At 44.4% G+C, this 115,343-nt stretch carries 94 protein-coding genes and 1 tRNA gene (2 of these 95 running past the window's edge); 60 read left to right on the forward strand and 35 right to left on the reverse strand.

Features of this window, described 5'->3' with window-relative positions; translation table 11 throughout:
- On the forward strand, positions 1-260 hold the final stretch of the coding sequence (locus QNH28_RS06680; protein WP_283910692.1) for an ATP-binding protein. 844 nt of this gene lie to the left of the window's left edge; the window shows 260 of its 1,104 coding nt (coding positions 845-1,104); its start codon lies off the left edge, out of view; it ends in the stop codon at positions 258-260.
- A gap of 131 nt (positions 261-391) precedes the next feature.
- Complete coding sequence (locus QNH28_RS06685) at positions 392-1,897, forward strand: leucyl aminopeptidase (RefSeq protein ID WP_283910693.1); 1,506 nt, start codon at positions 392-394, stop codon at positions 1,895-1,897.
- A gap of 104 nt (positions 1,898-2,001) precedes the next feature.
- Here QNH28_RS06685 and QNH28_RS06690 read toward each other — a convergent pair whose 3' ends face one another.
- The 4 genes from QNH28_RS06690 to QNH28_RS29725 form a co-directional block, all read right to left on the reverse strand.
- On the reverse strand, positions 2,002-2,148 hold the full coding sequence (locus tag QNH28_RS06690; RefSeq protein ID WP_283910694.1) for a hypothetical protein: 147 nt from the start codon (positions 2,146-2,148) through the stop codon (positions 2,002-2,004).
- A gap of 103 nt (positions 2,149-2,251) precedes the next feature.
- Complete coding sequence (locus tag QNH28_RS06695) at positions 2,252-2,431, reverse strand: FeoB-associated Cys-rich membrane protein (protein WP_076286329.1); 180 nt, start codon at positions 2,429-2,431, stop codon at positions 2,252-2,254.
- Positions 2,432-2,475: 44 nt separating this feature from the next.
- A complete protein-coding gene (gene feoB, locus QNH28_RS06700) occupies positions 2,476-4,488 on the reverse strand; it encodes a ferrous iron transport protein B (RefSeq protein WP_283910695.1) in 2,013 nt (670 codons plus the stop codon).
- Positions 4,485-4,655, reverse strand: a complete 171-nt coding sequence (locus QNH28_RS29725; protein ID WP_283910696.1) for a FeoA family protein — start codon at positions 4,653-4,655, stop codon at positions 4,485-4,487. The genes feoB and QNH28_RS29725 overlap by 4 nt, the downstream gene beginning before the upstream one ends.
- Before the next feature lie 335 nt (positions 4,656-4,990).
- On the opposite strand from QNH28_RS29725, the gene QNH28_RS06710 reads away from it, so the two are divergent.
- The 3 genes from QNH28_RS06710 (at position 4,991) to QNH28_RS06720 (ending at position 8,641) form a co-directional block, all read left to right on the forward strand.
- Positions 4,991-5,950, forward strand: coding sequence for an aldolase catalytic domain-containing protein (locus tag QNH28_RS06710; RefSeq protein WP_170880320.1), 960 nt, complete (start codon positions 4,991-4,993; stop codon positions 5,948-5,950).
- 326 nt (positions 5,951-6,276) lie between these two features.
- Positions 6,277-8,403, forward strand: coding sequence for a putative bifunctional diguanylate cyclase/phosphodiesterase (locus tag QNH28_RS06715; RefSeq protein WP_283910697.1), 2,127 nt, complete (start codon positions 6,277-6,279; stop codon positions 8,401-8,403).
- Between the two features lie 164 nt (positions 8,404-8,567).
- Positions 8,568-8,641, forward strand: a tRNA-Gly gene (locus QNH28_RS06720).
- A 143-nt stretch (positions 8,642-8,784) separates the two neighbouring features.
- On the opposite strand, the gene QNH28_RS06725 is transcribed toward QNH28_RS06720, so the two are convergent.
- Together QNH28_RS06725 and QNH28_RS06730 are read right to left on the reverse strand one after the other, a co-directional pair.
- A complete protein-coding gene (locus QNH28_RS06725; protein WP_283910698.1) occupies positions 8,785-10,140 on the reverse strand; it encodes a dipeptidase in 1,356 nt (451 codons plus the stop codon).
- 158 nt (positions 10,141-10,298) lie between these two features.
- Positions 10,299-10,982: an SDR family NAD(P)-dependent oxidoreductase gene (locus tag QNH28_RS06730; RefSeq protein WP_283910699.1), complete on the reverse strand. Its 684-nt coding sequence runs from the start codon at positions 10,980-10,982 to the stop codon at positions 10,299-10,301.
- 113 nt (positions 10,983-11,095) lie between these two features.
- On the opposite strand from QNH28_RS06730, the gene QNH28_RS06735 reads away from it, so the two are divergent.
- The 4 genes from QNH28_RS06735 to QNH28_RS06750 all read left to right on the forward strand — a co-directional run bounded on the left by QNH28_RS06735 (position 11,096) and on the right by QNH28_RS06750 (position 13,490).
- The gene (locus QNH28_RS06735; RefSeq protein ID WP_283910700.1) at positions 11,096-11,491 is read left to right on the forward strand and encodes a winged helix-turn-helix transcriptional regulator; all 396 of its coding nucleotides are present in this window, start codon (positions 11,096-11,098) and stop codon (positions 11,489-11,491) included.
- 42 nt (positions 11,492-11,533) lie between these two features.
- Positions 11,534-12,487: a TRM11 family SAM-dependent methyltransferase gene (locus tag QNH28_RS06740; RefSeq protein WP_283910701.1), complete on the forward strand. Its 954-nt coding sequence runs from the start codon at positions 11,534-11,536 to the stop codon at positions 12,485-12,487.
- 32 nt (positions 12,488-12,519) lie between these two features.
- Positions 12,520-13,137, forward strand: a complete 618-nt coding sequence (locus tag QNH28_RS06745) for an NUDIX hydrolase (protein WP_283910702.1) — start codon at positions 12,520-12,522, stop codon at positions 13,135-13,137.
- A gap of 200 nt (positions 13,138-13,337) precedes the next feature.
- Positions 13,338-13,490 carry a hypothetical protein gene (locus QNH28_RS06750; protein ID WP_156113065.1) on the forward strand — a complete coding sequence of 51 codons (153 nt, stop codon included), beginning with the start codon at positions 13,338-13,340 and terminating at the stop codon, positions 13,488-13,490.
- A gap of 100 nt (positions 13,491-13,590) precedes the next feature.
- Here the strand turns inward: QNH28_RS06750 and QNH28_RS06755 are convergent, their stop codons facing one another.
- The 3 genes from QNH28_RS06755 to QNH28_RS06765 all read right to left on the reverse strand — a co-directional run bounded on the left by QNH28_RS06755 (position 13,591) and on the right by QNH28_RS06765 (position 16,338).
- A complete protein-coding gene (locus QNH28_RS06755; protein WP_283910703.1) occupies positions 13,591-14,058 on the reverse strand; it encodes an ASCH domain-containing protein in 468 nt (155 codons plus the stop codon).
- A 26-nt stretch (positions 14,059-14,084) separates the two neighbouring features.
- Positions 14,085-16,049 (reverse strand): ABC-F family ATP-binding cassette domain-containing protein, encoded by a 1,965-nt coding sequence (locus QNH28_RS06760; RefSeq protein ID WP_283910704.1) that lies wholly within the window; start codon positions 16,047-16,049, stop codon positions 14,085-14,087.
- Between the two features lie 121 nt (positions 16,050-16,170).
- Positions 16,171-16,338, reverse strand: a complete 168-nt coding sequence (locus QNH28_RS06765) for a hypothetical protein (RefSeq protein WP_283910705.1) — start codon at positions 16,336-16,338, stop codon at positions 16,171-16,173.
- A 177-nt stretch (positions 16,339-16,515) separates the two neighbouring features.
- On the opposite strand from QNH28_RS06765, the gene QNH28_RS06770 reads away from it, so the two are divergent.
- Entirely contained in the window at positions 16,516-16,893 is a 378-nt protein-coding gene (locus QNH28_RS06770; RefSeq protein ID WP_042185757.1) for a PH domain-containing protein, read from the forward strand.
- A gap of 5 nt (positions 16,894-16,898) precedes the next feature.
- Here the strand turns inward: QNH28_RS06770 and chrA are convergent, their stop codons facing one another.
- Complete coding sequence (chrA, locus tag QNH28_RS06775) at positions 16,899-17,438, reverse strand: chromate efflux transporter ChrA (protein WP_283910706.1); 540 nt, start codon at positions 17,436-17,438, stop codon at positions 16,899-16,901.
- The gene (gene chrB / locus QNH28_RS06780; RefSeq protein ID WP_349655037.1) at positions 17,438-18,016 is read right to left on the reverse strand and encodes a chromate efflux transporter ChrB; all 579 of its coding nucleotides are present in this window, start codon (positions 18,014-18,016) and stop codon (positions 17,438-17,440) included. Before chrB ends, chrA begins: the two co-directional genes overlap by 1 nt.
- A 207-nt stretch (positions 18,017-18,223) precedes the next feature.
- On the opposite strand from chrB, the gene ggt reads away from it, so the two are divergent.
- Both ggt and QNH28_RS06790 read left to right on the forward strand, forming a co-directional pair.
- The gene (gene ggt / locus QNH28_RS06785; RefSeq protein ID WP_283910707.1) at positions 18,224-19,801 is read left to right on the forward strand and encodes a gamma-glutamyltransferase; all 1,578 of its coding nucleotides are present in this window, start codon (positions 18,224-18,226) and stop codon (positions 19,799-19,801) included.
- A 190-nt stretch (positions 19,802-19,991) separates the two neighbouring features.
- On the forward strand, positions 19,992-21,245 hold the full coding sequence (locus tag QNH28_RS06790) for an amidase family protein (protein ID WP_349655038.1): 1,254 nt from the start codon (positions 19,992-19,994) through the stop codon (positions 21,243-21,245).
- Positions 21,246-21,724: 479 nt separating this feature from the next.
- On the opposite strand, the gene QNH28_RS06795 is transcribed toward QNH28_RS06790, so the two are convergent.
- A complete protein-coding gene (locus QNH28_RS06795) occupies positions 21,725-22,108 on the reverse strand; it encodes a RidA family protein (RefSeq protein WP_094871269.1) in 384 nt (127 codons plus the stop codon).
- Between the two features lie 238 nt (positions 22,109-22,346).
- Here QNH28_RS06795 and QNH28_RS06800 point away from each other — a divergent pair, with 238 nt between their 5' ends.
- The 18 genes from QNH28_RS06800 to QNH28_RS06885 all read left to right on the forward strand — a co-directional run bounded on the left by QNH28_RS06800 (position 22,347) and on the right by QNH28_RS06885 (position 43,221).
- Complete coding sequence (locus QNH28_RS06800) at positions 22,347-23,921, forward strand: PucR family transcriptional regulator (protein ID WP_283910708.1); 1,575 nt, start codon at positions 22,347-22,349, stop codon at positions 23,919-23,921.
- A 38-nt stretch (positions 23,922-23,959) separates the two neighbouring features.
- The gene (locus QNH28_RS06805; RefSeq protein WP_283910709.1) at positions 23,960-25,084 is read left to right on the forward strand and encodes an XdhC family protein; all 1,125 of its coding nucleotides are present in this window, start codon (positions 23,960-23,962) and stop codon (positions 25,082-25,084) included.
- Positions 25,026-25,598 (forward strand): NTP transferase domain-containing protein, encoded by a 573-nt coding sequence (locus QNH28_RS06810; protein ID WP_283910710.1) that lies wholly within the window; start codon positions 25,026-25,028, stop codon positions 25,596-25,598. The genes QNH28_RS06805 and QNH28_RS06810 overlap by 59 nt, the downstream gene beginning before the upstream one ends.
- 240 nt (positions 25,599-25,838) lie before the next feature.
- Positions 25,839-26,999, forward strand: coding sequence for a BMP family ABC transporter substrate-binding protein (locus tag QNH28_RS06815; protein ID WP_283910711.1), 1,161 nt, complete (start codon positions 25,839-25,841; stop codon positions 26,997-26,999).
- Positions 27,000-27,108: 109 nt separating this feature from the next.
- A complete protein-coding gene (locus QNH28_RS06820) occupies positions 27,109-28,641 on the forward strand; it encodes an ABC transporter ATP-binding protein (protein WP_283910712.1) in 1,533 nt (510 codons plus the stop codon).
- Positions 28,638-29,780 (forward strand): ABC transporter permease, encoded by a 1,143-nt coding sequence (locus QNH28_RS06825; protein WP_283910713.1) that lies wholly within the window; start codon positions 28,638-28,640, stop codon positions 29,778-29,780. Before QNH28_RS06820 ends, QNH28_RS06825 begins: the two co-directional genes overlap by 4 nt.
- A gap of 3 nt (positions 29,781-29,783) precedes the next feature.
- A complete protein-coding gene (locus tag QNH28_RS06830; protein WP_283910714.1) occupies positions 29,784-30,713 on the forward strand; it encodes an ABC transporter permease in 930 nt (309 codons plus the stop codon).
- Positions 30,714-30,759: 46 nt separating this feature from the next.
- A complete protein-coding gene (locus tag QNH28_RS06835; RefSeq protein WP_283910715.1) occupies positions 30,760-31,659 on the forward strand; it encodes an FAD binding domain-containing protein in 900 nt (299 codons plus the stop codon).
- 34 nt (positions 31,660-31,693) lie between these two features.
- The gene (pucD, locus tag QNH28_RS06840; protein WP_283910716.1) at positions 31,694-33,988 is read left to right on the forward strand and encodes a xanthine dehydrogenase subunit D; all 2,295 of its coding nucleotides are present in this window, start codon (positions 31,694-31,696) and stop codon (positions 33,986-33,988) included.
- Positions 33,975-34,529: a (2Fe-2S)-binding protein gene (locus tag QNH28_RS06845; RefSeq protein ID WP_283910717.1), complete on the forward strand. Its 555-nt coding sequence runs from the start codon at positions 33,975-33,977 to the stop codon at positions 34,527-34,529. The genes pucD and QNH28_RS06845 overlap by 14 nt, the downstream gene beginning before the upstream one ends.
- Positions 34,516-35,037 (forward strand): 2-oxo-4-hydroxy-4-carboxy-5-ureidoimidazoline decarboxylase, encoded by a 522-nt coding sequence (uraD, locus tag QNH28_RS06850; RefSeq protein WP_283910718.1) that lies wholly within the window; start codon positions 34,516-34,518, stop codon positions 35,035-35,037. Before QNH28_RS06845 ends, uraD begins: the two co-directional genes overlap by 14 nt.
- Before the next feature lie 18 nt (positions 35,038-35,055).
- Positions 35,056-36,006 (forward strand): factor-independent urate hydroxylase, encoded by a 951-nt coding sequence (pucL, locus tag QNH28_RS06855; RefSeq protein WP_283910719.1) that lies wholly within the window; start codon positions 35,056-35,058, stop codon positions 36,004-36,006.
- Positions 36,006-36,410, forward strand: coding sequence for a hydroxyisourate hydrolase (gene uraH / locus QNH28_RS06860; RefSeq protein ID WP_283910720.1), 405 nt, complete (start codon positions 36,006-36,008; stop codon positions 36,408-36,410). Before pucL ends, uraH begins: the two co-directional genes overlap by 1 nt.
- A 33-nt stretch (positions 36,411-36,443) precedes the next feature.
- Positions 36,444-37,838: an allantoinase gene (locus QNH28_RS06865; RefSeq protein ID WP_283910721.1), complete on the forward strand. Its 1,395-nt coding sequence runs from the start codon at positions 36,444-36,446 to the stop codon at positions 37,836-37,838.
- Positions 37,835-39,094 (forward strand): Zn-dependent hydrolase, encoded by a 1,260-nt coding sequence (locus QNH28_RS06870; RefSeq protein ID WP_283910722.1) that lies wholly within the window; start codon positions 37,835-37,837, stop codon positions 39,092-39,094. The genes QNH28_RS06865 and QNH28_RS06870 overlap by 4 nt, the downstream gene beginning before the upstream one ends.
- A 71-nt stretch (positions 39,095-39,165) precedes the next feature.
- The gene (locus tag QNH28_RS06875; protein ID WP_283910723.1) at positions 39,166-40,398 is read left to right on the forward strand and encodes a pyridoxal-phosphate-dependent aminotransferase family protein; all 1,233 of its coding nucleotides are present in this window, start codon (positions 39,166-39,168) and stop codon (positions 40,396-40,398) included.
- Between the two features lie 231 nt (positions 40,399-40,629).
- A complete protein-coding gene (locus tag QNH28_RS06880; protein ID WP_283912071.1) occupies positions 40,630-42,450 on the forward strand; it encodes an adenine deaminase in 1,821 nt (606 codons plus the stop codon).
- 318 nt (positions 42,451-42,768) lie between these two features.
- Entirely contained in the window at positions 42,769-43,221 is a 453-nt protein-coding gene (locus QNH28_RS06885; protein ID WP_042185792.1) for an IDEAL domain-containing protein, read from the forward strand.
- A gap of 91 nt (positions 43,222-43,312) precedes the next feature.
- Here the strand turns inward: QNH28_RS06885 and hemH are convergent, their stop codons facing one another.
- Positions 43,313-44,326: a ferrochelatase gene (gene hemH, locus QNH28_RS06890; protein WP_283910724.1), complete on the reverse strand. Its 1,014-nt coding sequence runs from the start codon at positions 44,324-44,326 to the stop codon at positions 43,313-43,315.
- 495 nt (positions 44,327-44,821) lie between these two features.
- Between hemH and QNH28_RS06895 the strand changes: the two genes are divergently transcribed.
- Together QNH28_RS06895 and QNH28_RS06900 are read left to right on the forward strand one after the other, a co-directional pair.
- A complete protein-coding gene (locus QNH28_RS06895; RefSeq protein WP_283910725.1) occupies positions 44,822-47,104 on the forward strand; it encodes an FMN-binding protein in 2,283 nt (760 codons plus the stop codon).
- A gap of 198 nt (positions 47,105-47,302) precedes the next feature.
- The gene (locus tag QNH28_RS06900) at positions 47,303-48,259 is read left to right on the forward strand and encodes a 3'-5' exoribonuclease YhaM family protein (protein ID WP_283910726.1); all 957 of its coding nucleotides are present in this window, start codon (positions 47,303-47,305) and stop codon (positions 48,257-48,259) included.
- A 390-nt stretch (positions 48,260-48,649) separates the two neighbouring features.
- Here QNH28_RS06900 and QNH28_RS06905 read toward each other — a convergent pair whose 3' ends face one another.
- Positions 48,650-49,288, reverse strand: coding sequence for a 3'-5' exonuclease (locus tag QNH28_RS06905; RefSeq protein WP_283910727.1), 639 nt, complete (start codon positions 49,286-49,288; stop codon positions 48,650-48,652).
- 153 nt (positions 49,289-49,441) lie between these two features.
- A complete protein-coding gene (locus QNH28_RS06910; protein ID WP_283910728.1) occupies positions 49,442-50,329 on the reverse strand; it encodes a hypothetical protein in 888 nt (295 codons plus the stop codon).
- 247 nt (positions 50,330-50,576) lie between these two features.
- Between QNH28_RS06910 and QNH28_RS06915 the strand changes: the two genes are divergently transcribed.
- Positions 50,577-51,194: a DNA-3-methyladenine glycosylase family protein gene (locus tag QNH28_RS06915; protein ID WP_283910729.1), complete on the forward strand. Its 618-nt coding sequence runs from the start codon at positions 50,577-50,579 to the stop codon at positions 51,192-51,194.
- Positions 51,195-51,216: 22 nt separating this feature from the next.
- Positions 51,217-51,921, forward strand: coding sequence for a DNA alkylation repair protein (locus QNH28_RS06920; RefSeq protein WP_283910730.1), 705 nt, complete (start codon positions 51,217-51,219; stop codon positions 51,919-51,921).
- A gap of 36 nt (positions 51,922-51,957) precedes the next feature.
- Here QNH28_RS06920 and QNH28_RS06925 read toward each other — a convergent pair whose 3' ends face one another.
- Together QNH28_RS06925 and QNH28_RS06930 are read right to left on the reverse strand one after the other, a co-directional pair.
- Positions 51,958-52,641 (reverse strand): PspA/IM30 family protein, encoded by a 684-nt coding sequence (locus tag QNH28_RS06925; RefSeq protein ID WP_283910731.1) that lies wholly within the window; start codon positions 52,639-52,641, stop codon positions 51,958-51,960.
- A gap of 47 nt (positions 52,642-52,688) precedes the next feature.
- Entirely contained in the window at positions 52,689-52,907 is a 219-nt protein-coding gene (locus tag QNH28_RS06930) for a PspC domain-containing protein (protein WP_283910732.1), read from the reverse strand.
- A gap of 287 nt (positions 52,908-53,194) precedes the next feature.
- On the opposite strand from QNH28_RS06930, the gene QNH28_RS06935 reads away from it, so the two are divergent.
- Positions 53,195-53,608, forward strand: coding sequence for a zinc ribbon domain-containing protein (locus QNH28_RS06935; RefSeq protein ID WP_283910733.1), 414 nt, complete (start codon positions 53,195-53,197; stop codon positions 53,606-53,608).
- A 73-nt stretch (positions 53,609-53,681) separates the two neighbouring features.
- On the opposite strand, the gene QNH28_RS06940 is transcribed toward QNH28_RS06935, so the two are convergent.
- Positions 53,682-54,785 carry a GerAB/ArcD/ProY family transporter gene (locus tag QNH28_RS06940; protein ID WP_283910734.1) on the reverse strand — a complete coding sequence of 368 codons (1,104 nt, stop codon included), beginning with the start codon at positions 54,783-54,785 and terminating at the stop codon, positions 53,682-53,684.
- A 145-nt stretch (positions 54,786-54,930) separates the two neighbouring features.
- Between QNH28_RS06940 and QNH28_RS06945 the strand changes: the two genes are divergently transcribed.
- From QNH28_RS06945 to QNH28_RS06965, 5 genes are all read left to right on the forward strand, one after another.
- Positions 54,931-56,445, forward strand: a complete 1,515-nt coding sequence (locus QNH28_RS06945) for a spore germination protein (protein WP_283910735.1) — start codon at positions 54,931-54,933, stop codon at positions 56,443-56,445.
- Positions 56,442-57,665, forward strand: coding sequence for a Ger(x)C family spore germination protein (locus QNH28_RS06950; protein WP_283910736.1), 1,224 nt, complete (start codon positions 56,442-56,444; stop codon positions 57,663-57,665). Before QNH28_RS06945 ends, QNH28_RS06950 begins: the two co-directional genes overlap by 4 nt.
- A gap of 5 nt (positions 57,666-57,670) precedes the next feature.
- Positions 57,671-57,901, forward strand: a complete 231-nt coding sequence (locus QNH28_RS06955) for a hypothetical protein (protein WP_283910737.1) — start codon at positions 57,671-57,673, stop codon at positions 57,899-57,901.
- Positions 57,902-58,204: 303 nt separating this feature from the next.
- Complete coding sequence (locus QNH28_RS06960; protein ID WP_283910738.1) at positions 58,205-58,978, forward strand: SDR family NAD(P)-dependent oxidoreductase; 774 nt, start codon at positions 58,205-58,207, stop codon at positions 58,976-58,978.
- Between the two features lie 465 nt (positions 58,979-59,443).
- Positions 59,444-59,803 (forward strand): hypothetical protein, encoded by a 360-nt coding sequence (locus QNH28_RS06965; protein WP_076119924.1) that lies wholly within the window; start codon positions 59,444-59,446, stop codon positions 59,801-59,803.
- Positions 59,804-59,867: 64 nt separating this feature from the next.
- On the opposite strand, the gene nrdF is transcribed toward QNH28_RS06965, so the two are convergent.
- Genes nrdF through nrdI form a run of 3 tightly spaced genes read right to left on the reverse strand, consistent with a single transcriptional unit; the run spans position 59,868 to position 63,297 of the window.
- Positions 59,868-60,827: a class 1b ribonucleoside-diphosphate reductase subunit beta gene (nrdF, locus tag QNH28_RS06970; RefSeq protein ID WP_283910739.1), complete on the reverse strand. Its 960-nt coding sequence runs from the start codon at positions 60,825-60,827 to the stop codon at positions 59,868-59,870.
- 39 nt (positions 60,828-60,866) lie between these two features.
- Positions 60,867-62,951: a class 1b ribonucleoside-diphosphate reductase subunit alpha gene (gene nrdE, locus QNH28_RS06975; protein WP_283910740.1), complete on the reverse strand. Its 2,085-nt coding sequence runs from the start codon at positions 62,949-62,951 to the stop codon at positions 60,867-60,869.
- Positions 62,938-63,297, reverse strand: coding sequence for a class Ib ribonucleoside-diphosphate reductase assembly flavoprotein NrdI (nrdI, locus tag QNH28_RS06980; protein ID WP_283910741.1), 360 nt, complete (start codon positions 63,295-63,297; stop codon positions 62,938-62,940). The genes nrdE and nrdI overlap by 14 nt, the downstream gene beginning before the upstream one ends.
- 656 nt (positions 63,298-63,953) lie before the next feature.
- On the opposite strand from nrdI, the gene sigK (QNH28_RS06985) reads away from it, so the two are divergent.
- On the forward strand, positions 63,954-64,655 hold the full coding sequence (gene sigK / locus QNH28_RS06985) for an RNA polymerase sporulation sigma factor SigK (protein ID WP_042125228.1): 702 nt from the start codon (positions 63,954-63,956) through the stop codon (positions 64,653-64,655).
- A gap of 367 nt (positions 64,656-65,022) precedes the next feature.
- Here sigK (QNH28_RS06985) and QNH28_RS06990 read toward each other — a convergent pair whose 3' ends face one another.
- The 5 genes from QNH28_RS06990 to QNH28_RS07010 form a co-directional block, all read right to left on the reverse strand.
- Positions 65,023-66,588 carry a histidine kinase N-terminal 7TM domain-containing diguanylate cyclase gene (locus QNH28_RS06990; RefSeq protein ID WP_076219035.1) on the reverse strand — a complete coding sequence of 522 codons (1,566 nt, stop codon included), beginning with the start codon at positions 66,586-66,588 and terminating at the stop codon, positions 65,023-65,025.
- 409 nt (positions 66,589-66,997) lie between these two features.
- Positions 66,998-67,987: a glycoside hydrolase family 43 protein gene (locus tag QNH28_RS06995; protein ID WP_283910742.1), complete on the reverse strand. Its 990-nt coding sequence runs from the start codon at positions 67,985-67,987 to the stop codon at positions 66,998-67,000.
- 29 nt (positions 67,988-68,016) lie between these two features.
- The gene (locus QNH28_RS07000) at positions 68,017-68,850 is read right to left on the reverse strand and encodes a carbohydrate ABC transporter permease (protein ID WP_042193441.1); all 834 of its coding nucleotides are present in this window, start codon (positions 68,848-68,850) and stop codon (positions 68,017-68,019) included.
- Positions 68,851-68,866: 16 nt separating this feature from the next.
- Positions 68,867-69,763 (reverse strand): carbohydrate ABC transporter permease, encoded by an 897-nt coding sequence (locus tag QNH28_RS07005; protein ID WP_283910743.1) that lies wholly within the window; start codon positions 69,761-69,763, stop codon positions 68,867-68,869.
- A gap of 85 nt (positions 69,764-69,848) precedes the next feature.
- The gene (locus tag QNH28_RS07010) at positions 69,849-71,186 is read right to left on the reverse strand and encodes an ABC transporter substrate-binding protein (RefSeq protein WP_283910744.1); all 1,338 of its coding nucleotides are present in this window, start codon (positions 71,184-71,186) and stop codon (positions 69,849-69,851) included.
- Between the two features lie 263 nt (positions 71,187-71,449).
- Between QNH28_RS07010 and QNH28_RS07015 the strand changes: the two genes are divergently transcribed.
- Positions 71,450-72,514: a GntR family transcriptional regulator gene (locus QNH28_RS07015; protein WP_076125373.1), complete on the forward strand. Its 1,065-nt coding sequence runs from the start codon at positions 71,450-71,452 to the stop codon at positions 72,512-72,514.
- A gap of 798 nt (positions 72,515-73,312) precedes the next feature.
- On the opposite strand, the gene QNH28_RS07020 is transcribed toward QNH28_RS07015, so the two are convergent.
- Positions 73,313-76,465, reverse strand: a complete 3,153-nt coding sequence (locus tag QNH28_RS07020) for an amidase family protein (protein WP_283910745.1) — start codon at positions 76,463-76,465, stop codon at positions 73,313-73,315.
- 186 nt (positions 76,466-76,651) lie between these two features.
- Here QNH28_RS07020 and QNH28_RS07025 point away from each other — a divergent pair, with 186 nt between their 5' ends.
- From QNH28_RS07025 to QNH28_RS07035, 3 genes are all read left to right on the forward strand, one after another.
- Complete coding sequence (locus QNH28_RS07025) at positions 76,652-76,870, forward strand: hypothetical protein (RefSeq protein ID WP_283910746.1); 219 nt, start codon at positions 76,652-76,654, stop codon at positions 76,868-76,870.
- 315 nt (positions 76,871-77,185) lie between these two features.
- Positions 77,186-77,758: an RNA polymerase sporulation sigma factor SigK gene (gene sigK / locus QNH28_RS07030; RefSeq protein WP_481858379.1), complete on the forward strand. Its 573-nt coding sequence runs from the start codon at positions 77,186-77,188 to the stop codon at positions 77,756-77,758.
- A 298-nt stretch (positions 77,759-78,056) separates the two neighbouring features.
- The gene (locus tag QNH28_RS07035; protein WP_283910747.1) at positions 78,057-78,194 is read left to right on the forward strand and encodes a hypothetical protein; all 138 of its coding nucleotides are present in this window, start codon (positions 78,057-78,059) and stop codon (positions 78,192-78,194) included.
- A gap of 40 nt (positions 78,195-78,234) precedes the next feature.
- On the opposite strand, the gene QNH28_RS07040 is transcribed toward QNH28_RS07035, so the two are convergent.
- The gene (locus tag QNH28_RS07040; protein WP_283910748.1) at positions 78,235-78,693 is read right to left on the reverse strand and encodes a helix-turn-helix transcriptional regulator; all 459 of its coding nucleotides are present in this window, start codon (positions 78,691-78,693) and stop codon (positions 78,235-78,237) included.
- A gap of 785 nt (positions 78,694-79,478) precedes the next feature.
- On the opposite strand from QNH28_RS07040, the gene QNH28_RS07045 reads away from it, so the two are divergent.
- On the forward strand, positions 79,479-80,462 hold the full coding sequence (locus tag QNH28_RS07045) for a Gfo/Idh/MocA family protein (RefSeq protein WP_283912073.1): 984 nt from the start codon (positions 79,479-79,481) through the stop codon (positions 80,460-80,462).
- Positions 80,463-80,921: 459 nt separating this feature from the next.
- Positions 80,922-81,554 (forward strand): carbohydrate-binding family 9-like protein, encoded by a 633-nt coding sequence (locus tag QNH28_RS07050; protein ID WP_283910749.1) that lies wholly within the window; start codon positions 80,922-80,924, stop codon positions 81,552-81,554.
- An 884-nt stretch (positions 81,555-82,438) separates the two neighbouring features.
- On the opposite strand, the gene QNH28_RS07055 is transcribed toward QNH28_RS07050, so the two are convergent.
- Positions 82,439-82,654, reverse strand: coding sequence for a hypothetical protein (locus QNH28_RS07055; protein WP_283910750.1), 216 nt, complete (start codon positions 82,652-82,654; stop codon positions 82,439-82,441).
- 118 nt (positions 82,655-82,772) lie between these two features.
- On the opposite strand from QNH28_RS07055, the gene QNH28_RS07060 reads away from it, so the two are divergent.
- Positions 82,773-83,411: a YczE/YyaS/YitT family protein gene (locus tag QNH28_RS07060; RefSeq protein ID WP_283910751.1), complete on the forward strand. Its 639-nt coding sequence runs from the start codon at positions 82,773-82,775 to the stop codon at positions 83,409-83,411.
- 72 nt (positions 83,412-83,483) lie between these two features.
- On the opposite strand, the gene QNH28_RS07065 is transcribed toward QNH28_RS07060, so the two are convergent.
- A complete protein-coding gene (locus QNH28_RS07065; RefSeq protein WP_283912074.1) occupies positions 83,484-83,900 on the reverse strand; it encodes a MerR family transcriptional regulator in 417 nt (138 codons plus the stop codon).
- Positions 83,901-84,019: 119 nt separating this feature from the next.
- Between QNH28_RS07065 and QNH28_RS07070 the strand changes: the two genes are divergently transcribed.
- Complete coding sequence (locus QNH28_RS07070) at positions 84,020-85,069, forward strand: NAD(P)-dependent alcohol dehydrogenase (protein ID WP_283910752.1); 1,050 nt, start codon at positions 84,020-84,022, stop codon at positions 85,067-85,069.
- A gap of 199 nt (positions 85,070-85,268) precedes the next feature.
- On the opposite strand, the gene QNH28_RS07075 is transcribed toward QNH28_RS07070, so the two are convergent.
- Positions 85,269-86,306, reverse strand: coding sequence for a LacI family DNA-binding transcriptional regulator (locus QNH28_RS07075; protein WP_283910753.1), 1,038 nt, complete (start codon positions 86,304-86,306; stop codon positions 85,269-85,271).
- 471 nt (positions 86,307-86,777) lie between these two features.
- On the opposite strand from QNH28_RS07075, the gene QNH28_RS07080 reads away from it, so the two are divergent.
- From QNH28_RS07080 to QNH28_RS07110, 7 genes are all read left to right on the forward strand, one after another.
- Positions 86,778-87,692, forward strand: coding sequence for an ABC transporter permease (locus QNH28_RS07080; protein WP_283912075.1), 915 nt, complete (start codon positions 86,778-86,780; stop codon positions 87,690-87,692).
- 17 nt (positions 87,693-87,709) lie between these two features.
- The gene (locus tag QNH28_RS07085; protein ID WP_042125286.1) at positions 87,710-88,591 is read left to right on the forward strand and encodes a carbohydrate ABC transporter permease; all 882 of its coding nucleotides are present in this window, start codon (positions 87,710-87,712) and stop codon (positions 88,589-88,591) included.
- A gap of 61 nt (positions 88,592-88,652) precedes the next feature.
- A complete protein-coding gene (locus QNH28_RS07090) occupies positions 88,653-90,263 on the forward strand; it encodes an ABC transporter substrate-binding protein (RefSeq protein WP_283910754.1) in 1,611 nt (536 codons plus the stop codon).
- A gap of 130 nt (positions 90,264-90,393) precedes the next feature.
- Positions 90,394-91,875 (forward strand): glycoside hydrolase family 32 protein, encoded by a 1,482-nt coding sequence (locus QNH28_RS07095; RefSeq protein WP_283910755.1) that lies wholly within the window; start codon positions 90,394-90,396, stop codon positions 91,873-91,875.
- Between the two features lie 21 nt (positions 91,876-91,896).
- Entirely contained in the window at positions 91,897-92,790 is an 894-nt protein-coding gene (locus QNH28_RS07100) for an ROK family protein (protein ID WP_283910756.1), read from the forward strand.
- Positions 92,791-92,876: 86 nt separating this feature from the next.
- Positions 92,877-96,680 (forward strand): GH32 C-terminal domain-containing protein, encoded by a 3,804-nt coding sequence (locus QNH28_RS07105; RefSeq protein ID WP_283910757.1) that lies wholly within the window; start codon positions 92,877-92,879, stop codon positions 96,678-96,680.
- A 200-nt stretch (positions 96,681-96,880) separates the two neighbouring features.
- Positions 96,881-98,065: a sensor histidine kinase gene (locus QNH28_RS07110; protein ID WP_283910758.1), complete on the forward strand. Its 1,185-nt coding sequence runs from the start codon at positions 96,881-96,883 to the stop codon at positions 98,063-98,065.
- A gap of 185 nt (positions 98,066-98,250) precedes the next feature.
- On the opposite strand, the gene QNH28_RS07115 is transcribed toward QNH28_RS07110, so the two are convergent.
- Complete coding sequence (locus QNH28_RS07115) at positions 98,251-100,182, reverse strand: ATP-dependent DNA helicase (RefSeq protein WP_283910759.1); 1,932 nt, start codon at positions 100,180-100,182, stop codon at positions 98,251-98,253.
- A 469-nt stretch (positions 100,183-100,651) separates the two neighbouring features.
- Between QNH28_RS07115 and QNH28_RS07120 the strand changes: the two genes are divergently transcribed.
- The 3 genes from QNH28_RS07120 (at position 100,652) to QNH28_RS07130 (ending at position 104,166) form a co-directional block, all read left to right on the forward strand.
- On the forward strand, positions 100,652-101,656 hold the full coding sequence (locus tag QNH28_RS07120) for an ROK family protein (protein WP_283910760.1): 1,005 nt from the start codon (positions 100,652-100,654) through the stop codon (positions 101,654-101,656).
- Between the two features lie 208 nt (positions 101,657-101,864).
- Positions 101,865-103,082 carry an MFS transporter gene (locus QNH28_RS07125; protein ID WP_283910761.1) on the forward strand — a complete coding sequence of 406 codons (1,218 nt, stop codon included), beginning with the start codon at positions 101,865-101,867 and terminating at the stop codon, positions 103,080-103,082.
- A 637-nt stretch (positions 103,083-103,719) separates the two neighbouring features.
- Positions 103,720-104,166, forward strand: a complete 447-nt coding sequence (locus QNH28_RS07130; protein WP_283910762.1) for a V4R domain-containing protein — start codon at positions 103,720-103,722, stop codon at positions 104,164-104,166.
- 118 nt (positions 104,167-104,284) lie between these two features.
- Here QNH28_RS07130 and QNH28_RS07135 read toward each other — a convergent pair whose 3' ends face one another.
- Positions 104,285-106,939: a cation-translocating P-type ATPase gene (locus QNH28_RS07135; RefSeq protein WP_283912076.1), complete on the reverse strand. Its 2,655-nt coding sequence runs from the start codon at positions 106,937-106,939 to the stop codon at positions 104,285-104,287.
- A 532-nt stretch (positions 106,940-107,471) separates the two neighbouring features.
- Here QNH28_RS07135 and QNH28_RS07140 point away from each other — a divergent pair.
- Positions 107,472-112,085: a glycoside hydrolase family 10 protein gene (locus QNH28_RS07140; protein ID WP_283910763.1), complete on the forward strand. Its 4,614-nt coding sequence runs from the start codon at positions 107,472-107,474 to the stop codon at positions 112,083-112,085.
- Positions 112,086-112,804: 719 nt separating this feature from the next.
- Here QNH28_RS07140 and QNH28_RS07145 read toward each other — a convergent pair.
- Complete coding sequence (locus tag QNH28_RS07145; protein WP_283910764.1) at positions 112,805-115,174, reverse strand: MMPL family transporter; 2,370 nt, start codon at positions 115,172-115,174, stop codon at positions 112,805-112,807.
- Positions 115,175-115,202: 28 nt separating this feature from the next.
- On the reverse strand, positions 115,203-115,343 hold the final stretch of the coding sequence (locus QNH28_RS07150) for a TetR/AcrR family transcriptional regulator (protein ID WP_283910765.1). The gene runs 477 nt beyond the window's last position; 141 of the gene's 618 nt are visible here — the last part of the coding sequence; its start codon lies beyond the right edge, outside the window — the gene reads right to left on this strand; its stop codon occupies positions 115,203-115,205.

Here is a 115,343-nt window from a genome sequence, read left to right on the forward strand (position 1 = left end):
GTCTAATGGGTAAAATAGAGGTTGGAGCCCACAGAGAGGGTTCTGAGGTCCGTATGTTCATCTCTGATAACGGAAAGGGAATGGATATCCGTACACTGGACAGGTTATTTAGTCCATTTTTTACAACTAAGGAGAATGGGACAGGGCTAGGTCTTTCCGTGAGTGACCGAATCATCAAAAATCATGGCGGATGCATTTCTGTCAGTAGTAGAGTTAATGAAGGTACTCATTTTGTAATCTCATTGCCATTAATTCATTAATCCATTAGTACATTCGATTAGAATATAAAGTGTTTAAGAGGCTGATCCCTGCGGATAATACAGATGCAGAGATCAGCCTTGCTTATGTTACAATGGGGATTGGTTTTGGGGGACAAATGGAGGTAGACACAATGAATTTAGAATTTAAAAGTGGCAGTGCCATTAATGAAATACAGGGTGATGCCCTTATCCTTATCATCTCTGAGTCGGAGGTCCAACATGGCGGCCTCTCAGAGAGGTGGAATGACAGAATTCGCTTATTAGGGAAAACAGGTCTCTTTAGTGGGAAGCTGAATCAGACTTATGTACTACCTTTAGATCATCCATCCGGTTGTCCTGTGGCTATTTTGGTTGGAAAGGGGGACCAATCTCTTAGGACTGAAGATCTACGTCAAATGGCGGCTCAGACAGCACGTGCAGCACTTCGATTGAAGGCGATACAGCTAGTGTTTCAGGTGCCTGAAGGTGTTCAGGAGCTAACATTAGATAGGGATATAATATCTATTGCTTACGCGTTGTCTGAGGGGTTGTTACTCGGTTCCTATCGTCGTCCCACATATAAGCAGGAGCAATCCCAATATACAGGTCCAAACTCGGTTATTTTCACTATGGAGAAGAAGCCAGAAGATACTTTCGAGCGTGACTGGAATCTGGGCATGCAGAGAGGGCTGGCTTTTGGTGAGGCTACGAATCTAGCACGGAACTTGACGAATATGCCCGGCAATCTGCTGACTCCATCTGACCTTGCTATGGCCGCTATAGAAGTTGCTGAACGTTATGGATTTCCTTCCGAAGTGCTGGACGAACGGGAAATTGAGCAAAAAGGAATGGGCGGATTATTCGCAGTCGGAAAAGGAAGTGTAAACCCTCCGCGAATGATCGTCATCCGTTACCAAGGAACGGGGCACTGGGATAATGTAGTGGGGCTGGTCGGTAAAGGGATTACTTTTGATACAGGGGGAATTTCCTTAAAAAGAGCCCCAGGCATGGAAGAGCTAATCAGTGATATGGGGGGCGCAGCGGCTGTGCTTGGAGTAATGGAGGCACTCGGCCGGTTACGTCCACGAATTAATGTTGTAATGGTCATTCCATCCGCTGAGAATATGCCTTCTGCTAATGCCTTTAAACCCGGGGATATTATTACGTCTATGAGCGGACGAACCATAGAAGTACTGAATACCGATGCAGAAGGCAGACTTGTACTTGGGGATGCATTGACCTATGCCCGGGAATGGGGAGCGAAACGTGTTATTGATGTCGCCACGCTGACCGGTGCAGTGTTGTCGACATTGGGAGATATAGCTACAGGCGCTGTTACTAACGACGAGGGATTTATGGAGCAGTTTCTGACAGCAGCTAACGTTTCAGGCGAAAAAATATGGCAGCTTCCGGCTTACCCGGAATTCCGCGAAATGCTTAAGAGTGAAGTGGCCGATATCCGTAACACCGCAGGAAGATTCGGGGGAGCCACTACCGCTGGGTTATTCGTAGGTGAGTTTGCGGAAGGTCTGCCGTGGATACATCTAGATATTGCTGGAACAGCATTCCTATCTAAAGAACGTGGAGTAAATCCTAGAGGCGGTACAGGTGTCATGGTTCGCACAATAGTTCAGTGGTTACTCAGCGAAAGCGAATGATTGGCTCTTCATAAACAACAAATAGAAACCTCGCCTTAGGACAATGGATGCATGACCAACCATTTCAAAGGCGAGGTTTCTTTGCTTTGTAACAATGATAAAGATTAATTAGTGCCACTGGATTTTTTAGCCTTCGATTGGGCAGTAAAGGATTGTATACCGTTCATAATTTTATCACGAGTTCCCTTATTCTTCAGTAAATAGGCTACGCCCAATGCGGCTGTTGTGAAAAATTTTTTTTTTGTATTCATAGTGATTACCTCCTTGGTATAGTCTGTAGTTGCTTATAACAAACATACCCGAAAGCTATGAAAGCTAAACTATGAACCCTTACATATAACGGTTAGAGCAAGCCTATTTCTTCTTGTTAACAGGTGTTGAGCAGCAGGAGAGGGGAGAATCTAAAGACGCTGCTGAACAGGTCTTACCCTTATCACAGCCAGCACAAGCGCCTTGCTTGCCCTTTTGCACATGTCGATAGATGATCCAGCCTGAATAACCGAAGATTAGAGTGACGATTAGAACATTTATCATTACGATGCCCCACTTTCATTAAGAGAATCAACAAATTACAAGTTCTACGACCAGCCTAGTAATCGCCCACCTTGGAAAATAACAAAAGATACGATATACGCCAGAGCAAGAGAATAGCCAATGGAGAAGAAAGTCCATTTCCAAGAGGCTGTTTCCTTTTTGATAACCCCTACAGTGGCCAGACAAGGAATATATAATAGGATAAAGGCCATAAAGCTGATTGCACTCAACGGTGTAAAGACTTGTGAGATTTGATTCTCTAATCCAGCGGTGTCCGGTGCGTGATAAATGATATTCATCGTAGACACAACGACCTCTTTCGCTAAAAATCCTGGAACCAAGGTAGAGCCAGCCTGCCACGTTCCGAAACCAAGCGGTTCCAGTAGTGGTGCAATCATGCCTCCGAATTTAGCTAGGAAGCTATGATCCATTTCAACATCAAATCCACCAGGACCAGCATAAGACATAAACCAAATAATTGCTGAGCCAGCTAGAATAATCGTTCCCGCTTTACGAAGGAACCCTTTGCCCTTCTCCCAAGTGCTGCGCGATAAGGTTTTGATCTGCGGCATACGGTAAGGAGGGAGTTCGATGATGAAGACGGAGGATTCATTTTTGAATAAGTATTTAGAGAATACCTTACAAAGAATTAGGGCAAAAACAATACCCATAACATACATAGAGAGAACGGCAAACGCTTGTTGCTCAGGGAAGAATACAACTGCGAATAATGCATAAACAGGTAATCTTGCAGAACAAGACATCAGCGGCATTAACAGGGTTGTCAGCATACGGTCTTTGGGCTGTTCGATGCTTCGCGCCGCCATAATGGCTGGTACATTGCAACCAAAACCAATGATGAAGGGAATGAATGCTTTTCCGTTCAGTCCCATTCTTTCCATGGTGCTGTCCATCAACAAGCAGACCCTTGCCATGTAACCGGAATCCTCCAGGAAGGAAATGATCAAAAAGAGAATGAAGATTTGCGGAACAAACACCAGTACACCGCCTACGCCACCGATGATGCCATCTACGATTAATGCATGCGTGAAGCTAGAGGCACCAATGGTCTGAAGCAGCGAGTTTGTTCCATCACTAATAGGGCCGGAAATCAAGCCATCTACGATATCCGATAGGGGGCCGCCAACCCAGTCAAATGTAGTCTTAAAGAGAGCATACATAAAGAAAATGAATAAGGGCAGTCCCAAAAAGCGATGGGTCAGCACCGAATCTAATCTTTCTGTCAAGTTATGGGGCTTCTGAGCTGTCGTATCAAGGACTTCGGCACAAATATTGCGAATGTATTCCATGCGGTTCGAGCGAATCCATTGCGGGAGTGTCAGGGCGAGTTTTTTGATTTGTAGCTCACTCTGACAAGATTCACAGATATTCAGCAGTCTCGTAACATCTATACGTGATTTCAGGAACTGAAGTATAACGGGATTCTGCTCCATTAGCTGTAGAGCGACCCAACGATGATTGGGTAGATCTTTTATAGAACGTAATTCCTTTTCTATAGAAGATATTGCTCGTTCGACTACCTCACCATAATCTAGCTTGAACTTTACAGCAGGAATTGCTGACGATTCCTCTAGGATGCTGAGCATCTGTACGCTGCCTTTACCAGTTCTTGCTATAAGGGGGAGGACCGTTACACCCAATCTTGATTGTAAAAGGGTTTGATTGATACGAATACCACGGGCATTAGCGACGTCAATCATATTAAGACCGAGTAAAGTAGGCTTGCCATACTCAAGTAGTTGAAGTGTGAGCAGCAGATTACGTTCCAGCTGGGAGGCATCCACGATATTAATCAATGCTTCTGGGGATTCTTCTATAAGATATTGGGCTGCGACCCCTTCATCGCGTGAGAGTGGGTGAAGAGAATAGATGCCGGGCAAATCAATGAGCTTGCCTGCCCCGTTCTTCAGATTTCCGATCTTTTTCTCAACCGTAACCCCTGACCAGTTTCCTACATATTCGTATGAAGTCGTTAATGTATTGAAGAGAGAGGTCTTCCCTGTATTGGGATTGCCTACAAGAGCTATAGAACTCAAGATACGTTCACCTCAATCAGGGAAGCTTCTTTTCGGCGGATGGCGAACAGCTGTCCGTTACATTCAAGTGTAATCGGTCCCCAAAAAGGTCCCTTTCCTTTAAGACGAATGCTCACACCCTCTGACACTCCGAGATCAGCAAGACGACGGCGTAGAATGGGGTTCATTCCTTCTATTTTATGAATATTTCCAGCAGCACCAGGTTGTAATTCCAGTAAGGAACAGCAGGTAGAAGTAGCTATTGTAATCCCTCCAAAAGAGATTGAGAATCAATCTCAACTGTTTTCTTGTAATGTAGCATTTTTAAGTGTTTGTATACTGTGATATTTGTCCCTGACCTCCTGTGATAATTACTTTAAAGTGCTAAAGGCGAAATACCTTTACAATTTATTCTTCATTAAAGTATGATTGAACGATATAAATTGCATAGTAAAGCTATGCTAGAGGTTATAATGATTGCAATAGCGGATACGATGATTGCAGGAATTGAAGGGAGATAATTATGAAGACTAATCAATGTAAGATTGTTGACTGCACCATTCGCGATGGGGGGCTAGTTAACAACTGGGATTTCAGTGTGGAATTTGTGCAAAATTTGTATGCCGGCTTGAATGAGGCTGGTGTTGACTATATGGAAATCGGTTATAAGAACTCCCCTAAACTGCTCAAAGGAGCAGAAGGTGCTGGACCATGGCGTTTTCTGAACGATGATTTCTTACGTAAGGTTATCCCGCAAAAGGGACATACTAAGCTTTCCGCTCTGGTTGATATCGGTCGTGTGGATGAGAATGATATTTTACCTCGCAGCGAAAGTATGCTGGATCTAATTCGTGTGGCTTGTTATAGCAAAGATGTGGAGAAAGCCTTGCAGCTGGTACAAACATTCCATGATCTAGGCTATGAGACAACGATCAACATTATGGCTTTGTCTAATGTAATGGAGAATGAATTATTAGAAGCTTTCGAAATGATTCGTGAGAGCGTAGTTGATGTGGTATACATTGTGGATTCATACGGTAGTCTAGATCACAATGATATCAATTACTTGGTTGAGAAGTTCAAGACTCATCTGCCAAACAAACGCCTGGGCGTTCATACCCATAATAATCTTCAACTGGCGTTCTCCAATACATTGATTGCTGCTGAGAAAGGTGTAGAGCTGCTGGACGCTTCCTGTTATGGAATGGGACGTGCTGCCGGAAATTGTCCTACCGAGCTGCTTGTGACTCATTTGAAGAATACACGCTACACTTTGCGTCCTGTAATTGATATTATTGAACGTCTGATGATTCCTTTACGTGAAAAGGAAGAGTGGGGCTATATCATTCCTTACATGATCACTGGAACGCTTGATGAGCATCCACGTTCGGCTATGGCGCTTCGCGCATCAGCGGATAAGGATAAAGCGGTTGATTTCTATGATAAGCTTACAACGCCAGAGGTTAACTTCGGCGATAAATAAATCTGTTGTTTAGAAGCACTGAACCCGTTCGTAGGGGGAAGTGCTTTTTTTATTGAATAAAAATTCTGTGAATTTCTTTGATAAATTATTGTTACATTTTTCGCAAAAATACTTACCGTTCTAATAAGAAGCCTGAAGGTATTTATGCTTGCCTGCTTGAAGAAAATGGTTTATATTTATGCAAGATTTGTGAATAATCATTATAAAAATACTACCTCACAAAAAGAAATGTAACTTTAAAGACCGATCTAGCCGATATTTATACATAGGACAAGACTATACATAGTTGCTTAATAATCGACATCATTTTCAGACGCGAGGGACCTATGAGACAAGAAGAGAAAAAGACAATTCAAGCGGCTATAATAGGAGCCTTACTGTTCCTATTCATTCAAATTTTCCATACATCGCTAAACCGATTGGACAATTGGGATATTGTTTCTGCACTCTATCTCATTGTTGGCTGCTGTACAGTCGCTTTTGGATTTGCGATATTTGCACAGGGCTGGTTGTTTTTCTCTAGCAGATTATCTAAAGGAAGATTATATGTCGCTGCTCTTTTTGGTGGAATATGTATTATTGATTTCTTGCATACACTTGGTTTTGTAGCATTTCCATTGATTTCATCGTTTATAACCCCTGAGGAATCAAGGTGGCTGCTTACCTTTTCACGACTATCCAGCGGGCTGGGTATATTGTTTATTTTTAGTAGAGAAGACAAACCTGTGACCGTTATCGAAAAAAGAAATGTATTCAGAATCGCCTTCATGTTGATTGTGCTCTTTATCGCATTATTTGTTTTTATCCACTCGGCAGTGCCAGATTTATTTACTAAGCCTTGGATGAGTACAATTAAACAATTCGTTGATCTGGCAGTGCTTTTTGTTTATTTAGCAGGTGTTGCTGTCATCGTGTTTCCTGGGCATAATGAAAAGTCAGCCTCGCTGCTTGTGATTATTCGGGCACTTATCTTTTTCTCGCTAGGCCAGGCTTTTTTTATGACTCCCTTAAGTGGCGGGAATATTGATGATCTCTTTGGGATGTTATGTAGCGGAGTTGCATATTACCAGTTGCTTACCGGCGTGTATCGCCTGACGATTGAAGAGCCATTTTACGAGAAACAGTTGGCTGAAGAACGGATCAATTATTTGGCGTATCATGATGATTTAACAGGACTTCCAAATAGACGTCGGCTGACACAGCGTGTAGAAGAAATGATTGATGCTGGAGAGACGGACACATGCGATCAATTCTCAGCTTTGGCCATTATGAATATTAATCATTTTAAGAATATAAATGACTCTCTAGGACATTATGCCGGAGACCTTTTATTAAAATTGGTGTCCGAGCGGCTTGGTAATGAAGCTAGACCGAGTGAAGAGCTGTATAGCATGGGAGCGGACGAGTTTGCTTTTCTAATGACAGAAAGAGCAAGTCTTGGAGAATGCTTGGCGCGAGCTACTGAGTTACTTAGATTATTTGAAGCACCCGTAAATATAGAATCTGGCGAGTACCATATCTCGCTTAGCTTGGGGATGAGTATTTATCCTGGTGACGGGGAAACTGCTGAACATCTAATTCAAAATGCAGATACTGCGGTTCATAATGCGAAGGAACAGGGAGTGGAGATTCGTCGTTACATCCCAGCCATGCAGATGAAGGCAAAGGAACGACTGAAGCTGGAAAATGACCTTCGAAGAGCGCTCGAGCGTAATGAGTTCTATCTCTTATATCAGCCAAAGGTGCAGCTGGAGACGGAAGAGATTGTAGGTATGGAGGCTTTATTGCGCTGGAATCATCCGAAGCGTGGAATTGTCTCACCTAATGAGTTTATTCCATTAGCTGAGGATAGTGGGCTGATTGTTCCGATTGGGGAATGGGTACTGAAGACGGCATGTCTTCAAACTAAACAGTGGCAGCTAGCAGGCTACCAGCCGATATGCGTCTCTATCAACTTATCTATGCGTCAATTCCTTCAGCCGAACCTGGCTGGTAAAATTCATTCCATTCTAAGCGATATTGGATTGGATCCAAGTTATGTCGATCTTGAAATTACAGAGAGTATGACATTGGACAAAGAAACGGCTTTTGATCAGCTGAAGCGCTTGAAGGATCTAGGCGTATTCATTAGCATCGATGATTTTGGTACAGGCTATAGCTCATTGCACTATTTGAAGGATATGCCGATCGACAGGCTGAAGATTGACAGATCGTTTGTCTCCGAGGTGATGGAGGATAGTAATAATGCCGCTATAGTCTCCACGATTACTTCTATGGCGCATCATTTGAAGCTTAAGGTTACAGCAGAAGGGGTGGAGAACAAGGAGCAGCTGCAGTTTTTGCGCGAGCAGCATTGCCATGAAGCTCAAGGATTTTTGTTTAGTAAACCTATTCAAGCGGACGAATTTGAGGCAATATTTTTAAAAAAGGCTCCGCTCGGCGCTTCCTTGTAAAATATAAGAAAGTATAAGTTTCACACCATACTCTATGTCTTATATTTCTCGCATAAACGCCTTCGGCGTCCTTATAAGGACGCCGAGGACGTTTATGCTTGAACAAAAAAATGTTGATTTTTATTTCTGGGGGTGATACAATATCTCTTGTACTCACTTCTTATGCGGGTGTAGTTCAATGGTAGAACTTCAGCCTTCCAAGCTGATAGCGTGGGTTCGATTCCCATCACCCGCTCCATAATTCAAACTTCCAAATCCTTGCGATGCAAGGATTTTTTTATGTTTTGGTAGATGATTGTGTTATGAACTGATCGTAGATTATCAAAAAGGCATGCTCCTCAAAGAAGAGGAGCATGCCTTTTTATATACTACCTGTTTCTCTTAAACAGTCTTCAAGAACTCAACAATGGTGAGCAGTCCCTTATCAAAGTTCTCCAGGTTGAAATGCTCATCCGGTGCATGCAGGTTCTCATCATCAAGACCAAAGCCCATCAGGACCACTGGTGCTTCAAGTACACGGGAGAAGCTTTCCATGATCGGAATGGAGCCACCGTCTTTGGTGAAGAGGGCGCGGGTTCCGTATACTTTGCCGTAAGCGTCTGCTGCAGTTTGCAGTATAGGGTTCGATGGATCGATGTTAAAGGCACGTGCCTTTTCCATTTGCTTCACATGTACTTTCGCTCCGGTTTGGATATTAGCCTTCAGATGCGCCTCAACAGCATCAAGAATATGCTGTGGATCCTGATCGCCAACGAGACGGCAGGTAATCTTGGCATGTGCTTCTTTCGGGATAACCGTCTTGCTACCTTCGCCTTGGAAACCGCCATAGACACCGTTAAGCTCAAGTGTTGGGCGAGCACCAATACGTTCTACAAAGGAATAACCTTCTTCGCCGTATAATGCATCGAGTCCAAGTCCTTCACGGATTTTATCTTCATTTACGCCTTGCTTCACGAATTCCTCACGAAGCATTGGAGAAAGTTCGGGTACACCATCATAGAAGCCTTCAACAGAAACACGACCTTTGTCGTCATGAAGGGAGCTGAGCAAGGACACGAGAGCGTGCAGTGCATTTGGAACGCCACCGCCGTAAGATCCGGAGTGAAGGTCTGTAAGAGCTGTAGTTACGCTCACTTCAAGTGATCCTAGGCCACGTAGTCCTGTGCAAATTGCAGGGCGACCACGTTCCAGCAGGGAAGTATCGGAGACTAGTACTGCATCCGCAGCCAGCTTCTCTTTGTTAGCTTCCAGGAATGGAGGGAGATTTGCGCTACCGATTTCTTCTTCGCCTTCGATGCAGAGCTTGATGTTAACAGGAAGAGTGCCTTCTTGTTTCAGAATCGCTTCAATCGCTTTGAGGTGAATGAACACTTGTCCTTTGTCATCCGTTGCTCCGCGTGCATACAGCTTGCCGTCACGGATCTCAGGTTCAAATGGAGGCGTGGTCCACAGATTTAGCGGATCTACTGGCTGCACATCGTAATGTCCGTATACAAGAATGGTTGGCTTACCCGGAGCATGAAGATAGTCAGCATATATGACGGGATGTCCCGCTGTGGGATGAAGTTCAATGTTCTCAAGTCCGGCTTTCTTTAGTGTGTCTGTCAGCCAATGGGCTGCAGCTAGTACATCGTCCTTATGCTCTGACAAGGCAGAAATACTTGGAATCTTGAGCCATTGTTTTAATTCTTCGAGATGTTCATCCCGGTGTGTTGAAAAATACGTTTCGTATGACATAGTGAGTATGTACCTCCTTAAGTTTTGCTGCGCAAAACCGGCTTCGTAAGCGCCTGGGCATGAGCTTCATCGCCATGCGTGACCGTCTTGTTTAGCATTCTATAGGAATCATTATACTGGAGAACTCACTATGGATCAAAAGCGATCGGATAAATAACTTACCAGATGATTGTAGCCGGCGTCACACCTTGAGGAAAAGTGTCTTCCGCTTTGTCTTTATTTACATACATGTCATACCAAGCGTCAGCAATGAGCCCCGGATCTGTAGCTGTGCCTGGCTTGATAAATACGCCTAGAGCAAGATGTCCTACATAGATTCCTTGAGGAGATAAGTCAGCATGAAGATTGAGGGCATAATTTCTTAGTCCACTTAGTGCGATACCTACATTACCCATCATCTGCATCGGATAGATGGAGGACAGACCGGTGGTGAATAGTAGCGCTCCGCTGCGTTTCTCCAGCATTTCAGGCAATACTTGCTCTACGCTTCTGATCGCGCCTACAACCAGAGCTTGGAAAGCATCTAGTGCATTCTCCTCAGTAACTTGAGAAGCTGGAGTAGGCGGGTAGTTGCCACTTGTAGGGCTGAACTCAAGCACATCGATAAAGCCGTATTTCGCCTTGATGTCGCGGAAGGCAGCAATTACTTGTTCTTTATTGTATACATCTGCTGGAAAAGCAGCGGCCTCGATATTCAGTGATCGAAGCTCTTCTACGAGGGTATTTAATTTATCTGCATTACGAGAGATTAAGGCGACTTGAAATCCATTTGCTCCGAATTTTTTGGCGATGGAGAGTCCTAAGCCCGGGCCAGCACCCAGGATAGCTATCGTTTTTTTCATAATTAATAGTTCCTTTCCGGTTGTTGATTACTAACAGTAACCATGATAGACTGATTAAGCTTAAGGGACAAGAAGGCACTATTAGATGCTTTAGTAACATGGAGGTAACCACTATGGAACATTCAATGGACGAACCCATTCGGCTCATGCCGACGCTGGAGGATTGCTCCATTACCCGCCAAATTCTCGACAGGGTTGGGGACAAATGGAGTGTGCTCATCATTGTCAATTTGGGTGCAGAAGCATTGCGGTTTAAAGAACTGCAGCGGCGTTCTGGTGGTATATCACAACGGATGCTGACCCAGACCCTGCGTCATTTAGAAAGAGATGGTATAGTTTGGCGTAAAGTCACACCTACGGTACCTTTGACTGTTGAATATGGTCTGACGAGTTTAGGAGAGTCCTTACTGGATCCTCTAACCGCTCTTGTAGAGTGGGTCAATAGAAACAACGCTGAAATCGCCAAAGCGCGTATCGGGTATGATAGTCAGCACGAAACGCAAGAGTAACAAGCTAGGAGTACAATTTACTGGGATAGAGGATGGATTATTTTGCAAAAGAAAAGTGGAAAGAACACATTTATATATACGTACACCTGTTCAGAGGATGAGTTATCTCTATGCCAGATGGAGCTTCGTTGTCTTTTTGGTGAGGAAGTGCCTTCTTCAATCTTTAAGAGTGAGGTAGAGGTGGATGTAAGCCGTAGTCCCTTCATTAAAGAACGAATTGATGTCATGTACGAGGGAGATAGCTTGCCTGAGATTTATGATCAGACGGAGCAGGTGGAGCTTGGCGGTAAGACGTTTAAGGTTATTTTTGTGAAGACCAATGATCTATCCCCTGCGGACAAAATAGAATATGATGAGCGTAGAGTGATCGAGCGAGAAATCGGGCTGCGTATTGAAGGGGAAGCGGATGTAAACCATCCTGAGTTGGTATACGGTATTGTTACGCTGGGCGGTCGTTGGTACTTTGGATCTTATCATAAGAACAAAGCCACCTGGTTCCGTCAAATGAAAAAGCCACGCAGCTACTCTATCGCGCTTAGCACACGAGTAGCCCGAGCTGCGGTCAATATAGCCGTTCCGAATCCGGAAGGGATAAGAGCGATCGATCCTTGCTGCGGCATCGGAACAGTAATGGTAGAAGCCCTGTCGATGGGAATCAATATGGTCGGACGTGACATTAACCCACAGATCGCTATCGGTGCTAGAACGAATATTGCTCATTTTGGATTCACAAGTGAGGTAACGCTTGGGGATATTGCTGATATCACAGAACATTACGACGTAGCTATTGTAGATATGCCTTATAATCTATATTCTAGTATTACACCTGAGGAACAGTTTGCGATTCTAGTGAATGCACGCCGTATTGCAGATCGAGTGGTTATCGTTGCGATTGAGCCGATGGATGAGATGATCACTGAAGCTGGATTTACTATAATCGACCGTTGTGAAGCTAAAAAAGGTTTGTTCTCCCGTCATTTAATGCTTTGCCAGTAATCCTAATGAAGTCATTTAAAAGGGGTGCAGCAATGGAGCAGAAATGGTTAACCTGGGCTAAAGAAATACAGGCCATCGCACAGACTGGACTAACTTATGCTAAAGATGTCTATGATATAGAACGGTATCAAGCTTTGCGGGAGCTAAGTGTGGATATCCTCGCTAATTATACGTACGAAAGCAAGGAGAGAATAAGACTCTCCTTTGCTAGTGATGGTGGCTATTCTACGCCGAAAGTGGATATCCGCGGTGTTGTTTTTCAGGAAGACAGAATTCTGCTTGTCCGCGAGAAATTGGATGGAAAGTGGGCGCTTCCCGGGGGCTGGGGAGACATCGGTCTGTCACCGAGTGAAGTCGTTGTTAAGGAGATTCAAGAGGAATCAGGATTTGAGACAGAAGCAATTCGCTTGCTTGCTGTTCTAGATAAGAAATTTCATAACCATCCTCCGGAGCCGTATCACGTGTACAAGTTTTTTATTTTGTGCAGAATTGTAGGCGGCGAGGCGATGCGAGGGGTGGAGACGAGTGAAGTATCTTTTTTTGCTGAAGATGAACTGCCTGAGCTCTCAGTAGAGAGGAATACAGAGGCGCAGATTCGGACGATGTTTGAATATTTACGAAATCCAGAAAAAGTAGTAATATTGGACTAAGAATTTGCATATGATGTATGACTTCCGTAAAGTGATGTTTTTAATGATTTAAATGATGGGTAATAACTATTGTGTAAGCACTTACAATGTTGAACCGCTGAGCCTTTATATCTAAAAAAAGTCAATATTCTAGGTTTTTGGGTCGAGCGGTCTACATTTTTTCCTCTACTGTGACGATAAGAATTTTAGGAGGGGATCGCATGGAACAAGAAGAGTTGAGCATTCCATTGAAACAGGAAAATGTAGTGCGTCCTGCAGAGGGCAATATTGCCACTGGGCTGGTTTGGGGTATCTTAATCAGCATTCCGTTATGGATCTCTGTGATTGGCTGGATTCTGGGGTTTTGGCGCTGAGCCGTATTTTAATAATTATCTAACTCTATTAGTTGTATAGTATACATCAAAGGCGGTCTCTTCGTAACGGAAGGGCCGCCTTTTTAGTTTCCTGAGTTTCTCAAGATTTCGAATATACCAGTCTAAAGTTCTCGCAAACTACCTTCATCTTTGGATCAAAAGGCTTCTTCAAGAAAGTTAAGGATTCTCTGCTGAAGAAAATCTCATGCTCATGGCGCCACGACTCTAGCGTTCTGTCATCCTCGCCTTCGCTATAGGCAAAGTCAGCGCCTACCTCATCAAAGGGTGTGATTTGCACATCTGTCGTAACGATCACGGCTTGCGGATTACCATGACCATCCAGCAAAATACTGTGTCGACCAATTTCCGGTAAGGTCTCGTCACAGACTGCATAAATTTCATAGTTCGAAGCGGTTCCTGTCTTAATCCCGCGGATCACCAGATCCAGCAGTTCATCGGCCATTTGAGGGCTGTCGCCAAAGGCCCAAGCTTCGTAGTTATCTGCTGCTTGTGGATGAAGCTGGGTGTATTCTTCCCAAAAAAGCTTAATCTTCGTTTCGTTGCTCATATTCGTATCTCCTCGTTGAATAAACGTTAGTGTCCAGCAGTTTCCATCCAGCCCGCATAAAGCTCATCTAGTTGCTCTTGCACCGTATCGCGTTCTTTCTGTAGCTCGGCGAGCTCTGCAGCATTGCTACTGATCTGTGGATCTAGCATTTTGGCATCGATTTCTCCAAGCTGCTCCTCAACCTCTGCAATAGCCTTTTCCCAATCAAAGTGGATACTTTTCTTGCGGGAACTGGACGAATTAGCCGTGGTGCCATTCACGGAACCGTTAGATTGAGGCTTACCGGAACGTGCAGTGGTTCCATCTGAAGAGGAAGGCTTAGGCTGATCAGAAATAGAGGCTGATGCTGCTAATGCCTGTTCAGCTTGCTTCTCCTTGTAATACTCATAATTGCCGTTGAAGACTCCAAATCGTCCACTTTCAATGGACCAGAGCTTATGGAACAGGCGATTAATGAAATAGCGGTCATGTGAAACGGCCAGTACTGTACCTGGAAATTCCTCTAACGCTTCCTCTAGTGCCTCACGGGAGTCAATATCTAGATGGTTCGTTGGTTCATCTAGTATCAGCAGGTTTGGTTTGCGATGCATCAACACAGCGAAACGAAGGCGGGTCCATTCTCCTCCGGATAGATTCGTGATGTCTTTGAACACATCAGCACCATAGAACAGGAAACGTGCAAGCTGCCCGCGAGCTTCTCCTTCTTCTAGTCCGGCTTCTTCACGGAAGTAGCGGAGTACAGATTGTTTGTTATTGTCAGGGACAGCCTCTTGCGCGAGATAGCCGACAACGGTTCTTGAACCAAGCGTGCAGCTTCCGGTGTCTGGCGTTTCCTGACCTAATATAATTCTTAAAAGCGTACTTTTCCCTGCTCCGTTACCACCGATAAGTGCCGTAGTCTCTCCGTAGCGAAGTACTTCGTTTGCATCTGTAAACAGGCTTCGCTCTCCATAGGCTTTACCGATATCCTCTAGAATGACGACTTGATTCCCGGAGCGATCATTTTGTTCTAGCTGCAAATCCATCGATTTGCGCTCCAGAATAGGACGTTTAACCTTCACCATACGATCCAGTGCTTTTTGCATGGAAGCTGCTCTCCGGTAAAAGGCAGGGTTAGGGGGAGTCCCACGATTCCCAAATTCGATGAGGCGTTTGATGCTCTCCTGCATTTGTTTTATTTTTTTCTGCTGCTCTTGATAATCAGCGAATTGTTGAAGTAGACGTGTTTCCTTCTCTACTTGATAGCCGCTGTAGTTGGTATGAAAGGTAAAGGCTTCGCCATCCTCAATCTCGATCACTTTTTTGACTACAGCGTCCAGGAAGTAGCGATCATGGGAAATGGCAAGCACTGTACCGTCATAGCTCTGTAAGTACTGCTCTAACCACTCAATGGCGTTCATGTCTAGATGATTGGTTGGCTCATCGAGTAGAAGTACATCAGGTCTACGTAGCAGCAGCTCTGCGAGTCCGACTTTAGTCTTCTCACCACCTGAAAGAGAGGTGAAGAGGCGGTTATATTGCCCAGTTCCGATTCCTAGACCAGAGGCAACTCGCTGAATGGTGGATTCAATTTCGTAGCCTCCTGCGGTCTCAAATTTATCCTGAAGGCTACCATATTCTTTCAGCAGGCGATTCCATAGTGTTTCATCCGTTCCGGTATTGAAGGTGGACATTTCAAGCTCCAGCTCTCGCAGGCGTTGTTGCCACTGCAGAGGCTCAGCAAAACTACGTTGTAGAACCTCATATACGGTTTCTTTTTCGTTAACCTCTTGAATTTGAGCCAGCATACCAACTACGCTACCTTTGCGAATTGAAATTTGCCCTTGATCGGGGCGCTCTTCGCCATTCAGCAGGTGGAAAAGCGTAGTTTTACCGCAACCATTGCGACCGATGAGACCGATTTTTTCTCCTTGGCGGATATCGAAGGTAATGCTATTTAATACGAGCTGTGCACCGTGGTATTTTTGAACATTTTGGCATTGAATAATCATATATATTCTCCTTTAAGAATGCCCTTTGTACCGCCAGAACCCTAAATCGAAACTGGAATTCTGTAAAAAACCATAAAAAAAGACCGTAGGGAAATTTCCCCACGGCCTTATCATTCTCCGGTTAACTGATCCGTCCGGGTGATGGCAGGAAAGGCATTTCACAATTGTGTAGTGTTATTAAATTCATAAAAATGGACAGACTTCTCCCGTTATCGCCATTTACATGAGCAATGCCAGCTATCGCTTTAGGTAGCCGACTCATAACACTGTTGGTCCAATTGTGATCCATTCCTTCCACACCCCTTTCTTAACAAATTTAATGACAGTGTAAACAATATTCGGAAATTTAGCAAGTAAAAAGATGGCAGAGAGAAGTTTTACACGGCATAGAATATGAATTATGGAATAATATGGTTATATGTGAGGGCGGGTCACTAAAAAATAACAGATGAAAAGGGGAGGTTATATGGCACTTTTTGACGGATTGATGGGTAATGCATCACAAGTAAATCTAGCGGAGGTACAGCGGGAATATGCACAAATTCTTGCCCCTCAAGAGAAAATTGAACGAGCCTACAAGCTGATTAGAGATATGTTTATTTTTACAGACAAACGATTGATTCTGGTGGATAAACAGGGACTGACGGGCAAAAAGACGGATTATCATTCCATCCCATACAAAAGCATCTCGCATTATTCCGTGGAGACGGCAGGGCACTTTGATCTGGATGCGGAGCTATGTATCTATATTTCTAGCAGCACTATGCCGCTCAAGAAGACCTTTAATAAATCCGTGAATATTTATGAGGTACAGGCGGTATTATCACAATATATTTTAAAATAGTTTAGTTAGACAGTGTAGCGGAGTACCAGACCACCATAGACAAAAGCGGCTAAGATGACTAAGGCTGGATGCAGCTTAAGCCGCTTGATAGCCCAAAATGCGATTGCGGCAATGAGTAGTGTCTGCCAGATTCCGATGGAGTCCGCAGGACCTTTGGCCATTGTCCAAGTGAGTACAGCCATCATAACTGCTATAACTGGTTGAACAAGCAATGTCATCCCTTTCACTACGGGGGATTGCTTGTATTTTTGCATGACCTCTAACAGGATAATAAGCGCTGCAGCGGAGGGGAGAACGGTTGCTAACAAAGCTACGATGAGTCCTAACCAGCCGTAGACATCATAGCCGACGTAAGCTGCGATTTTGGTAGCAATCGGGCCAGGCAGAGCGTTGCCAAGTGCAAGCATGTTAGAAAATTGTTCATCGGTCAGCCAGCCGTAATGGGGAACGATTTCTTGATACATCAATGGAATAGAGGAAGGACCACCGCCATATCCAAGCAAATTCGCCATGAAAAATCCGTATATGAGCTCTAGCCAGTCCATCAATTTGATCCTCCTTGTTGTTTCTTTGCGATGATCCGGTAATGAACGGCTCCGTATCCAAGAAAAAGTACGATTACGATAGCTGGATGTATGTGAATTATTTGTAGCAGAAGTAAGGCGATAAGGATGAAGACAGCGCTGAGATATTTTCCTAGCCCTTTATAGGCTTTTTGCGCAAACTCATATGCCATTATTCCTAACATGACAGCAATGACAGGAGATACCCCCGCGATCATTCCAGCTACTACTTTTGATCCACTTAAATAATTCACAGCCGATAAAAGTATGACCATAGTCATACAGCTAGGTAAAATATGTGCCAGAACCGATAGTAAAGCCCCTCTAACTCCTCGAAGTTTATACCCGAGATAAGCCGCCATTTTGGTGGCAATAGGTCCCGGTAGAGCGTTGGCAATCGCCAATGTCTCCCCGAATTCATCATCACTTAGCCAAGTGTAGCGAGTTACCGCATCATGCCGGATCAAAGGAATCACGGAAGGTCCTCCTCCATAGCCGATAATCCCAGTTCTGAACATGGCGATAGCTAATTGTACATAGTCTTTATGGATGGATTTCACGTGAAACCTCCCTTTGTTTTTAGAGCTCATTCTATACAATTCATATGTGTGAAGCTACGAGGTTGACTAGCAATTAACTAATCTTTGTGCATGGATCACAAAAAAAAGATGTTAATTTTGCGGGTTAGTGTAATCGATTGACAAGGGATTTTTATGTAATGTTAAATGACATTAAATGAGTGAAAAGTTTATAGGGAGATGGGGAGCATGGCGGAGAAACCTGTAATAGGCACCAAAACAATGGTCGTCAGTCCTCATTATTTAGCTTCGATTGCAGGTGCACGCATTTTGGAAAAAGGGGGGAATGCCTTTGATGCGGCAGTGGCGGTCAGTGCTACGCTCGCTGTTGTCTACCCGCATATGACGGGGCTGGGTGGGGATTCGTTTTGGTTGACCTATAGCGCGCAAGAGGCGCGTGTCCGGGCGTATAACGGAAGCGGACGATCGGGTTATGGAGTTCGCAGGAGTTGCTTTGGTGGAGAGGGAGCTATCCCGAGGCGAGGTATCCGTAGCGCCATCACTGTGCCGGGGATGGTGGATAGCTGGGATGCCATGCTGAGCACGTATGGCCGCTTATCGCTGGCGGAGGTGCTAGAACCAGCCATCGGCTACGCCCAAGGAGGGTTTCCGCTGTCGCCGGACCAGCGGAATAATACGCTGCTTGCAGGAGCGGCGTTGTCGGCGGAGGCTTCGGCGATTTATATGCCAGGTGGAGTGGCTATGTCTGCTGGATCGAGATTTCAGCAGACACAACTTGCGACAACCCTGAGGACGTTGGCAGCGGGTGGGCGGGACGCTTTTTACAAGGGGAAGATTGCAGAAGATATCTGTGTGTATATGCTGGCAGCTGGGGGTTATCTCACACGGGATGACTTTGCGGATCATCAGGGGGATTGGGTGGAGCCAATTCATACGCAATATCACGGGCGTACGGTGTATCAAGTTCCTCCAAATTCACAAGGATTTACAGGACTGATGAGTCTTAATATATTGGAGCATTTTAATTTCGGAGAAATTGAGCATGGCTCTTATGAATATTATCACCTGCTTGTTGAGGCGCTGAAGCTGAGCTTTCGCGATCGGGATAAGGTGCTTACAGATCCGGTTTTTAGTGCTATTCCTTTGGTGCAGTTGCTGGATAAGAACTATGCAGGGCAACTAGCCCCTACGATCTCGATGCAAAAAGCGGCACAGCTGACAAGTCAGCCTATCGGCAGTGATACTGCATATGCTGCGGTTGTGGATGAGGAGGGGAATTCGGTCTCCTTTATTCAGAGTCTATATTTTGAGTTTGGATCAGGTGTGGTGGCTGGGAATACAGGAATTCTGCTGCAGAATCGGGGTTCATTTTTCTCGCTGGACCCTGGGCATGTTAATACGCTTGAGCCACATAAGCGCAGCTTTCACACGCTGATGCCAGCGATGGCCTGCCGTGAGGGAAAACCTGCGATTTTGTACGGTACGCAAGGTGGTGAAGGTCAAGCGCAGACCCAAACGCTACTTCTTACAAGGATGCTGCATTATGGAATGAACCCGCAAATGGCTGTAAGTAAGCCGCGATTTGTGTGGGGAAGAACGTGGGGGGAGCCTACGCAGGAGTTAAAGGTGGAAGGTAGGGTAGCGGATGAGGTGCTGGTAGGTCTGTCAGGAGCCGGTCATTCTGTGCGAAAAGTTGACGCTTATGACGGCATCGTGGGTCATGCCCACGTGATTTCCATAGATGACAATGGGTATCGTAGTGGAGGGACGGATCCGCGCTGCGATGGCGCGGCGATTGGTTGGTAGGGTGAGATGAGAGTAGGAAGAATTTGGGTCGGAGGTAGGTTGCAGGCAACACCTTGAAGTGCAAGGCTTCTTAGAAAGGTGTAACAGAAAGCCCTAGTTTATTGGACATGAGATTTTAGAAGGATGATTAGAATCTTAGACGAGTTGATTAAGATCTTAGAAGGGATGTTGAGGGGAGGAGGAAGGGGATATGGTGGATAATCGGTATGGTGCATTTATCGATCCTCAGCTAACAGTCGGATGTTTAGGGAACGGGATATTGGACGGACTGACCTTTGCGGTGAAAGATGTGTATGCGGTAGCAGGGCACAGTTCTTCTGCTGGTAATCCAGATTGGCTGCGGAGCCACAATCCGTCTAAAGAACATGCGGCAGTAGTACGTCAGTTGCTCCAATCGGGAGCGACGCTTCGAGGAGCGACTCATACGGATGAGCTGATGTACAGTCTGGGTGGTGAGAATCATCATTATGGGACGCCGATAAATCCCCGTGCCACAGGCTGTATCCCAGGCGGTTCTTCTAGTGGATCGGCAGTAGCGGTAGCTTCTGGTAGTGTTGATTTTGCGCTCGGAACAGATACGGGTGGTTCTATTCGAGTCCCTTCAGCTTATTGTGGAGTATATGGCTTTCGGCCAACGCATGGTGCTGTGGATATGGAAGGTGTGATTCCATTGTCGCCGCAATTTGATGCGGTAGGCTGGATAGCGGATCGTATGGATGTGCTCCAGAAGGTTGGGGAGGTTTTGCTTGGGTTTGGGCGCATGGATGAAAAAGTAACGATGAGCATAGATGGGAATTTAGAATTGAGGGATAATTTACAAAAGAACATAGTAGATCCTATACAAAAGAACATGGGAACTTTATTTGTTGCTACGGACTGTTGGGATTTAGTGGCTCCCAAGGATGTAAGTATTCTAGTGGACGGATTGAATCGCTTGCGGACTGGTGCTGATCATTTCCTCAAAAGTGAAATAGCTCGAGAAGGGTTAAAAGTCTGGATGGATGTCTTTCGAGTGCTACAAGGCAATGAGATCTGGACAACCCATAGCGCCTGGATTGAGAAGGTAAAGCCAGTTTTTGGGCCTGATATTGCAGCCCGGTTCTCTTGGGCTGCCAGCTTAGCGGGCAAGGACCATAGTATCGCTCAGAATAAGGGAAAGGAGATTTCTACCCAGTTGTGCCAGCTGCTGGGAGAAGATAATTGTCTTGTGATTCCGACAGTACCTGGTTCTGCACCGCTGCGTGGTGGGGATTTACGTCAATTGGAGGAGAACCGTAGTGGGGCGATGATGTTGAGCTGTATAGCAGGACTGGCTGGCCTACCTCAAGTAACATTACCTATGCTCTCTACAAATGGACTGCCGCTGGGATTGTCCGTTATCGCCGGATATGGTCAGGATCTTCGGTTGCTCTCATGGGTGAAGGAGATTTGGCGGCGACCTTGAGGTGATGATTCTTGAGATGATCGATGAAATTGGTTTTAAAAAAATGATCTGAACGTGGCGAAGTAGGTTCAATAATGATGTCTTAGAGTAAAAAGATAAATTCAGCGCTCAAATGTTGGTATAAGACCAGTGGTTCAATAAACACCTCCATGTGAAGAAAAAGAACGGTATAAATCCGGCTGAATCCGAGAAATAGGCTCATATAGCTGAAAAGAACGGTATAAATCCCGTAGAATTCGAGAAATAGGCCTATATAGCTGAAAAGAACGGTATAAATCCCGTTGAATCCAAGAAATAAGCTCATTTAGTCGGAAAGAGGGGTATAAGTACCCCAGAATCCAGTCATTCTGACGATATAGCCGGAAGGAGGGGTATAAATCCCCCACACCACTAAGGTTAGCCGCGACACGCTCACATTTTATCTGAACATGCAAACAAAGCACCTTCCACAAAGAAGGTGCCCATGCCCCGTTCAAGATCTATTCTACGAATGCTTCGACTTCTATTTCTACTAACAATAGTGGATCAATGAGTGCTTTTACCTCTACCATGGTTGCTACAGGCTGAATATCTTTGAAGAATTCACCGTGTGCTTTGCCGACTTCTTCCCAACGGGAAATGTCTGTCACGAACATTCTTGTTCTAATTACATGTGACAAATCAGCATCTAGCTGGTTTAGCGCTTTTTCGATGGTATGTAGGATGAATTTCGTCTGCGCGTATGGATCACCTACACCGACTACTTCCCCGTCTTGCATGGCTGTTGTTCCTGCGACTTCGATACGATTGCCGATTCGAATGGCGCGAGAATATCCAACTACCGACTCCCACGGTGAACCTGTAAACACTTGTTTTTTACTCAAAAGATCCCCTCCAAATCCATTCTAATATTATCCGATCTTATTATAATTCTAACACGAGAACTATCAGCTAAATATTAATAATTCATCAGTTACACTCATTTAATGTTATATTAACTAACATAAAAATCATTAAAATTTAATTTCACTCTATTCAAGGAGGTTCATTTTAATTATAATGTTACATAAAATAACATTATAAATCAGAAGTGGTTCTATTGATCCTAAAAGGAGGGATGGCATGCATCTTACGGTTGAAGAAGCGTTGTCCATTTATCCTTTGTCCGAGGCGAAGCTTATCGCGGGGTCCAAGGGGAAACATCGAATTGTGAAATCGATTAATGTGATGGACGCACCTGATATTTCGGATTGGATCAAAGAAGGCGAGATGCTGCTAACGACAGCCTATTTAATCAAGGACAATCTGGAGGATGCCTCTGCTTTGCTGCAGACACTGAATCGTAGGGGATCATCGGCCTTGGGCATTAAGCTGGGAAGATTTTGGGATGAAGTACCGGAGCAGCTAATCGCAGAAGCGGAGAGTCTTAATTTCCCATTAATCCAGTTGCCGTTCCAGTTCACTTTTTCGGATCAGATGAATGGCCTGTTTCGCGCCGAGCTTAGCCGGAGTACGAATGTCTTGCAGAACATAATGGAGAAGCAGAAAAAGCTGATGCAATTCGCCTTGCGATCAGTCCGCAGCCGTCCATTGTTTGACTCGGTGTCTGAAGTGATTGGCCATTCACTTGTGGTGGTTAGCGCACGCGGGGATGTAATCTACAACAATTCTGATTATCAGACCTCACAGCTGCTGGAGGGGTGGCCTTGGCAGAAACGGAATCAACGTTTTCGTATAGAAGATCGTATGGGTTATCGCACACCACTAATGCAAGGAGAAAAGTGCTCAGGATTTTTATTGTATTGTTCCATCGACCCTTTATTGCTCCCGGTGGAAGAGAGCTTGTTCGTTCAGGGCGCTGAACTTATTTCATATCATATTCATTCAGGATACGAGGATTATTTTGAACAGGCAGAACATAGAGAGTTCAGCGGATTGCTGAGACGTTGTTTGAGTGGTAACTTATCTTACTCCGATTTAGCACAGTCTGCTGTAAAGCTGGAGATAGAGCTGCTTCAATCCCCATTCTGTCTCTTATTAACCGATATTGCTACGACGAGTGAGGAACGCCAAAGTGAGCTGCTTAGATTAAAAGAAGAATACACTGAACATCCCGTACTGCGGGAATTAAAGGCCATTCATATGATTGTAGATCAAGGATTATTGTCCATTTATCCGGCAGATCGTCAGAGTCCCGAGCAATTTCGGGCTCTAATTCAGGCTTGTTTTGACAACCTGAAGTTTAACAAGGGAGATTATCCGCGAGCAGCGATAAGTAGTTGTAAAGTGAAGCCGGAGGGAGTGAAGGAGGCTTTTGCGGAGGTAAAGGAATGTATGGGAATGCTTCAGCTTGAGGGAGTGCATGGGAATGTTGTGCATTACCGGCAGCTTGAGCTTTCCTTGCTTCTTGGGCAAATCCCGACAGAGGTCATGGAGAAATATTGCAACGGAACGCTTAGAGGGCTGCTTAGCCGTGAGCCGGAGTATGTACGAGAAATGCTACGGACGCTGGAGGTTTATCTAGAGAACGATGGGCATGTCAATGAGACAGCCAAAAAGCTGTTTATTCATCGGAACACGGCTACCTACCGGATCGAGAAGCTTAGTGAGCTCTTGGATGTCGATTTTAAAAAAATAAATGATCTAATGAGGCTGAAGCTAGTGTTCATGTTTCGGAGAATGCTTGGGCGGGACTAAGGTCTGGGTTGAAATGCAAACACGGAGGAGGGAGCCTCGTGAATACACATGAGATCGCAATGCATATTCAAACCCATAAGGCGCCTGCGGTGCTGGCAACACTGATTGAGGTGGAGGGGCATTCGTATCGTAAACCCGGAGCGGTGATGCTCTTTTTTGAAGAGGGCACGATTGGGAGTCTGAGTCCAGGATGTCTGGAAAGCGATCTGCAGCTACGTACCTCTGAGATATGGGAACGAGGGCTACCCGAAATTGTGGAATACAATATGTTGTCTCCGGATGATCTGTCCTGGGGTGAGACTGTCGGCTGCGGGGGCAAGATCAAAGTGGTGCTTGAACCTGTGCAGGGGAAGTTAAATGAGCTTTTGGTGCAGGTGAGTGACAGACTGGCGGCGGGAGAACGGTTGGTTCTGTTTCGGGAGGTAGTGGAGAGGGGGTTTACCTATAAGCTGGAGCAGGATATTGATACTTCACTATCGCAGAACAAGCAACAACCGAAATTATCCCACTCGGCAAAAGAAAGCATGGCGGCAGGTCGCTTTATGGCCGCTCCAGCTGAATTGACAGCATTTCATACGTCTTTTGTGCCCAAACCGCGGCTTGTGATTTTTGGTGGAGGACGTGATGTGGTTCCGATTGCAGAGCTTGCTAACAAAGTTGGCTTTCGGATTGTGGTAGCCGATTGGCGCGAAGGGAGTTTGCAAAATGAGTTTCCTCGCGCTGAACGAATCATTTGTTCTTCTACGGAGGTTGTTCAACGTGTGGGTGTAGCTCAGCGGGATTATGTGCTGATTTGTAGTCATCAACTTGGGCGGGATAGACAGTTCCTGGAGAGTGTAATTCCGCTAGCTCCGCTATACATCGGGGTTATTGGTTCAAAAGCGCGGATAGCTCTTTTACTGGAAGGGCTTGAAGCTCCTCCCTCTTTACATGCACCTGTAGGACTGCCCATTGGTGGAGAAGGTCCCGAGGAAATTGCGGTCAGTATTATAGCAGAAATTATTCAAATTAGAAGGGCGGGCTTACGAGAGCTGCCTAAAGGAGTGGATAGTATTGAAGGTAGCAGGAATATATTTGGCAGCAGGGCAGAGCAGGCGGATGGGCGTGGCCAAGGTTTCGCTGAAATTATCACAGGAGGTCTCGCTCGGGAGCGTCGCGCTTAGTGAATTGGATCGCTGTAATCTTGAACCGCTTATCGTAGTGGTGCGTGCGGATGACAACTTGGAATGGCTGCCACCCGCGATTGCGCCGCAAGGGACTAGACGTACCGAAACCTGCTTAACCGCACATTTGGGATTATCTTTTTCCCTTCGCTGCGGACTTAATGCTGTGCTGCCTTTGCAGCCGGATGCTGTAGTTGTGGCACTCGCGGATCAGCCTTTTATTACTACGGCATTAGTGAATCGTCTAATACAAACGTTTGAACAATCACCGGAGATGGATTATGTGGCTAGTGTCAGCAACGGATCGGCTATGCCGCCGGCTTTGTTTTCGAAGACATTGTTTCCAGCACTACAGGGATTGGATGGGGATCGCGGAGCGGCAGCGATTTTGCGTTCACCTGATTATAAGGGGATTGTTCTGGAGTCTGAATCCGCCCACTATTTCATGGATGCAGATACAGAGGAGGATTTCGGGGAGATTCAGGAACAATGGATGCTGAGAAACGGAAAATAGAAATGTAATCGAGAAAGTAATCCCCCAAAAGTATTCCTTTTCCACATTGAGTCATATAATGTGACATACAATAACCTCTTCCAAATACAATTTAGTGCATATCACACAAAAAAAGCTCTGATTCTTATCATCAAACACAAACGTATGTTATATAAATTTACGCAAAGGCCGCCTCTAAGTATAGTAGAAGTACATTTATGGTTGCAGCCATGATGAGAGATGATTTGGAGGAGGAGAATTATGAAAAAAAGGGGTCAGTTCATAACATCTTGTCTTGCATTAATGGTTCTGATGACGGTGGCTTTGGTGGGGTGTGGCAGCAATAATAATACTTCTACAAATGCAACGGAGGCACCAGCGGCAACTACAGCGGCAACAGAGGCAACTGCAACAACAGAACCGGCTGCCAAGAAACCAACGGTTGCTTTTGTGTATATCGGACCTCCAGGAGATGGCGGCTATACGTACCAACATGATCAAGGACGGCTGTATATGGAGAAGGAGCTTGGCATTAAAGCCGACTTTGTAGAAAATGTCCCTGAAAGTGCCGATGCTGAACGAATCATCACAGAGCTTGCGCAATCACATGACATCGTGTTTACAACGAGCTTTGGATATATGGATTTTACATTGAATGTAGCAAGCAAATTTCCTAATGTGAAGTTCCTGCATGCTTCTGGTTACAAAACCGCAGAGAACATGGGGACTTACTTCGGGAAGAATTATCAAGCCAGTTATTTGAGCGGGATTGCGGCAGGGAAAATGACCAAAAATAATCAGCTGGGTTATGTCGGTGCTTTTCCGATCAGCGAAGTGATTTATAACTTGAATGCTTTTACCCTTGGAGCACAGAGCGTCAACCCTGATGTAAAGGTGAATGTGGTTTGGACGAATACATGGTATGACCCGACGACCGAGCGTCAAGCGGCAATCAGTTTGCTGGATAAAGGGGCGGATGTGCTTTTGGCTTATCAGGATTCTCCTGCTACGCTGCAGGCTGCTGCTGAACGGGGCGCTTTTGCCGGGGGGAATGACTCGGATATGAGCAAATACGCTCCGGACAATTATTTAACAAATCCAGTATGGAATTGGGGTCCTTATTACGTAAAAGCTGTGCAGGCAGTGATGGATGGAACGTGGAAAAGCGAGCAATATTCCGGAGATATGGCTGACGGTATGGTAGAGCTGGCTCCTTTCGGGAACAAAATTCCAGATGATGTGAAAAAGCTTGTCGAGGACGCTAAAGCTAAAATCATCAGTGGTGAGCTTGATGTTTTTACCGGACCCATTTCGGATAACCAAGGTAATGTTAAAGTTCAGGACGGCCAAAAGCTGACCCTGGAGGAAGTGCTGGGCATGAATTGGCTCGTAAAAGGTGTGGAAGGAACCATCCCGCAATAATGCGTAACCGTACTAAATAAAATGTGCAGGATCTATGGGTGGGGCGGATTCCATGAAGCGGAAACTACCCCACCCGTACTACAACTTGAAGGAAGGAGGGGCATAGGCCATGCGGGGAACTTCAGTTGAAATGCGGGGAATTGTGAAAAAATTCGGCTCGGTAACCGCCAGTGATCAAGTCGACTTTTCGGCAAATGCGGGGGAGATTCATGCACTGCTTGGTGAGAATGGGGCAGGTAAAAGTACGGTGATGAGCATGCTGTCCGGGGTGTACAGAGCAGACGAAGGCGAAATCTTCATTCATGGAAAAGCTGCTCACATCCGTTCTCCTAAAGATGCAGCACAGCTTGGTGTAGGTATGGTGTTTCAGAACTTTAGGCTGGTGCAAAGTCTCACTGCTGCGGAAAATATCGTGCTTGGCGAAAAGTCGTCTTTCTGGCGTGGGCGTAAGTGGATGAAGAACAAACGTAAGGAAATAGAGAAATTAGCTGAACGATTTGGATTGAATTTCCCCGTGGATCGCCCGATCTGGCAGCTGTCCGTCGGTGAACAGCAACGTGTTGAAATCGTTAAGACGCTGTATCGTGGGGCGGACATTATTATTCTGGATGAACCAACCTCTGTGCTGACCCCGGGAGAGGTAGAACAGCTGTTTGAAACACTGCGGGTCATGAAGCAGGCTGGGAAGACGGTCATTATGACCACTCATAAAATGAAAGAGGTTATGGCATCCTCCGATCGGATTTCCGTCATGCGCAAAGGAAAAATGATTGCCACACTGACCACGGCGGATACGGATGAATTGGAGCTGGCTCGCCTAATGGTAGGCAAAGAAGTAACCATTACAAGGCAAGAACGGGAGGCTACCGAAGGAGACGCTCTGTTAGAAGTAAAGGGCTTGGACGTATATGCCGATCATGGACGAAAAGCGTTGGATCATCTATCACTGAATGTTTGCAAAGGAGAGATCGTAGGCGTAGCTGGGGTAGCTGGAAATGGGCAAAAAGAGCTGGCCGAAGTATTAACAGGTCTTAGGGGATGGAAAAGTGGTGAGATCACTTTTGATGGAAAGACGGTGAAATCTGCTTCGGTAAGAGGGGCAATTGATTCGGGAATCTCCCACGTGCCGGAGAACCGGATGAAGAGCGGTTTAGCCGGGCGTCTCGGATCGGTGGATAATCTTTTATTCAAATCCTATCGTTCAGAGGAGCACTCTAAATATGGTTTCCTGAAGTCTGCGAAGAACCGTTCGTGGTCAGAGGAGCTGGTCCAGCGCTTTAATGTCAAAACTCCTGAGCTTGAGACGCCAGTACAGCAATTGTCAGGTGGCAATCAGCAGAAGCTGCTCTTTGCACGTGAGATCAGTCATCGGCCGAAGCTGATGGTCGCTGTTCATCCTACGCAAGGACTGGATGTAGGCGCTACGTCAGGTGTTCACGACCTTCTTATGGAGCTGCGCAGTTCAGGTAGTGGCGTGCTGTTAATTTCGGAGGATTTAGATGAATTGCTTCAGTTGTCCGACCGGATTCTAGTAATCTACAACGGCTCCATCATTGGTGAGAGTACGCATGAGGAAGCGAATCGAGAGAGCATCGGTTTATTGATGGCTGGTATTCATAACAGAGAGGAGAGCGCCGTATGAGTCTGGAGAATGGAAGAAATACTGCAGCAGCTGTTCTTGAACCTATTCCAGCCCACTCCGGGAAACGATCCTCTCTACGTTTGGAATACGATGCAAGCCGTATCCGTTCTCCTTGGTGGACTCCTATTGTATCTATCATTCTAGCGTTATTGCTATGTGCCTTATTTATCGCAGCAAATGGGATGAATCCGGTACTGGTCTACGAGAAAATGTTCCGTGGTGCATTTGGTACTACGTATGGCCTTACAGAAACCATGGTAAAGGCGATCCCCTTACTCCTGTGTGGGCTTGGAATTGCTGTAGCTTACCGCATTTCCATATGGAATATTGGAGCAGAAGGTCAGCTGACCGTTGGTGCTATGGCGGCAACTGCGGTCACGATTTATTTTCCTAATTTATCTTCATTCTGGTCTTTATCCTTAATGCTGCTGTTCGGCATTGCGGCGGGAGCGCTTTGGGGACTGCTGACCGCTATCCCCCGGACGCATTTTGGAGTGAATGAGCTGATTACTTCATTAATGCTGAATTATGTTGCTCTGTTAGCACTCGATTATGTGGTATTCGGACCCTGGAAGGATCCTAAAGGGTTTAATTTCCCAGGATCGCCAAAGTTTACTGCGGCTCAGTCCCTGCCTGTTCTCGGAAGTACAAGACTTCATATCGGACTGTTATTTGGACTTATCGCCGTTATGATCTATTACCTGATGATTCGTTTCACCAAATGGGGATACGAGCTTCGTCTGATTGGGGCCAATCCTGTGGCTGCTAGATACGCCGGAATTCATATCAAGCGGCATATTATTATCGTCATGCTGATTAGTGGGGGGCTCGCCGGTATCGCTGGAATGGCCGAGGTCTCCGGTGTTACACACAAGCTGATGCAGGGCATCTCCCCGGGTTATGGGTATACCGCCATTATTGTGGCTTGGCTGGCTAAATTGAATCCACTCGGTCTAATCGTTACTTCCATTCTGTTCGGTGGCCTAATTGTCGGTGGATATAGTGTTCAGACCATTGGGCTACCCTCTTCGATTTCGGAAATGCTGCAGGGCTCCATCCTGTTTTTCCTGATTGCGGGCGATATGATTTACCGTTTCCGTATCCGCCGTAGCGGGGTTCAGTTGAAGGGAGGGAGGTAGCCGATGGATTTTACAACACAGCTACTTATTGCTGCAATATCCGCAGGGACCCCACTGCTGCTGGCTACTCTGGGAGGCATTCTAAATGAACGAGCCGGCATTATCCAGCTTGGAGCTGAAGGTTTGATGCTGATGGGAGCAGTCACCACTTGTATTGTGTATATTCGCTCTGGAAACCTGCTGCTAGCTCTGCTGGCTACCGTGGCTGTGACGGCTGTGCTTGGTTTGCTGCATTCTTTTCTCTGTGTGACCTTGCGGGCGAACCAAACGATGTCCGGTCTTGCGATGACCTTGTTCGGAAGTGGATTGAGTGCTTATCTGGGCAAGCCGATCAGTGGCATTCCTTTGCCGGGAACATCCCCTAAGCTGCATCTGGCTTGGCTTGAGAATGTTCCGGTGATCGGTCCGATATTCGGCAACATGGACTACCTGACCTGGTTTAGCCTGCTGCTAGTGCTCGCTCTGCATTTGCTAATTCACCGCACCTCGTGGGGCTTGCATTTGCGGGCAGTCGGAGACAGCCCGGCAACCGCTGATGTGATGGGGATTCGTGTAGAGCTTATCCGTTATAGCTACGTAATCGTCGGGGCTGCCCTCATCGGTCTGGCCGGAGCGGATATGGTTTTGGCTTACGCGCCAACCTGGAATGAAGGACTTACGGCCGGTCGAGGCTGGATTGCCGTGGGTTTAGTGATTTTCGCCAGATGGAATCCGCTGCGTGCCTTGTTCTGCGCCTACTTTTTTGGGGCATTGGATTCACTTGGCTTCCGTATTCAATTACTGGGCAGTGCAGTTCCGCCCTATTTTCTCAAAATGATTCCGTACCTTGTGACCATTCTAGTCCTGATGTACCTGGGGTACCGCAATCGCAACAAACCATCAGGCACACCGGAGGCGCTCGGAGTTCCTTATATTCGGGAACAAAGGTTTTAGGGGAAGCAATAGGAGCAATCTGGTACTCAAAAGGGAGGCGGAGTGTATGGGAGTTTTACGGGAAGAGGATGGAAGGCTACCTGATGTAATTCAGCCCCGCAGCCTGCACGAAGCTTGGGAGAGGAAAATGGCGCTTGGGGACAGTGCCCGATACGTTGCGGGTGGGACACTGCTGAGAACAGGGTGGGAGAATGGAACGGCGCTAATGCCCAAACAGCTAATTGATCTCAGGCAGATCTCAGGTCTCACGGACATCACTTTAACGGAATTTCACTTATCTCTGGGTGCTCTTGTTCCACTTTCCCAGTGCCGCAGCGATGAGCATTTGCAGGCAGTGGCTCCAGCGCTGCAAGAGGCCGCACGCTGCATAGCTGCCCCGTCGATTCGTAACCTCGCCACGCTCGGAGGCAATATTGCTTCTGGCTTCGGTGATATTCTACCTGCGTTACTGGTCTATGATGCTGAATTGATCTCCTTTGACGGTAAATTTATGACGGCTCTGCCTTTGCTAGAATGGCTAAACAATCACTGGAGCGGGATAAAACCTGCGGCAGATCTTGTGGCTGAGATTCGCATATCGCCTGCTCGCCGAGAGAATCCGTTAACGGATAGGCTGGAAATCTTCCGTAAGGTTGGCCGTAGAGAAGCTTTCACCCCATCGCTTGTAACGGTAGCGATATCCGCAGCGATTGATACTGAACATCGTTTACACGAGGTTCGTATCGCAGCAGGTGGGGGTTCAGGGCGGCCGCAGCGGCTAAGTAGAGCTGAAGCTATACTTGAAGATGTGGTGTATACAGAGGCGCTGTTGCCTGCTCTATATGAAGTGGTTGAAAACAGCTTTGAGACGTATAACGATCCCTTTGCCACAGAGCTTTACAAGAAAAAAACGGCTGGAAACCTGGTTGTAGCTGAGCTATGGAAGGCTATGAATAGGCGGAGTTAAGAGGTGAGAGATTCCACGAAAGGAGCGAGGGAAAATGCTGCTGAATAAGGAATCCAGCGGGAGCCGCTGGCGTACACGGCCCGACGGAGAGGGCAAGGTATCCGGCAAGCTGCAGTATTTGACCGACATGAGGGCGGAAGAAATGTTGATCGGCCGCGTGCTCCGCAGTCAACAGGCGCATGCCCGTATTTTATCCGTGCGAATAGAGAAGGCCCTGGAGGTTCCGGGTGTACACGCTGTAATTACCCATGAGGATGTGCCCGGACTTAACGGTTTTGGTATAGCCTTGCCGCATCAACCGGTATTTTGCAGTGATCGTGTACGTTACACTGGCGATGCGATTGCGGCAGTAGCGGCTGAGACGGATGAAATTGCGGAAAATGCCTTATCCCTTATCGAAGTGGATTATGAGCTTCTACCCTTACTGGAGAATCCGGAAGAGGCGATGAAGACGGATGCTATTCTTCTACATGCCGAGGGAAACGTGCTTCATCGTACGGAATACCGCAAGGGGCAACCGGAAGCGGTATTTAAGGATTGCTGCCACGTAGTGGAGGAGACATATTACACACCTCGCCAAATGCACACCTATATGGAGACTGAGGGTGGATTGTTTATCCCCGAAGATAACGGACGGCTTACCGTGTATTCAGCTACACAGCATGGGTTGATGGATCGGATGCAGCTATCCAGAATTCTGGCTATTCCTCAAGAAGATATTCGCGTCATCTCGAGTCCGATCGGCGGTTCTTTTGGAGGAAAAGACGAACTAAATGTACAGCCATACGGAGCACTGCTCGCCTTGCGGACACTTCGTCCAGTCAGACTGCATAATTCGAGAGCTGAATCGGTTCGTGCAGGACTTAAACGTCACCCTATGAAAATCACCATGAAAACTGGCTGCGACCACGAAGGAATCATCAAGGCACATCAGGTCAAAATTATTTCAGATACAGGAGCTTACGCAACGCTGGGCGCGGAGGTGCTCAACTTCGCGACAGAACATGTGATGGGCCCTTACATCATCGATCATATAGATGTAGAAGGTTTCGCTGTATATACCAATAACGGTGTGTCCGGTGAATTTCGAGGGTTTGGCGGCAATCAGGCGATTTTTGCTTTGGAAGGACAGATCGATCGTTTGGCTGAGCGCTTACAGATCGATCCGTGGGAAATGCGCCGCCGCAATTTGCGTAAATATGGAGATCTGGGGCCACTGGGTCAGGAAATTGCTCAGACTGACGGCGCCTTTCAGGTGTGGGATGCGCTGGCGTGTTCGCCCCTGATGACTGAGCCTGCGTCTACTGATAGTGGATCAGGCTTCGTGGAACCATGGATCGTCACCGGAACGGGTGCTGCGATAGCTATGCATGGTGCAGGACTTGGTTACGGTATCCCCGATCCGGCGGGTGGCCGGCTGTCTCTGACGCTAGATGGCAAGATTGAGGCGGTGTTTGGTTACGAGGAGTTTGGTCAGGGCTTAATCGCGACCATGGAACAAATGCTGATTGAACGGTTTGGCTTGGCAGCAGAGGATATCAGCATCGTCATTGGCGATACGGATGTTGTGCCTGATAGCGGATCAAGTACTGCTTCACGTTCGACAAGCATGATGTGGATGGCTCTTCAACGGCTGCAGCCTGACTTTACCGCTCGAGTGTTGCAGGCAGCGGTGACAATAAAACCGAAGCTGGATATCACCGAAATGAAGCTAGGACCTGGCGGGATTTGGCAAAAAGATGGCGGCCTTCTTCTGACGTACAAGGAGCTGGCATTGAGGATTTCAGAACCCATTGTTTGTAATACGAAGTTTACTTATCCAACCACGCCCTTTAAAAGAGTGGGAGCACATTTCCTATACACCTATTCCGCTATCGCGGTCCGCGTGGAGGTTAACCTGCTTACAGGACGTGTCCGTGTGTTGGATCAATATCATGCGGTAGCTGCGGGACCGGTGGCTAATCCACAAGGTTACCTCGGGCAGATTGAAGGTGGCAGCAGTATGGCGGTGGGCTTCACCTTGTCAGAGGATGCTGTAATGTCAGGCGGCAGCTATGTCACCAAAAATTTAGACACCTATTTGGTGCCGACCATTGCCGACATGAATGGCAGCATTCAAGTGCAGCCGATAGAGGATTTGCCGGATCATGATACGTATGGTCCTCGTGGCATTGGAGAGGTGGGTTCCGTCAATTTAGCTCCGGCAGTCGCATCAGCCATATTTCAGGCTGTAGGGAAACGGGTAACCAAGCTGCCCATTGATCCCGAATGGCTGCAATCTACGCCGTTTATTCCACAAAAGGCGGTGAATATCCATGCCGAGCACTAATTCGAATTCGAATCTAAATGAAGAGAACCTTGATCCTGCTTCGTCTGCGGAAGCTTTCACAGAGGAGAAGTTCACCTTCAAGTGCAACCTCAATGGCAAAGCAATATCCACCGTGATTCCCCCTTCTCGACGGCTTTTAAATGTCATACGTGAAGATTTGGAGCTGACCGGAACGAAGCGCTCTTGTGAGATTGGCCGCTGCGGAGCCTGTATGGTCCTGGTCGATGGACATCCGGTGAATTCATGTCTGGCGATGGCCTATCAATGCTCAGGTGCCGAAATTACAACAATTGAGGGTCTTAGTGAGGCGGGGCTGCATCCCGTTCAGCGTGCTTTTTTAGAAGAAGGCGGGTTCCAATGCGGTTATTGTACGCCAGGGATGGTCATCTCGGTGGTTGCCCTGCTGGATGAGAATCCGCATCCTACTCAGGCTGAAGTAGAGGAAGCTTTATCGGGTAACATTTGTCGCTGTACAGGATACGGAGGCATTTTGCGAGCTGTCAATAAAGCTATAGGAGGTGGAGTGGATGGTCGTTTCTGAATACAGGTATACGCTGGAAGAGATAAATGCCATGAGTATAACGGATTTTGTGAAGCATCTAGGCGGCATTTTTGAACATTCACCGTGGGTGGCAGAGGAGGCTTATAAGCAGATCCCGTTCCATTCTATAGAGCATTTGCATAGCACCATGATGCAAACCGTTCTGAGTGCTGATCGGAGCCGAATGGAGGGACTATTAAAAGCTCACCCAGATTTAGCGACTAGGCTGCAAGTTACGCCTTTGTCAGCATCAGAGCAGCAGGGAGCTGGTCTGGATCGGCTAACAACGGAAGAGTTTACTCTCCTGAGTGATCTGAATAGAAAATATACAGACAAATTTCAGTTCCCTTTTATTCTAGCAGTTCGTGGCAAAAACAAAGATGACATTATCAACGCCATTGAAGCGCGGGTAGAACGATCCCCTCAGGAGGAATGGGTGCAAGCTTTTTTTGAGATCGGCCTTATTACGAAATTCCGCCTAAGCGATTTAATCATTCATTCATCATAATCGGGGAGGGTGTCAGCCATGCTGGAACCAATTAACGGACGTACTATGTTTTATGGAAAAAGCGATGTTCTAACCTATCGTACCTATGCAAAGCCGCTGGCCGTTACCCCCGTTCCCGAATCTTCATTTACGGGCTGTGACAACATTATATTCGCGCATAATATTACATTTGCCGTTACGGGCGAAGCCTTTCTTCCTTCTTTTTCAGAGGGGGATAATTCAATGGTGGTAGCTACTGATTCTATGAAAAATTTCATTCTGCGCAATACCGCCGACTACACGGGCAGCACAACGGAAGGATTACTGCAGCTTCTGAGCAGCCGTTTTATCGATAGATACAGTCATGTCACCGCGGTTTCCGTTTCCGCAGACCGTTTGCCTTTTGAACAGGTAATGGTGCCTGGGGGCGAGGGGCTTAGGCAGAGTCATTTAGTGCTGCGTCACTCCAATAATGAATCCTATTCGGCTTCGCTGACAGTAAAACGTGGGGAAAATGGGACTGAGGTTGTCGCTCATGAATGCCGGTTGAAGGATTTACAGCTGATTAAAGTGAGCGGGAGCTCGTTTTATGGATTTATCCGAGATGAATATACGACATTGCCAGAAAGCTTTGACCGTCCGCTTTATATTTTTCTGAATATTAACTGGACCTACGATGATGTGGAGCATGCTTTGGATGGAGATCAGGGTCAATATGTGGCTGCGGAGCAGATTCGTGATATCGCCCATAGCGCTTTTCATGAGCTCAATAGCCCTTCGATTCAATCGTTGATTTATCAAATTGGACTACGCGTGTTGTCCCGTTTCCCTCAATTGTCTACCGTTTCGTTTGAGTCTAATAACCGGACTTGGGAAACGATTGTTGAGCCTGAAGAAACCAAGGGCGGCGTGTTCACCGAACCTCGTCCGCCTTATGGCTTTCAGGGATTTTCTGTTAGCCGTGCAGATCTGGCTGGAGAAACAGCTTAATGAGCGGGCGTCTTACCACCCATGTGCTGGATCTGTCGCGGGGCATTCCTGCTGCAGGACTGACACTACAGCTCTGGAAGCTTACGGAGGGAGTGAGCAAGCTCCTGTGTGAAGTAGTCACGAACAGTGACGGGAGGCTGGATGCTCCGCTGCTGGAGGGGAGCGAGCTGGAGGCTGGCTGCTATGAGCTGTTGTTTATGGTCGGCGATTATTATCGTAGAGCTGATGCCGAGGAGTCGGCTGTTGGCATAGGAGTACCTGAAAGCTCAGTAGACGCTAAACGTGAGACGTCTTTTTTTCTAGAACAAATCCCCATTCGCTTTCAGATAGGAAGCTCTATAGACCACTACCATGTACCTTTGTTAGTAGCTCCTGGTGGGTACAGCACGTATCGAGGAAGTTAGGGAAGATTCGATGACCGGAGGAGGAGGCAGCTCATGAAGGAGCCCTATGAACTTGTGATTAAGAATGGTAATGTAGTGCTGCCTGATCAGGTGCTTAAGCTGGATATTGCTGTTTCAGAGGGAAAGATCGTCGCATTGGGCGAGGAGCTTTCGGCTGCACCACTGACCCAAGTCATCGACGCAGATGGGCTCTATGTCCTCCCCGGTATGATTGATATGCATGTGCACTTTAATGAGCCAGCGCTGGGACATTGGGAAGGCTTTCGCAGCGGTTCTGCGGCGTTGGCAGCTGGAGGCTGCACAACCTATGCAGATATGCCGCTTAACGGCAATCCACCTACGGTGAACGAGGCTGCACTCCAGCAAAAGCTAAATGCTGCGGCTGGCAATTCCGTGGTTGATTATGTGCTGTGGGGGGGTCTCGTTCCGGGAAATCTGGACGATTTGGAAGCATTGGCAGCTGCTGGCGTCACTGGATTTAAAGCCTTTCTCTCCAATCCCGGAGGGGAAGGCGAAGGTAGATTCCGCGAAGTGGATGAGGATACGCTCTTTCAAGGGATGCAGCGAATTGCTGCTTTGGGCGGAATTCTCGCCCTTCATGCCGAAAGTGAGGCCATCACGGCAGTGTTGACCGCCGATGCCGTGCGAAATGGCAGAAGCAGTGCCTGTGATTTTGCGGCTTGCCGCCCTGCTGAGGCAGAGCTGGAGGCAGTCAGCAGGGCGCTGCTGTACAGCGAACGGACTGGATGTCGGCTGCATTTTGTCCATATCAGCACAGCCACCGCCATTGAGAAAATCTATGAAGCCAAGCTTCGAGGGCTGGACGTCTCGGCTGAAACCTGTCCACATTATCTGGTGCTCACAGAAAGGGAGATGGAGGATCTAGGTCCTGTGGCGAAGTGTGCGCCTCCGCTGCGGAGTGAGCTGGAGCAGGAGAAGTTATGGGAGATGCTTGCCCAAGGCAAAATCGACCTGATCGCTTCAGATCATTCTCCGTGTCCGACGGAATTGAAGATGCGACCGGAGTTGTCTTTTTTTGAGGCTTGGGGTGGGATCTCAGGTGCGCAAAGCAGCCTGGAGCTTATGTTCCATGAAGGTGTGAATGTCCGCGGCTTGCCGATTACCTTAATCTCTCGCCTGCTTGCCGGGCAACCCGCAAAACGTTTTGGGCTGGATCATCTTAAAGGCGCTATAGCGCTAGGGCTGGATGCCGATCTAGTTCTGTTGAATCCAAACGCGACCTACACGCTAAATGCTGAGGATTTGTTATATCGCCACAAGCACAGCCCTTACATCGGAAAAACTCTATCCTGCAAGGTAGCTGCGACGATATGCCGTGGACGGGTGGTCTATACCTCTGATGCAGGAGTGATTGCCGAGGAAGGTGGACAGTGGCTGCGGATTAGGAAGGAGCAGTATAGCCTATGAACGATTCCAGAGTCCAAGCATCGACCCAGAAGCTGCTCGAGCTGCTTGAGGAGCTGGCGGCATATACCGCGCCTGGTCCGGGAGTTACCAGATTGCTATACACGGAGGAATGGGGACAGGCACAGACTTTTTTGCAGCAAAAAATGGCTGAGTTTGGTTTAAAGGTTACCATCGATAAGGTGGGTAATGTATATGGACGCCTATGTGGACGCAGTCCGGAGCAAAAGATCATTTTAACCGGATCACATATCGATACCGTGGTTAATGGCGGCAAATATGATGGTGCTTATGGGGTTGCCGCAGCCATGCTTGCGCTTCAAGATTTGCAGATGAATTATGGTCAGCCGAAGCGAACGCTTGAGGTCGTATCTTTTTGTGAAGAAGAGGGGAGCCGATTTCCGCTTGCTTATTGGGGCTCGGGTCATGTTACGGAAAGGTATGACGGAAATGAAGCAGCAGCCTGTAAGGACGCTGATGGAATATCATTACAGGCAGCAATGGCGGAATTCAGTTTTTTGCAGGGCACAACGGCTGGGGATGTCTCTAAGATTACAGGAGCCAGAAATGATATCGGCGCTTTTGTAGAGCTGCACATTGAGCAGGGAATTATTCTGGAGAAAACAGACACGCAGATAGGCGTAGTTCTGGGGATTGTTGGACAGAGACGTTACATGGTTAAGGTTAGAGGTGTGGCTAATCATGCTGGCACAACGCCGATGTTGATGCGGCATGATGCACTGACTAGTGTGGTAGAAATGCTCTATGTACTGGAAGGTGCTGCTAAAGCGGCAGGTGAACCACTTGTGGCAACCTCAGGGAAGCTTGAGGTGTATCCGAATACGCCAAATGTGATTCCGGGTGAAGTTCTTTTTACATTAGATATCCGGCACAGTGAAGAGGATGAACTAGAGTGTTTCTGTATGAGGCTTTTTTCGCAATATCATGAAATCGTCGCAAAACGTGGAGTAACCTTGGAGGTTACGCCTGTGCTTCATACACTCCCTGCACCTATGGATACTAAGCTCTCTACAGCGCTGGAAAATATCTGCCTAAAACAGGGCAAAACCTACCGTACGATGGTAAGTGGAGCGGGACATGATGCCCAGCTGTTTGTACCGCGTTGCCCCACTGCGATGATTTTTGTACCCAGTCGTGCGGGTATCAGCCATTCACCGGAAGAGTATACTTCCCCCGAGCAGCTAGCTGCTGGGCTTGAGGTGCTGACGGCGATGCTATACGAGTTAGCTTATGAATAGAGAGTTCGCTGAAACGGAGCCCGTCCCTTAAAGGACGGCATAGCCGTTTCTACTTGAAGGGAGAGATCATCATGAAGCGTTACGAAGATTTGTCACCGTCCCTGCGCTGCATTATGACTCCGGGTCCGGTGGAGGTTGATCCGCGTGTGCTGCGGGCGATGTCTTTTCCGGTGCTGGGGCAGTTTGATCCAGAGTTCACCGATATGATGAATGAAACGATGGAGATGCTGCGAGAGCTGTTTGCTACCCGAAATGCATGGGCTTACCCTATAGATGGGACCTCTCGTGCAGGTATTGAAGCGGTGATGGTCAGCTTGATCCTGCCGGGTGAGCGTGTGCTGATTCCGATCTTTGGCCGCTTTGGACATCTGCTTCATGAGATTGCTGAGCGCTGTGGCGCTGAGGTATTCGTTCTGGAAAAACCTTGGGGAAGTGTGTTTGAACCGGGGGAAGTAATAGCGGCTATGGAGACTTTTAAGCCAAATGTGGTGGCGATGGTGCATGGTGAGACCTCTACAGGGCGTGTGCAGCCACTTGCGGAAATTGGCAGAGCCTGCCGCCAGATGGATGCTCTTTTTATAGTTGATGCAGTTGCAACTCTAGGGGGCATTCCTGTCGAAACGGATGCTTGGATGCTGGATGCGGTCGTAGGAGGTACACAGAAATGCCTATCCGTACCTTCCGGAATGGCACCGATAACGTATAATGATCGCGCAGAAGCTAAGCTCATGACCCGGAAGCGAGTGGAGCGTGGGATCAGAACTAGTGATGTTCAGCCTGGTGAATTGTCTTTTGTCCGCAGCAATTATTTCGATCTAGGCATGCTTCAGGATTATTGGAGCCCGCAGCGTCTTAATCATCATACAGAAATGACCTCTATGCTCTATGCACTGCGGGAAGGCTTGCGGATTGCGCTTGAAGAAGGACTGGATGCCAGATTCGCCAGACATCTGCTCCATGAAAAAGCACTTATAGCTGGGTTAACAGCGATGGGGCTTGAGCTTTACGGGGAGCCTTCCTGCAAACTTACCGTTGTCACCTGTGTGCTGATTCCTGAGGGCATAGACGGGGAGTCCGTACGCACGCTGCTGCTGGAGCGGTTCGGCATTGAAATTGCCAGCTCCTTTGGACCTCTGAAAGGAAAGATCTGGCGTATTGGCACGATGGGCTTTAGCTGCCGTACGAATAATGTGCTGCGTTTGCTTGGAGCGCTGGAAGCAGCTTTGCTACGAAACGGATTTGGAGTTGCTTGCGGACTTGGTGTTCAGGCGGCACTTGACGTATATGAGGAAAACGTAAGATAATCGTTGGAATAGATGCTGGCGGGTGAGTTCATACCAGGGGCACGTCCGGAGTGTTGGACAATCTTTGGATTAAGAAAACGGCTATCATCTATAGGGATGACAGAGCCGTTTTTTCGTACAATATCAGATTTGCCAATCATGATAGCAACACAGCCGATGGTTAGGCAATCCTCTATTATTATGAATCTATTCACTACATCAAGAACGCACTTGGATACTAACGGGGGAGAGATGAAGATGACAGCTTTTACAAGAAAGCCTTTAGCAGATTGTGTACCTGAGCTAGTGGCTACGGCAAGAGGAGATAAACCAGCAACACTGGTAATTACAGGCGGGAAGCTGGTCAATGTTTGCTCTGGTGAAATTTTGGAAGGAATGTCTGTTGGTATACAAGGTGGACGTATCGCTTATGTTGGTAAAGATGTGACACATATGATTGGTGAAGGAACAGAGGTTATTGAGGCGAACGGCAAGTATATAGCTCCAGGACTACTCGATGGCCATTGTCATATTGAGAGTACACAGCTGACCGTTACTGAATTCTCTCGTGCGGTTCTGCCGCTAGGCACAACAGGTGGTTTCTTTGATGCCCATGAAATTGCTAATGTATTTGGCCTGAAGGGTATTGGGTTGATGCTGGATGAAATGCGGGGTACGCCTTTAGCTGCTTACATGCAGGTAGCTTCTTGTGTACCTGCGGCAGGTGCAGAATTCGAGACAACGGGAGCTTCTATTGGACCAGATGAAGTGGCAGAAGCCTTTACTTGGGGACCCGATGTGATTGCGCTGGGTGAAGTGATGAACTTTCCTGGCGTTGTTTATGGGGATGAGAAAATGCTGGGGGAAATTCAAGCTACGCTGCGGGCAGGCAGATTTGTAGATGGTCATTTCACATGGCCTTCCAGCGACTGGAGACTGCCCGTGTATGCTGCGGCAGGTGTGACTGGCGATCATGAATGTGTGACGGCAGACGATGTGATTGAGCGCGTTCGACTAGGGATGTATGCCAAAATGCGCCGTGGTTCAGCTTGGCATGATGTAGCTAAAACAATTACAGCCCATACAGAACACGGAATTGATACACGCCGAATGATGCTGGTAACGGATGATCGTAGCTCAGAATCCTTGCGAGATGAAGGGCATATGAATTTCGTTCTACGCGATGCTATTGCTCAAGGTGTGAAGCCTAAAACGGCTATCCAAATGGCCACCATTAATACTGCTGAACGCTTCGGTCTAGCGCGCGATATTGGTTCTATTACTCCGGGTTCTTATGCAGATATCATCCTTCTGGACGGGAATTTGGCAGATATTAATGTAGTGCTGACCATTGCCGCAGGTGTAGTAGTTGCCGAGAACGGTGTGATGACAGCAGAGCTTGCTAAATTCACTTATCCGGAGGAAGTGTTGGCTTCGGTACACTTGCCACAGCGTCCTACCGCAGAAGATTTTATCATCGCTGCGCCAATTGAAGCAGGTGAACTTACTACAAGGGTAATTAAAGTAAGAGAAAATCATGTGGAGACCATTGAGCGTATGGTTTCAATACCTGTAGTTGCGGGGCAGCTGGATGTAAATGCTGTAGAAGGTCTATGCAAAATCGCCGTGCTCGAACGGCATAAAGGTACAGGCAATAAATCCGTGGCCGTTGTAGAAGGCATTGGATTTAAAGAGCCAGCTGCCATTGCGATGACAGTTGCCCATGATAGCCACAATGTACTGGTCATCGGCAACGATGATGAGTTAATGGCTAAAGCTGCAAATGCGGTCGCTGATGCCCAGGGTGGAGTTTGCATGATCACATCCGGTGGAGAAACATTATTCCCGCTGGCCATTGCCGGTCTAATGTCCACAGAGCCATTTGAGATTGCTGCGGAGAAATCTGCTGCGATCAGCACAGCGCTATATGATGCCGGTTGTACTTTGAACTATGCATTTATGACTTTATCGCTGCTTGCATTGGCGGTTATACCGACGTTACGCATCACAGATAAAGGACTTGTTCGGATCTCGCCTGAAGGCATAAAGTTAGTGCCGCTTTTTGTTAACTAAAATTAACTGAATAATAATTAGGCAAAAGACTGTTTTGAGGTCGTTTATGACCATTCAGAACAGTTTTTTGTTGAAAAAATAAGAAAGACAAAGTTTTTAAATATACATATTAAACAGATGGACAAAGATTGAAACATTTTTCTATGGAAATAATGAAAAAATATTAACAAAGCGTAGTCAGCTGACGATAATAATGTTAAATTAGATAAAAATTAAAGTGAATGGTTGGAGTTAATTTTACATTATTGGCATAAAACGAAATTATAGATATCATCAGGTTTCAGGTAACCCAACTAAGAGGGACGAGGTGCATGAGAGATGATCAGACTAGAAACGCAAGACATTCTGAATATTAGCATGAAGCAAATTGCTACTATTTTTAAAATGAAGCCGCTTGAGCTGAGATTTGTCACCGATTTTCAGGGTGAGAAATATCTCTTAACCAATGATAAGCTACACCTCAGCAACCAGCAGTATTGGGCAAAGGTTATGGAATGTGTCTTTGATGATCATGTTAGACCTGTGCTAATGTGTGAGGTGTTATATTTCCTTCGTAACGAATTTTTGGAAAGTGATATCAAGATATGCTTCTCTTATGATTACGCAGAGGATGGGAATGGAGAAGCCACAGCAACGGCTGAAGTATCGTTTAATGATTCGGCTGATTTGCAGCCGAGTGAGATTGCCGAGCTGATCGACTTTGCATTGACCTTACAGGACAAGCAATGGTTCCATGAACTGACTACTAAATATAAGCAGCTTACAGCATAAGCATCTTAGTGATCCTTAGATCCTATGAACGGACACAGCAAACCGTCTTATCTCAGCAGAGAATATCTGCGGACAAGACGGTTTTTTTGTATTACCAGCCCATGGCATTTCGTTCAACATGCTGAGCTAAAAAATGAAGCCAGTCCTCATGATTATTCAAGCAGGGAATCGCAGTGAAGTCTTCTGCAAGTCCTCCTCCAGCCTCAAATTGCTCACGCCCTTCTATTGCCAGCTCATGCAACGTTTCCAAACAATCGGTTACAAGGCCTGGTGAGAAAATCAAAGGTCTACGAATTCCTCGCCCAGCAAGCTCTCCTAAAACATCTGCAGTAGAGGGTCCTACCCACTCTTCGCGTCCGAAGCGTGATTGAAAAGTAAGCTGCCAGCTTCCGGATTCCCAATTCATAGCAGATGCGAGAAGGCGTGCTGTTTCCATACATTGCTCTGGATAGGGATCGCCTGTATCTGCATAACGTTTGGGGATCCCGTGGAAGGTCAGCACGAAATAATCAGGATCAGAGCTTAGAAGTGCGATTTGCTCCAGCAAATGCGACTTCATGGCTGCGATATAACCGGGTTCATTGTAGTATGCATCTATAAATCTGAGAGCAGGAATAAGGCGCTTCGTTACTGGTCCAGTGGAGCTTTGGCGTCCTAGTGCAGCAAAACTCGCCTGATCGAATACGGAAGCAGTCGTAGTGGACGAATATTGAGGGAATAAAGGCACTATGAGGATGCGTGTGACTCCGGCAGCTGCCAATTTGTTCATCGCTTGTTCCATACTTGGTTCGCTATACGCTAAGCCAAGCTCTACTTGATACCGTGGGCCTAGAAGCGCTTGCAAACCCGATTGCTGAGCTAAGGAGTGGGAGAGTAGAGGTGATCCTTCTGTTGTCCATATTTGTCTATACAGCTCAGCTGACCTCCGGGGACGTGTCCGCAGAATAATGCCACGCAGCAAAGGCTGCCAGAACAAAGGTGAATAATCTATGATTCGGCGATCGGATAAAAAGCGTTTCAGATAAGGACGTACCGCTTTTGCAGTAGGTGCAGTAGGTGTGCCAATTTGGGCGATTATAACTCCAATAGGTGGCTGTTTGTTCAAAGCTTTGAACTCCTTTCCCATGTTAGAGATCGTTCTAAAATAGCACATCTATTCTTGGATACACAATAATCGAGATCACTTTATCTATATTGGGAAGAGGAAGTTGGTGTATTTGTTTGGAAAAAACAATGGAAAATCACATTTATGAGTCAATAGTGATGTTTCTTATAGGGGATGTGATTTTAGATACAGAGGAGTTGCGGAAAAGTTTGGTAGTATCAAACCAGAAATTGCTTGAAAAAGCGTCTTCATTTTTTTCTAACATTATATGTGAATTATTTCACCTTTTATGCGGGTTATTGTAAAAAGGAAGGAATGAATAGATTTTAGGCATTCTTTTTTTGGAGTTTATGGGTCGTGCATAGGCATGAGAGGGGGGATGAGTTCTTATGAAGAGAGAAGTGATGCTTCATAAGAAGAGAAGGGGCGCCGTGAAAGGTAAGTTTGGTTAAGAAAAGCTATATATCACTGGGGATTTGGTAAAGGAGAATTTTATTGAAAAAACTAATTTCTTTAACGGTTAGCGCGGCAATATTGTTAGCACCATTTGCTTACACACTTAATGTGCCTGCTTTGAACTTGAAGGTGGACGCAGTATCCGCAGCTTCTGAAGAAGCGGATGCACCAGCAGCCAAACCAACAGCAAAACCAGCAGCAACAGCAAAGCCAGTAGCAACTCCAAAAGCAACAGCAAAACCAGTAGCAACACCAAAGCCAACAGCAAAACCAGTAGAAACACCAAAAGCAACGGTAAAACCTGTAGCAACACCAAAGGCAACAGCCGCAACGACAAAACCAACTACAACGCCAAAAGCAACCGTTGTTCCAGCAGCTACAGTAGTTCCAACTGCGACTGTTAAGCCTGTGCCTACAACATTGCCGGTTACAGTTAAAGAAAATGTATATCAAGATGGAGTTTATGTAGCTTATGGCGATGCTTACTCTAAAGGTACCGAAGGCGCTAAGATCGAAATTAAAGATGGGAAAATTACTAGCATCGATCTCCGGAGAACCAGCCCTAAGCTGATCGATCGAGATGCCCGTAACAATTATAGCGCTTTATGGCAAGCTTATGGATTGATGAAGAATAAATTGATTGGCAAGACAAGAGATGGAGCAGCTGCAGTAGATGCTGTTTCGGGAGCTACACGCTCTAGTAATGGATGGAAATTGTCTGTAGACAGAGCGTTTGAAAGAGCTCTAACAGTGAAAGATACAGATGCAATTTACTTTGATGGTGTTCATATGGGCATAGATCCTACAGGTAAATATGCAGTATTTGCAACCTACGAATCCAATAAGCTCACAGCTGTTAAAGTGTACCCGCTGAACAGTGCTGGTGATTTCGTAGATGAGAAGGCTTACACAGCTGAGCAATCCGCAGCAGTTGCAGCTATAACGCCAGCATTGCTGGCTAAAGGAACAGCTGCTGAGTCTGTTGCAGGACTCGAAGCCGACTTTAAGGCTGCGATTAATGCTTTCTGGGATGCTGAGCAGAATGCAAAGATTAACAATACTTCTGCTTATGTAGATGGTTTCTATTCCTCTTATGGAACTGCTAGAAGTGTTGGTGTTGAAAGAGCTGACATCGTGATTCGCAACGGTAAGTTAGTGGATGTGAAGCTGTTCAGACTTGGGAACAACCTCATTGACAGAGGCGCAACGGCTTATGCAGAAGTTGTAAAGGCTAATGCTCCAATGACAGCTAAGTTGCTTGCTAATGGATCTTACTTCGCTAACTATGATGAGAAAGTAGATGGAATTTCTGGCGCTACAGAAAGCAGTCACGGCTGGAATCAGGCTGTAGAGAGAGCTTTCGAAAAAGCACTAAAAGTTCCTGGTGAAGCTAAATATTTTGACGGGAAATTCGCAGGTGTAGATAACCAATCTAAGGTGTTACTACTTGTTGATGCTGCTTCAGATACAGTTACAAACATTAAATTAAGCTTGTTTGGAACTGACGGTAAGCTAATCGCTGATGACAAGCTAAGTGCAGAACAAAAATCGCTGGTGGGTACACTTACTTCAGGATTACTTGAAAAAGGTGTGCAAATGTCCGATATCACGGGTCAAGAAGAATTATCCGCAGCTGCCAAAGCTGCACTGACTGATACTTTGACTAATGCATCAAAGGTTCAAGGAACCTACAAAGACGGGACCTTCACTGCATTTGGTGATGCCTATGATAAAGGGACTAACAGAGCAGACGTTACTCTTCGTAACGGTAAAATCGTAAATGTTGCCTTGTATCGTGTAGGAATGAATCTTGTAGATAGAGGCAAAGCTGCTTACCCAGAGGTAGTGAAAGCAATTCCACAATTGACTTCCAGCTTCCTTGCAGCAGGTACTAGAGAAGGTGTGCAAGATGTAGACGCTGTTTCCGGTGCAACTAGTAGTAGTGTAGCTCTCAAGACTGCGGTGGATAGAGCATACGGAAAAGCTGAGATTGTTGAGGCTAACAAAGCAGCTTACTTCGATGGAATCTTCATTGGTGTGAGTGCAGATAAGCTTGTAAATGTCATGACGTATGTAGAACATGGCGTTCCTGTTAAAATGCTCGTTTACTATCTAGATAAAAACGGAAGCACAAGAACGGTCAACCAATTGACAGACGCTGAGCTGGTTGTGAAGAGCGAGATTGAGTCGACTTCAACGGGCTATAGCTTGCACAAGTATGGATATCGCGCAGCAGCCTTCGGAAATAACGATGCCGAGAAAGAAGTATCTGCTAAAGTGGTAGAAGCTATTAAATCAGCGCTTGAATCCGCTGGTAAATAAGCGATTTTCAATCAATTGTTAATCTATAAATGGGGTTATTCTAGAGCCATATTATGGCCCGTGGAGTAACCTCCTTTTTCTACCTGTACATAAAAATGAAAATAGATCGTATAGTGATTAAAGGGATTTTGGACGTGAGTGTCTAAAGTTTAATATAGAGAGCAGGTTCAAAGCCTGTTATTAATAGGAGGCTTCAACATGACACAAATTAAACAGCTCGCTCCACAGGATGAATTTGTTGGCTTTTATCTCTTAAGAGAGCTAGCAATTAAACAAACGAACGGTACCCCTCCAAAGGATTACTTTGACCTAGTCTTGGGGGATTCGAGTGGACAATTGTCCGCAAAATATTGGGATGCCAGCACTACCGATAAAGAAACTTTTTTTCCTATGGCACTGGTGAAGGTTCGCGGGATTGCGCACACTTATCGAGAGAAATTGCAAATCAAAGTAACCAAAATCAGATTGGTGAACGATGAGGATGGCGTTGCGCTTACGGATTTCATTCGTTCCGCTCCTATTCGTCCAGTAGACCTTATTCATACGATTAAAGGGGTTATGGCAAGTATCACAGATCCGGAGATTGCTTCAATTGTCTCCTTTTGTGTAAACAAAGTGGAAGAGAAATTGATGCATTATCCGGCTGCCAAGACGCATCATCATGCTTATTTTGCCGGACTTGCTTATCATATGGTTCGTATGCTGGAGATCGGGGATTTTCTGTGCAAGCAGCGTCCGTTCTTGAATCCGGATTTGATGAAGGCTGGAATTATTCTGCATGATATCGCGAAGCCGGAGGAGATGATCTCTCAGCTCGGAATTGTCTCAGAGTATAGCGTTCAGGGTAAATTGATAGGTCATATCTCGATGGCTTCTAACTGGATTACGGAAGCGGCCATCCGCTTAGACATTGATTTGAATTCGGAGAAGGTTCTGGCATTACAGCATCTCGTATTGTCACACCATAACCTGGGCGAATGGGGCAGTCCTGTTCAGCCGCAGACGGCTGAGGCCGTAGCACTGCATCATATTGACGCGATGGATGCGAAGCTGCAAATGGTAGAGGATGCGCTAGATACCACGCCAGAAACCGAAGAATGGACGCCGTTCATTAGAGGTCTGGAGAATAAGGCAGTTTATCGGATGAAAATCTAGCGTGTTGCGTTGATCTTGGTTGGTGATCTGGATGAACCGATGGGATGTTCACTGATCGCTGAGAGAATATACGGAATTCTTACCTATAATTAGCCCGCAAAGGTTCAATTTGTAGTCATTATACGGAATTCCTCCCTGTAATTCTTATGAAATGCTTCAATTACACCTGAACCTTAAGAAAATATAGGGATAAATTCCCTATACCTCCGTCGTATAGAGCTTAAACGCAGAATTACAGGGAGCTATTCTCTATAGTGCAAACTGCGAGATATGGCTATAATTCAATTGACCTTTACAGAAGAAAAAAGTATATTCCTCCATCTATGCAAAACACCCAACGAGCTGTAATGAGCCTGTTGGGTGTTTTTTGCTAAATAACTTAATATATTCTTATAAATAGAAGTTTTTCGTTCTTTGATTGTTCACAGGTTTCTTAGCAGGTTTACTCTTTCGAGCAGAAAAAGGAGTGTATCCCTCAGCAAACATTGTTCCGCTAGTATACCCTTGGCTGCTAGAGAGCAAAAGCGGGTCCAGGTGTGATTCTCGCTCCATAAGCATTAATAGAACCAAGGCGGCTGCGCGCGCGTCATCGAGAGCGTCATGGTGCTTCAGCTTAATACCGAAATGCTCGGAGACTACATTAAGTTTATGAGAGGGAAGGTCGGGCAGCATTTTTTTGCCTAATAAATATGTACATAAGTATTGAAAGCTTGGATAGCTTAGGGACATTCCATCTAGGCAATACCGCAGTACACTCATATCAAAAGCGGCATTGTGTGCCACAACAGTTTGCCCGTGCAGCAAAGGTTCAACGGTGGGCCACAGTTCATCGAAGGTGGGTTGACCGATTACCATGGAGGGTGTGATACCATGTATCGAAATGTTCATGCCGTCAAAACGCTGCTGGGGGTCAATTAGCCATGAATGTTCTGTGGTGATCACACCACCTCTAACTTCCACAAGTCCCAAAGCACAGGCGCTGGATCGACTGGAATTCGCCGTTTCAAAGTCTATTGCAATAAAGTCCATTCGTAAAGCTCCTTATCTATCATATATACATTCATATTAAAGTAGTAAAATAATAAATACAATCTAGTACAAGTACAAAAGAAAAGCCAGGATATTCTACATAATAGAATTGTCATGGCTTTTAGGGCTGTGGTTATTAATTATAGTTATACTCTATACTTCTCCCCCAGCAGCGATGTAAGCATCAAGTACCCGTTTGAGTGCTGCTTTTTGATTTGCACTGATGGTTCTATCCTCTTTTCGTTGATCTCCTTCAAGACGCATAATGGTTTTCTCGGATTCAATGAGCTGAGTCAACATCTTGATTTGTGATTTGTTGAGTGTTTCATCATGATATTCCCAAACCCCCGGACTATTAATATCCGTGCTCATATCTCTTTCTGCTCCCATAAATCCAGGGTCTATTTCAAATTTTTGACCATCTATATTAAAGACGTAATTCTTAATGAATATCCAGCTATCACCGGTGTATTGTATTTTTAAGCGTAGCCCAGAGGTTATTTGTCCATCCTTGATTCCAAAATAAGCGTAAATGCCATTTTCATTGATGTACTTTGGCGCTTCTTTATCTTGATACCATGTAATGCCTTCAACTTCATCTACTGTTTTCACCATTTGTGCAAGAGCCGCATCTTGCTTGGCTTTGATAGCAGCAGCTTCTTTTTCTTTTTTCTCTGCATCCGCTTTAGCATCTGCATCTGCTTTTTTCTTTGCTTCTGCTTCTGCAGCAGCCTTCGCCTCTGCGTCAGCCTTCGCCTCTGCGTCAGCCGTAACCTGCTCAGCATCATTTTGGGCTTCAGCACTTACAGTAGTCGAATTATCATTGCTGTTTGTCGAAGTTTTGGTAGTCGTATCTGCTGTTTGAAGGGTTTTATCTGAGTCGGAGTTTCCAGCAACCACTGTAAATACAATCATTAAAATAAAGGAAAGCAGGGATAAAATAAATTTAATCTTTGCAGGTTTTTTCCGTATTGCGGAGACAATCCCAATGATTCCAAGTGTAATAAAAGCGAGAAAACAAATAACGATTAAAAATGCCATTTTACAATTCCCCCTAAGATAAAAAAGGTGTTTTTGTGTAAAGAATCCACATTTTATGAATATTGGATAACTATTCTACGTATAGTTTAATAGAAAGATGCGGTTTTATCACCATAATTTTCTTTTTTATAACAAAATATTGAATTGATTTGATAGTTTCGTTATCTTGCTATCCTATTCAAGAATCCGTACACTGCGAAATAGGTGTTGTATATTATTGTTAAGCTCAGATACGGGAGGAAATGCTTTGGGAGCTGTAATCACTAAATTTTTTGAATATGGGCAAGCAGAAATCGATTACCTCGGAAGTGTGGACCCAGTGCTAGGTGCGGCGATGGAGCCAATGGGGAAAGTGGAACGTGTGATTATTCCGGATCTTTTCACTGCGCTTATCTATGCCATAGTGGGTCAGCTAATATCAGTCAAGGAAGTTCGAACCATCTGGACAAGAATGCAGACTCAATTCGGAGAAATAACTCCACATCAGCTAGCTAAACACACAGCGGATGAGATTCAGGGCTGCGGTATGACGATGAAAAAGGCGGTTTGTATTCATGACATTTCCAAGCTGATTGCTGATGGGGAGTTTAAGCTGGAGGAATTGCATGGGTTATCAGATCAAGAGGTTATTCAAAAACTCATGAAGCTAAAAGGAATTGGCAAGTGGACAGCAGAGATGATGCTAATCAATTGTATGGAGCGCCCAGATGTAGTTAGTTGGGGAGATATCGCTATCCGTCGAGGTATGATGAAGCTGTATGGGCTTGATACGCTTACCAAAGAGCAATTCGAACAATACCGTCTCAGGTACTCACCACACGGTTCAGTAGCATCCATATATTTATGGGAGATTTCATTTCAATAATTAATAAGCAGGGAGCATTACAGTGGACAAAACAATTAAGGAACAGCTAGTGGAGTTAGCAGATGCGGACTACCAGAAGTTTTCTGCGGCTTTACTTCCGACGATTGATAATGTGATAGGGGTACGTTTACCGGAGCTGCGTAAGCTCGCCAAAACCATTGCAAAGGGGGACTGGAGAGCTTATTTGGAGCACGCCGAGTCTGATTATTTTGAAGAAGTAATGCTGCAAGGTATGGTACTTGGTTATGTGAAGACTGATCTTGAAGAAATTCTGCATTATATTGCAAACTTTATTCCTAAAATCGATAACTGGTCGGTATGTGATAGCTTTTGCACAGGGCTGAAGTTTACCTTGAAGAATAAAGAGCAGATGTGGGACTTTATAGTGCCGTACCTTTTATCTGAAAAAGAATATGAAATTCGATTTGCGGTAGTAATGATGCTGAATTTCTTTATCGAAGAGGCGTACATCAACCAGGTTTTACAACTTCTCGATAAGGTCAGACATGAAGGATATTATGTAAAAATGGCGGTTTCTTGGGCGCTTTCGATGTGTTATGTGAAGATGCCTGCGGCTACGATAGGTTATTTGAGAACCAACACTTTAGATGATTTCACCTATAACAAGGCTTTGCAGAAAATCACAGAGTCTTACCGTGTAGATCCGGAAACGAAAAAAATGATTCGCGGGATGAAGAGGAATAGAAAAAACAAGCCCCTTATTTAGCTCAATAGCTGAGAAATAAGGGACTTGTTAGTATATTTATTTTTTGTCGGTATTGATTTTCCGGTTGCGGATACGTTCAATTTCATCGTCAACAGCACTACGAAGGTTGGGATCAATGGACGAAGCAACGCCTGCGCCTAAGTTGGATTTATACTTGGAGTTTTCCGCCAGAGCTTCCCACTCGAAAATTTTCTCTTCCATTCGTTCGAAGCCACGTGAAGCAGTACCTACATTCGGTCCTTTTACACTGTTGCTATGAGGAGCTGAGCTTAGTGTTTCTGTGGCTTGTTGAGCACGAGCGATAAGTTCAGTTCTTTTCGCTTTAAGATGTTCGCGCTCTTCTTTAGCTCTAGCGATATTGATCTCCAGCTCTGCCAGGGATTGCTGAGTTTGTGCCTGACTATTGATACTCTCTTCCAGCTGTTCTGCATACCGCAGCTTGGCCATAAGTGCAAGGCGTGCTCTTTCTTCATTTCCTTGCTCAACGGCTTGAACGGCTTCGGCTTCGCTTTGCTCTATCAACTGTGTATATTCTTGCTTGCGACGTTCCAATACACTCGCTGTAACTTTTAAATCACGCTCATTGCGCTCTGCCGTAGCTATTTCGTTCTCAAGATCGCGTAGATACTGACCCGTCAGTAGCACTGGGTTTTCTAATTTGTTCAGACCTTCGTGTAGGGCAGCTTTAGTAAGGGTGGAAATTCTTTTGAATAAACTCATGTTATATCTCTCCTTAGTATGTTTGATTGGTACTAAATGACGATCTGTTAATAGAAATCATGTCCATCTGAAAAGCTGCCAAAAGGTTCTTTAGGGACGATGATACTGGCGATAAAGTAAAAGATAAGTACGGTACCGAAGCTGAAAAGTGCTGCGGCAACAGTTACGAGACGGATAATTGTGGCATCGATGCCTGACCAACTGGCAAGACCTCCGCATACACCACTAATCTTCTGGTCACTTCTGGAACGATATAATTTTTTCATTTATTATTGTCATCCTCTCTTATGGGGGTGATTGTTATTAAGTCTTGCAACCCGCTTGCTTATGTACTCATTGTATAGCCTTTTCGAATGCGGAAAAACGGCCTGAAGGCGGTTTTAAATACCAGACCTGAGTCGAGGTTCGTTCCCGCAGGAAGGCGGGGGAAATAAGTTCATGATTGTGGATGAACTACAAATCGCGGTTGAAGTTAGGTACAATAAAGAGAGGAATACTTGTGGCAGTGTCGAAATATGCTTATATATGACTACTACGGAATTGGGGGCTGAACATGAGCTTTTTTAACAAGGTAAAGGCAGGCGTAAGCGAGGCTGGGAATAAAGCAAAGACAGTGGTGGAGATCAATCGTTTGAAATTACAGAACAACAGCAAGCAGAATGACATTGACCAGCAGTATCAGGTAATGGGTAAACTGTTGTTTGAAGCTGTAACACAAGGAGCAGGACCACTGCCGAGTGAGCAGATCGAGAAGAATATTTCCCGTATTCTTGAACTGAAGTCGGAGATTGAGGTCAATCTGCAGCAAATTGCCGGGTTGTCTGATGTGAAGCATTGTAAAACATGTGGTGGTAATGTGGCAATCGAGGCTCGCTTTTGTCCGAGTTGTGGATCAACTTTTGAAGTGTCAAATGAACCTATTCGTGATGTAACACCATCGTCGATTACTTTGGATAAGAAAGAGTAAATCTTAATGCTTACAAAAAATAAAAGGGCAGCCTTAATGGCTGTCCTTTTTTATTTTTAAGGAGAAATGATATTTAGTCTTTGGCAGCATGACGTTTCTTAAAATAATACACAATTAGCAACATAAGCGGCAGAACAAATGCACAGGTGAAATCCCAATCTACCCAATAGGCGGGTATTTCCTTTACATAGAAAATGATGTCTTTGGCAATCAGTTGTGACATACCAAATAACAAAAATCCAGTGGGTATAATCAGAGGACGGTGGCTTTTGAGTTTAAATAATTGGGCTGTACCTAATGATAAAGCATAGTAATAAATAGCTGTTTTGAAGTACGTGCTGATAATCCATGCTGTAGCCATAAGCGCTTCAATACGTTGCAGAGAATTAGCAATATTAATTTTTTGAGCAAGAATATATGCGGCATAAAATTGATGTTCGGAAGCGTAAACACCAAGAACGGTAATGGAAAAGAATAAGATGAGGTTAAGTCCCAGAGCTCCGATGATCAAGGCTATGAAAATATCCCGGCTTGTTTTGCTATTCTTCTGAGCATAAGGATAAATCATAAGAAACACGCACAATTCACCAAAGGGATAAAAAACACCATACATCAAAGTATGGAGCATGTCCGGTACTGGTGTGTTCATGATGGGGTATAAACGTTCCATTTTGACATCGGGAGTTAGCAGAAGCAGCAGACCGATCAAAAAAACAGCAAACAAAGGGAAAAAGAGCTGAGCTGCCCGTCCCAATGTTTCCAGACCAAGCCGTACGCCATATACCAGCAGAAAAATGGCCATGAAACGGATAACACCACCGGGTGTTTTCTCGTAAATCTGTGTACACATGAAATCTTCAATTTCTCTTATGTATGTGGCGGCGGCAATCAGAAAGAACCCTAGATAGAACAAGGCTACAGCAGTTCCGGCCCATTTTCCTAAAATTTGTAGGCTAAGCTCGATGATATTCTTGTTAGGTTCAAGGTCTGCTATGCAGAGTAACAATTTTATGGATGCTAAACCTAAAGGAATACTGATCAAAGCAGCAATCCATGCATCTTGTTTCGCTCCTGATATCATTAACGCTGGATACACAAGCGCCATATCCCCAATAAAAGTGAATAGCCCGAGTATAATCATTTGATTGGTACTAATTCGATCTTTCTCCAAACTCATATACCCCCTCAAATGTATTGGACTAGTTTTAGTATGGTTGTAGTTACCAGAATTATGCCATTCTGAATTTTTAAGCAGAAAGGAATAATTATCAAAATTAACATCAAACTATACTCATAAATCTAGGTGAAGTGGAGGCTACATCATGAAGAGTTCGGAGACTGGTACACTATCAAAGCGATTGAAAACCAATATTGATCAGTTGTACGGATTGCTGGGTGGAAGTTCTGATGTAGTGATAAAAGAATTGCAGATAGAAGAAAATACTCATATTTCTTTGATTTACATAGATGGTCTTGTGGATACTCAGGTGCTGCATAATTCAATTTTGTATTCTTTGCAGGAACATATTCCTTATGAACAGCTAGGGAAGCTTGAGCCCGAGCAGAAAATTGAGATCATTAAGAAACAGATATTAATAGCCGGTGATCTAACCGTCATTGTTGATTTCAGCCAATTTATACACGAATTATTGTCCGGTAGTGTAATGCTGCTGCTCGATGGGACATCCACCGCTCTCCGGATCGGTTTACCTGGCTGGGAAGATCGCAATGTAGGGGAGCCGAGTTCCCAATCGGTTGTACGAGGTCCAATGGAAGGATTCACTGAGAATTTGCGGACGAATACGGCACTGGTGCGGCGGAAAATAAAGGATAGCCATTTATGGCTGGAAACCGTTCAGATCGGAAGGGTGACTCAAACCAGTGTATCCATTATGTATCTAAACAACATCGCGAATAAGGATTTGGTGCAAGAAGTAAAACGCCGTCTGAATAAAATTGATACGGACAGTATTCTCGAAAGTGGATATATTGAAGAATTTATTCAAGAGACGGTATTTACACCTTTTCCTACCGTATACAACAGTGATCGTCCGGATACGATTGCAGCAGGTATTTTGGAAGGAAAAGTGGCCATTCTTGTTGATGGAACTCCTTTTGTACTATTGGTACCCACATTTTTTGTGGCATTTTTTCAGTCTGCCGAGGATTATTACCAAAGGGCCGATATTGGAACATTGCTGAGATTAGTTCGTTTTATTTCATTTTTTATTACTTTGCTTGCACCTTCATTGTATGTTGCGATTACTACGTATCATCAGGAGATGATACCGACCAATCTTGTAATCAGTTTAGCTGCCCAGCGGGAGAGTGTTCCTTTTCCTGCTTTTGTTGAGGCGCTGATCATGGAAATGACTTATGAGATTTTGCGGGAGGCCGGGGTACGGATACCTAAAAATATTGGACAGGCGATTTCCATTGTCGGAACGTTGGTGATTGGGCAAGCAGCGGTTGCAGCAGGTTTTATTTCATCTGCAATGGTCATTATTGTATCGCTTACAGCCATTTCTAGTTTTGTTATTCCGGAGACAGGAATGTCTATAGCTGCGCGAATGATCCGTTTTGTGCTAATAGCTTTGGCCGGATTTATCGGATTATATGGAATTCTATTCGGTATTTTTATTATCGTACTGCATTTGTCGAGCTTGCGTTCTTTCGGAATGCCTTACATGAGTCCGCTCGGACCTTATAATTCAAAAGATTTAAAAGACTCTATTTTTCGCTTTCCGTGGCCTTTTTTAAAGACAAGACCTGCTGAGAACAAGACGCAGAATCTATTTCGTCAAAGTACATCTAGTGATGAGGAATCAACACAATGAATAAAAAATTAGCTAGAGGCGTTCTCCGATTGATGATCGCTCTCCAATTTACGTTAGTGCTAAGTGGCTGTTGGGAAAGAAAGGAGCTGAATGAGGTAGCCTTTGTCCTGGGGATAGGGATCGACAAGGCTGACATTGGTTATACAGTTTCGATGCAGGTCGTTATTCCATCTGCGATTTCCTCACAAGCGAATGGAGGAGGGGGAGGCAGCGGAGTCCCTGTAGTTGTTTATAAATTTACGGTACCTACGTTTTATGATGCACAGCGTAAGTTGAATCTGGATAGCGCTAGGACGAGTTATCTCGGTCATATCCGGGTGTTGGTTATTGGGGAGGAGCTTGCCCGCTCCGGAGTGGGCGAGATACTGGATGTATTTAAAAGAAGTCGGGAACCACGTATGGATTTCTACGTGATGGTAGCGAGAGATACAACCGCCAGCGATGTCTTGAAAGTCCTTACACCTATGGATAAATTACCGGCAAACAAATTATTTAGTTCGCTAGATAATTCTTATAAAGATTCAGCAAAAACAGTCGCCGTCACGCTGGATGATTTTATCGAAAATTTATTATCTCAAGGTGAAAATCCCGTACTGACCGGAGTGGAAGTTATGGGAGATCCCGAAGAGGGAGAGGACAAAAGCAATGTAGAGCGAACAATGCCTAAGGCGAGATTGGAATACCATACTGTAGCTGTGTTCAGAAAAGACAAACTAATCGGTTGGCTAAACGAGAGTGAAACGATTGGTTACAATTATATCAACGATAAGGTAACGTCACATTCTGGCCCGGTAGCTGGGGAAGACGGAAAGCCTATTGTTATCGAAGCGATCCAGGCTTCAACCAAACGCAAAGTGAAATTTATTGATGGGGAGCCGCATATTTACCTTAATGTGAAGGCGCTTTGCAATATTGAAGAAGTGCAAAGTACAGAGAATTTGGAATTGGAAAGCACCATAAAACGTTTGGAAAAGGAAACAGAAGAACGGATTATAGAGCGGATGCAAAACACTGTGGAGCAAGTAAATAATCGCTTCAATGTTGATATTATGGGATTTGGACAATCAATCTACCATGCCAGTCCTAAAGCTTGGGCAAAGCTACAGCAAAAAAAGGGCAACGATTACCTTAAATCATTGCCCATCCATTATAGTGCCTCAGTAGTTATTAACCGCGTAGGTCTGACAGATAATTCTTTTCTTGAAAAAATCAAGGAGTGAGTCAAATGGTGTTATTGTTTTTTTTGGTGCTTGCCGTAGGTTGTATGGCACTTGATTTGCCTAAATTAATGCGAAAGCGCCGAGTACGTGATCTTAGCGTATATTTTATATTTTGGATTTTGGGACTTGGCGCGACCGTATGCGCGTTGTTAAAATTGAACATCCCGAGTCCTCTGTATCTGATTATTTTTATCTATAAGCCAATAAATAATTTATTTGGAGTATGGTTTCATTAACAACGACGGATTTACAAATTATCAAACCCCTTAGAATAAGCATCGGATAAAACTTCTGGTTTATCTGATGAAGTTCTAAGGGGTCTATTTTTATGACGATCAAAACCAAATTCTCAATGGTTGTAAAAGCAGATTAAAATATTGATTGCTATATACAATTAAATACAATAAAGTTGTCATATAGAGGATAATTTTGTCGATTTTTCTGCAAAAATGTTCCAATCCACATTGCATCAGGTGATATTAGGGTCTATGAGGTTCGAATCCTCCTCCTGAAAAAGACATAAGAAAGTGGTGCGCATAATGAGTAGCAACAGATTTGAGAACAAAGTAGTTATTATTACAGGTGCAGGTACCGGAATCGGAAAAGCTACAGCCTTAAGAGTAGCAAGAGAGGGCGGTACTGTAGTAGTTGCCAATCGATCAGATGCTGGCGCTAACACAGTCGAGGAAATCAAGGCTCTAGGTGGGGAAGCGATGTTTGTTCGGTCAGATGTTTCTCTCGAAGCAGACTGCAAAAATATCGTAGATCAAACATTAGCAGCTTATGGTAAAATTGATTGCCTATATAATAACTCAGCAATTACAGGAGATAATACGGATGTTATAGACTATGATCCGTTGTTGTTTCAAAAAGTGATTCAGACAAATCTCACTAGCCAATTCTACATGTTGCATTATACATTACCTCATATGAAATCTGGCGCCTCCGTTCTAAACTGCTCCTCTTTGCATGGTATTTTTATCGGGATGGCCAATGATGCAGCCTATTCGGCAAGTAAACATGCCATTGTGGGGATGACTAAATCGGTTGCCAAAGAAGTAGGTCACCGGAACATTAGAGTAAATGCTCTTTGCCCTGGACCTATCCCTACACCAACCATGAACAGATATGAAAAGCTGTTGTCTGACGATGTAGAGATGCTTCAATCTCTTATTGCTTCTGGAACGGCTCTAGGTAGATATGGTACGCCTGAGGAAGTCGCTGCTTTTGCATGTTTCCTTCTAAGTGATGAGGCTTCGTTTATTACAGGTACAGCACATGTGATTGACGGGGGCTATTCCGCAACAAAGTAATCATGGATTAATCTACTTATGTAAAAACTAATATATAGTATCTAAGGTTTTGCGGCGTATTCTGATTTCAAAATCCTGTAGGATGAATGGACTGGAATCGGAAGTCGCACGCAGAGCCTTTTTTAGTTGTCTAAAAAACAGATTCTTCGTATGTTGACAAATTGAATGGTTGCAAGAGACAGCAAATACACAAAAATGAATGAATTAAGGAAAATATGACCATGGATTTGTTGGAATTTGTAGAAAATTGTATTTTAATATAAATAAAAAAAGAAATTTGTCGATAATAATATAGGTAATATGTATTAGTTAATATTCTAGAAAGGGTGTTGTTATAAAAACGATACAGGAAGTAGATGTCGTCGCCCTGAAAAAGCCTGGGGCGGATATTTTTTGTTTGTGAAGCTACATACATTTCATCTCTATTATTAAAAAAATAACTTTAAAACTTGGAGGAAAAAAATTATGTCATACACAATTAAGTACAACCAAAATGAGAACCATATCGATGTAGTATCTATTGATTTTTCAGCTGAAGATGTTCCAGGATACCTGAAAGATTTTGAAAATATCATGAAGCTTGTTAAACCTAAATTTACAGGAACAACTGATGTAACTGAATCTAAAAGTGTACTTACTCCTGAGGTTGCAGCTATGCTAGCCCCTACTGGTGCGATGGCGAGTGAAGCTGGTCAAGCAGGATGGGCTTATGTAACTAAAAATCCAATTTGGAAGATGCAATTGAAACGGATTTTTGGTAGAGATTTTGCAGATGCTTACGATACCTACGAAGAAGCTAGAACATACCTAAAAAGCTTGCAATAATCTAATAGTACAGTTAGCAAAAAGTGCGGAGAATTTTCTCCGCACTTTTTTGTTCTATCTATTTTTAAAATTGAAAATCTTCATCTTTCAAAGGCTCCACGTTAAGCGCCCGGACGTATCCGTTACCTTTTTTCGAGAAGAAATCATGCTGCTTGGTGTGGGTACTGATGCCATTCTGAACAATCGGATTGATCTCTTCCTCGTCGAAGAGCGGATCATGACCCAGATTCATCATGGCTTTGTTAGCATTGTATCTAAGGAAGGTCTTGACCTCGTCAACCAGTCCGATGGGAGCATAGATCTGCTCGGTATAACGTTCTTCATTCTCATGCAGCAGTCTGAGGAGGTCTACTAACTTCTGGTGAAGCTCGCGTTGTTCGTCTTCTGGGAGCACGTCAAAGATCTCCTGCGCCAGTACACCGACATAGACGCCATGGATGCTCTCATCACGCAGAATAAGGTCGATGATCTCACCGCTGCATGTCATTTTGCCTTGGCCAGCTAGATAAAGCGGGTAGAAGAAGCCACTGTAGAACAAGTAGCTTTCGAGCAGCACTGAGGCTGCCATGGCAAGGTACAGATCTTTGGGTGAATCTATTTTTTTGTAATATTGTGATATGGTCTCTGCCTTGAACTGCAGATAAGGGTTCTCTTCAACCCAGCGGAACACACTGTCAATCTCCTCCGTGGAGGACAAAGTGGTGAAAATGCTACTGTACGATTTGGCGTGGATCTGTTCCATCATGCCCATAAAGCCAAGTACAGCCTTGCGCTGAAGACCTTCGACATGCTCCATAATCTGCGGCATACCTACTCCGCCTTGAATCGTATCCAGCAGCGTGAGTCCGCCGAGTACCTTCATATAGGAGTCCTTTTCTTGCTCACTGAGCGTGAGCCAGGACATTTTATCATCGGATAATGGGATTTCATCGTCCGTCCAGAATTGCATAATGTTCTGATTCCAGAACATCAATGAGAAATCGTCGTCAGGACGGTTCCAGTTAACGGCTTGGATAGCGGTCATAATATGGCAATCTCCTTTTCTGCGGCTATAGCCTTCCAGTTAGATCGAGCAGGTGAGGCATTCCTCAACGGACAGCTTTTTGGTCCGGGTGTAATACAGCGACTTCAGGCCTTTATGCGCCGCGTACAGATAGGAGCGGGCCAGTTCTCTGGTTGAGACATCGCTGTTCACATGCAGAACGGTCGAGATGCCCTGATCGATATGGGGCTGAATTTCCGCGATCAAATCTATCACCTTGAACTGATCCATTTGGTAAGCCGATTTATAGAAAAATACATTGTCCGGACGCAGGTACGGCATCGGATAGTAAGTCGTTGAATTGGCATAAGTCCGTGTTTCAATCTGCTCTACAATAGGCATAACGCTTGAAGTAGCATTTTGAATATAGGAAATGCTGGCTGTTGGCGCAATTGCCAAACGGTAAGCATGGTAGAGGCCATTTGCTTTTACTGCATCCCGCAGTTGTTCCCAGTCTGCTGGGGATGGGATGAAAATATCTCCGAACAGCTCTTGTACCCTTGGCGTTACAGGGCGGTAATCCGTAGTCAGGTAACGCTCAAAATAAGCTCCTGTAGCATAATCAGAAGCCTCAAATCCATGGAAAGACCGGCCGGTTGCAGCAGCGATCTCCATGCTTTTCTCCAGTGAATGGTAGTTCATGGTCATGAAGAAGGTCCGGGCAAAATCGCGAGCCTGTTCGCTCTCATAAGCGATCTTGTTCTTGGCCAGATAGCCGTGCAGATTCATGACGCCGAGACCGACGGAGTGCATCTCTTTGTTAGCTTTGGCTACGCCTGGGGCATTAGAGATGCTGGTCATATCGCTGACTGCAGTCAAGGCGATCATGCCTTCATGTACCGATTCACGGATTTTGCCATGCTCCATCACGTTGACAATGTTCAAGGAAGCCAGATTGCAGCTTACATCACGGCGGATGGTATCTTCCTGTCCGTAGTCAGCAATTTCTGAGGTTTCCTGCAGCTGGAAGATTTCCGTGCAGAGGTTGGACATTTTGATCTGTCCAACGTTTTTCAGGGCATGGGCCGCATTAGCGTTGCTCTTGTTCATAATATATGGATAGCCAGATTCCAACTGGATCATGGCAATTTTGGTTAGCATATCCCGCGCGCTCATGGCCTTTTTCTTTTTGACACGTGGATCAGCTAGCAGCTTATCGTACATATCATCCAAATCCATGTCATCAAGATGCGTGCCGTAGGCCTTGTACACACTGTAAGGGGCAAATACATAGAGTGGTTCATTGTCCTTCGCCAGCTTATAGAAGCGATTCGGAATGATCAGGCCGATGGAAAGGGTTTTGAGTCTTGTTTTTTCATCGGCGTTGATCTTCTTACTGTCGAGAAATTCAAGAACATCCCAGCCAAAAATATTGTAGTAGGCGGCTCCAGAACCTTTACGTTGACCCATCTGGTCAGCATAGGAGAAGCCGTCCTCCATCAGCTTGAGCACAGGTATAATGCCCTTAGCCGCATCCTCGACACCCTTGATTGTCTCTCCGCGGGAACGGAGCTTGGACAGGTTGACAGCCACGCCGCCGCCAATCTTCGATAGCTGCATGCAGGTATTGAGCACATAGTTGATCGAATTAAGCGAGTCGTCCATTTCGATAAGGAAGCAGGAGACAAGCTCACCGCGACGGCTCTTGCCGGCATTTAAGAAGGTAGGAGTCGCTGGCTGCAGGCGCTGCTCCATCATCGAACGGGCAAGCATGCCCGCAGTAGCGGCGTTCCCGCGTCCAAGATGAAGGGCAACTGCCGCCACACGGTCCGGGTAATGCTCTAGGTACTGCTTGCGGTCATTGGTTTTTACAGCGTAATCCGTGTAGAACTTCGAAGCTGCCATATAGGATGGAAAACTGAAGTTATAAGAATGGGTAATTTGGTAGACTTCTTCAATCTCTGCCAAGCTGTACTGCTCATAAAAATTTTCGTAGAAATCCTGTTCAATCATATAATCAACCTTGGCTTTTGTATTCGCAAAAACCAAGCTTCGCCGTTCTACATCCCGCATAAATTCGGCTACTGCCTCAAGGTCTTTATCCAATTGAAAAAAACCACTTTCGTCTCTCTTCATCAACATGTTGTTTAATTCAATATGCCGCAACTCGGCTCACCTCCTGTTTAATTCGTTCCACATCACCAAATGTGCCCGATAGCTCAAATTTACCGATAACTGGTACATTGTACCGATCTGCAATCAAGTCTGCGCTATGCGCGAACAGCTCGCCCCAGTTCTTGTTGCCGCTGGCGGCGATGCCTTTCAAATTGGAATTATTGTTCTTCAAGAAAGTAGACACCTTCTCTGGAATCTGTCCAAAGCCGGTGGTATATGTAATAAGCACATAGGGCTCATCAATGGTCATATGCTCTTCAATCTGCACAGCTGGCAGCTTAAGCTTACCAATGAAGCGTTTGACGTTTCCCGTTTTCGAATCGTATGCGACTAGCATGGAGTCTCTCCCCCTGTATATATTAATGTAAAGATTGAATAGATAAGCTATAAATCCTGGAAAATCATGTGCATACTATATTTAGTGTGCGTTGTTTATTTTAATTACTATATGTTGAAAAGTCAACATAAAAAGTGCTTCCTAACAAGTTGGAAATTGGTCTAGTAATCGCTCTATTAAAGTGTTAATATCCCGAAAATACGCAGGATATTGCAGTTTTCTAAGGCTGCTGTACTGTATTTCGTGCCGGATCTTGCTGCATCTTTTTTTATCATGACAAACTAGCGTCACTCCGTCGTGCAGAACTGTAATAAGAGTAAGATTACCTGTATTCACTACATGTTCAGGCATGTGGAATTTAAGTTTATTAGAGGGGGAACGAGACCAACAAAGGAGGAGATATATCACGGGCAAGAAATATGTTTCTGATATTAGAGAATCTTTGCAACTTGTTGCATGTGAAAGTACATGGGCTTAATTGGGCAGCAGATGGATGAGATCATTAATGAAGCTAAAGCGGAGAGACTTAGGCATGGGCTGTACAATTTCCCCCGTACATGCACTTCTAGGCATCTACCCACATACAATAAGATGACCATGAACCCGTAAGGCTAACAGATCGGTTTCATTGTACAAGTGCGGGAGGTGTCGCCAAGTTGCCTGGATTCTTAAGTACGATCGCGTTGCTAATCAAAGAACTGACGTTGCTGGTATCCTACGTAAGGAACAACGCATTTCCACAGCCGCTCTCGGAGCAGGAGGAAAGCAAATACTTAGGCATGATGGCTGAAGGGGATGCAAAAGCCCGGAATTTGCTTATCGAGCACAATTTGAGACTTGTCGCCCATATAGTAAAAAAATTCGATAATACTGGGGAAGACATGGAGGATCTGATCTCCATCGGAACTATTGGTCTGATCAAAGCTATTGAAAGCTACCGCCCGAACAAAGGGACAAAGCTAGCCACTTTTGCTGCCCGATGTATCGAAAACGAAATTCTGATGCACTTAAGATCTTTGAAGAAAACACGGAAAGACGTATCTCTGCACGATCCAATTGGGACAGACAAGGAAGGAAATGAAATCACGCTGATCGATATCCTTGGTTCGGAAGCGGATGATGTTATTAAAGAAGTGGATTTGAAGATCGAGAAGAGTAAGATTTATCGTAATCTTGATATTCTGGATGACCGAGAGAAAGAAGTTGTGGTGGGTAGGTTTGGGCTGGATACAGGTGGAGAAGAGAGGACGCAGCGGGAGATTGCCAAGGAGTTGGGGATCTCGCGGAGTTATGTTTCGCGGATAGAGAAGAGGGCGCTCATGAAGTTGTATCATGAGTTTTATAAGGCGAAGCGGTAAGACTGATGACAATTACACAGTAATAATCCATTAATAATAAAACTTGAAAAGCGACTTGTCTAAGGATGAGTCGTTTTTTGTGTAGATAGGGTTCACCCTACTTATGATACGGTTCACCGTAACATCTATAGAGCGAAATACAGGTAATTCTCATACCTATACCGTTTACAATTCCTCTTTCTGTAAATTGCCTAATAGCATCACTAGCATATGATCCTTCAATATCAGAATAACTGACTGTTATATCCTGTTGAAACAGTCACTCATAAGTATATTTCTTCTTGATTGATAGGCATTTTGCTCTCAATCCACCAAGTTACTAAACTAAGCACGGCTCCGATGTACGCCTCTATTTTAATTTGCTGTACTATTCCACATATTCGTACTTTTCATTAAAAACCCGCACTTGATTTCGACCAGCTCTTTTGGCAGCATAAAGTGCTTCATCAGCTTTATGAAGAAGTTGATGGATTGTTTCCTCCACAGCTCCTGTCGTTACGGATACCCCAAAACTAGAGGTAATCGTTACCAATTTTTCATTTTCAACTAGAGGCTTCTGTTCAATGCAAAATCTAAGGTAATTAGCGAAGTTTTCCCCTTCCGCTAGTGTATAACCAGGTAAAGCGAGTACAAATTCTTCACCACCATATCTAGCAAATAGTATATGTTCTCCCATCTCAGCCTTACATATTTGAGCCACATGTACTAGCATTTGATCTCCGGTTTGATGCCCATAAGTGTCGTTCACTTTTTTGAAAAAATCAATATCAAATAGAATAATCACAAAGGATGATAATTCACCCTTTGCTTTCATTAAGCTTTGCTCACTTTTCTGGAAAAAGGCACGACGATTGTATATTTGTGTAAGATCATCATAATAGGCTTGATGCTCTAACTTTTGTTGTAATGTATGTAGCTCTGTTATATCCGTAAATATAATTAGTAAGCCAGAGTTATTATTAGATTGTTGAAGCATAGAAATACGTAGCTGATATATATAATTACCTTGATGAATCGTAACATTCAATTTATCTGAGATCGTATCTAATTGAACAGGGAATGATTGATCCGTTAGCATATACCAAACTTGATCAAATGGCTGCCCTAACGTTGATCGATCCAATTCACTAAACATACTTTTACAAGCTTGATTATATTCGATTAATTGATAGGTATCATTAAGTACAATGACACCATCGTTCATACTATTAAAGATCGTTTCCTTCGCAATTGGCATTATTGATAACATTCGAGAGGAGGTAATAGACCAAAGGTACAAAACAGAAGAAAACCAAATAACCATGGGTACAGGATCGATACCATCGGGTGTCACTCCTATGAATAATAAAAATGCAGTCATTATTGGAAGCAATTGACCGCAGATGAGGGCAAATAATTGAGATCGATATACACTAACGGTTTCCTTCCAGCGTGAAAGCAGCAATAAGAGCGCAGCTAACATACAACAGAAAATGTAAATATTATGTACGGCAAACCATGCCCCATACTCAATCTCACTATATGGAGCCCCAAGCACCGAATGGATATCATATATTCTATAGTAAAAATGATGGGATTCATTAGTTACATTGATGAGAAAAGTAATACAAGGCATTGTAAGTAGCGCGATTATTCTTTTTCTCGTTATTTTATAACCCAAATATTGCATGACAAACATTAATCCTAACGGAGGGAAAAATGGCATCCCTGCATACTGTACAATATTCCAAAATCTAAGCTGTTCTAACGAAGTCGATGTTAAGCTAAAGGCATAACCAAAGCAATAAATCATTGAAGTTAATGTATTCCACATGAACAAATTAGCGATATTTGTATAATAATGTCTCCTCCAATAAGTAAAGACAAGTATAGACAAATTCAGAACAGCCGAAGTACAAACTAATGTTATATATGCTGCTAGCTTCGAATCCAATAGGTATACCCACTTTCATACAATACATATATTTACGTTAACAGGATTAATATAAGATGTTGATTTGTTCCTTGAACCATTTACAGGATTCCGTCCACATCACTATTATGTCTGTACTACCCACATCGTATTGATTATTGCTTCATGAAATAGATTGTTTTTAACTTAGCATGACACTCATGACAGTAGCAACACATTTAGCCAATCAGTAATGCTATGATTACTATTTCGTCTATACCGATCACCAAATAGTTAGTACAACATTACGTAATTCATCACTTCCATTGCATTGCAAACAAGTACCCATCGATTGGATGGGTACTTGTTTTTATTTCTAATTATAAAGGCTTCCCCATGTACGACATAAGTCAACTAAATCCATTTAGAATTTTGTAAGGCGCTTGCAGATCTATTCGTATTGTACAGAACGTGCAAGTGCCGCAACAGAGCCGCGAAAATCAGGTCTGCCGTCATCCGTCCACAACAGCTCCGCTACAAATGTATGGCGATTCGGATCGTATAGCGGATCTCCTACAATATGCTTATACGTTCTTGCGTGGAACACAAACAGCGTCTTCTCGCCAGTCTCTGACACCGTGAAACTATTATGACCAGGACCATACATCGAGATGCTCTCATCAGTCGTGAGAACCGGTACTTTCGACTTGCGCCATGAGGCAGCATCGAGCAAATCCGAGTCCGCATCGGCTTCAAGCAAGCCCATGCAATAATTGAAATCAGTAGCGCTAGCAGAGTAAGTGAGGAATACCCGATTATCTTTGCGAACAAATGCCGCGCCTTCGTTCACTTTATACCCGATGATCTCCCAGTCATATTCGGGCATCGTAATCATCGTTTGCGCCCCAATCAACGTCCACGGATTGCTCATTTTAGATATGTAGAGATTAGAGTTGCCTTCGATTTCCGGATCCTTTTGTGCCCATACGTAATAGAGGCTACCATTGTGCTCAAAGGTAGTGGCATCGAGGGAGAAGCTTTCCCACGCGGTACGAACCTGTCCTCTTTCCGTCCAGCTGCCTTCGAGCGGATTTGCATTTTCATTCTCCAGTACATACATCCGATGGTCGAACAAGCCTTCTGTCGTTTCCGACGTATGCGCGGCAGCGAAATATACGTACCATTTTCCATCAATAAAATGCAGCTCTGGCGCCCAAATATTGGCACTAAGAATGCCAGTCTCTCTCTTTCTCCAGATCACTACAGGAGCTGATGTAATAAGCCCTTCAAGGTCCTGTGCCCTACGGATCTCAATCCGATTATACTCTGGAACCGAGGCCACGAAATAATAATAACCATCTGAATGTCGGCATATAAAAGGATCAGCTCGTTGCTCGATCAATGGTTTAATGACGCGTAACTCCTCTTGTTGGACTCCCATCTTATCACCTATTTCATAAGTAATAGATACTAACCTTTAACAGCACCCGCAGTCATACCATCAATGAAATATTTCTGGAAAGCGATAAACAATATGAAGATTGGAATGATGGAGAAGAAGGAGCCCACGATCAGAAGGTCATAGTTATTCCCATAAGGAGTTAACAATGTTTTTAAACCGATTGGCAGTGTATATTTATTTTGATCTCCCAACACCATGAATGGCCACAATAGATTATTCCAGCTATTCATACCATTCAGAATGGCCATTGCCGCAAAGGAAGGCTTCATAATCGGCATAATCACTCTGAAATATATCGCATATTCGTTTGCTCCATCAACTCGCCCAGATTGAATAATTTCTTTTGGTATGCTTCTGAGATATTGCCTAAAGAAGAATATCGTCCCGGCATTAGCTATACCCGGCAGAATGATTGCCGAATAGCTATTCACCATTTGCAAATCATTTATTAAGCTGTACAAAGGAACCAGCAATATTTCAAATGGCACCATCATAATGAGCAACACACATATAAAGAGGAAGTTCTTACCTTTGAAATCATACGCTGCAAAACCATATGCAACAAAAGCGCTTACAAACAGTGTTAAAGCAACCTGAATGATTGTTAACGTCATACTGTTCCAAAACCATACAAAATAATCATGTTGTCCAGTAAATAAATAGATAAAATTATCAAAACTCATTATTTCAAAATTCAAACTTAAGTTAAGACCATATCTTATTAAAGCTTCACCTGGTTTAAAGGAAGAGAGGGCCACTGCATAGAATGGAACCATAATTATAACGAATAGTATAATAAAGGTACTAATTATGACTATTCTAGCAATTAAGTTGTTCTTCATCTGACTAGTGTCCATTTTAATCCTCCTCCTTTTTGAACATTCCACTAAATTTCAACTGCGTTAAATTGATAATCATAGCAATGACTAATAGAACGATACCAACTGCTGCAGCGTAACCGAGCTTATTCTTCTCAATTCCTTGTCTATACAAATATCCAACTATAGTTAGGCCAATATTTTTCGGTGAATTGTTACCGTTAAACATCATTAAGCTCTCGGTAAACATTGCCAAACCTGCATAAACACTAATTGTCGTAACATATATCGTGGTCGGCTTCAATAATGGCATTGTAATCGATCTGAACTTCTGCCAAGCAGATGCCCCGTCAATTGAAGCAGCCTCATAATAATCATTGTCAATGTTTTTCAAACCAGATAGATAGTACAGCATATTAACACCTGTCCATCGCCAACATGCAAGAATTAATAGTGCAGCCATACTCCATTCTGCATCTTTCAAGAATTTAGTAGGCTCTACACCAAATAGACCTATAAAACTGTTCATTAATGAACCATCCATTTCGCCGAATGTTAGGCGAAAAATAGTACCCGCCACTGCGACAGATGTCAATGCAGGAAGAAAGAACGAAGATTTAAAAAACTCCCTCCCCAGCATTAACTTACTGTTTATCATAACGGCGAATAACATTGGGAAAGGGATTAACAGCACTAAGGTTCCTAGCATGTATACAACGCTATTTTTAATAGCCGTCAAAAACACTTTATCTGTGAATAACTTCGAATAATTCGCTTCACCAACCCATTTTGGATCCTGTCCCAACATCCTATCTTGAAAACTCATCACGAATGAATTTACAAGTGGATAAGACCAGAATATCAAGAATATGATTATGAATGGCAACACAAAAACATAAGGTGCAACCTTTTGAGAGTATACAAATTTCTTTATCATAATCCCACTCTCCCTTGACTATGACTAAACCTGCCGAGCACCATTCTTGCCGACAGGCTTAATCATAACCATTTACTTATTATGTTTATTTCAATTCTTGTTCAATTGCTGCCTGTGCTTCATCGAGAGCTTCCTTCACGTCTTGGCCATCTTCAAAGATCGCATTCAGAGTAACCGTATTGAGCACATTGCCGATCGTCGGTGAAGCTTTTACGGATTTGATAGCCCGAATTTCGTCTTTAATTTCATTCAAAGTATCAAATGCATTTGTTTTAAAATACTGGACGTATTCGTTATCAGGGTTTTTCGTTACAGCCTCATCTTTCCATACTTCCATATTGATTGGGTCAAATCCAAGTGTATTCCAGATTTCAGTAGTAGCTTCTTTCGAAAGCTTAGCAAAAGCTACAAACTCTTTTGCCAACTGAACGTCTTTACCAGTCTTAGTAACAACTGTGCCAGTACCGCCTAAGCCAACGGAACGAGGATTACCTTCTTCGAATACAGGCAATGGAGCAATTGCATACTTACCTTTAAGGTCCTTCATTTCGTTTACAAAGCGGGACATGTACCACTCAGGCATCAATGCGCTTGCGTAGTTGCCTTTGTTGTATTCGCCTTTTGCTTCTTCTGTGTCGGGTTGTCCGCCTGGGATCGTATGAATAACATTATTCTTCTGCAGGTCGACTAACATTTCAAACGCTTTAATCATCTCAGGTGAGTTAACTTTTGGATTGCCATTTTCATCTGTAAAATCAGCGTTTTGCTGAGCAAGTAACAGCGAGGCTTGCCACGTAGCGGATGTATCAGCAGTACCTAAGTACTTACCAGTCTTTTCATAAACCTTGATACCTGCTTGTTTGTAATCTTCCCAAGTTTTGATTGTCTTGTAGTCAACACCTGCTTGTTCGAGAATTTCCGTGTTGTAGAAAGCAAGCGTAGCACCTACATGATAATCAAAGCCATAAACCTGGTCAGCTTTGGTGTAAATATCGACACGTGAAGGAACGACAACGTCTTTGTATGGTGCAAATACATCATTCAAAGATTCCAGTGGAACGTTGTCCCCGTCCAAGAATTTAGGGAATTGACCAAGCTCGATATCCGCAATATCAGGAGCACCTTTTCCGCTTGTAACTGCCAATAAGAGCTTGTTGTGCATATCATCGTAAGGCATAACCGTTACATTCAACTTAATCTGTTTGTCTGGATTCTGTTGGTTCCATAACCCCAGCATTTTATCCAAATGCTTGCCATGCAAATCTACGAATGTCCAAAATGACATTTCTGTTGCATTCTCACCGGCATCAGCGCCTAACTGCTGTGTTTCCGTTGATGAACTAGAAGACTTACTACATGCCGACAAAACTAGTGACATCATAAGGATTGTAACGATGGAGATTAATGTAATGCGTTTTTTCATTTGTTCGTCATCCTCTCTTTTTTTGTTACTCATTTGAGATGCTGGGTGACTGGTCACTTCTGTTAATTTAAGCGGTTTCAATACGTCTCGTTACCAACCTTCTTAACATGATTCTAACCTTTCAATGAAAAGACCCCTTCGTAATAAATTTCCTAATTCTGTATTGTAAGCGCTTTATAAATTGCATTATAATATATACGTAATATATTTTATATAACCAATTGATTATAAAAATCATTAAATTTTAAGGGAGATGTACTTATTTGAAAAAGCTGGTGCTCTACAAGCAAATTCAAGAAGATATTGTACAGAAAATTAAATCTGGGCAGCTTCGGCCAACGGACCGCGTCCCTTCTGAACAAGAATTAATGGACGAATTCAAAGTAAGTAAAATAACCGTCAAAAACGCCTTAACCCAGCTAGCTGATGAAGGATTAATTATACGCGTACAAGGCAAAGGCACATTCGTCTCTTCTAGTCTTGATGTTTCTAGCATTGATTCTCCATTATCTCCACACAGCGCGTCGTCCTTGCCGCTCATCGGCTTCATTATTCCGACGATGGTAACCCGTGTCATTCAGAAGCTCGTCGACTACACGGAACAATTCCTGTCTGAAGCTGGCCTCAGCATGGTACTAAGCATCACGCGAGAGTCCTCCTCTATCGAATCGAACGCCATTCGTACACTAACGGGGCTCGGTGTGAAGGGACTGATCGTTTTTCCAACAGAAGATGAGAAGTACAACGAATCACTACTGCGTCTGTCGCTCGATAAATTCCCATGTGTGTTCATCGACCGCTACCTGCGCAACATTGAGACATACACGATTACATCAGACAATTACGGCGGTGCGTATAAGGCTGTCTCTCATTTGCTATCCAAGGGTCATCATCAGATTGCGCTCATCTCACCTGAGAATGCCAATACAGCCATCGAGGATCGCACGCTCGGCTTCGAGAAGGCGTACACAGATCGAGGTATATCAATCGACAAGAGCTTGTGGTGTCACATCCCTCTCGACATTCTACGCGGTAAGCAAGCATTGGACTATGTAAGCGACTTCTTGCAGGGGCATAGTGGAATTTCGGCAGCTTTCTCCTTAACCGAAGAAACCGCACGCCTTACATCGGCCGCTATCAGCCGTCTCAACAATCACTCAAATATCGATTTGCTATCTTTCGATAATCCACATCTTTCATTCGTAGCTTATGTACAGCAGGATGAACAGGAAATGGCACGTACAGCCGTAAAGCTGTTACTTGAACAAATAGAGAATATATATTCACCTAAGAATGCCGTCATTCCCGTGCAGCTCATCTTCCCCTAACTATTTCATTGGACTTTATCGACACTCTAGGAGCACCTTCAGTAGAAGTTGTCTTCTTCTGCGTTCCAGCGCATAGAGTATAACAATATATCATAAAGGTGCTAGCGGCCCGAACGGGAGATTCGCTCCACTTTGTTACGAAAACCGCTGATTCATACGGATGAAACCGATCTTCGGGTCGGGGAGTGAGTGTCAAGGAATCTCAGAGCATGATGATCATGAAGGAATATTCAAATGTCTCCAGGAACTCAATGAGGAAATAAATATGAAAATGTTTATATGAGCAAATAATTTTCTAGGCGCTGGATGGAGTAAGATCGAGTAGGGATGACATGCCGAGTGTACCGACTTGTACATCGACCGAGCCCTTACCATAGTAGATTGTAAGATATTCATACTGATTTGAGACCATATTTTATTCACGTTTTGTAGCCAACTATTTGTAGAATCTTTATAGTGATTATCGCCGCTGTAGCTTGCAGTAATAGTGTGATTACCAACCGTAAGATCTGACGCCTCATAGACCGCTAGTCCCCTAGTCCCCTAGCATACAGTCCCTAACTCTACTTTTCCGCCATAAAAAGTGATAGTCCCGCTAGGAACAAACGACTTACAGAGGGAACTTCTGCTATAAACGAGACCGTCTTTCCATAATCCGAAAAAAAGTCTTTTCGTTCTACTTGTGGTACGGTTCATCGCACTATCTGTAACGGCAAGTTATAAGGCCATCCCTTTCGGGATGGCCCTTCCTGTAAACGCGGTTACTCGAGTACTCTGTCATTTTTAATTGAATTTCTTTTAATTAATAGTTCCTAGTAATCTGGAAACAATTGCTGCAAACTCTGCTCTAGTAATATCTTTTTCAGGCTTAAATGTACTGTCTGCGTATCCTGTAATAATATTATTGGATGCGAGTGCATCAATGGAATCATAATACCATGCATTTCTTGTAACATCTTTGAATGATGTGTTTCCAGTACCTGTTAGCTTAAAAGCTCGAGTGATTAGTGCGGCTAATTCACCACGACTAATCTTCTCATCTGGACGGAATCTTCCGTCACTATATCCGTTCATCAAGCCTGATCCAGCAGCTGCACCAATAAACTTATTCGCCCAATGAGTTGGAGATACATCTATAAAGTTACTTTCTTGTCCTTCAAGTCTCATGTAAGTTGCAATTACTTTAATTGCTTCGGCACGAGTCAAACCTGAATTTGGACGGAATGTTCCATCGGAATAACCGGTTAATAATCCCTTAGCAATTAGTGCGTCAATGCTTGCTTTTGCCCAATGATTCATTGTATCTACAAAACTAACAACTTTCGGCTTATCTGCTGGTGTTATTGTTTCTGCAGGTGCCGTTGTTTCTATAGGCGTTGTTACTGCTGGAGGTGTACCTCCTCCAGTATTTGGATGGGTTGGTCCATTATCTGTGTTTGGATTAGGATTAGTAGAGTTTGAAACATATTGAAGTGCTGGAGCAAATGTTGTAAGTAGTCTAGCTTGACTTTGTTGCTCAAGAGCGTAGCCCATGCCTAAAATTTTTGCATCGTCCCATGCTCTACCAACCAGTTGCATAGAAATAGAATATCCGCTGTCATTCGTTCCTACAGGAACAACTACCGTAGGGAGACCCACATTAGAGGTTAATACGCCCGTGTTACGGTCAGAACTTAATTGAGAAGCTGATGCGTCATTGTTATATACGTCACTAATAAAACCTGCATAAACAACAGCATCAACGTCATTCGCGTCCATCCAGTTTTTAATAACTTCCTTATAGTCGGTTCTATACGTAATGTAATCTTGTACAGCTTGTTCAGTCATACGAGTTGGAGTGCTATATCCTCTTTGATTATAGATAAGCACCTTATCTGAAGCTAGTACACTTGCTCCATCAATATAAGGGAAGTCCTTATGAAGCTCAATATAACGTGCCCAACCTTCAGTAGATCCATTAATACCTGAAGGACGACTAGGGCCTGATGGTACAGCTGACATTTCAACCATTGTCGCCCCCGCTGCTTGAAGCTCTGAGAACTTATCCATCACTGCCCGTCCAGTATCATCATCAGCATATGCAGATACAAAGGAAGCGGGAATATATCCAATTTTCTTTCCTTTCAATGCATTAGCATCCAGAGATTCCTTCCAATCCACTGGACGCTTATGATCTGCATCAGCAGTGACTGTGAAAATATCTTGTGGGTCCGTACCCGTTGTAGTATTCAATATAATGGCTAGGTCAGTTACTGTTTTAGCAATGGGACCTGCATAATCTTGTCCCCAAGTGAGTGGAAGTACTCCTGTAGTACTTGCCATACCGTCTGTACCCCGGAAGCTTTTTAAGCTAGCGCCTGTAGTTGGTGCATAGAGAGATACCCCTGTTTGCGATCCCATTGCTGCTGCTGCAAAATCAGCTGCAACAGATACTGCAGACCCGCCGCTTGAGCCAAAAGATGTTTTTGATGGATAGAGTGCATTCCATGTTTGCTGCCAGCCGCTCTCACTAAAGCTTCCGCTGTTAGCAAACTCAGAAGTATTTACTTTACCGATAATTACAGCTCCAGCTTCCCGCAGCTTTTTCACTTGGAATGCATCGGAATCAGGCTGCCAGCCTTCAAGAGCTTTACTGCCACCTGTAGTAGGCATATCCTTTGTGTCATAAATATCTTTTATCGCAATTGGAATACCCAATAAATCACCTTTTACACCTTGTGCACGGGCATCGTCAGCAGCTTTTGCTTGGTTAAGCGCAGTTTCAGATACATGCAGGAATGAATGGAATCCCAATTGTCCCTCATCGTATACCTTAATTCTATCTAAATAGGCTTGAGTAATTTGTACAGAAGTAGTTTTACCATTAATCATATCCATCTGTATTTCTGCAATTGATTTATTCTTAACATCATACGGCGATGAAGTTATTAATTCTTTGGCCGCAGGAGCATTTGGAATATCCAGATGATCTCCAGTATCAAGTCCCTCTAAAGCAGATATATCCCAGTTGCTAATTGAACGAATTTGTGCGTTTGTTAATCCTGTTACATCCAGCAGACTATTAAGTCCATCTAGCATAGCAACCAGATTTTTCAACCCTTCTTCACCAGCTTCTCCAACTTGTACATAATTTACTAGGGACTTCGATTCGCCCGGTCCAATATTTAGTGAATTAATGAAACCATAGAAATTCGCTTCATTTCCATACTCAGCTAAGGGTACTGTGAATGGATCCTGTTGCTGATTCCCTAGACCTGTTAATCCATTATCAAACGGTTTTGGAGATCCCACTGCAACGCCTAGCGGCTTATTGTTTCTGGCACTGCTATCTACAACAATCCATGAATCATCTGTAGTTACCTTTAGATCGCCTGAGTAGGTTGCCTTAACTACTGAAGCATTTGTTGTTGTACCATATCCTAAAGAGCCACCGAATGATACATCAACTTTTATAGCGACATCATTTTTATTAGTGAATGTATCAAAGAATCTCGTTCGATTATGAATAGTATCCACATACACCTCACGTGTTACAGTTACATTTCCTAGATTTACAGATTGAGCCGAAGTAAACTTATTAACGCCATCGTATTTCAAGTCAAACCCACGCATCATTTGACCATTCATCAGCGGAGCTGAAGGCGAGGACACTTTAACAAAGATATTGCCGAAACCTTGTACTTGTGTAGCACCAACTGTACGTAAACTTCCTGTGTCTAAGCTAGGAGCAAAAACATCGTGAATCTCCCATACTGTGCCACTTTCTGAAGTAACTCTAGTTAGAGCGTCAGCTGTTTGGAACGGAATTACACTCGTAGCAATAACAGATAACACAATTGAAGTAGCTATAAATTGCTTTTTACTCCAATTTTTCTTTGCTGGTGAATATTCAGATCGGGTGGAACCAGAATGATCTCTTTTAGTTTCACGTAGACGTTTGAACTTATTCATGTGCGTAATCTCCTTTTCCTTTATGTATTTTATTATTTAATGTTAGGAAATATAACACTAGTATTTGTTTCAGTCAATAAATATTATCAATTTAATATACTTTGAGTTTAAAAAAAGGAAAAAAAGGCTTTTTTAATTATTAGTGTAATGTATATGTAAACTATTATTTTAAATAGATAACGTTATATGGTAGGTTTTAAAGGCCGTAAGATATTGAGTATCATCATCCGGCTGCATCATCAAAAACCTTTAATTTCACGAAATCAAAAAGAAGAGGAACAGCTAATAATTAACGGAGAATATTATGTTTTTCATTTCATGAAAGTGGAAGATTTCTATATGGGAGAATGGCATAAAGCAGAATCACTGATGATTCCAGATGCATCTAGCCCGCAAGATCAATAATGGGCATCCTGAAAAGAGTAAAGTATCTGCTGGGAAAGAAGCCATAAGAATAGCCAGGTAGTATATCTGGAATAAGTGGGATTTCATTGTGGAAACCACTTTAGCGGGTGGTAACGTTATAAGGCAGATGAGGGATGCAAAGGAATAAGGCTTTGAAATTATTGTGTTTTATGTGGGACTAGCAGATGTTCGGCTAAATATTGAATGTATTGCTCTACGTGTGAAAAACGGTGGCTATCATATTGAAACCGAGGATATTGTTAGACGCAATTTAACAAGTATGAATAATCTCACTTAGAGTTGATTGATCAATTAATTGTTATTGATAATAGTAAAGCTGTAATTGGTTTATTTTTTTTGACATCACATCGTGTCCATAACCTCAAGAAATTCGATAATACTGGGGAAGACATGGAGGATCTGATCTCCATAGGCACGATCGGCCTGATCAAAGCCATTGAGAGCTACCGTCCGAACAAAGGGATAAAGCTAGCTACTTTTGCTGCCCGTTGTATTGAAAATGAAATCCTGATGCACCTTAGATCTTTGGAGAAAACACGGAAAGACGTATCTCTGCACGATCCGATTGGGACAGACAAGGAAGGGAATGAAATTACACTCATCGATATCCTTGGTTCCGAGGCTGATGATGTCATTAAAGAAGTCGATTTGAAGATTGAGAAGAGCAAGATATATCGAAACCTTGATATTCTGGATGACCGGGAAAAAGAAGTTGTCGTTGGACGGTTTGGACTTGATACAGGTGGAGAAGAGAGGACGCAGCGGGAGATTGCGAAGGAGTTGGGGATCTCGCGGAGTTATGTTTCGCGGATTGAGAAAAGGGCGCTAATGAAGCTGTATCATGAGTTTTATAAGGTGAAGCGGTAGGATCTAAGATAATAACTAAAGATTCACTATAGAGTGTTTTAAAAGCGACTTGCCAACAAGGGAGTTGCTTTTTTGTTAATTCAAGTAGTTGGGCTAAATGAACATAAAAAAACATATTTATCTTTTTAGCTGCTGAGGGCGGGGGTCGAACCCGTACGGTACTCACGTACCTCAAGATTTTAAGTTCTGCGCTTCTACCTACTGCAATTCACCGTGAAAAATTGCTGAATAACTACATTTTTTCGCTGATCATCTATAATGTCGAGGCTGCTGTAGATCCTAATCTTCTCGAATTCAATTGGAAATCATTAATGAAGCGGGAAAAAATACGATGCCTGAGAAAGTGTATGTAAATGGTGTACTTGTAACACGGAAGCAAAAGAATCGTTATAGCGGAAGAGATGTATTTTTCAAAAATCCTGACCATTTGGATTAAAATTATCGAACGATAAGAACTAGTTACCTGAATCGTCAGGTTACAGAACTCGCGACAACTTCCGGTAACCTCGTGGAGAGATTCTCTCAGCGGCGGTAAACACCCGGCTGAAGTAGTGGATGTCCGGGTAACCGACGAGTTCTCCGATCCGTTCGATTGGCCAATCGGTCTCCTGCAACAGCTTGCGGGCCTCCCGGTGCCGGACGGAGCGCACATATTCTCCAGGTGGAATCCCTACAATCTGGCGGAAGAGCTTGGAGGCGTAGTCCACGTTCATTCCGAGACGTTTCGCAAGAATGACATTGCTCCACGTTGCAGCCGGAGTCTCCTCTATGTCCTGCATGATCTCCTTCACCTTCTGGCCATGGACCGAAGCGCCTGTGATTCGCCGGGACATCTGGGAACGAATGAGGGAAGCTAGAATGTTCAGCATTAGCCCCCTACATACCAGCTGGTAGCCCAGCGGACGCATCGTAAACTCGTGGACCAGCTTCTCCATGATTGCACGCAATCGTGGGAAGGGTGATATACCGGCTCCTCCAACAACGGGGAACAGCTCTCTTCCACTGCCTCCACCGCAATTTTTCCTTCCATTACCCCCTCCTCCAGAATCACCATATCCTCTTCCCTGTTGATGTTCAATTCCCCGAAGAAGTCAAAATGGATCCCGATCAGTTTGGGGGTCGGATCAGCCTCCGTTGCATTCCAGTGGTAGACGCCGGAAGGCAGAACGATAAACTACCCGGGTAACACCGTGTAGGTTCGCTCCTCCATCGCAACGGACAATTGGCCACACATAGAGCAGCTCGAAATTGTACAGCCTCTTTCTCGGGAACAAGCGAGGTGCGACCCTCTGGAGCTGCGCGTAATGGATGGAGGGAGTCCACTCCTGGAAGGGGATTCGCTTGCGGACCGGTGTTGGAGAGGGGGGGTTCATAGCGGGATAGCTCCCTTACATAGAATTAGACGGAATAACGGAATCGTGCAAAAAGTAACTTTCTTAGCTAAATAAAACTATCCATCATTCTTATATAATAAAGGTAACAAGGTATCTTAACTAAATAAAAGTTATTCTGTAGTAATCCGGTATAATACAAATGTAAGAGAAGGATATGCATGAAGAATGGTAAGTCATCAATGCCCGAGAAGACTAGACGCTGTAGGGAGACTTCGGTTTCTCCCAACAAGGAGCTTGGGTTAACATAAAATAACCTCCGCGAGTGAGAAGGATAGGATGGATGCATCATGAAAAGGTACGGGGCGGTCGTGATAGGCTGCGGTTATATGGGCTCTCTCCACTTGGACGCGATATCACGACAGGAGCGGGTCCGGTTGATCGGCGTGGTGGATTGGAACCGGGACAGGGCCTCCTTAGTGGCAGGCCAATACGGAGCCGAGTGTTGGAGCACGGATTACCGGGCCTTGATCGAGCGTGACGATGTGGATCTGGTCATTATCGCCACGTACCCGTCCTCCCATCTGGAGATCGCAAAAGATTGTCTCGCTGCAGGGAAGCATATCCTATGCGAGAAGCCGATGGCGGGCAATGTACGGGAAACGCAGGAATTCATGAAGCTGGCCCGTGGAGCCAAAACCAAGGTCCTGATCGGTCACATCCTTCGCCATAACACCACGTACCAGGCGGTTATGAAGATGATCCGGGAGGGCGCTATCGGCTTCCCCTTGGTCATCCGGTTATCCCAATTGAAGCCCTCCAAAAACTGGGCTTCCCAATTGTCCCTGCTCCGGGACGTCTCGCCGATCGTGGATTGCGGCGTTCATTATATCGATGTGATGCGTTGGGCTACAGGGGCGGACGTGGTAAGCGTCAACGGGATCGGGCAGCGTCTCTATGAAGAAGTCCCACCGTACACTTACAATTACGGACTCATGACCCTCCGTCTGTCGGACGGCTCCATCGGCTACTTTGAGACGGGGTGGGGTAAGGGGCTTCCGACTGATAACCGGAAGGAATTCATCGGACCGGCAGGCCGGATCCGTATCATCTACAAGAACGATCGACCGCGAGAGGATCAGCATCTGGGAAATCTGGTCGAGGTCGAAGACTACCGGAAAGGAACGGTCCGGATGATCAATATGGACTTCTCCGTGAAGCCTACGGGTGCCCAACTGGACTATTTCCTGTCCATGCTGGAGAACAACTTGCCCGCTATACCGACAATGGAGGATGCATGCCGGGCGATGGAAATCGCTCTCCTGGCCGACCGGGCGATCCATGAAGGAATTACGTTACCTTGCGCGAAATAAGGGTGGACCAACATGGTGATGGTAACAGGGGATGACCCGGTGTATGGTATACACCTGCTGAAGGACTATATCGTCCACATCCATGTGAGGGACAGCATCCGACATCAGCTGCTCGAGCCGAGGGATGTATACGGTGCCGTCGGGTGCCAGCCGCTGGATCATCAACGGATTGCAGAGCTTGTAAGCTCCGGAGCCATATTCCAGGAGGTTCCGTTGGGCGAGAGGAAGGGCCGCCTTGCAGGAGAGCGGATACGGGGAGGATGCGCCCGAGAGGGATATAGAGCGGGCGGTCTCCTTCATCCGCCAATACAGGTAACGGCAGACGGCCGTGCGAAATCTCAGGGATCGAGACTGCGTATTGGAAAACCGGGTAATCGCGGGTCTAAATAATTAAGTTAATTAATGGGGTTGTTTTGCTGTGTTAATCCCAGTGGGATTTCGAACAGAAGGGAATGAACCATGGAAAGAAAATTGGAAACCTTAGTAATTTCCCGCCTGACAAATCAGAAAGATGTTTCAAATACAGAAGAAATCCAGATCATCAAGCAGTATCAATGGCTTAAAGGGTATAACCCGGTCGTTACAGCAAGGTTAAATTACAGTCAGGAGGATCTGAAGCTTCAGTTTAAGGTTTACGAAAAGAATCCAATACGAACATATAGAAACATGAATGATCCCGTGTATAAGGATAGCTGCATCGAGTTCTTTTTTCAGCCTACTCCGGATTCGGACCAGCGTTATATGAATTTCGAATTTAATGCGAATGGCGCAATTCTCTTGCAGATAGGAGCGGATCGGTATGATCGCTTCCCAATCACTATCAATCCGGCACTTTTCCACGTCGTATGCACCACAGATCAAATCAATGATAAAGGAGAAGTGTATTGGGAATTAAGCTTTTCGATCTCATGGGCTTGGGTACAATCTTATTTTTCGGATTTTCGGGCAGTACCGGGAAAAAGGATAAGAGGAAACTTTTACAAGTGCGGCGACGATACGACCTATCCGCACTTTGGAACATGGAGCAAAGTTCATTCGAACAAACCAGAATTTCATAGAAGCTGTGATTTTGGGATTCTGTACTTAGAGTAACTGCGAAATGCAACGTCAATGAATAACTTCCGAAGCCGCAAATACGGGGTTGGAGGTTTTTTATCGTTTTTAGGGAAATTAGTCAAATAGAAAAAGATTGATATTATGTCAACTTATACATAGGCTTAGGATGTCGGCAATAACAGGAATTTTGTAATGTTCGATTATTTTCTTGGGACACTAGTCCAGATATTTTTTATAGAGGAAATCATAATTATCTGGACAAGTTCTCCTATGATGTGCGTGGTAATCGCTTGACGATGGAGCAAAGTTTGAGCAGTCCAGTAGAGTTTCAAGATACAAACTTATAACGCCGAGGTTCTGACTGAAGACAAGCTGAGTGGCAACAGTATCATCCAACAATCCGCGTTTGTGCTCGGAGATCGAGTATTCGTGAAAAGGACAAGACGGCCAATAAAGATTACTATTACTTATACAATGGTCATGGTGGTGTGGTACAGATTGTGGATATTAGGAAATCATATGTGAACAAGTAGTATAAGCATTTAGAGTCATTAGGTTTTTACAATTTTGATAATGATGATATTGTCCCAAAAGAAGTTGGACAGTCATGGTGTTTGAACTGTTGTCACAAGAAGAGTTGGACTTGATAATGTTGTAAGATAGTAAGTAAGTTTTCTATCCTTGTTGTTGAGGCGAATCGATGAGCTTAAAGTCATAAAGTAGATCTGTTAACATTAAAGTATTAAAAGGCGACTTGCCTGCGGATAAGTTGCTTTTTTAGGAAAGTTGATTAGACAACAAAGTATCCCGAATCCTACAACTATTAAAAAACGGGATACCTCATTATCTGTAACCTCATTAGCTGTAATATTATCGGACAGGCTCTTTCCTGGAATAAGCAATAATAAGCTGTGTTCCCTTCAAATAATGTTCATTCCGCTGTTTCTGTATTTTTTTTGTTTATCAGGAGAAATGCCGGGAGCTGTGACCTCTGGTTCGTCGCCCTGCAAAGCACCCACGATTTCTTCCAGCTTACCTGTTGCTCCCATATCGCTAGGCAGGCTTGAATCGGGTTCGGTTATGGGATCAACACCCGGGCCACGTCCGTCAAGCGGAGCATTTTTGTCGTCCTTCATTTGATCGTCTCCTTTCTGTGTAGTCTTTGTATTTCTTTCCAATCCAAATCAAGAAAATATGATATAATGACGTCGTTATTGTAAGTTGCATTTTTAATATGAAAATAGGATGGACAATATGAGGGGATATATTCATAACGTCGATAAAAAACGATTGCTTATTATGATTATCGGCAATGTATTTCTGGGCATGGGAATTAGTATTTTTAAGCTGTCCGGTATGGGAAATGATCCCTTCAGCGGCATGGTAATGGCACTTGCAGAGTGCATTGGTATGACATATGCAAATTTTCTGATCTTACTGAACCTGGTGTTGTTTGTAATCGAATACATAACAGGACGAAAGTTTATTGGAGCCGGGACTTTCGTAAACGCGATTCTTTTAGGATATATTGCTACTTTCTTTCATAGTAATTGGCTATCTCTGTTCGGCGAACCTCAGTTGTTATGGCAGCGAGTGGTTATCGTAGCGATTGGCGTGGTGGTATGCAGTTTTGGGGTATCCCTGTATCAGACATCGAAGGTGGGAGTAGCTCCATACGACAGCTTGTCCCTGATTATGAGAGAGAACTTCCCTAAAATATCTTATTTTTGGCACCGGATGTTTACGGATGCTCTTTGTGCTTTGATTTGTTTCCTGGCTGGAGGCATTGTAGGCTTAGGAACTTTGGTGTCAGCACTTGGTCTGGGACCCATCATTCATTTTTTTGATGTGAATTTTACGGAGAAGCTTCTGGCAAAAAGGCGTACCAATTAAAAAGTTTATGAATTGAAGAAAGGCGGGGCAGATCAATCTGCCCCGCCTTTACTGTAATTTGAAGGTCCATTTCTAATGAGTACATTCATTCTTTATTTCATTATTTTTATGAACATCTTCTGTACCACTATCCAAGGCGGTCTTGTAGTAGAAGCATTTATGTTCTATGACTTCCATCGTTTTTTTTAATTCTTCCATCTGTGCTTCTACGGAAGCCTTCCGCTCCAGGAACATGTCATATCTTTGCTGTAAGGTGGAATCCCCCTCAGAGCACCACTCAATGAAATGTTTTATTTCTTTAATGGGCATCCCGGAGGACTTTAGACATTCAATTACTTTTAAAGCGTCCATATCGGATTGTTTAAATATACGCTTACCGCCGGAGGTTCTTTCTATAGAAGGAAAAAGACCTTCCTTGTCATAGTAACGCAGGGTATGTGGTGTCATGTTAAAGGATTCTGCAACTTCACTTATAGAGTATGTCTTCATCATCTATCTCCAATCTCGAAATAATTTGTGCTTGACTTAGAGTTAACTTTAAGTAATAACATATGTTTTGTAAAGCTGACGTTATAGATTTTAATATTATCTAGAAGAGAGGTTTCACTATGATAAAAGTTAATGCACGCGCAACATTCAGTCAGGAAGGTCCATTCAAGCTAACTACAATTGAACGCCGAGATCTGCAGCCGCATGATGTTCTTATTGAGATTAAATACGCTGGTATTTGCCACTCGGACATTCATACTGCCCGCGGGGAGTGGGGACCGGTCAACTATCCACTTGTTCCGGGACATGAGATCGCCGGAATTGTCAGCCAAATTGGTTCTGAAGTCACAAAGTACTCAGTGGGCGACCGGGTAGGTGTAGGTTGTATGGTTGACTCCTGTGGAGAGTGCAGTAATTGCCATAAAGGTGAGGAGCAGTATTGCCTGAGTGGAAATACAGGCACCTATGGAGCTATTGACCGGTACGGGCAGTATACGCAAGGTGGCTATTCCACCCATATTGTCGTAACCGAGGATTTTGTGGTTCGGATCCCTGACAGTATTCCGCTTGACGCCGCTGCACCGCTTCTGTGTGCAGGAATCACCACCTATTCACCACTGCGTCATTGGGGAGCCGCTCCTGGGAAAAAAGTAGCTGTGGTGGGTCTTGGCGGACTTGGACATATGGCTGTGAAGATCGCTCATGCCATGGGAGCTGAGGTGACTGTGTTGTCACAGTCACTGAAGAAGAAGGAAGACGGATTGCAATTAGGGGCGGATCATTATTATGCCACTAGTGATCCGGAGACATTTAAACAGCTTGCCGGTTCGTTCGACCTAATCGTAAATACTGTAAGCGCGCAGATTAATATCGATGCCTATCTTTCGCTCCTGGCGCTGGATGGTACATTAGTCAATGTCGGTGCGCCCGCTGATCCATTGGCAGTTAACGTATTCTCGCTGATCGGCCACCGCCGCTCGTTTGCCGGATCGATGATTGGCGGAATCCGTGAAACGCAGGAAATGCTTAATTTCTGCGCTGAACATAATATTGCATCTGAAATCGAGGTCATTTCTGCTGACCGGATTGATGAAGCCTGGGAGCGTGTGCTTGCTTCAGATGTCCGTTACCGGTTTGTCATCGACATCAGCACGATGGGGAACGAATAAGAGACGTTCTCTTTAATGACATCACATCGTGCATTGGCTTGATTAATGCCGTTAAGAGCTATCGTCCCAATAATAAGGGAGTAGACTGGCATTCTTGTAGTCTAACAAACATAAAGAACCCAAGCGATTGAATTTTAATCACTTGGGTTCTTTGCTTCATTTTCATAGGTTGTTTTTTTATCTCAAAATTATGAATTCATCAACTGATATTAGGTGTAGAGTCTCTTATGATGAGTTTGGTATAAATATGAGAAACCTGATAGGGTTGCTTCGGATCATTAATTCGGGAAAGTAGCATTTCGGCTGCTTTGACACCCATCTCATTACTATAAATATGAACCGTAGTAAGATGGGGTTCTACGATGCTTGATTCAGGACCGTTATCAAAACCACAAATGACGATGTCGTTAGGAATGGAAAGCACATTTTTGAGTGACTTCATAAAGGTAACCGCAATATAATCGTTAGCACACACGAAAGCAGATGGAAGCTCATTGATTTGACTCAGTCTAGTATCTGCCCACTCTGGACTCGAAAAAAATAGTTGATCATCATCGAGAATGCATTGTGTGAGATCAAGCTGAATCCCGGATTCTATCAGTGCGCGATTAAAGCCCACCCATCTTTCATTAAAGCTCCTACAGTGATTATAGTCCCCGATGAACCCCAGTGATTTGTAACCGCCCTCAATTAACTTTTTGGTAAGTTGGTAGGTGCTGTGTTCGTTCTCCATGAGAAGTACATCTGCTTGAAATTCAGGGTAACAGACATCTGCAGAGCAGTCGATGAAAATAGTTGGAATACCTAGACTTGTAATCAGCTTACTATATTCCGAATTGAACAACTCAATACAAATAATTCCGTCTACATTGGAGACATCAAAATTATTTGGAAGAGACAGGGACTCTTGATCAATGTCTCTTATAATGTGCATGGATAAATTATATCCTTCTGCACTGATTCTTTTTTCCATGCCACTGATTAGTTTCGACCCAAAGTGGGAATTGTTAGGTAAGTTTTCTGTTAATAAAGCGATGTTTCCAGAGTTTCTGGATTGAACACTCTCGGTGTCCATAAAAGCAAATTGTTTATATTTTAACTCTATCGCTTTCTTTATAACCTTGTTTCTGGTTTCATCAGGTATACCATTCGTTCCATTTAGGGCTTTGGAAGCTGTGTTTCTGGAGATTCCTAAAGCATCCGCGATATCTTGTATGGTTACTTTTTCTCTGGCCATCTATGTAATTCACCTCTATATTCTTGTTCTTAATATTCGCCACAAATAGTGTACTATTTGCCATTATTCCAACTCTCTTTAATGTATATTAGTTTGCTTAAAATAGCAACACGATATTTACAAATGAACAATCTAGTTTACATTTTATTTGGTTATTGCTGTGCAAAAAAATAGCTATATTTTCATTTTATTGAGAGAATGATGAGATTAAAGTATGTGAACATATTTAAAATGGCTGTATTTGTAATTATGTAAAAATTCATATGCCATTTATGAACAAAATAATTTGTCATATGCACATAAATATTTTTACAAAATGTATTGACGAACGATTGAGTGTTTGGTAAATTGTAAAAGCAGCAGGACATAGGTGAGTTTGAAAGCCCTTACTGCATCAAGATGTAAACATTGATAAGAACGGAGGTAAAGGCATTGCATAACCCAATAGAAGCCGAACACGGAATAACGGTGATGAGACATAAGAGTTCCTTAATGAATTATCTAAAGAAGCACTACTTTCTTTATATTTTGCTCGCACCTGCTGTGATTCTGACCCTTATTTTTAAATACGGTCCTATGTATGGTGCGATTATAGCCTTTAAAGATTTCAGCCCAATCAAAGGGATTATGGGGAGTGAATGGGTAGGCTTGTACAACTTCGAGAAATTCCTTTCTTCCCCCAATTTCGAAGTTATCTTTATGAATACGCTTAAATTAAGTTTCTTCGGATTAATTCTGAGTTTTCCAATTCCGATCCTACTTGCCTTGATGTTGAATCAAATTCGCCGTGCAGGCGTCAAAAAGAACATTCAATTGTTCTTGTATGCGCCTAACTTTATTTCTGTTGTCGTTGTGGTCGGGATGTTGTTTATCTTCTTGTCCCCAACGGGACCGATTAACCAGTTTTTTACCTGGCTTACAGGTGAACCGATTATGTTCATGTCTCGTCCTGAGTACTTCCGTTCGATCTACATTTTATCCGATATTTGGACCGGAGCCGGTTGGGCATCCATTATTTACGTAGCAGCGCTTGCTAATGTCGATCCTGAGTTACATAATGCAGCCAATCTCGATGGCGCTAATCTTCTACAAAGAATACGCCATATCGATCTGCCAACCATTCGCCCAATTATGGCTATCGTATTTATCCTTGCAGCCGGTGGGATTATGTCGATTGGCTTCGAGAAAGCCTATCTCATGCAAACGGCGATGAACTTGCCAACCTCAGAAATCATTCCGACTTACGTTTATAAAATTGGTTTGCAGTCGGGCGATTATGCCTATTCAGCCGCAGTAGGATTGTTTAACTCTATCATCAACATCGTCTTGCTCCTCACAGTTAACTTCACCGTGAAGAAACTGAATGAGGGTGAAGGTCTTTACTAAGAAAGGAGCAACAAGCTATGCCCATTAAACATTCCGGCTTAGATCGCTTTATCGTCGTGCTGAACGCGATCTTCCTGACACTGGCCGTACTTATCATCGTACTTCCTTTGATTTATGTAGTGATTGCCTCTTTTATGGATCCATCTGTGCTGCTCAGTAAAGGATTATCATTCAATCTTTCGGACTGGTCATTAGAAGGGTATAAAAAAATTCTTTCTAATCCTGCCATGATCCGAGGTTTTGGAAACTCTGTTTTATACTCTGTTTCATTTGCTATGATTACCGTTCTGGTCTCAATCTGTGCCGGTTACGCACTGTCCGATGACAGGCTCAAAGGAAAAGGGTTCTTCATGACCTTGTTTATTATCACCATGTTCTTTGGGGGTGGACTCATACCTACATATCTGCTCGTTAAGAACCTTGGTCTGCTTGATACAGTATGGGCGGTGATCATTCCAGGGGCAGTCAATGTTTGGAACATTATTCTCTCTAGAACTTTCTTCAAAGGAGTTCCGAATGAAATGAAGGAAGCCGCTAATGTTGACGGGGCTTCGGAGATGCGGATTTTCTTCAGTGTCGTATTACCGCTCTCCAAACCGATTGTTTTTGTGCTCGCTCTTTATGCCTTTGTGGGCCAGTGGAATTCCTACTTTGACGCTATGATCTATTTAGATAATCCGAATCTTCATCCACTGCAACTGGTGTTGCGTTCCATCTTAATTCAGAACCAGGTAGATCCGGGCATGATCAGCGATCAACTCGCCATGGCGGAAATGAAACGATTGTCTGAAATCATCAAGTATGCTGCCATCGTTGTTTCCAGTTTGCCACTCATTGTTATGTATCCGTTCTTCCAGAAGTACTTTGAAAAAGGTGTTATGGTCGGTTCCCTTAAGTAGGAAACAGGCTGCACATAGATAAAGATTAATTCATTCATATCTAATTTGGAGGTCATACCCTATGAAAAGAATTAAGAAATCAAGAGTTTCGACGAAAGCAGCTTCTGTAACTGTACTTGCTTCACTTATGTTCCTTAGTGCATGCGGTGGAGGAGGAGGGGGAAGTGCAGCTAGTAAAGAACAGGACGCCAGCGGTAAAGTAACTTTGAACTTTATTACGCAAAGCTCTCCACTTGCACCAACGGATCCAAATGAAAAACTGATTAATAAACGTCTTGAAGAAAAGACGAATGTTCATATTAATTGGAAGAATTTCACGAAAGACGTATTTGTTGAAAAAAGGAACCTGGCTGTGGCAAGCGGTGATCTTCCTGATGCTATTTTTAATGCGGACTACAGTGACTATGAGCTGCTCAAGCTTGCTAAAGATGGTGCCATCGTCCCGCTGAATGATCTTATCGAGAATAATATGCCAAACTTCAAAAAGGTGCTGGAAGAAGCACCGGAATATAAGAGTATGATTACGGCACCAGATGGCAATATTTATGCCTTTCCATGGATTGAAGAGCTGGGTAGCGGCAAAGAAAGAATCCAAGCGGTAGATAGTATGCCTTGGATCAATGTGGAATGGCTTAAGAAGCTTGGCCTTGATATGCCTAAAACAACAGAAGAATTAAAGGAAGTATTAATTGCATTCAAGACAAAAGATCCAAATGGCAACGGTAAGGCTGACGAAATTCCATTGTCCTTTATTAACAAGCCGGGAGCAGAAGATCTGGCATTCCTATTTGCTTCGTTTGGATTGGGTGAGAACCCTGACCATGCGGTTGTGAGCAATGATGGGAAAGTGATATTTACGGCGGCACAAGAAGACTACAAGGAAGCCGTTTCTTTTATTAACGAGCTGTATAAAGAAGGACTCATTGATATTGAAGCCTACACACAAGACTGGAGTACTTACCTTGCAAAAGGAAAGGATCAGAAATACGGACTTTACTTCTCATGGGATAAGGCCAACATCACCGGAGATAATGACAGCTATGAAGTTATGCCTCCACTTGCTGGACCTGATGGCGAAGTTAACGTAACAAGAACGAACGCGCTTGGTTTGGGAAGAGGTAAGATGGTTGTCACAAGTGCCAATAAGAACTTGGAAACGACAGCGAAATGGGTTGATCAACTCTTTGATCCGATTCAATCTGTACAGAACAACTGGGGGACGTATGGAGATGAAAAACAGCAGAATATTTTCGAATTTGATAAAGAAAAAGGAATGCTGAAACATTTGCCACTGGAGGGTGCAGCTCCTGTAGAACTACGTGAGAAAACAAGTGTCGGTGGTCCCCTAGCTATTCTTGATTCTTATTATGGGAAATACACAACCATGCCGGATGATGCCAAAAGCAGAATGGATATTATCAAGAATATCATGGCGCCAAATATGAAAGCAGAAAACGTAATGCCGAGTGTATTCCATTCCATTCAAGAGCTTGATCGCCTTACGACAATTGAAACGGATCTTTTTGCCTACGTGCTTAGAATGCGCACAGAATGGTACCAGAACGGTAAAGTCGAAGCGCAGTGGGATGAATATCTGAAAGAATTGGATCGTCTGGGCTTGCAAGAATGGCTTGAAATTAAACAAGGCGGATATGATAGAGCAACCCAATAACAAATGATTAATATTGTGGGATGAAGGCCGTGTTCCATGCAGTTACACTGCTATACACGACCTTCATCTATATAAAGAGAGATGATCTTAGAACTAAGATCTTATTACGGGAGTAAAGGAGAAAACAATAATGTCTACGATTGCGAAACAAAATTACCGAGGTGTGTATCATTTTTCCCCTAAGGAAAAGTGGATGAACGATCCAAACGGAATGGTTTATTTTGAGGGTGAATATCATTTGTTCTTTCAGCACCATCCGGGTGGAATGACCATGGGAGCTATGCACTGGGGCCATGCGGTCAGCAAGGATCTTGTTACATGGGAGGAACTGCCTATCGCTCTCGCTCCAGATGAATTAGGTATGATTTTTTCCGGCAGTGCTGTAGTTGACTGGAATAATACGACTGGATTTTTTGAAGGTAAACCAGGTTTAGTAGCGATTTTTACGCATCATTTGGATATGCCAGAAGGCAAGCCAGCCATTCAGCGTCAAAGCTTGGCCTACAGTAATGATAACGGAAGAACCTGGACGAAGTATGAAGGAAACCCGGTACTTGAACATGATACATTCATTGATTTCCGTGACCCCAAAGTATTTTGGAATCAAGATACGAATCAATGGGTGATGATTGTAGCTTGTGGTCAAACGGTGTGTTTATATCATTCTCCTGATCTAATTAACTGGACGTATGCCAGCGAATTCGGAGACGGGATCGGTTCTCATGACGGGGTATGGGAATGCCCAGACTTGTTCCCGCTTGCTATTGATGGCGATCATTCGAACACGAAATGGGTGATGCTTGTGAGCATCGGTGCGGATCCCGCTTTTGTGGAAGGGTCAAGAACTCAGTATTTCACAGGGGATTTTGATGGAGAAGTGTTCACACCAGATGAAGATTCGATAAAAGTTCGCTGGATTGATTATGGAAGAGATAATTATGCAGGTGTAAGCTGGTCTGATATACCGGCTGAAGATGGAAGACGACTATTTATCGGCTGGATGAGCAACTGGATGTATGCTAATAAGACGCCGGCAGAAGAATTCCGCGGCGCGATGACGATTGCAAGGGAGCTTCAACTCGAATCAAGACAAGGGGAGATCCTTCTTGTGCAGAAGCCGGTCCAAGAGTTGGAATCTGCTCGTGTACAAGTCCTTTCTGTGAAAGAGGCAACGGTGCAAGAAATCAATACTCTTCTTAAGGAGATTCACTTGGAATCTTATGAGATTATAGCTGAGTTCACTCGAGGTAAATCTGTAGGCTTCAAAGTAAGAGTAGGTGCGGATAGTCAAACAATAATCGGTATTAACGGTGAGACAGAGGAGCTTTATGTAGATCGGATGGCTTCAGGTCAGCATGATTTCCACGAACATTTCGTAGGACATCATTCAGCCAAGCTCGAAGCGCTTGATGAGTCAAATGATCTCCGTATTTTTGTGGATCGCTCTTCAGTTGAGGCGTTCAGTAATGGGGGTCAGGCAGTGATTACGGATCTTATATTCCCTGGACTAGAATCTAAAGGTATAGCTGTGTTTGCAGAAAATGAGAATGACTTGCTGATTTCCCTGGATATCTATGAGCTTACTCCCTCTGCTGAGCAAGACAAGAATTAGTCATCGAGAGGAGTCATGTATATGCGTATAGGAGCGATTGAAGCTGGCGGGACGAAGTTTATATGTGGCATTGGGAATGAAAATGGGGAAATTGAAGATCAGATTAGTTTCCCAACAGAACATCCTGAGGTGACGTTGCCCAAAGTTATTCAATATTTTCAAGGCAAGCAAGTAGAAGCTATCGGAATTGGATCGTTTGGTCCGATTGATATTCACACAGACAGCCCGACGTATGGTTACGTTACAACAACACCAAAGCCAGGGTGGGGAAATTACGATATGCTGGGCACTTTGAAAAAAAACTTTTCGGTTCCCTTTGGCTGGGACACGGACGTCAATGCAGCGGCATTTGGTGAAGCCAAATGGGGCGCTGCCCAAGGGCTGTCCAGCTGTTTGTACTATACAGTTGGCACGGGTGTTGGTGTGGGAGTGTATTCGGAAGGCAAACTCATTCATGGTCTTGTGCATCCTGAAGGGGGTCATGTTCTTACGAGACGACATCCTGACGATGTATTCCCAGGGGGATGTCCCTATCATGGGGACTGCTTAGAAGGGATGGCGGCAGGTCCTGCTATTGAAGCAAGGTGGGGGAAGAAGGGCCATGAACTTCCTATGGATCACCTTGCATGGGAAATGGAAGCATTTTATATTGCACAGTCGATTACGGGTGCTATATTGCTTAACTCTCCTCAGAAAATCATTCTGGGTGGTGGTGTTATGCAGCAGTCACAATTGTTTCCACTGATCCGTCAGGCTGTGCTTCAAAACCTGAACGGCTATGTCAGCTCAAGTACTATTTTGGAACACATAGATGAGTATATCGTTCCACCAGGACTAGGCCAACAGGCGGGATTATGCGGTGCTCTGGCTCTTGGACTCACAGCACTGGAAAGTCAGATTTCTGCTCAATTGTAAAAGAATATAGAGAGGAGGTCAGTGCAGTAATGAATTGGCCTCCTTCTTGTTTTTCAATATTAATGACAGAAAAGAGGCTGAAGAAGATGAAATATAAAGGAAAAGTCGCATTATGCTTTCTTATGGCAACAGGGCTTGTTATGACTTCAGCAGGCATTTATGTAGTAAATCCCGGGACTGGATGGGCTGCGCTCGCTGATCAGGAGGTAAGCAAACAAGCTAAGGAGGGACTCGCTATTTTTGAAAGCGTAACCAAAACGAATACGAACATGACAGGTTGGCAAATAAAAGGAAAAGGTAACTTGGTGGATACTCCTGAAGGAATCTTACTGACTTCCGATCCAAAAGAAAATGTAATGGCAATCTCCGAAACGATGTCAGAGGATTTTATCTATGAAGCTGACGTCATGATTAAGGATATGGAAGCTGATGCGACCTTATTGTTCCGTTCTAATGAAGATGGCTGGGGTTCCTACATGCTCCAAATTGTTCCGAATGCAGGTATGATCCGCTTACGAGACGCAAGTGATGGTGAAGGGAAATTAAAAGAGGAGCGGAAGGTTACAGTCAAGGCAGGCGAAATCTATCATCTCAAGGTGAAAGCAGTGGGTTCATCACTGAAAGTATATTGGGACAATGCATATAAACCTGTGATTGAGGTTCAGGATAACGCGTATCGTACAGGTAAGCTAGGACTCAATGTATGGGATGGTTCTGTTTTGTTCCAAAACATAATCGTAAGCGACCTGAAAGGAAATTTGGGTGCTGTGGTTACAAATCAAGGACAATGGCAGCCTAATATCAACGGCAAAAAAGGAATGGTAGTAAACCAGAGTAAGTCACAGCAAATTTATAACAAACAAGCTGCTGATTTTGTATATGAAGGAAATATATCTCTTCGTCCTGATTCTGTTGCAGCGCTCGCCTTTCGTTCATCGGCTGATGGAACAAAGGGATATGAAGCAGCCCTTAAGAAGGAAGGAAATCAGGTTCGTGTAAGTCTGACGAAAGCTAACGGAACAACCATTGCAAGTTCACAGCAGACCTATCCAAGTCAGACAGCAGCAAAACATCACGTAGAGATAAAAGCGAAGGGAAACAGAATTCAGGTCTTTCTAGACGGATACACCCCGGCCGCGATCGATCTAACAGATAAAACCTACACCGATGGATATGCAGGTATCGTCGTTAAACAAGGAACGGCATACTTCCAGGATACTTATGTGACGGATGCTAGCAGTTATTATAATGAAAAATATCGTCCTCAATATCACTATACGCCAATTCGTGGTTCTGCAAGTGATCCGAATGGACTGGTCTACTTCGAAGGAGAATATCATCTATTCCATCAGGACGGAGGCACATGGGCACATTCTGTCAGTAAAGATATGCTGAACTGGAAGCGGCTTCCGATTGCGCTGCCGTGGAACGATCATGGACATGTCTGGTCTGGATCGGCTGTGGCAGATTTGACGAATGCATCAGGTTTGTTCGGGGATTCAGGAGGTAAGGGGCTAATTGCATATTACACTTCCTATAATCCCGATGGACCGAATGGGAATCAGCGTATCGGTCTTGCATACAGCAAGGATCAAGGTCGTACTTGGGAATATTCCAAGGCGCGTCCAGTGGTTATCGAGAATCCAGGCGATAATGGAGATGAGCCTGGAGGTTGGGATTTCCGTGATCCGAAAGTTATTCGTGATAACGACAATAACAGGTGGGTAATGGTTGTATCCGGTGGAGATCATATTCGTTTCTTTACTTCAACGAATCTACTTGATTGGACCCTGACAGATAGTTGGGGATACGGGGACTATGTTCGCGGCGGTGTATGGGAATGTCCGGATTTGCTTCAGCTTTCGGTAGACGGAACATCACAGAAAAAATGGGTTCTGATGATTAGTACAGGAGCGAATTCAAAAACAGGCGGATCAGATGCTGAATATTTTGTAGGTCATTTAACAGCGGAAGGTAAATTCGTAAATGATAATCCGGCAGGCAAAGTATTGCGAACTGATTTTGGGAAAGAATTCTACGCATCAATGTCTTTTTCTAACATGCCAGATCATCGCAGTGTAATGATGGCTTGGATGACAAACTGGGACTATCCATTTGCTTTCCCGACTACCAATTGGAAAGGCGTACTGTCAATCCCAAGGGAAGTCTCATTAGTAACGACTAAAGATGGGATTCAGCTCGCCCAAAGCCCAATCAAGGAGTTAGAATCGTTACGTAGTCAGCTGTATTCTACAGCTAATAAAGTGGTGAGTCCTTCTTCTCAGAACCTACTGAAAGGCGTTACTTCTGGTGCGTGCGAGATTGAAGCTGAAGTAGAAATTCCTGCAGGCAGTCAGGTCAATGAATTTGGCTTTAACGTTCGTGTAGGTGGAAATCAGAAAACGGTAGTTGGATATAAACCTAGTGAGAGTCAGATTTTCGTGGATCGGTCTGCATCTGGTTTGACGGATTTTTCGAGTTTATTTAATACAAGACATGAAGCGCCAATGCAAACGGAGAATAAGCGTGTTAAGATGCGTATCCTTGTAGACGAGTCTTCTCTTGAGGTTTTTGGTAACAACGGTAAAGTTGTTTTCTCTGATGTCATTTTTCCGGATCCAGCTAGCAGAGCTTTGAGCTTTTACACCAAAGGAGGCAACGTAAAAGTCGTATCTCTGAAGGTGAATCGGTTAGGCTCTGTATGGAATCAGGATTCCAATTCCGCTACCAAGATAATGATGGATACAAATGATCGGGAATTGAGCAAGGGGCAAAGCGACAAACTCTTGGCAATGGTAGAGAATGGAACAGGGAATGGTGCACAGCCGCTGAAATGGAATTCCAGTAACAAAGATGTAGTTGAACTAAACATGGCAGATAACTCACAGGCAACCATTGTAGGTAAAAAAGAAGGCGAGTCTATCATTACTGTCTCTACTCCAAATGGGAAGACATCAACAAGCGTATTAGTTAAGGTAACTGATGGTGAATTTCATACGAACTTAGGTGGATGGACTAAAGATCTTTCTGCAGCCTCTTGGGTCATTAGTGAAAATGGAATTCGTGGAAAGTACTTGAGTGACGCGAATTATATCGCAGAGAAGCAGGCTGGAGACTTTACTTATGAAGCAGATATGATGTTAGGGAAATCCGGGGGAGCAGGCTCTATGTTGTTCCGAGCCAGCGAAGATGGGCGCAGCGGATACTACTTAAATCTGGATCCGAATATGAAGTCCGTACGTCTCTTTTATAAAATCGAAGGCCGTTTTGAAGAGCGTCAAATACTGGCGAAAGTTCCGACGTTCATTCAGCCGGGTCAAACCTATAAAGTAAAAATCGAAGCGAAGGGCCCGCATATTGTAGTTTATGTGGACGGGCAGAAAGTGATCGACCTCCAGGATGGCACATTTGCAGAAGGTCGCTTTGGATTACATGTATTTGGTGGATATGTTTCATATCAGAACGTTAACGTGAGCGGAGAAACACCTGCCAACTTGACCACATCCAGTCTAGTAAATGCAAAACTACAGAAATCTCTCTATACAGCAAATCTTGCAAATGGTGAAGCTGTTACCCTGAAGGATGCGAATGATTCTACGGATCAGAAGTGGGTATTCGTGCCGACGGGGGATGATGTAGGTTCCTATTCCATTCGTACAACAGCCGGTCAGGCGCTTGATCTCGACACAGGGAAAAATAAAATTCAGTTGTACCCTTATCTCGGATATAACAATCAGCGTTGGATTCTTCACAAAAATGATGATGGTACCGTAAGTATTATTTCTGCTCATCATAAGAAAGCACTGGAAGTATCAGCGGATGGAACGACGCTGTCTCTAAGCGAGCTTGATCCTACTCTTGATCGACAAAAGTGGGTAATTACGAATTAATATGAGGAAGATAGAATTAATGGAAGTGCTGCTAATCTGGCAGCTCTTCTTTTTTTATAGTAGAAGCAAGTCGGACAGACGTGAATTTTATTAATTAAGTAAAACTATTGGTTTTGTAAAATATAGTGACTTACTGTTTTTTTGAAGCAGGAAAATATATATAAATATTGAATACAAAACAACAAAGAAGGAGGATGAAAATGTCTTACAGAGAAAATGCATTGCGTTCGTCATTAATCCTAGCTGTTCCAATCATTTTAGACAGGCATTATCATTCTATAACTATGAAAAATATCGAATCCGTCTGGTTTGTAGAGACGCATAAGGAATTGTTAGATTCATCACTCAGTACGATATTAATGAGTATGATCGAAGCATTGTTCTTGGATTCTTTTGATTTCGATCAGTACCTAACACTAGTAGAAAAAGAAGGGTTTGAGCAAGGGGTTTTTACTACAGAAATATTCGGTGATCATTTTGATATCTTACTTGAAATGAGCAAGGATTTAAACTTAACCGCTCAGAATATTATGTTTAAGATTATTGAAGAGATTGTAGATGGTTCCACGAATCGATTGCTTTTTTATAATCGTTTAATGGAATGCAACTGGACCCGGTTTACTGGCTTTGCACAAGGGTATTTGTCTAATAAAAATCAACAGATTGACCATTTACATGAACAAAAAATTGCTGTTATGGGACAAATGGCAGCAGGTATGGCGCATGAAATACGGAATCCGCTTGCTTCTATTAAAGGATTTGCTCAGCTAGTGAATAACAGGCTATATGAACCGGAGATCAAGGCGGATGAATTGCGTGCTTATCTGGATATAACCATCAATGAGATTGATGCGCTGAATGGATTAGTAACGGACTTCCTAGTATTGGCTCGAAAAGGTGATAGTACGAAGAATAACGGCGTAATATTTAACGTTATTGAGGTTATACATAGAGTTAATAACATTGTAAATCAACTCATACTTAGTGATGATATTATTCTTTCCGTGGAGTATTCTCAAGAAGAAGTACTAACGTATGGAAGTGCCTCCCAGCTAGAGCAGGTAATCCTGAATATCTTGAAAAATAGTATTGATTCATTCACAGCGTTTAGAGGCCGAATAGATATTACAGTTACAACCGATGCGGAGACTAACGAAATTATACTTATTTTTAAAGACGATGGAGAGGGGATTCCGCACGATAAATTAAAACGAATATTTGACCCTTTCTTTACAACCAAGCAAAAAGGGACAGGAATTGGATTATCGATTTGTAAACAATTAATAGAATTGTACGGGGGGCAAATTAAAGTGGATTCAGAAGTTCAGGTAGGGACTAGCGTGATGGTTTTTCTGCCTTGGGTAATTGATTATAATATAAACTGATGATCAACCGAGTAAATCCTCCGACAATGTTCAACGATTATATTCTGAAGAGTAAATACAGCAAAAGAAACAAGCCTGGCACAGAAGCTCATCAGGCTTGAGTATGATATTTCATGCTGGAACGGCTATAAGCAGTATCGCTGCTTCCGAAGCATCGCGTTACATAGAGGACAGCACAGCCATCTTTACTTGTCACTAAGCTGTATCCTTTTTTCTTTTACAAACTTCCCCAGAACGCTAAAGTCCTCGGTAACCCTTTTAAAGGGTAAAGATTCCAGTGCCTTATCCCGGTAATCCTTTTTCGCAGCAGCGGACAGACGGGAATCAAGTATGCTGAGTACACCAAGGTCAGTCTCACTACGGATCAGTCGCCCGGTTCCTTGTCTTAACCGAAGCAGCATGTCCGGTACAAAAACGTCATTTAAGGGATCCTTCGCCAAAGATGCCTTATATTCATAGACAGGATCGGAAGGAACAGGGAAGGGCAGACGGAAAATAATTAACTGCGACAAATCAGAACCTTCGATATTTACGCCTTCCCAGAATACACCAGTACTAAGAAGGACACCTTTACTGCCACGGAATTCAGCGATCACCCCATCTTGAGATGATCCTTCTCTTTGAACATGCACCGCCCATGCAAGCTTCTCGGATGTTAACTTATTATGAATGTACTTCATATCTTCCTTCGCTGAAAAAAGAACCAATGTCCGCCCGTCCGTTAAATTGCAGAGCCTCAGCATTTCCTTGTATGCCGCTTCAAGATAACCTACCTTATTCTGATGGTTGTAGTAAGGGATGTCCTTGGCAATATACATCATGGTGTGGTTGTCATAATCAAACGGCGAAGCCTGGCGCTCCATATAATCTCCCTTGTAACCGAGGGATTGCGTCAGATATGCATATTGCTCCTCTAGTGTTTCTCCGCTTTGGCACATGGTTGCTGACGTTAAAATAACAGATGTCTTTCCGTTAAATAAGCTAAATCTTAGGAACTGGCTTATACCTTTAGGACAGATACTAATAGTGGCCTCACGCTTGGCATTGCTTCCCCAGATCAGGTAGTTATCCTGGACTCCGGCGAGCACATCAAAGAGATCTATAAGTCCGTTCATAGCTTCAAAAAGATTATCGATCTCTCGCTCATGCTTGGAAGTTAAGACGGATAAGCTGAGACTAAACTCTTTCAAAACCTGAGCCCCCCGCTTTAACGGAATCCCTGTGATCTCCGGCACTTTTATCCGGTCATTATCCTGCTTGGCAGTTTGCAGCAAATCCGCCTCTACCTGTTTGAAAATATGACCCACACATCTTTTTAAAAATTTAAATTGCGGCATAAGGCCGTTATCTGCGGATTGCTTGAAGAGAATCTGTAAGGTGTCATCTAGAATACGGCAGGTTCCCCGATATGTAAACTCGAGCGTTCTAGCATCTCTAACCTTTGCTTCCAGATTATGAGCTTCATCAATTACGATCAGAGCTGGCCTCTCAGTGATTAATCCCTTCGTTCCTTCTTTCTTCTTGATCAAATCACGGATGAGCAGGTCCTGGTTGACGATAATAAAATCCATGTCGCTGGCGTCGGTGTTAATCTTCGCTCTCATCTCGTAAAAAGAACATGTACTTTTATAATGGCATCGTTCAAATTTACAATCATTCACACAGACATTAGACCATACTGCATCACTAACCCCACCCTTAATATCTGCTCTCTCATCAATGTCATAATCCACAATACGCTGGGCAAGGGCAGACAGAGGAGAACTTAAATCATCAGGGTGTAACAGGTCTACTGCCCTGTACCGGCAAGCATACTGTCCCATGCCTTTTCCGACTACGGAGCGAACCGATGTAAATCCGAGCCGGCTTCCGATGAATCTCAGATCTTTATGTATCTGTTCTGAAAGTTGTATGGAGGAGGTTGCAATAATGATCGGTTGCCTTGAGACCTGGTTAATAAGCAGGCTGGGAATAAGGTAAGCAAAAGACTTACCGATGCCGACTCCAGCTTCAATCATCGCATTTTGACCATTAATATAAGCATCAGCGATATCCAGAGACATATCTTGCTGGCCGATCCGCTCTTTAAGTCCAATCCTGGGGAATCTATCATACATCCGAAAGATGGCATTGACTAAAGAGGGCTCGATGTCCTTTTTTAGCTCCCGCTTCTGTAATTTATATAGATCACTTAACCAGCTAATAACGACCGCCCCTTTTCATTATCAATTTTCTTCCAGTCCCAGTTTTTTGGGTGAGGTTGTAATTATCGTAGATGAAGCGCTAACAGTCAAGTGTCAGAATATAAAATAATGTCTTAATGGTTTCTTTATTTGGCCAAGTTTTATCTGTTAACAGTACAGTGTTTAGAAAGCGACTTGTCAGCGGATGAGTTGTGTTTTGTTTAAATAAGTAGTTTTATAACTCACAAACGCACCAGCCCATGTGAATTCAGGCCAAGAGCATATTGTCCAACTCTGTCGTCTGTCAGGCATGAAGATGAAAACTAGATGACATTAAGGTACAATCATACTTAAGATGAATACCTGATGAATTGATCCATATGTTTATCCAACAGGGGGGCTTATGAGAATAGCAAACGCCAACTTAATGAAGGAAATCAACCTTAACAACGTGCGTCAAGTGATGAAACGTGTAACAACTGCCACCAAACCCCAGCTGGCATCACTGACCAAACTGAGCGTCGTAACAGTAAACTCATTAGTCAAGGAGCTGCACGAGTTAGGTGAGCTGTTTGAAGATTTGACTGTGCCATCAAACGGCGGTAGACCTGCACAAACTTATCGCTACAATTACAACTTCAGCCTCGCGCTGGTCATGTACCTGAAGGAAAAAGAGGGGCAGGTGCTGATTTCCGCCACCGTCGTGAATCTGGAGAACGAGATTCTGGCGAAGGATGAACATATTATTCCAGTCTTTGAAAGACAATTTATCTATGATATTATTGGAAATTCTGTGGCCTTGTATCCTTCCATAAAGGTAATTGGCTTAGGCATTCCGGGACAGGCTGTTAACGGCGAGATTAAAGTCAGTAGCCACCATGAGCTGACTGGCTCACGGATGATTCAGGAGATCGAGCATCAATTTGGGCTGCCTATTTTGGTTGAGAATGATGTTAATGCAGCTGTCAGCGGATATTGTATGAAGCAGGGGGAAGATGAGAAGCAGTACTTGCTTGGTCTCTACTTTCCGACTAGGTACCCGCCTGGTATGGGAATCTATCTGAATGGAAAGATTCTCAAAGGCAATCAGGGTATGTCAGGGGAGATAAAATTCCTTCCAGATATGCCCGACTGGAGTCTCGAGATGGTCAAGGACACATTCATCGATACGATCTGCCGAATCATCCAAACCGTGAATGCCGTCCTTGCTCCGGACAAAATTGTAATCTATCAGGACAAGGTGGAAACAGAGATCTGGACACCTGCCTGGGAAGCTTATCAACTTCAGCATCCTATGCCAATTTATCCACAGATCGTTTTTCAAAATACATTTCAAGAAGATTTCGAGGCCGGCTTGCGCTGGCTGACACTAAAGTCATTGGAGCCCGATTTGCCCGAGCTCCGTTGAGGGGTTGTCCCATAAGCCGTGAAATGGCTGCTTGGGACAACCCTCTTTTTTTTTGAGCAGGATGAATGTGGCCATTAATCAACTGCTTGACAAAGGAATATATATACCACATACTTATTATGTAGTCTTTATAAAGTATATTTATTAAGTATGTGGATGATTTCTTTTCTCGTACATCGAAACTTTGTATCAAGAGGGGGGAGCATGCTTGTCTACCTGGTTTTTGATTATTATTTATCTGGCTTTTATCAGTCTCGGACTTCCTGACTCTTTACTTGGCACGGCATGGCCTGTTATCTGGCCCGAGATTGGTTCATCTTTTGGCTCGGCGGGTATCGTGTCCATGATCATTGCTGGAGGGACCATTGTGTCTAGTCTGTTCAGCAAGAGGATAGTTGAGCTTCTGGGTACGGGGAGAATCACATTATTCAGTTGTTTCCTTACCGCGGCAGCGTTGCTCGGATTTTCCATTGCTCCATCGATGTTCTGGTTCATAGTTATGGCCATTCCACTTGGTCTTGGGGCAGGAGCGGTGGATGCGGCATTGAATCACTATGTGGCCGAAAACTACAAGGCTCACCATATGAGCTGGCTGCACTGCTTCTGGGGTGTGGGGGCAACGATGGGACCGATGATCATGGCTGTCAATCTTGTAAACCCTCAGTCATGGAGGAGCGGTTATGCAACTGTTGCGATCATTCAGTTCCTACTTGTGATCATTCTTCTTGTGACGCTCCCCCTATGGAAACGGGTGGCTACAACGCAGGAGAAACTGCATTCGAAGGATATGGAGCGGGTAGAAAATCTCCATGGTGAAGCTGCAGCGACAACGAAGCTTCATACTAGCGTACTTCGGTTAAGAGGTGTGAGACCATCTCTTCTTACTTTCCTGCTGTATTGCGGGATAGAAACGATTGTTGGACTGTGGGGTGCTAGTTACCTGGTCAGTACAAGAGAGATCACTGCTGATACGGCTGCTAGTTGGATTGCCTTGTATTACGCTGGCATCACAGTTGGTAGGTTAACAACAGGATTCATCGCTTTAAAGGTTCATAACCGCCTACTTATCCGTTACGGTCAACTGGTAACTATTGCAGGTGGTGTAATTCTTTTATTACCGCTGCATTCGTCCTTATCGCTGCTCGGATTCCTCTTAATCGGTTTAGGTCTCGCTCCCATCTATCCGGGTCTTCTACATGAAACACCTGCTCGATTTGGCAGAGAGAATTCAGCCCAATTGATGGGCTATCAAATGGCTGTAGCATACACGGGAACAACACTAATTCCACCGTTATTCGGATTTATTGCCGTACGTACAAGTATTGATCTGTTCCCCTTTGTCGTTTTTGCACTACTGTCATTGATGTTTCTGAGTGCAGAGACAGTAAATAGACTTCTGGGCGAACCCATGCAAGGGAGGGGATAAAGAGATGGTTTATATCGTTTTATGCGCAATCGTCTGGGCCGCAGCGTATTTTAACCTAGCCGCATCGAAGGAATCGATGGATGTGAAGCCTATCCGTTCCGTGAATGATCTGTTTGAGTAATTAAGGTGAAATGTAAAAAAGACATCTCGATGTGGAGTCCGTTCGGTTGGACAAGATCATAGAGCGTTTGTGTGTGCAAGTGATGCATCTTGGTAGCTATGTTAATGACCCGAAAAGCTAAAGAAGGTTCTGCGATTTAAGGTGGAAAGAGAGATATATAAATTGATGATCATGTCAGTTAATCCTCCGACAATATTCAACGGATTTGAAAATCTCGACGAAATTTAGAAGATAATAAGATGAGATGTACAAATGAGCATTTAAAAAGCGACTTGCCCACAGGGGGAGTTGCTTTTTTGTTAAGTCAGAGTATGGTCCGAGAATAATAAAATGAATATAGAAGGTTTATTTTTTACTCAGTCGGATGAACTGCCTTAAGCTATAAAGTATATATAGACTGGATCACAATGATATTCCATGTGCGTAAGATCACTAAGCGTTTATTGGATACGTTTATACTCAATATATCAATTAAATTTGAAATATAAATTCCATAAGAATTTGGAGGCTACGGGCATGGATCATTTTACTTTTACAGATATGAAAAAAATAAAGAGGGGAAATTTGGGTGATGCTGTACCCTTAGAGCTTTTCAGAACGATTAGACTTATTGGATTATATCAAGCGTTACCCATGAATGGTAAGGGCACAACATTGACCATAGGAAGAAAAATTGGGGAAGAGTTTGGCGTTACCTCGGTGAAGGAACTATTCGGGCTATTCGAACAATTGAAGATAGGGATCCCTATAATAACCCATGAAGATGACAAGGGGATGTCGATTACAGTACACGATTGTTTCTGCGAAGGGTTACCTATTATGGAAGGGAAAATGGTATGTGACTTGGAGGGGGCCATTATCGAAGGAGCACTTACCAAAATACGTGGGAAACGAGTTTCCGTCCGGGAAGTGAAATGTAATGTTCATGGGGATGAATGTTGTGAATACATAGTCAAATATTAAAAATTCACCTGATATTTCGATCATAATACGGATGCTTTAATCAGATCTGTAAACGACAGAAGAACAGCGATCCTCCATTCTTGGAGAATCGCTGTTTTGTCTTTTTGTTCAATTGTGTTTAGGAAGCTGATTTAGGAGTAAACGCTCTACGAATAACCTTCGTCAATTCCATTAGGATGACGGCGCCGAGTGCCAGACCACTTGCAATCAGCCAATCGGACATTCCGAACGAAGCCGGAATCGAGAAGATTTCTCTAACCCCTGGCAGAACCGCAATGCCGTAAAAGGCAAAGCAGACCAGAACGGCTCCGATGACGTATTTGTTGCTGAGAAAGCCAGCTTCAATAGCTGTTTGACTGTTCGAGCGAGCGGCAAAGGTCTGAAGCGTACGAGACAGAATCAGGGTTGTGAATGCCATGGCCACGCCCATATCAGGGGAATGCTGAAGTCCGATATACAGGGATATAATTACGGCTATACCTATAAGTAGACCACGGGTAATAATAGCCTGCATCATTCCTCCGGCAAATATACCTTCCTTCAGTTCTCTTGGATTTCTGCTCATCACATTTGGTTCAGGTTTCTCCATACCAAGAGCAATGGCTGGGAGAGAATCATTCGCCAGATTGATGAATAGAAGCTGAATCGCCGTGAAGGGATTAATCCAGTCGAAAATCAGGGCAAAGAGGATGGCGATAATCGCACCCAGGTTGCCTGAAAATAAATAGGCGATCGCTTTTTTGATATTGTCGAATACCGTTCTGCCCACAGATACAGCATTAACAATAGATACAAAATTATCATCCGTCAAAATCATGGCTGCCGCATCTTTAGCAACGTCAGTTCCACTACCCATGGCAACACCAATATCTGCTTGCTTCAATGCAGGCGCGTCATTTACACCATCACCGGTCATGGCTGTAATTTTGCCTTTTCGCTGCCATGCACGGACAATTCTGATCTTGTTCTCCGGGGAGACTCGGGCGTACACACCAATCTGCTCCAGCTTATTATCCAGTTCTTCGTCGGACATGGCATCGAGCTCTTGACCGGTTACGGCAATTTCTTTTTCGGTCATAAGGCCGATATCGCGTCCAATCGCTTGTGCGGTTGTCTTATGATCACCAGTAATCATGATGGTCCGAATTCCAGCCTTCTTAGATTCTGCAATCGCACCGTAGACAGCTTCCCGAGGGGGATCAATCATAGCTGTCAAGCCTACGAGCACCAGGTTTTGTTCATCCTCAAGGCCCACTTCAGTGACTGTATTTGGTACGGTTTTATAAGCATAGGCAAGTACACGTAATGCTCTGCTGGAGAATTCCTCATTGGCTTCAATGAAACGATCAAGATCTTCCGGTGTCATCGGCACTTCTTGTCCACTTAGTAGTACATGCGTACAAAGACCAAAGAGTACATCTGGTCCGCCTTTGGTGATCATTGCTTTTTGTCCGTTAAAAGTGTGCAAGGTCGTCATCAGCTTGCGATCCGAGTCAAAAGGAAGTTCAGCTTCACGAGGGAAATTGTCGCGTATTTCCTTGTAATCTTTATTCATGCTGTTACTGAAGGCAATAAGTGCCACCTCAGTTGGATCGCCTAATTCTTTACCATCCTCATTAATGTTAGAGTCGTTACAAAGCACGGCAATGTGTAGGAGGCGCCGGGCTTCCTCGGACCATTCTTCGGGTTTTTGATTGAATTGATCACGATCACCTTCCGGTAAAAAGTAATCTACTACCGTCATTTTATTCTGGGTCAGGGTACCGGTTTTGTCCGTACAGATGACACTGGTTGATCCAAGTGCTTCGACGGCCGGTAGCTTACGAATAATCGCATGTTGCTTAGCCATCTTGTTCGTACCTACGGATAAGACAATCGTTACAATCGAGGATAGCGCTTCAGGAATAGCGGCGACTGCTACAGCGACTGCAAACATTAGCGCATTCAGGATGGCTTCCGTCGTATCTACTGTATCATTCGACAGCCAGACACGTCCGGCCTGTATGGCAAAGATCAAAACGGAGAGCACGATAATCGCAACGCCCAGCTGCTTACTAAAGGTTTCGAGCTTACGCTGTAGTGGCGTCTGCTTGGCTTCGGCGCTCTCAATGAGCTCAGCAATTTTGCCGATTTCGGTTGTCAGTGCAGTTCCTGTTACTACAAGAGTTCCACGGCCATATACAACCAAGGAACCGCTAAATGCCATATTACGGCGGTCTCCGAGTGGAGATTCCTTCGCAATGGTATCCGTATGCTTTTCAACAGCTTCGGATTCTCCGGTCAGCATGCCTTCATTGATCTTCAAGCTTCCCGATTCTATGATACGGCCGTCGGCGGGTACAAAATCTCCGGCTTCCAGTAATACGATATCACCGCGAACAAGCTCTCTAGCAGGAACAGTTTTCAAGGCTCCATCCCGCAACACTTTGGCCTCAGGTGCCGACATCTGCTGCAGGGCATCGAGTGAACTCTCCGCTTTACGCGTTTGGATGACACTTATAACTGCATTGAGAATCAACACGAGGAAAATGATAAGCGACTCCATAACTTGACCCATAACAATCTGAACAATGGCCGCAATAAGCAGTACAACCACCATAGGGTCCTTGAAATTTTCAAGAAAAAGCTTCCAGATGGGATCTTTTTTCTTTCCTTTTAATTCATTGTAACCATCACGTTCCAGTCGTTTGTCGACTTCTGCCGACGTAAGCCCGTTAGTTGTACTCTGCACTTCCTGTAAACTGTCTGTTACATTTTTGCGGTAATACTCCACTAATGATAGCTCCTCTCCGCTGTGCTGTGTCTTTTTTTTAGGTCTCATAAGCTTCGATTTACTGCATAAGTGCACATAACTGCGTGTTCTAACACAAGTATGGTATATCAGTTCGTCAAATCAGTAGACTTCAGGACCTATCTTCAAACTTACGATTCAACTTGGCGCAAGTTTCAAAACAACGAGCTTAGTATGCGCATATCTAAAAAAAGATCATTCATAATCGTCCATATTGTGAAATCTTTTTAATGAATAATCTGTGATCTTCTATGAAGAGGTCTTTTTACATGAGAGAACAGAGGGGATTCTTTGATCATGCGTGTGTTTTCCTATGATTATGGGGGGTAACACCTTTAGTATTAGTATAGTTGTCAATTGTATCGGAGTTGTAAAATGGTGTAAGCACATATGTAAGCGGTTACAAATGGAGGTGAATCTGTAAGGAAAAAGCCGGCTATGTTTAAAGGGCTGGTTCTAGAAAATTTAGGTGAGGACCTAATTTCCAAAAATCACTGGAGGAGGAATGCAACAAATGAGTAGAATGTTTAAACAAGTCATCTCGATCTTACTCGCAGCTGCTTTGCTTATTCCATCAGGTTGGCTGGCTCCGATTACGGAAGCTGCAGCACCCGATACGATAATACCATCAGACTCAGTTATGGTATATCACGAAACCTTTGCGAATGGCAAAGGCATCGCAGGCCAATCGGGCAGTGCTAGTCTTACGCCTGTCACGGATAAAGTTTTTGCCGGTAATACAGACGGTGCAGCTTTATATGTAAGCAACAGAACAAATAACTATGACGCGGCGGATTTCAAATTCAGCGACATGGGCCTAGAGAACGGCAAAACCTATACAGTGACTGCAACTGTGTATGTAGATGCTGGTGTGACTATACCTAGTGGTGCACAAGCTTATCTTCAAACTATAGACAGTTATGGCCTTTTGGCAAACGTGAACTATGAAGCAGGTAAAGCGATCACCTTAACTAAAGAATTCACTGTGGATACGAGTAAAGATACGAAACTTCGCGTTCAATCGAATGATGACGGGAAAACAGTTCCATTCTACATTGGGGACCTTCTCATCACTTCAAAAAAAGTAGTCACAGAAACGGATAAAGAAATTTACCACGAATCTTTTGTGAGTGGCAAGGGTTTAGCTACACAATCAGGTAGTGCTAATCTAACAGCTGTCACCGGTAAGGTTTTTGCTGGTAATGCTGATGGTGCCGCATTATATGTTAGCAATAGAACAAATGACTGGGACGCGGCTGATTTTAAATTTAGCGACATAGGCCTGGCAAATGGTAAAACCTACACGGTGACCGCAACAGTGTACGTTGATCCTGATGTGACTGTTCCTAGCGGTGCACAAGCTTATATACAAGCGATAGGCAGCTATGCCCTTTTGGTAAGTGTGGATTATGAAGCTGGCAAAGGGATCACTTTGACGAAAGAATTCACCGTAGATACGAGTAAAGATACGAAACTTCGCGTCCAATCGAACGCGATAGGGAAAGCCGTTCCGTTCTATATCGGTGATGTGTTGGTTACAGAAAAGGTGACTACGACACCGACACCATCGCCAACACCAGAACCACCTAGAGATCCAGCGTTACCTTTTACCACGATTACTTTTGAGGATCAAAAGGCAGGTGGTTTTGAAGGCAGAGCAGGTAGCGAAACGCTTACTATTACGGATGAAGACAATCATACGGATAAGGGTTCATACGCTTTAAAGGTAGAGGGCAGAACGAGTACTTGGCATGGACCTTCATTACGTGTGGAGAAATATGTGGACAAGGGCTACGAATATAAAATTTCGTTATGGGTCAAGCTGATCCAGCCTGCAAGCTCCCAGCTTCAGCTGTCTACCCAGGTTGGCAATGGAAGCAGCGCCAATTATGTACAACTCGCGCCTAAAACCATCAGCGCAAACGATGGCTGGATTCAGTTCGAAGGCACATACCGCTATAACAATGTAAGCAGCGAGTATTTGACCATTTACGTGGAAAGCTCAAGTAACAGTACTGCATCTTTTTACATCGACGACATCAGCTTTGAAAAAACAGGATCGGGTCCGGTTGGTATTCAAAAGGATCTTATTCCGATTAAAGATGCTTATGAAGATCATTTTTTGATCGGAAATGCAATATCTGCGGAGGATTTGGAAGGTGTCAGACTTGAACTTCTGAAAATGCATCATAATGTCGCTACGGCAGGTAATGCCATGAAGCCGGATGCGTTGCAGCCTACAAAGGGCAACTTCACCTTCACCGGTGCGGATGAGCTTGTAGATAAAGTGTTGGATGAGGGAATGCAGATGCATGGACATGTGCTGGTATGGCATCAGCAATCACCAGCATGGCTGAATACAACAACAGATGCTGAGAACAACACGATCCCCTTGGGAGGGGATGAGGCTCTAGAGAATTTGAGGGCGCATATCAAAACCGTCATGGAGCATTTTGGCGATAAGGTGATCTCCTGGGATGTTGTCAATGAAGCGATGAGTGATAACCCATCTAACCCATCGGATTGGAAAACTGCACTGCGATCCGCTCCATGGAAAAGTGCCATCGGTGCAGACTACGTAGAGCAGGCGTTTCTGGCGGCAAGAGAAGTGCTAGATGAGAATCCTGATTGGGATATTAAGCTTTATTACAACGATTATAATGAAGATAATCAGAATAAAGCGCAGGCCATCTACAGTATGGTCAAAGAAATTAATGATAAGTATGCGCTGACCCACCCTGGTAAATTGCTTGTTGATGGAGTCGGCATGCAAGCACATTACAGCATCAATACAAACCCAGAAAATGTGGAGCGGTCCTTGGAGAAGTTTATTTCCTTGGGCGTCGAAGTTAGCATTACCGAGCTGGACATTCAGGCTGGAAGCAACTATCAGCTTTCTGAGAAGCTCGCTAATGCGCAAGGTTATCTGTATGCGCAGTTGTTAAATATCTTCAGAGCTAACGATGAGCATATCAAACGCGTTACCTTCTGGGGTATGGATGATAACACGAGCTGGAGAGCTTCTTCTAATCCACTGCTGTTCGATAAGAACTTGCAAGCCAAGCCAGCATACTATGGCGTTATCGATCCTGATACCTTCATTGAAGAGCATGAGCCTGAAACGGTTGAAGCCAATCATTCGACCGCCAAATTCGCTGCACCTGTCATTGATGGAACGGTTGACGAGATCTGGAGCCAGACCGCTGAAATGCCGATCAACCGTTATCAAACAGCTTGGCAGGGAGCGAGCGGAGTGGCAAAAGCACTCTGGGATGATCAAAATCTTTATGTCCTGATCCAGGTTAGCGATACGCAGCTTGATAAGAGCAGTGTGAATGCGCATGAACAGGATTCGGTTGAAATCTTCGTGGATCAAAACAATGGGAAAACAACGTTCTATCAAGAGGATGATGGGCAGTACAGAGTCAATTTTGACAACGAGACTTCATTTAATCCCACAAGCATCGCAGCTGGTTTCGAATCGGCGACTCACATTTCCGGAACAAATTACACGGTTGAAGTGAAGATTCCGCTTCATGGGATAACTCCGGATGACGATACAAAGCTTGGTTTCGATGTACAGATCAATGATGCTAAAGACGGCTCACGTCAAAGTGTTGCAGCTTGGAACGATACAACCGGTACCGGATATATGGACACATCTGTTTACGGTGTACTTACCCTCAAGGGGAAATCTACTGATACGGAACCAACACCAACACCAACACCAACACCAACACCAACACCAACACCAACACCAACACCAACACCGGATCCAACAGCAACGCCAACGCCAACACCAACATCGACGCCGGATCCAACAGTAACACCAATATCGACAACGGAACCATCAGCAACTCCAACACCTGTACCAACAGCGACACCAGCGCCAACCAATGAACCAACTGGTAGCAGCAACACCGGTAGTGCGGTAACAGTTCCACAGCCTGTAGTCATTGCATACAAAGATGGTGTTGTTACGATTACACCGGAGATGAAATCCGGTAACGGGCATGCTATAGGTACGATCTCCAGCGATAGCTTGAAAAAAGCGCTTGAACAGGCTACCGCAGCGGCAAACGGCAAGAAACAAATCGTAATCGAAGTGCCAAAGCAAATGGATGCGAAAGTGTATGATATACAATTGCCTACCCAAAGCTTGATGGGGAAAGAAAACTTTGAGCTATTGCTTAAGACGGAAAATGCTACAATCCAAATTCCAAGCAATATGCTACCCGACTTAACAGATCATGCTGAGCAAGTGTCCATACGCATAAGTAAAGTCTCTGCGGACAGCCTGAGTGCAGCTACCCGCAATTTGATTGGCAATCACCCAGTTATTGATCTAAGCGTAGTATCAGGCGATAAAGTCATTCCGTGGAATAACCCTAACGCGCCTGTAACAGTATCCATTCCTTACACACCGACAGCGGAGGAAATAAGTAATCCAGATTTAATCGTTGTTTGGTACATCGATGATAACGGCAACGTAGTACCGGTTCGGAACGGTCGATATGATGCTGCAACCCAAAAGGTTGTATTTCAAACGACTCACTTCAGCATTTATGCAGTAACCTTTGTAAAGAAAAACTTCGGTGACCTGCAGAACGTATCTTGGGCGAAACAAGCCATAGATGTTATGGCAGCTCGCGATGTCATCCAAGGAACGAGCATGAATAGCTTCTCACCTGCAGATTCTATTAAGCGAGCGGATTTCATTGCTCTTCTCGTGAGAGCGCTTGAACTGAAGGGAACAGGCAAAAGTGCAGCATTGTTCAGCGATGTCCAAAAGACGGACTATTATTATGATGAACTGGTCATCGCGAAGGAACTGGGAATTGCCACAGGCTTTGAAGATGATACGTTCCGACCACACAGTGATATCTCTCGTCAAGATATGATGGTGCTGACCGCACGGGCACTGGCGTTATCCGGCAAGCAAGTCAAGGCGAGCGGAGCTTTAAATGCTTATCTCGATGAAGCAAGTATCTCCAGCTACGCGAAAGACAGTGCATCATTGTTGATCAAATTCGGAGTTGTGAACGGTAAGAATGGTAGAATTGCACCTAACGACACGCTTACCCGTGCTGAAGCAGCAGTTATCTTGTATCGCATCTGGAAGCTGTAGGCTCAGTTTAGAGAGAAGACGTCTTTATAGTTGGTAGCAAGTAATATTTAAAAACCTGTAAACAACAGAAGAACAGCGATTTTCCCATCTTGGAGGATCGCTGTTCTTGTTTTGTATAGGACACAACGGATATGGCTATGCCAGAAATGAGTTCAAGGGGTGCACGAAAGGAGTGCCGGAGCCCGTGTTTATTGGCTTCTTCATAGAAGTTGCTTTTTGTTCCTCTGCTTCAGGGTCAAACCTATAAAATTATGGGGAAATCTTCCCTATAATTCTACATTAAAAGATCATGTGGATAGATTATAGGGAAATTATCCCTATAATTCAGCTGGACTCGGTGTATTTTATTGAAATTAGCCAATATATAGGTAGAAATCCCGTATAATCTGCTCATATAACAGCTGTGAGCTAATTTATAGGGAGGATTTCCCTATAACACGTTCCACCTAAAGTAAAATGCTCCTCTACATTGAAGTTTTTACTCGCCAAACCACCGAAAATCTGTGGAAAGTACAACAAGTTGTGCTTCGTAAGCTACAAATTTAAACTAACAGAAGCCAACTCACCCAATAGGGTAATTTTGTTCGTCGATCAATATAGAGAAGATTTCTCTGACATAGGCAACATCAATGCCGTAAAAAGTAAAGCAGACCCTGCAGGTAGTTCGCAGGGTCATGCTCTTCAAAATTTGGGAGGACAGTTCAAAGGCTGTCCTCATCTTATTTCTTACTTTCTCCCTTGGCATTAAGCATGGCGATCAGCTTATCGCCCTCGACATCTAGGTTCGGGAGCAGACGGTCCAACCATTTCGGAAGCCACCAGGCTTTGTCGCCGAAGACGGCCATTACCGCCGGAACGAGCGTCATACGGATGATGAAAGCATCGATCAGGATGCCGAAGGCCAGTGCGAATCCGATCTGCTTAATCATCGCATCAGGTGCGAAGATGAAGCCAGCGAAGACGGAAACCATGATTACGCCTGCGGCAAGCACGACGCGGCTAGCGAGATCGTAACCGTGAACGACACTGTCGTTGCCATGACGTCCATGGACGTAAGCCTCACGCATGGAGCTAACCAGGAATACCTGATAATCCATCGCCAGCCCGTACAGAATACCAGTGACCAAAATTGGCATAAAGCTTAGCAGTGGGCCTCCCGTGTCAAAACCAAACAGGGAGTGCAGCCATCCCCACTGGTAGACGGCCGTGGTTAGGCCAAAAGTAGCGAGGACACTGAGAATAAAGCCTATCGTCGCCTTGATCGGAACGATGACTGACCGGAAAACGAGTAACAGAATAATTAGCGATAGAATTACGATGATGCCAATATACAGGGGAAATGCGTCGGATAACTTGGAAGACATATCGATATTGATCGCAGTGAAACCGGTCACGCCAAGTGTTACATCATTTGCTGATGCGAGGCTGGAAGCGGGATCGCGCAGATCCTGCACCAGATCTCTCGTTTTTGTATCTGTAGGGCCGGTTTTAGGGATTAGACTGATAATAGCAATATCTCCGGTCGCGTTGACGCCCATTGGGGACACCAGCGTGACGTTATCATGCATTTGCAACTCTTGAACCAGCTTGCCAAGTGTCTGCATGGAAATCTTGTCGGACGGGTTGTTTGGTTGGGCCACCAGTAGCAGCGGACCGTTAAACCCTTCGCCGAAGCCCTTGGAGATGATGTCATAGCTCTGACGTGCTGGGGTGTCCAGGTTTGCTGAAGCTCCAGAAGGAATACCAAGCTCCATTTTGGTTACTGGAATCGCCGCTGTGCCAAGAACCAGAACCACTAGAACAATGATAGCCCAGCGGTATTTCACCGTAGCGTTCGCCCAGCGGTGTGAGAACCCGTGACGGGCTTTGTTCGCGGAAGCTACGTTCTTTGAACGAGCCTTGGCGGTGCAGATCCGTTCGCCGACCAGACCCAATAGCGCAGGTAGGAGGGTAAGTGCCAACAGAACAGTGATCAGAACGCTGACAGCAGCAACGAGAGCCATGGTCGACAAGAAGCCGATGCCGATGACCAACATGCCGCAAAGGGCGATGATGACGGTCAGTCCGGCGAAGAATACTGCACTGCCGGCGGTGCCGACAGCTCTGCTTGCCGCTTCCTTGGCACTTAAGTTCTCATCGAGAATTAACCGTCGCTGCCGGTTCACGATAAATAAGGAGTAGTCGATACCGACAGCCAGACCGATCATGACTGCGAGAATAGGTGTAATGTCATTCATATGCACAATATTAGAAAGCGCAAAAGCACCGCCGACGCTAATCGCGACGCCAAGGAGCGCGGTGATCAGCGGGAGTCCGGCTGCAACAATGGAACCGAGCGTAATAAACAGCACAACTGCTGCGACGGCTACGCCGATCGCTTCTGTAGATCCGATGGACGGTGTGCTTTTGAGTGAATCACTCGGAATGGCTGTGATCCCGGAGCCTGCCTGCTCGACTTCGGTTACAGCCTTAATAACGTTATCTGGTACAGAAGAGGGGAGAGATGTCTGCTGAACCGTGAACTGGAATTGGAACAGGGCGATGCTGCCGTCGGCGGACAGCATAACGCCGGGAACAGGAGCACCATCAACGATTAGTGGTCCATAAGGAGCGGCCTGAGCTGCCGCAGTAGCTTGACCCGTAGCGTCTGTCTGACTCGCAGCCGCCGAAGGGTCCGCAGCGGCAGTCTGACCACCGGCAGCTGCTGCTGGGTCTGCTCCTGCAGCTTGCCCCGCAGCTGCCGCGGCTTGCGCGGCCAGTTCAGCAGGATTGATGATATAGTCCATGCTGTAGACATCATTTATAGCCTTCAGAATCAGTGCTGATCTCTCCGGCGTATCTAGCCGTTCTCCATCAGGCGCGGTGAAGGCAACGCTCGCCTGACCGCCAGCAGCCGCTGGAAGTTCCTTGACCAGCATATCCAGCACTTTTTGCGATTCAGTGCCTTCAATTTTCATTTCCGAGCTGGATTGGATGCCATTGACACCAAGCAGGGCGCCTATAACACCGAGAATCAGAATCCAGACCGTAAGGAAATACCAGGGCTTGGTATATGCTGATTTGCCCAATCGGTACAGAAATGTTGACATATTATGGTTTCTCCTTTGTATCTCTAAATTAGAAGCCTTTGCGTAAATAAGTGAACATTGAATTTAGATATTGATCGAACGATATGGCATCGGAGTGTTCATCCCGCTCTTCACCTGGCAGCATGACGTTTAGTCGTCCATCCAGAATCGGCACGAACGCTCCGTAAAC

The sequence above is a fragment of the Paenibacillus sp. G2S3 genome (genome assembly GCF_030123105.1).
Taxonomy (GTDB): Bacteria; Bacillota; Bacilli; order Paenibacillales; family Paenibacillaceae; genus Paenibacillus_AQ.

Coding starts and splice junctions, on each gene's coding strand:
- QNH28_RS06685 (WP_283910693.1), top strand. CDS start 392: ATGAATTTAGAATTTAAAAGTGGCAGTGCCATTAATGAAATACAGGGT.
- QNH28_RS06690 (WP_283910694.1), bottom strand. CDS start 2,148: ATGAATACAAAAAAAAAATTTTTCACAACAGCCGCATTGGGCGTAGCC.
- QNH28_RS06695 (WP_076286329.1), bottom strand. CDS start 2,431: ATGATAAATGTTCTAATCGTCACTCTAATCTTCGGTTATTCAGGCTGG.
- QNH28_RS29725 (WP_283910696.1), bottom strand. CDS start 4,655: ATGAACCCCATTCTACGCCGTCGTCTTGCTGATCTCGGAGTGTCAGAG.
- QNH28_RS06710 (WP_170880320.1), top strand. CDS start 4,991: ATGAAGACTAATCAATGTAAGATTGTTGACTGCACCATTCGCGATGGG.
- QNH28_RS06715 (WP_283910697.1), top strand. CDS start 6,277: ATGAGACAAGAAGAGAAAAAGACAATTCAAGCGGCTATAATAGGAGCC.
- QNH28_RS06725 (WP_283910698.1), bottom strand. CDS start 10,140: ATGTCATACGAAACGTATTTTTCAACACACCGGGATGAACATCTCGAA.
- QNH28_RS06730 (WP_283910699.1), bottom strand. CDS start 10,982: ATGAAAAAAACGATAGCTATCCTGGGTGCTGGCCCGGGCTTAGGACTC.
- QNH28_RS06735 (WP_283910700.1), top strand. CDS start 11,096: ATGGAACATTCAATGGACGAACCCATTCGGCTCATGCCGACGCTGGAG.
- QNH28_RS06745 (WP_283910702.1), top strand. CDS start 12,520: ATGGAGCAGAAATGGTTAACCTGGGCTAAAGAAATACAGGCCATCGCA.
- QNH28_RS06750 (WP_156113065.1), top strand. CDS start 13,338: ATGGAACAAGAAGAGTTGAGCATTCCATTGAAACAGGAAAATGTAGTG.
- QNH28_RS06755 (WP_283910703.1), bottom strand. CDS start 14,058: ATGAGCAACGAAACGAAGATTAAGCTTTTTTGGGAAGAATACACCCAG.
- QNH28_RS06760 (WP_283910704.1), bottom strand. CDS start 16,049: ATGATTATTCAATGCCAAAATGTTCAAAAATACCACGGTGCACAGCTC.
- QNH28_RS06765 (WP_283910705.1), bottom strand. CDS start 16,338: ATGGATCACAATTGGACCAACAGTGTTATGAGTCGGCTACCTAAAGCG.
- QNH28_RS06770 (WP_042185757.1), top strand. CDS start 16,516: ATGGCACTTTTTGACGGATTGATGGGTAATGCATCACAAGTAAATCTA.
- chrA (WP_283910706.1), bottom strand. CDS start 17,438: ATGGACTGGCTAGAGCTCATATACGGATTTTTCATGGCGAATTTGCTT.
- ggt (WP_283910707.1), top strand. CDS start 18,224: ATGGCGGAGAAACCTGTAATAGGCACCAAAACAATGGTCGTCAGTCCT.
- QNH28_RS06790 (WP_349655038.1), top strand. CDS start 19,992: ATGGTGGATAATCGGTATGGTGCATTTATCGATCCTCAGCTAACAGTC.
- QNH28_RS06800 (WP_283910708.1), top strand. CDS start 22,347: ATGCATCTTACGGTTGAAGAAGCGTTGTCCATTTATCCTTTGTCCGAG.
- QNH28_RS06815 (WP_283910711.1), top strand. CDS start 25,839: ATGAAAAAAAGGGGTCAGTTCATAACATCTTGTCTTGCATTAATGGTT.
- QNH28_RS06820 (WP_283910712.1), top strand. CDS start 27,109: ATGCGGGGAACTTCAGTTGAAATGCGGGGAATTGTGAAAAAATTCGGC.
- QNH28_RS06825 (WP_283910713.1), top strand. CDS start 28,638: ATGAGTCTGGAGAATGGAAGAAATACTGCAGCAGCTGTTCTTGAACCT.
- QNH28_RS06830 (WP_283910714.1), top strand. CDS start 29,784: ATGGATTTTACAACACAGCTACTTATTGCTGCAATATCCGCAGGGACC.
- QNH28_RS06835 (WP_283910715.1), top strand. CDS start 30,760: ATGGGAGTTTTACGGGAAGAGGATGGAAGGCTACCTGATGTAATTCAG.
- pucD (WP_283910716.1), top strand. CDS start 31,694: ATGCTGCTGAATAAGGAATCCAGCGGGAGCCGCTGGCGTACACGGCCC.
- QNH28_RS06845 (WP_283910717.1), top strand. CDS start 33,975: ATGCCGAGCACTAATTCGAATTCGAATCTAAATGAAGAGAACCTTGAT.
- uraD (WP_283910718.1), top strand. CDS start 34,516: ATGGTCGTTTCTGAATACAGGTATACGCTGGAAGAGATAAATGCCATG.
- pucL (WP_283910719.1), top strand. CDS start 35,056: ATGCTGGAACCAATTAACGGACGTACTATGTTTTATGGAAAAAGCGAT.
- uraH (WP_283910720.1), top strand. CDS start 36,006: ATGAGCGGGCGTCTTACCACCCATGTGCTGGATCTGTCGCGGGGCATT.
- QNH28_RS06865 (WP_283910721.1), top strand. CDS start 36,444: ATGAAGGAGCCCTATGAACTTGTGATTAAGAATGGTAATGTAGTGCTG.
- QNH28_RS06870 (WP_283910722.1), top strand. CDS start 37,835: ATGAACGATTCCAGAGTCCAAGCATCGACCCAGAAGCTGCTCGAGCTG.
- QNH28_RS06875 (WP_283910723.1), top strand. CDS start 39,166: ATGAAGCGTTACGAAGATTTGTCACCGTCCCTGCGCTGCATTATGACT.
- QNH28_RS06880 (WP_283912071.1), top strand. CDS start 40,630: ATGAAGATGACAGCTTTTACAAGAAAGCCTTTAGCAGATTGTGTACCT.
- QNH28_RS06885 (WP_042185792.1), top strand. CDS start 42,769: ATGATCAGACTAGAAACGCAAGACATTCTGAATATTAGCATGAAGCAA.
- QNH28_RS06900 (WP_283910726.1), top strand. CDS start 47,303: ATGACACAAATTAAACAGCTCGCTCCACAGGATGAATTTGTTGGCTTT.
- QNH28_RS06905 (WP_283910727.1), bottom strand. CDS start 49,288: ATGGACTTTATTGCAATAGACTTTGAAACGGCGAATTCCAGTCGATCC.
- QNH28_RS06910 (WP_283910728.1), bottom strand. CDS start 50,329: ATGGCATTTTTAATCGTTATTTGTTTTCTCGCTTTTATTACACTTGGA.
- QNH28_RS06925 (WP_283910731.1), bottom strand. CDS start 52,641: ATGAGTTTATTCAAAAGAATTTCCACCCTTACTAAAGCTGCCCTACAC.
- QNH28_RS06930 (WP_283910732.1), bottom strand. CDS start 52,907: ATGAAAAAATTATATCGTTCCAGAAGTGACCAGAAGATTAGTGGTGTA.
- QNH28_RS06935 (WP_283910733.1), top strand. CDS start 53,195: ATGAGCTTTTTTAACAAGGTAAAGGCAGGCGTAAGCGAGGCTGGGAAT.
- QNH28_RS06940 (WP_283910734.1), bottom strand. CDS start 54,785: ATGAGTTTGGAGAAAGATCGAATTAGTACCAATCAAATGATTATACTC.
- QNH28_RS06945 (WP_283910735.1), top strand. CDS start 54,931: ATGAAGAGTTCGGAGACTGGTACACTATCAAAGCGATTGAAAACCAAT.
- QNH28_RS06950 (WP_283910736.1), top strand. CDS start 56,442: ATGAATAAAAAATTAGCTAGAGGCGTTCTCCGATTGATGATCGCTCTC.
- QNH28_RS06955 (WP_283910737.1), top strand. CDS start 57,671: ATGGTGTTATTGTTTTTTTTGGTGCTTGCCGTAGGTTGTATGGCACTT.
- QNH28_RS06960 (WP_283910738.1), top strand. CDS start 58,205: ATGAGTAGCAACAGATTTGAGAACAAAGTAGTTATTATTACAGGTGCA.
- QNH28_RS06965 (WP_076119924.1), top strand. CDS start 59,444: ATGTCATACACAATTAAGTACAACCAAAATGAGAACCATATCGATGTA.
- nrdF (WP_283910739.1), bottom strand. CDS start 60,827: ATGACCGCTATCCAAGCCGTTAACTGGAACCGTCCTGACGACGATTTC.
- nrdI (WP_283910741.1), bottom strand. CDS start 63,297: ATGCTAGTCGCATACGATTCGAAAACGGGAAACGTCAAACGCTTCATT.
- QNH28_RS06995 (WP_283910742.1), bottom strand. CDS start 67,987: ATGGGAGTCCAACAAGAGGAGTTACGCGTCATTAAACCATTGATCGAG.
- QNH28_RS07000 (WP_042193441.1), bottom strand. CDS start 68,850: ATGAAGAACAACTTAATTGCTAGAATAGTCATAATTAGTACCTTTATT.
- QNH28_RS07005 (WP_283910743.1), bottom strand. CDS start 69,763: ATGATAAAGAAATTTGTATACTCTCAAAAGGTTGCACCTTATGTTTTT.
- QNH28_RS07010 (WP_283910744.1), bottom strand. CDS start 71,186: ATGAAAAAACGCATTACATTAATCTCCATCGTTACAATCCTTATGATG.
- QNH28_RS07020 (WP_283910745.1), bottom strand. CDS start 76,465: ATGAATAAGTTCAAACGTCTACGTGAAACTAAAAGAGATCATTCTGGT.
- QNH28_RS07025 (WP_283910746.1), top strand. CDS start 76,652: ATGGTAGGTTTTAAAGGCCGTAAGATATTGAGTATCATCATCCGGCTG.
- QNH28_RS07040 (WP_283910748.1), bottom strand. CDS start 78,693: ATGGAGAAGCTGGTCCACGAGTTTACGATGCGTCCGCTGGGCTACCAG.
- QNH28_RS07045 (WP_283912073.1), top strand. CDS start 79,479: ATGGGCTCTCTCCACTTGGACGCGATATCACGACAGGAGCGGGTCCGG.
- QNH28_RS07050 (WP_283910749.1), top strand. CDS start 80,922: ATGGAAAGAAAATTGGAAACCTTAGTAATTTCCCGCCTGACAAATCAG.
- QNH28_RS07055 (WP_283910750.1), bottom strand. CDS start 82,654: ATGAAGGACGACAAAAATGCTCCGCTTGACGGACGTGGCCCGGGTGTT.
- QNH28_RS07060 (WP_283910751.1), top strand. CDS start 82,773: ATGAGGGGATATATTCATAACGTCGATAAAAAACGATTGCTTATTATG.
- QNH28_RS07065 (WP_283912074.1), bottom strand. CDS start 83,900: ATGAAGACATACTCTATAAGTGAAGTTGCAGAATCCTTTAACATGACA.
- QNH28_RS07070 (WP_283910752.1), top strand. CDS start 84,020: ATGATAAAAGTTAATGCACGCGCAACATTCAGTCAGGAAGGTCCATTC.
- QNH28_RS07075 (WP_283910753.1), bottom strand. CDS start 86,306: ATGGCCAGAGAAAAAGTAACCATACAAGATATCGCGGATGCTTTAGGA.
- QNH28_RS07080 (WP_283912075.1), top strand. CDS start 86,778: ATGAGACATAAGAGTTCCTTAATGAATTATCTAAAGAAGCACTACTTT.
- QNH28_RS07085 (WP_042125286.1), top strand. CDS start 87,710: ATGCCCATTAAACATTCCGGCTTAGATCGCTTTATCGTCGTGCTGAAC.
- QNH28_RS07090 (WP_283910754.1), top strand. CDS start 88,653: ATGAAAAGAATTAAGAAATCAAGAGTTTCGACGAAAGCAGCTTCTGTA.
- QNH28_RS07095 (WP_283910755.1), top strand. CDS start 90,394: ATGTCTACGATTGCGAAACAAAATTACCGAGGTGTGTATCATTTTTCC.
- QNH28_RS07100 (WP_283910756.1), top strand. CDS start 91,897: ATGCGTATAGGAGCGATTGAAGCTGGCGGGACGAAGTTTATATGTGGC.
- QNH28_RS07105 (WP_283910757.1), top strand. CDS start 92,877: ATGAAATATAAAGGAAAAGTCGCATTATGCTTTCTTATGGCAACAGGG.
- QNH28_RS07110 (WP_283910758.1), top strand. CDS start 96,881: ATGTCTTACAGAGAAAATGCATTGCGTTCGTCATTAATCCTAGCTGTT.
- QNH28_RS07115 (WP_283910759.1), bottom strand. CDS start 100,182: ATGTATGATAGATTCCCCAGGATTGGACTTAAAGAGCGGATCGGCCAG.
- QNH28_RS07120 (WP_283910760.1), top strand. CDS start 100,652: ATGAGAATAGCAAACGCCAACTTAATGAAGGAAATCAACCTTAACAAC.
- QNH28_RS07130 (WP_283910762.1), top strand. CDS start 103,720: ATGGATCATTTTACTTTTACAGATATGAAAAAAATAAAGAGGGGAAAT.
- QNH28_RS07140 (WP_283910763.1), top strand. CDS start 107,472: ATGAGTAGAATGTTTAAACAAGTCATCTCGATCTTACTCGCAGCTGCT.
- QNH28_RS07145 (WP_283910764.1), bottom strand. CDS start 115,174: ATGTCAACATTTCTGTACCGATTGGGCAAATCAGCATATACCAAGCCC.